General features: G+C 74.3%; 97 protein-coding genes, 1 tRNA gene and 1 pseudogene (2 of these 99 running past the window's edge). 56 read left to right on the top strand and 43 right to left on the bottom strand.

Annotated elements, in window-relative coordinates; genetic code table 11:
• Positions 1–1,169 carry the 5' portion of a DEAD/DEAH box helicase gene (locus CLV28_RS01600; RefSeq protein WP_100421547.1) on the bottom strand. The gene continues 724 nt to the left of window position 1, outside the view, so only the first 1,169 of its 1,893 coding nucleotides appear in the window; its start codon is at positions 1,167–1,169; its stop codon lies beyond the left edge, outside the window.
• A 376-nt stretch (positions 1,170–1,545) separates the two neighbouring features.
• Here CLV28_RS01600 and CLV28_RS01595 point away from each other — a divergent pair, with 376 nt between their 5' ends.
• On the top strand, positions 1,546–2,379 hold the full coding sequence (locus CLV28_RS01595; RefSeq protein WP_239073360.1) for a ferritin-like fold-containing protein: 834 nt from the start codon (positions 1,546–1,548) through the stop codon (positions 2,377–2,379).
• Positions 2,380–2,402: 23 nt separating this feature from the next.
• Here the strand turns inward: CLV28_RS01595 and CLV28_RS01590 are convergent, their stop codons facing one another.
• Together CLV28_RS01590 and CLV28_RS01585 are read right to left on the bottom strand one after the other, a co-directional pair.
• Positions 2,403–2,627 carry a DUF3107 domain-containing protein gene (locus CLV28_RS01590; RefSeq protein ID WP_100421546.1) on the bottom strand — a complete coding sequence of 75 codons (225 nt, stop codon included), beginning with the start codon at positions 2,625–2,627 and terminating at the stop codon, positions 2,403–2,405.
• A 169-nt stretch (positions 2,628–2,796) separates the two neighbouring features.
• The gene (locus tag CLV28_RS01585) at positions 2,797–3,456 is read right to left on the bottom strand and encodes a TetR/AcrR family transcriptional regulator (protein WP_100421545.1); all 660 of its coding nucleotides are present in this window, start codon (positions 3,454–3,456) and stop codon (positions 2,797–2,799) included.
• 58 nt (positions 3,457–3,514) lie between these two features.
• Here CLV28_RS01585 and CLV28_RS01580 point away from each other — a divergent pair, with 58 nt between their 5' ends.
• Genes CLV28_RS01580 through CLV28_RS01570 form a run of 3 tightly spaced genes read left to right on the top strand, consistent with a single transcriptional unit; the run spans position 3,515 to position 11,459 of the window.
• The gene (locus CLV28_RS01580) at positions 3,515–4,420 is read left to right on the top strand and encodes a DUF3152 domain-containing protein (protein ID WP_239073361.1); all 906 of its coding nucleotides are present in this window, start codon (positions 3,515–3,517) and stop codon (positions 4,418–4,420) included.
• A 35-nt stretch (positions 4,421–4,455) separates the two neighbouring features.
• A complete protein-coding gene (locus tag CLV28_RS01575; RefSeq protein WP_239073362.1) occupies positions 4,456–7,785 on the top strand; it encodes a UrvD/REP family ATP-dependent DNA helicase in 3,330 nt (1,109 codons plus the stop codon).
• Positions 7,782–11,459: an ATP-dependent helicase gene (locus CLV28_RS01570; RefSeq protein ID WP_100421544.1), complete on the top strand. Its 3,678-nt coding sequence runs from the start codon at positions 7,782–7,784 to the stop codon at positions 11,457–11,459. The genes CLV28_RS01575 and CLV28_RS01570 overlap by 4 nt, the downstream gene beginning before the upstream one ends.
• Positions 11,460–11,493: 34 nt before the next feature.
• On the opposite strand, the gene CLV28_RS01565 is transcribed toward CLV28_RS01570, so the two are convergent.
• Positions 11,494–12,414 (bottom strand): phosphotransferase, encoded by a 921-nt coding sequence (locus tag CLV28_RS01565; RefSeq protein ID WP_100421543.1) that lies wholly within the window; start codon positions 12,412–12,414, stop codon positions 11,494–11,496.
• Positions 12,415–12,585: 171 nt separating this feature from the next.
• Between CLV28_RS01565 and nudC the strand changes: the two genes are divergently transcribed.
• A complete protein-coding gene (gene nudC, locus CLV28_RS01560; RefSeq protein WP_100421542.1) occupies positions 12,586–13,626 on the top strand; it encodes an NAD(+) diphosphatase in 1,041 nt (346 codons plus the stop codon).
• Positions 13,627–13,701: 75 nt separating this feature from the next.
• Here nudC and CLV28_RS01555 read toward each other — a convergent pair whose 3' ends face one another.
• Complete coding sequence (locus tag CLV28_RS01555; protein ID WP_100422321.1) at positions 13,702–13,926, bottom strand: mycoredoxin; 225 nt, start codon at positions 13,924–13,926, stop codon at positions 13,702–13,704.
• 244 nt (positions 13,927–14,170) lie between these two features.
• On the opposite strand from CLV28_RS01555, the gene CLV28_RS01550 reads away from it, so the two are divergent.
• Together CLV28_RS01550 and CLV28_RS16165 are read left to right on the top strand one after the other, a co-directional pair.
• Positions 14,171–16,222, top strand: coding sequence for an ATP-dependent helicase (locus tag CLV28_RS01550; protein ID WP_100422320.1), 2,052 nt, complete (start codon positions 14,171–14,173; stop codon positions 16,220–16,222).
• A 395-nt stretch (positions 16,223–16,617) separates the two neighbouring features.
• A complete protein-coding gene (locus CLV28_RS16165; RefSeq protein ID WP_100421541.1) occupies positions 16,618–17,085 on the top strand; it encodes a WhiB family transcriptional regulator in 468 nt (155 codons plus the stop codon).
• 84 nt (positions 17,086–17,169) lie between these two features.
• Here CLV28_RS16165 and CLV28_RS01540 read toward each other — a convergent pair whose 3' ends face one another.
• Positions 17,170–18,273, bottom strand: a complete 1,104-nt coding sequence (locus CLV28_RS01540; RefSeq protein ID WP_100421540.1) for a ThiF family adenylyltransferase — start codon at positions 18,271–18,273, stop codon at positions 17,170–17,172.
• Between the two features lie 141 nt (positions 18,274–18,414).
• On the opposite strand from CLV28_RS01540, the gene CLV28_RS01535 reads away from it, so the two are divergent.
• Positions 18,415–19,074: a YgjP-like metallopeptidase domain-containing protein gene (locus tag CLV28_RS01535; RefSeq protein WP_100421539.1), complete on the top strand. Its 660-nt coding sequence runs from the start codon at positions 18,415–18,417 to the stop codon at positions 19,072–19,074.
• A 72-nt stretch (positions 19,075–19,146) separates the two neighbouring features.
• Here CLV28_RS01535 and CLV28_RS01530 read toward each other — a convergent pair whose 3' ends face one another.
• The 7 genes from CLV28_RS01530 to CLV28_RS01500 form a co-directional block, all read right to left on the bottom strand.
• Complete coding sequence (locus CLV28_RS01530; RefSeq protein WP_100421538.1) at positions 19,147–19,983, bottom strand: ABC transporter permease; 837 nt, start codon at positions 19,981–19,983, stop codon at positions 19,147–19,149.
• Complete coding sequence (locus tag CLV28_RS01525; RefSeq protein ID WP_100421537.1) at positions 19,980–20,840, bottom strand: ABC transporter ATP-binding protein; 861 nt, start codon at positions 20,838–20,840, stop codon at positions 19,980–19,982. Before CLV28_RS01525 ends, CLV28_RS01530 begins: the two co-directional genes overlap by 4 nt.
• 57 nt (positions 20,841–20,897) lie before the next feature.
• Positions 20,898–21,749, bottom strand: a complete 852-nt coding sequence (locus CLV28_RS01520; RefSeq protein WP_100421536.1) for a DUF4097 family beta strand repeat-containing protein — start codon at positions 21,747–21,749, stop codon at positions 20,898–20,900.
• A 233-nt stretch (positions 21,750–21,982) separates the two neighbouring features.
• On the bottom strand, positions 21,983–22,486 hold the full coding sequence (locus CLV28_RS01515) for a histidine kinase (RefSeq protein WP_100421535.1): 504 nt from the start codon (positions 22,484–22,486) through the stop codon (positions 21,983–21,985).
• Between the two features lie 125 nt (positions 22,487–22,611).
• Positions 22,612–24,504, bottom strand: coding sequence for an ABC transporter ATP-binding protein (locus CLV28_RS01510; RefSeq protein WP_100421534.1), 1,893 nt, complete (start codon positions 24,502–24,504; stop codon positions 22,612–22,614).
• Complete coding sequence (locus CLV28_RS01505) at positions 24,501–26,549, bottom strand: ABC transporter ATP-binding protein (protein WP_203968284.1); 2,049 nt, start codon at positions 26,547–26,549, stop codon at positions 24,501–24,503. Before CLV28_RS01505 ends, CLV28_RS01510 begins: the two co-directional genes overlap by 4 nt.
• Before the next feature lie 154 nt (positions 26,550–26,703).
• A complete protein-coding gene (locus CLV28_RS01500) occupies positions 26,704–28,347 on the bottom strand; it encodes a zinc-dependent metalloprotease (protein ID WP_100421533.1) in 1,644 nt (547 codons plus the stop codon).
• Positions 28,348–28,416: 69 nt separating this feature from the next.
• On the opposite strand from CLV28_RS01500, the gene CLV28_RS01495 reads away from it, so the two are divergent.
• On the top strand, positions 28,417–29,397 hold the full coding sequence (locus tag CLV28_RS01495; protein ID WP_100421532.1) for a Rossmann-fold NAD(P)-binding domain-containing protein: 981 nt from the start codon (positions 28,417–28,419) through the stop codon (positions 29,395–29,397).
• A gap of 44 nt (positions 29,398–29,441) precedes the next feature.
• Positions 29,442–30,605 (top strand): YlbL family protein, encoded by a 1,164-nt coding sequence (locus CLV28_RS01490; protein WP_239073363.1) that lies wholly within the window; start codon positions 29,442–29,444, stop codon positions 30,603–30,605.
• 6 nt (positions 30,606–30,611) lie between these two features.
• Here the strand turns inward: CLV28_RS01490 and CLV28_RS01485 are convergent, their stop codons facing one another.
• The gene (locus CLV28_RS01485) at positions 30,612–31,193 is read right to left on the bottom strand and encodes a PPA1309 family protein (RefSeq protein ID WP_100421531.1); all 582 of its coding nucleotides are present in this window, start codon (positions 31,191–31,193) and stop codon (positions 30,612–30,614) included.
• A gap of 141 nt (positions 31,194–31,334) precedes the next feature.
• Here CLV28_RS01485 and CLV28_RS01480 point away from each other — a divergent pair, with 141 nt between their 5' ends.
• On the top strand, positions 31,335–34,394 hold the full coding sequence (locus CLV28_RS01480; RefSeq protein ID WP_100421530.1) for a UPF0182 family membrane protein: 3,060 nt from the start codon (positions 31,335–31,337) through the stop codon (positions 34,392–34,394).
• Positions 34,395–34,504: 110 nt separating this feature from the next.
• A tRNA-Met gene (locus CLV28_RS01475) sits at positions 34,505–34,578 on the top strand.
• 133 nt (positions 34,579–34,711) lie between these two features.
• Here the strand turns inward: CLV28_RS01475 and CLV28_RS01470 are convergent.
• Together CLV28_RS01470 and CLV28_RS01465 are read right to left on the bottom strand one after the other, a co-directional pair.
• Positions 34,712–35,581: a cytochrome c biogenesis CcdA family protein gene (locus CLV28_RS01470; protein ID WP_203968285.1), complete on the bottom strand. Its 870-nt coding sequence runs from the start codon at positions 35,579–35,581 to the stop codon at positions 34,712–34,714.
• Between the two features lie 3 nt (positions 35,582–35,584).
• Positions 35,585–36,175: a redoxin domain-containing protein gene (locus tag CLV28_RS01465; protein ID WP_203968287.1), complete on the bottom strand. Its 591-nt coding sequence runs from the start codon at positions 36,173–36,175 to the stop codon at positions 35,585–35,587.
• Between the two features lie 264 nt (positions 36,176–36,439).
• Here CLV28_RS01465 and CLV28_RS01460 point away from each other — a divergent pair, with 264 nt between their 5' ends.
• Together CLV28_RS01460 and CLV28_RS01455 are read left to right on the top strand one after the other, a co-directional pair.
• A complete protein-coding gene (locus CLV28_RS01460) occupies positions 36,440–37,582 on the top strand; it encodes a DUF2235 domain-containing protein (RefSeq protein WP_100421528.1) in 1,143 nt (380 codons plus the stop codon).
• A 78-nt stretch (positions 37,583–37,660) separates the two neighbouring features.
• Positions 37,661–38,197 (top strand): DsbA family protein, encoded by a 537-nt coding sequence (locus CLV28_RS01455; RefSeq protein WP_100421527.1) that lies wholly within the window; start codon positions 37,661–37,663, stop codon positions 38,195–38,197.
• A 7-nt stretch (positions 38,198–38,204) separates the two neighbouring features.
• On the opposite strand, the gene CLV28_RS01450 is transcribed toward CLV28_RS01455, so the two are convergent.
• Together CLV28_RS01450 and nhaA (CLV28_RS01445) are read right to left on the bottom strand one after the other, a co-directional pair.
• Positions 38,205–38,693: a hypothetical protein gene (locus tag CLV28_RS01450; protein ID WP_100421526.1), complete on the bottom strand. Its 489-nt coding sequence runs from the start codon at positions 38,691–38,693 to the stop codon at positions 38,205–38,207.
• A gap of 9 nt (positions 38,694–38,702) precedes the next feature.
• Positions 38,703–40,088: a Na+/H+ antiporter NhaA gene (gene nhaA / locus CLV28_RS01445; RefSeq protein WP_100421525.1), complete on the bottom strand. Its 1,386-nt coding sequence runs from the start codon at positions 40,086–40,088 to the stop codon at positions 38,703–38,705.
• 79 nt (positions 40,089–40,167) lie between these two features.
• Between nhaA (CLV28_RS01445) and CLV28_RS01440 the strand changes: the two genes are divergently transcribed.
• The 5 genes from CLV28_RS01440 to CLV28_RS01420 all read left to right on the top strand — a co-directional run bounded on the left by CLV28_RS01440 (position 40,168) and on the right by CLV28_RS01420 (position 44,633).
• Positions 40,168–41,439 carry a molybdopterin molybdotransferase MoeA gene (locus CLV28_RS01440; protein WP_239073364.1) on the top strand — a complete coding sequence of 424 codons (1,272 nt, stop codon included), beginning with the start codon at positions 40,168–40,170 and terminating at the stop codon, positions 41,437–41,439.
• Positions 41,436–41,852 (top strand): molybdenum cofactor biosynthesis protein MoaE, encoded by a 417-nt coding sequence (locus CLV28_RS01435; RefSeq protein WP_100421523.1) that lies wholly within the window; start codon positions 41,436–41,438, stop codon positions 41,850–41,852. The genes CLV28_RS01440 and CLV28_RS01435 overlap by 4 nt, the downstream gene beginning before the upstream one ends.
• Positions 41,849–42,520, top strand: coding sequence for a GNAT family N-acetyltransferase (locus tag CLV28_RS01430; RefSeq protein ID WP_100421522.1), 672 nt, complete (start codon positions 41,849–41,851; stop codon positions 42,518–42,520). Before CLV28_RS01435 ends, CLV28_RS01430 begins: the two co-directional genes overlap by 4 nt.
• Positions 42,521–42,651: 131 nt before the next feature.
• Positions 42,652–43,578, top strand: coding sequence for an ABC transporter ATP-binding protein (locus tag CLV28_RS01425; RefSeq protein ID WP_100421521.1), 927 nt, complete (start codon positions 42,652–42,654; stop codon positions 43,576–43,578).
• A gap of 260 nt (positions 43,579–43,838) precedes the next feature.
• Entirely contained in the window at positions 43,839–44,633 is a 795-nt protein-coding gene (locus tag CLV28_RS01420) for an ABC-2 transporter permease (RefSeq protein WP_342352777.1), read from the top strand.
• A 64-nt stretch (positions 44,634–44,697) separates the two neighbouring features.
• Here the strand turns inward: CLV28_RS01420 and CLV28_RS01415 are convergent, their stop codons facing one another.
• From CLV28_RS01415 to CLV28_RS01395, 5 genes are all read right to left on the bottom strand, one after another.
• Positions 44,698–45,369, bottom strand: coding sequence for a vitamin K epoxide reductase family protein (locus CLV28_RS01415; protein ID WP_100421519.1), 672 nt, complete (start codon positions 45,367–45,369; stop codon positions 44,698–44,700).
• A 176-nt stretch (positions 45,370–45,545) separates the two neighbouring features.
• Positions 45,546–46,625, bottom strand: a complete 1,080-nt coding sequence (moaA, locus tag CLV28_RS01410; RefSeq protein WP_373314341.1) for a GTP 3',8-cyclase MoaA — start codon at positions 46,623–46,625, stop codon at positions 45,546–45,548.
• Positions 46,626–46,644: 19 nt separating this feature from the next.
• Positions 46,645–47,559, bottom strand: a complete 915-nt coding sequence (locus CLV28_RS01405; RefSeq protein WP_203968295.1) for a VOC family protein — start codon at positions 47,557–47,559, stop codon at positions 46,645–46,647.
• A gap of 169 nt (positions 47,560–47,728) precedes the next feature.
• Positions 47,729–48,109 carry a universal stress protein gene (locus CLV28_RS01400; protein ID WP_100421517.1) on the bottom strand — a complete coding sequence of 127 codons (381 nt, stop codon included), beginning with the start codon at positions 48,107–48,109 and terminating at the stop codon, positions 47,729–47,731.
• A 37-nt stretch (positions 48,110–48,146) separates the two neighbouring features.
• The gene (locus CLV28_RS01395; RefSeq protein ID WP_100421516.1) at positions 48,147–48,992 is read right to left on the bottom strand and encodes an IclR family transcriptional regulator; all 846 of its coding nucleotides are present in this window, start codon (positions 48,990–48,992) and stop codon (positions 48,147–48,149) included.
• Positions 48,993–49,073: 81 nt separating this feature from the next.
• Here CLV28_RS01395 and eda point away from each other — a divergent pair, with 81 nt between their 5' ends.
• From eda to CLV28_RS01370, 5 genes are all read left to right on the top strand, one after another.
• A complete protein-coding gene (eda, locus tag CLV28_RS01390) occupies positions 49,074–49,820 on the top strand; it encodes a bifunctional 4-hydroxy-2-oxoglutarate aldolase/2-dehydro-3-deoxy-phosphogluconate aldolase (protein ID WP_100421515.1) in 747 nt (248 codons plus the stop codon).
• Complete coding sequence (locus CLV28_RS01385; RefSeq protein WP_100421514.1) at positions 49,817–50,923, top strand: sugar kinase; 1,107 nt, start codon at positions 49,817–49,819, stop codon at positions 50,921–50,923. The genes eda and CLV28_RS01385 overlap by 4 nt, the downstream gene beginning before the upstream one ends.
• Before the next feature lie 98 nt (positions 50,924–51,021).
• Positions 51,022–51,420: a hypothetical protein gene (locus CLV28_RS01380; RefSeq protein WP_100421513.1), complete on the top strand. Its 399-nt coding sequence runs from the start codon at positions 51,022–51,024 to the stop codon at positions 51,418–51,420.
• A 136-nt stretch (positions 51,421–51,556) separates the two neighbouring features.
• Complete coding sequence (locus CLV28_RS01375) at positions 51,557–51,973, top strand: TFIIB-type zinc ribbon-containing protein (protein ID WP_100421512.1); 417 nt, start codon at positions 51,557–51,559, stop codon at positions 51,971–51,973.
• A 32-nt stretch (positions 51,974–52,005) separates the two neighbouring features.
• Positions 52,006–52,995, top strand: coding sequence for a bile acid:sodium symporter family protein (locus CLV28_RS01370; protein ID WP_239073365.1), 990 nt, complete (start codon positions 52,006–52,008; stop codon positions 52,993–52,995).
• Here the strand turns inward: CLV28_RS01370 and CLV28_RS01365 are convergent.
• Both CLV28_RS01365 and CLV28_RS01360 read right to left on the bottom strand, forming a co-directional pair.
• Positions 52,985–53,731 carry a hypothetical protein gene (locus CLV28_RS01365; RefSeq protein WP_100421511.1) on the bottom strand — a complete coding sequence of 249 codons (747 nt, stop codon included), beginning with the start codon at positions 53,729–53,731 and terminating at the stop codon, positions 52,985–52,987. The two genes, CLV28_RS01370 and CLV28_RS01365, sit on opposite strands and share 11 nt — an antisense overlap.
• Entirely contained in the window at positions 53,728–54,738 is a 1,011-nt protein-coding gene (locus CLV28_RS01360; RefSeq protein WP_100421510.1) for a hypothetical protein, read from the bottom strand. Before CLV28_RS01360 ends, CLV28_RS01365 begins: the two co-directional genes overlap by 4 nt.
• 355 nt (positions 54,739–55,093) lie before the next feature.
• Between CLV28_RS01360 and CLV28_RS01350 the strand changes: the two genes are divergently transcribed.
• Together CLV28_RS01350 and CLV28_RS01345 are read left to right on the top strand one after the other, a co-directional pair.
• Positions 55,094–55,501: a DUF7878 domain-containing protein gene (locus CLV28_RS01350; RefSeq protein WP_100421508.1), complete on the top strand. Its 408-nt coding sequence runs from the start codon at positions 55,094–55,096 to the stop codon at positions 55,499–55,501.
• Between the two features lie 117 nt (positions 55,502–55,618).
• A complete protein-coding gene (locus tag CLV28_RS01345; protein ID WP_100421507.1) occupies positions 55,619–56,104 on the top strand; it encodes a transposase in 486 nt (161 codons plus the stop codon).
• 7 nt (positions 56,105–56,111) lie between these two features.
• On the opposite strand, the gene CLV28_RS01340 is transcribed toward CLV28_RS01345, so the two are convergent.
• The 3 genes from CLV28_RS01340 to aceA all read right to left on the bottom strand — a co-directional run bounded on the left by CLV28_RS01340 (position 56,112) and on the right by aceA (position 61,455).
• Entirely contained in the window at positions 56,112–57,881 is a 1,770-nt protein-coding gene (locus CLV28_RS01340; RefSeq protein WP_100422314.1) for a SulP family inorganic anion transporter, read from the bottom strand.
• A 176-nt stretch (positions 57,882–58,057) separates the two neighbouring features.
• Positions 58,058–59,818, bottom strand: coding sequence for a malate synthase A (aceB, locus tag CLV28_RS01335; RefSeq protein ID WP_100421506.1), 1,761 nt, complete (start codon positions 59,816–59,818; stop codon positions 58,058–58,060).
• Positions 59,819–60,075: 257 nt separating this feature from the next.
• Positions 60,076–61,455, bottom strand: coding sequence for an isocitrate lyase (gene aceA, locus CLV28_RS01330; RefSeq protein ID WP_100422313.1), 1,380 nt, complete (start codon positions 61,453–61,455; stop codon positions 60,076–60,078).
• Between the two features lie 261 nt (positions 61,456–61,716).
• Between aceA and CLV28_RS01325 the strand changes: the two genes are divergently transcribed.
• Positions 61,717–63,213: an XRE family transcriptional regulator gene (locus CLV28_RS01325; protein WP_100421505.1), complete on the top strand. Its 1,497-nt coding sequence runs from the start codon at positions 61,717–61,719 to the stop codon at positions 63,211–63,213.
• Positions 63,214–63,293: 80 nt separating this feature from the next.
• Here the strand turns inward: CLV28_RS01325 and nhaA (CLV28_RS01320) are convergent, their stop codons facing one another.
• The 3 genes from nhaA (CLV28_RS01320) to CLV28_RS01310 form a co-directional block, all read right to left on the bottom strand.
• Entirely contained in the window at positions 63,294–64,688 is a 1,395-nt protein-coding gene (gene nhaA / locus CLV28_RS01320; RefSeq protein ID WP_239073366.1) for a Na+/H+ antiporter NhaA, read from the bottom strand.
• A gap of 178 nt (positions 64,689–64,866) precedes the next feature.
• Positions 64,867–65,418 (bottom strand): DUF1697 domain-containing protein, encoded by a 552-nt coding sequence (locus CLV28_RS01315; RefSeq protein WP_100421503.1) that lies wholly within the window; start codon positions 65,416–65,418, stop codon positions 64,867–64,869.
• A complete protein-coding gene (locus tag CLV28_RS01310) occupies positions 65,415–66,947 on the bottom strand; it encodes an amidase (protein WP_100421502.1) in 1,533 nt (510 codons plus the stop codon). The genes CLV28_RS01315 and CLV28_RS01310 overlap by 4 nt, the downstream gene beginning before the upstream one ends.
• Before the next feature lie 137 nt (positions 66,948–67,084).
• Between CLV28_RS01310 and CLV28_RS01305 the strand changes: the two genes are divergently transcribed.
• From CLV28_RS01305 to CLV28_RS01285, 5 genes are all read left to right on the top strand, one after another.
• Complete coding sequence (locus CLV28_RS01305) at positions 67,085–67,756, top strand: PadR family transcriptional regulator (RefSeq protein ID WP_100421501.1); 672 nt, start codon at positions 67,085–67,087, stop codon at positions 67,754–67,756.
• Positions 67,753–69,402, top strand: coding sequence for a DHA2 family efflux MFS transporter permease subunit (locus tag CLV28_RS01300; protein WP_100421500.1), 1,650 nt, complete (start codon positions 67,753–67,755; stop codon positions 69,400–69,402). The genes CLV28_RS01305 and CLV28_RS01300 overlap by 4 nt, the downstream gene beginning before the upstream one ends.
• A 218-nt stretch (positions 69,403–69,620) precedes the next feature.
• Complete coding sequence (gene phoH2, locus CLV28_RS01295; RefSeq protein WP_100421499.1) at positions 69,621–70,982, top strand: RNA 5'-3' helicase PhoH2; 1,362 nt, start codon at positions 69,621–69,623, stop codon at positions 70,980–70,982.
• A 288-nt stretch (positions 70,983–71,270) separates the two neighbouring features.
• Entirely contained in the window at positions 71,271–72,095 is an 825-nt protein-coding gene (locus CLV28_RS01290) for an FAD binding domain-containing protein (RefSeq protein ID WP_100421498.1), read from the top strand.
• A complete protein-coding gene (locus CLV28_RS01285) occupies positions 72,092–74,971 on the top strand; it encodes a molybdopterin-dependent oxidoreductase (protein WP_100421497.1) in 2,880 nt (959 codons plus the stop codon). The genes CLV28_RS01290 and CLV28_RS01285 overlap by 4 nt, the downstream gene beginning before the upstream one ends.
• Before the next feature lies 1 nt (position 74,972).
• On the opposite strand, the gene CLV28_RS01280 is transcribed toward CLV28_RS01285, so the two are convergent.
• The 5 genes from CLV28_RS01280 to CLV28_RS01260 are packed head-to-tail and all read right to left on the bottom strand — an operon-like array spanning position 74,973 to position 79,570.
• Positions 74,973–75,980: an XdhC family protein gene (locus tag CLV28_RS01280; RefSeq protein ID WP_100421496.1), complete on the bottom strand. Its 1,008-nt coding sequence runs from the start codon at positions 75,978–75,980 to the stop codon at positions 74,973–74,975.
• A gap of 1 nt (position 75,981) precedes the next feature.
• Positions 75,982–76,863: an ABC transporter permease gene (locus CLV28_RS01275; RefSeq protein ID WP_100421495.1), complete on the bottom strand. Its 882-nt coding sequence runs from the start codon at positions 76,861–76,863 to the stop codon at positions 75,982–75,984.
• A complete protein-coding gene (locus tag CLV28_RS01270; RefSeq protein ID WP_100421494.1) occupies positions 76,860–77,675 on the bottom strand; it encodes an ABC transporter permease in 816 nt (271 codons plus the stop codon). Before CLV28_RS01270 ends, CLV28_RS01275 begins: the two co-directional genes overlap by 4 nt.
• A complete protein-coding gene (locus CLV28_RS01265; RefSeq protein ID WP_100421493.1) occupies positions 77,672–78,490 on the bottom strand; it encodes an ABC transporter ATP-binding protein in 819 nt (272 codons plus the stop codon). Before CLV28_RS01265 ends, CLV28_RS01270 begins: the two co-directional genes overlap by 4 nt.
• 3 nt (positions 78,491–78,493) lie before the next feature.
• Positions 78,494–79,570 (bottom strand): ABC transporter substrate-binding protein, encoded by a 1,077-nt coding sequence (locus CLV28_RS01260; protein ID WP_100421492.1) that lies wholly within the window; start codon positions 79,568–79,570, stop codon positions 78,494–78,496.
• A gap of 220 nt (positions 79,571–79,790) precedes the next feature.
• Between CLV28_RS01260 and CLV28_RS01255 the strand changes: the two genes are divergently transcribed.
• Together CLV28_RS01255 and CLV28_RS01250 are read left to right on the top strand one after the other, a co-directional pair.
• Positions 79,791–81,341 (top strand): amidohydrolase family protein, encoded by a 1,551-nt coding sequence (locus CLV28_RS01255; RefSeq protein ID WP_100421491.1) that lies wholly within the window; start codon positions 79,791–79,793, stop codon positions 81,339–81,341.
• Between the two features lie 26 nt (positions 81,342–81,367).
• On the top strand, positions 81,368–82,027 hold the full coding sequence (locus CLV28_RS01250) for a nucleotidyltransferase family protein (RefSeq protein ID WP_239073278.1): 660 nt from the start codon (positions 81,368–81,370) through the stop codon (positions 82,025–82,027).
• Positions 82,028–82,129: 102 nt separating this feature from the next.
• On the opposite strand, the gene CLV28_RS01245 is transcribed toward CLV28_RS01250, so the two are convergent.
• The 5 genes from CLV28_RS01245 to xseA form a co-directional block, all read right to left on the bottom strand.
• Positions 82,130–83,563, bottom strand: a complete 1,434-nt coding sequence (locus CLV28_RS01245; RefSeq protein ID WP_100421490.1) for a class II fumarate hydratase — start codon at positions 83,561–83,563, stop codon at positions 82,130–82,132.
• Between the two features lie 174 nt (positions 83,564–83,737).
• Entirely contained in the window at positions 83,738–84,424 is a 687-nt protein-coding gene (locus CLV28_RS01240) for a carbonic anhydrase (protein WP_100421489.1), read from the bottom strand.
• 54 nt (positions 84,425–84,478) lie between these two features.
• Complete coding sequence (locus CLV28_RS01235) at positions 84,479–85,414, bottom strand: carbohydrate kinase family protein (RefSeq protein ID WP_239073277.1); 936 nt, start codon at positions 85,412–85,414, stop codon at positions 84,479–84,481.
• On the bottom strand, positions 85,411–85,719 hold the full coding sequence (locus tag CLV28_RS01230; protein ID WP_100421488.1) for an exodeoxyribonuclease VII small subunit: 309 nt from the start codon (positions 85,717–85,719) through the stop codon (positions 85,411–85,413). The genes CLV28_RS01235 and CLV28_RS01230 overlap by 4 nt, the downstream gene beginning before the upstream one ends.
• A gap of 137 nt (positions 85,720–85,856) precedes the next feature.
• Positions 85,857–87,101 carry an exodeoxyribonuclease VII large subunit gene (xseA, locus tag CLV28_RS01225; RefSeq protein WP_100422310.1) on the bottom strand — a complete coding sequence of 415 codons (1,245 nt, stop codon included), beginning with the start codon at positions 87,099–87,101 and terminating at the stop codon, positions 85,857–85,859.
• A 62-nt stretch (positions 87,102–87,163) separates the two neighbouring features.
• Between xseA and CLV28_RS01220 the strand changes: the two genes are divergently transcribed.
• Complete coding sequence (locus CLV28_RS01220) at positions 87,164–88,219, top strand: 4-hydroxy-3-methylbut-2-enyl diphosphate reductase (RefSeq protein ID WP_373314308.1); 1,056 nt, start codon at positions 87,164–87,166, stop codon at positions 88,217–88,219.
• A gap of 37 nt (positions 88,220–88,256) precedes the next feature.
• On the opposite strand, the gene CLV28_RS01215 is transcribed toward CLV28_RS01220, so the two are convergent.
• Positions 88,257–89,723, bottom strand: coding sequence for a DNA recombination protein RmuC (locus tag CLV28_RS01215; protein WP_100422309.1), 1,467 nt, complete (start codon positions 89,721–89,723; stop codon positions 88,257–88,259).
• Between the two features lie 122 nt (positions 89,724–89,845).
• Here CLV28_RS01215 and CLV28_RS01210 point away from each other — a divergent pair, with 122 nt between their 5' ends.
• The 10 genes and pseudogenes from CLV28_RS01210 (at position 89,846) to CLV28_RS01165 (ending at position 96,258) form a co-directional block, all read left to right on the top strand.
• Complete coding sequence (locus tag CLV28_RS01210) at positions 89,846–90,610, top strand: ABC transporter ATP-binding protein (protein WP_100421486.1); 765 nt, start codon at positions 89,846–89,848, stop codon at positions 90,608–90,610.
• Positions 90,592–92,172, top strand: a complete 1,581-nt coding sequence (locus tag CLV28_RS01205; protein WP_100421485.1) for a hypothetical protein — start codon at positions 90,592–90,594, stop codon at positions 92,170–92,172. Before CLV28_RS01210 ends, CLV28_RS01205 begins: the two co-directional genes overlap by 19 nt.
• A gap of 28 nt (positions 92,173–92,200) precedes the next feature.
• Positions 92,201–93,286: a redox-regulated ATPase YchF gene (gene ychF, locus CLV28_RS01200; protein WP_100421484.1), complete on the top strand. Its 1,086-nt coding sequence runs from the start codon at positions 92,201–92,203 to the stop codon at positions 93,284–93,286.
• Positions 93,287–93,319: 33 nt separating this feature from the next.
• Positions 93,320–93,601, top strand: coding sequence for a type II toxin-antitoxin system RelE/ParE family toxin (locus tag CLV28_RS01195; protein WP_100421483.1), 282 nt, complete (start codon positions 93,320–93,322; stop codon positions 93,599–93,601).
• Complete coding sequence (locus CLV28_RS01190) at positions 93,576–93,896, top strand: HigA family addiction module antitoxin (protein WP_100421482.1); 321 nt, start codon at positions 93,576–93,578, stop codon at positions 93,894–93,896. The genes CLV28_RS01195 and CLV28_RS01190 overlap by 26 nt, the downstream gene beginning before the upstream one ends.
• On the top strand, positions 93,893–94,369 hold the full coding sequence (locus CLV28_RS01185) for a GNAT family N-acetyltransferase (protein ID WP_100421481.1): 477 nt from the start codon (positions 93,893–93,895) through the stop codon (positions 94,367–94,369). The genes CLV28_RS01190 and CLV28_RS01185 overlap by 4 nt, the downstream gene beginning before the upstream one ends.
• A 196-nt stretch (positions 94,370–94,565) precedes the next feature.
• A complete protein-coding gene (locus CLV28_RS16295; RefSeq protein ID WP_239073276.1) occupies positions 94,566–95,168 on the top strand; it encodes a putative immunity protein in 603 nt (200 codons plus the stop codon).
• Positions 95,169–95,313: 145 nt separating this feature from the next.
• Positions 95,314–95,634 (top strand): YciI family protein, encoded by a 321-nt coding sequence (locus CLV28_RS01175; RefSeq protein WP_157802442.1) that lies wholly within the window; start codon positions 95,314–95,316, stop codon positions 95,632–95,634.
• 7 nt (positions 95,635–95,641) lie between these two features.
• Positions 95,642–95,767 (top strand): annotated as a pseudogene (locus CLV28_RS01170) (HigA family addiction module antitoxin); the annotation flags it as partial.
• Positions 95,764–96,258 (top strand): HIT family protein, encoded by a 495-nt coding sequence (locus CLV28_RS01165; protein WP_100421479.1) that lies wholly within the window; start codon positions 95,764–95,766, stop codon positions 96,256–96,258. The pseudogene CLV28_RS01170 and the gene CLV28_RS01165, both read left to right, overlap by 4 nt.
• Positions 96,259–96,398: 140 nt before the next feature.
• Here the strand turns inward: CLV28_RS01165 and CLV28_RS01160 are convergent, their stop codons facing one another.
• Positions 96,399–96,857, bottom strand: a complete 459-nt coding sequence (locus CLV28_RS01160) for a VOC family protein (protein WP_100421478.1) — start codon at positions 96,855–96,857, stop codon at positions 96,399–96,401.
• A 286-nt stretch (positions 96,858–97,143) separates the two neighbouring features.
• Here CLV28_RS01160 and CLV28_RS01155 point away from each other — a divergent pair, with 286 nt between their 5' ends.
• From CLV28_RS01155 to CLV28_RS01105, 11 genes are all read left to right on the top strand, one after another.
• Positions 97,144–98,940 carry an ABC transporter family substrate-binding protein gene (locus CLV28_RS01155; RefSeq protein ID WP_100421477.1) on the top strand — a complete coding sequence of 599 codons (1,797 nt, stop codon included), beginning with the start codon at positions 97,144–97,146 and terminating at the stop codon, positions 98,938–98,940.
• A gap of 186 nt (positions 98,941–99,126) precedes the next feature.
• Positions 99,127–100,644 (top strand): ABC transporter permease, encoded by a 1,518-nt coding sequence (locus CLV28_RS01150; protein WP_100422308.1) that lies wholly within the window; start codon positions 99,127–99,129, stop codon positions 100,642–100,644.
• 106 nt (positions 100,645–100,750) lie between these two features.
• Positions 100,751–101,806, top strand: coding sequence for an ABC transporter permease (locus CLV28_RS01145; RefSeq protein WP_100421476.1), 1,056 nt, complete (start codon positions 100,751–100,753; stop codon positions 101,804–101,806).
• Positions 101,806–103,614: an ABC transporter ATP-binding protein gene (locus CLV28_RS01140; protein WP_100421475.1), complete on the top strand. Its 1,809-nt coding sequence runs from the start codon at positions 101,806–101,808 to the stop codon at positions 103,612–103,614. Before CLV28_RS01145 ends, CLV28_RS01140 begins: the two co-directional genes overlap by 1 nt.
• A gap of 88 nt (positions 103,615–103,702) precedes the next feature.
• Positions 103,703–106,708: an FtsX-like permease family protein gene (locus CLV28_RS01135; protein WP_100421474.1), complete on the top strand. Its 3,006-nt coding sequence runs from the start codon at positions 103,703–103,705 to the stop codon at positions 106,706–106,708.
• Positions 106,705–109,515: an FtsX-like permease family protein gene (locus CLV28_RS01130; RefSeq protein ID WP_100421473.1), complete on the top strand. Its 2,811-nt coding sequence runs from the start codon at positions 106,705–106,707 to the stop codon at positions 109,513–109,515. The genes CLV28_RS01135 and CLV28_RS01130 overlap by 4 nt, the downstream gene beginning before the upstream one ends.
• A complete protein-coding gene (locus CLV28_RS01125) occupies positions 109,512–110,408 on the top strand; it encodes an ABC transporter ATP-binding protein (protein WP_100421472.1) in 897 nt (298 codons plus the stop codon). The genes CLV28_RS01130 and CLV28_RS01125 overlap by 4 nt, the downstream gene beginning before the upstream one ends.
• Positions 110,405–111,106 (top strand): ABC transporter ATP-binding protein, encoded by a 702-nt coding sequence (locus CLV28_RS01120; protein WP_100421471.1) that lies wholly within the window; start codon positions 110,405–110,407, stop codon positions 111,104–111,106. Before CLV28_RS01125 ends, CLV28_RS01120 begins: the two co-directional genes overlap by 4 nt.
• A gap of 93 nt (positions 111,107–111,199) precedes the next feature.
• Entirely contained in the window at positions 111,200–113,044 is a 1,845-nt protein-coding gene (locus CLV28_RS01115; RefSeq protein WP_308440390.1) for a BCCT family transporter, read from the top strand.
• Between the two features lie 112 nt (positions 113,045–113,156).
• Entirely contained in the window at positions 113,157–115,103 is a 1,947-nt protein-coding gene (typA, locus tag CLV28_RS01110; protein WP_100421470.1) for a translational GTPase TypA, read from the top strand.
• A gap of 86 nt (positions 115,104–115,189) precedes the next feature.
• Positions 115,190–115,343, top strand: the beginning of a protein-coding gene (locus CLV28_RS01105) for a PIG-L family deacetylase (protein ID WP_100422306.1). 875 nt of this gene lie beyond the right edge of the window; only the first 154 of its 1,029 coding nucleotides appear in the window; the start codon lies at positions 115,190–115,192; its stop codon lies beyond the right edge, outside the window.

Genomic DNA, 115,343 nt, shown 5'->3' with positions numbered 1-115,343 from the left:
GCGGTGCCCTTGTTGCCCGCGCGGCCGGTGCGCCCGGTGCGGTGCAGGTAGGTGCGCTCGTCCTCGGGGCACTGGTAGTTCACGACGTGCGTCACGTCGTCGACGTCGATGCCGCGCGCGGCGACGTCGGTCGCCACGAGCACGTCGATCTTGCCGTTGCGGAACGCGCGCAGCGCCTGCTCGCGTGCGCCCTGGCCCAGGTCGCCGTGGATCGCGCCGGCCGCGAAGCCGCGGTCGCGCAGCTCGTCCGAGACCTTCGCGGCGGTCCGCTTGGTGCGGGCGAACACGATCGTGCGGCCGCGGCCCTCGGACTGCAGGATGCGCGCGAGCACCTCGACCTTGTCGAGCGCGTGCGCGCGGTAGACGACCTGCTTGATGTTCTTGACGGTCTGGCCGCCGTCGTCGGGGTCGTTGGCCCGGATGTGCGTCGGCTGCGTCATGTATCGGCGAGCCATCGACACCACGGCGCCCGGCATGGTCGCCGAGAAGAGCATCATGTGCCGCTTGGCGGGGGTGCGCGCGAGGATCTTCTCGACGTCGGGCAGGAACCCGAGGTCGAGCATCTCGTCGGCCTCGTCGAGCACCACGGTCGCGGCGCGCGTGAGGTTGAGGTGGCCCTGGTTGAGCAGGTCGAGCATGCGGCCGGGGGTCCCGACGACGACCTCGACGCCGCGCACGAGGGCCTCGATCTGCGGCTCGTACGCGCGGCCGCCGTAGACCTGGAGCACACGCACCGAGCGCTTGGTCGAGGCGCGCTCGAGGTCGGTCGCGACCTGGACGGCGAGCTCGCGCGTCGGGGCGATGACGAGGGCCTGCGGCTTGCCCGGGGCGGGCAGCTCGTCGAAGCCGGGCTCGCCGGGGGCCACGACGCGGTGCAGCAGTGGCACCCCGAAGCCGAGGGTCTTGCCGGTACCGGTCTTGGCCTGGCCGATGATGTCGTGGCCCGCGAGCGCGACCGGGAGGGTCATGGCCTGGATCGGGAACGGCGTCACGATGCCGGAGTCGGCGAGCGCCGCGACGATCTCGGGGCGCACGTCGAAGTCCGCGAAGGTGACGTCGGCGGCCTGGATGCTGGCGGACGTCGTGGTCGACCCGTCGGGGGTCGGGGCGTCGATGATGCTCACGTCGGCGGGAGCGAAGCTCTCGTCGGGGGTGGTGGTCGTGGTCACTGCTGGTGCCTCGTTCGTCTCGAGGGCTGACGTCGCGCGCTGGCACTGCGGTCGTGCCACCAGGTGGTGGGACCACGATGCTCCGGCGGGTGCGGTCGTCGCGCCCTGTGGCCGGCAGCCGATCGTGGGATTCCTCGCCGTGCGTCACCCCGGGACCGTGCCGTGGTCGGGTGGACCGCGGGTCGTGGACCTGGGCGAACGTGCGGACGGCGTGCCGGTGGGGACCGGCGGTCGTGTGCATCTGCGAGTGGTGCAGGTGATGACGTGTGCGTTGTTACGACCGGGCAACCGTTGTACGTGTCCATGATAGAGGACCGTGTCCAGCCCCGGCCGCGACGCGCGGGTCGTGTCGCGGCCGCGCGACTACGCTGACCGGGTGAGCCAGACGACGAACGAGCCCCGCGACGCGTCCGTGCAGCCCGACCCCGCCCCCGGCGGGGCCGTCCCGGCGCCCGGCACCCCGGTGGTCGACACGGCCGGGTCTTCGGCCGGTACCTCAGCCGGTACCGCGGCCGGCGCGACGTCCGACGACGTCCAGCGCGCGGAGGACCGGCTGGACCTCCTCGGGCTGCTCGCGTACACCGAGCTCACGAGCTTCGCGCGGCTCGCGGCGAGCTCGGAGCAGGCGCCCGCGGTGCGCGAGCGGCTCGAGCTCGCGCGCTACGCGGCACGCGCCGTGCAGCGGCAGGGCCAGGTGCTCGCGCGCATCGCCGAGCTCGGCGGGGACCCGACCGCGCGGATCGCGGGCTTCGACGGGATCTACGACGACTACGAGGCCAGGACCACCCCGAGCACGTGGTGGGAGGGCCTGCTCAAGGGCTACGTCGGGCACGGGATCGTCGACGACTTCTGCCGGCTCGCGGTCGACGGCCTGGACGAGGCCAGCCGCGCCGTCGTCCTCGAGGTCGTGCTCGACTCCGAGGCGGACGAGAGCGCGGCGGACGAGCTGCTGCGCGCGGCGCAGGCCGACGCCGCGGTCGCGTCGCGGCTCGCCCTGTGGGGCAGGCGCCTCGTGGGCGAGTCGCTCGGTGTCGTGCAGGCGCTGCTCGCGTCGCGACCCGGGCTGGCCCGCCTGATCGCGGCGGGCGCGGCGCGCGACGCCGCCGAGCGTCCCGGCGCGGTCCAGCCGCGCACCGACCAGGCGTGGGTGCTGTCACGGCTCACGGCCGAGCACACGCGGCGCATGGGACGGCTCGGGCTCGCCGCCTGAGGCGCGAGCCCGAGCCGGTCGGGTCAGAGCGAGCCGAAGCCCACGCGGCGCTGCGTCTCGGCGCCGATCTCGACGTAGCCGAGCGCGGAGGCCGGCACGATCACGCGCCGACCCTTCGTGTCGGTCAGCTGCAGCACGGTGCCGTCCGCGAGCGCGGACCCGACGGCCGCGGCGACGGCCTCGGCGGTGTCGTCGGTCTCGACGACGAGCTCACGGCCCAGGTTCTGCACACCGATCGTGACTTCCACGGGACACTCCTCAGGTCGACGTCACCCACCGGTCGGCGGGCGCTGTCGTGAACGATAGTCCCGTGCCGGTGCCCGACGCCGCCCGCCGGGCCCCGTCGGGCCCGACGTTCGCCGTCGGCGCAGAGGACCGCCGAGCCCGCGTCGGGGTCGGCTCGGGGTCGGCCCGGGGTCAGCGCGAGCCGAGCATCCCGCGCAGCCCGCCCCACGCCAGCTGCGGGACGAGGTGGTGCGCGTCGTCCGCGGTGCGCCGGTCGACCTCGGCGGCCGCGGAGCGCGCGATCCCCGTGCAGGTGCGCGCCACGACGAGCGCGTGGCCGTGGTCGAGGCCCGTGAGGGGCTCGAGCACGGTCGCGAGCTCGGCGGCGACGGTCTCGTGCGGCGCGAGCACGCGGGCGCGCACCTCGGGGTCGCGCATGACGTCCGACTCGAAGAGCAGGGACGCCGCCGGCCCGGCGTCGCGCGCGTACGCGACGTAGGCCTCGACGACCGCGTCGACGACGTGGGCGCCGTCGACGGAGGCCCCGTCGCCGGGGGCGGACGCCGCCCGGGCCAGTCCCTCGCGCACCGCCGCGACGAGCAGCGCGCCCTGCACGTCGACGACGTTCAGGTACAGGTCGATCTTCGACACGAAGTGCCGGTACAGGATCGGCTTGCTGATCCCGGCGGCGTCCGCGACGTCGTCCATCGCGACGTGGTGGTACCCGGACCGGGCGAAGAGCTCCTCGGCGAGGTGCAGCAGCTGTGCGCGACGCTGGGCCCGGGGCATGCGTGTGCTCGAGGCCGGTGGCGTGCCCGCCGTCCGCTCGACCCCCTGTGTGGCGTTCGTCATGCCCGGTGACACTAGGGCCAGCGGACGGTGGCGTGTCGAGGGGTGTCAGGATGCGATCATGTCCGGTATGGGTGCGACGCGGGCGGACGACGGAGCCGACCCCCGCGACGTCACGCGCAGGAGACGGGCCGTGCTGGCCGTCGTCGTGGCCGCCACGGTCGTGGTCGGCGGTGTCGGCGTGGTGGAGGGGGTCCGCGGCGACCGGTGGAGCCACCCGGCCGACGACGGCGTGGCGGCTGCCGTCCCGCTCGCCGACGGCGCGGACCCGCTGCGGGACGAGAGCGCGAGCCGTGCGGACCGCCCGGCGGTCGCGTCGACGCCCGGTGGCACGTCCGCACCGAGCGCGGCGCCCACGCAGACACCCGCGCAGACCCCCACGAAATACCCCACGAACGCGGCCACGCCGACGCCCGAGCCAGGGTCCGGGCTCACCGGGACCCGGGTCGTCGAGGCCCTCGACGGCACGCTCGAGGTCGTCCCCGGCTCGACGCGCGCCACGGGCGACGGCGACGTGCGCACGGTGCGGGTCGAGGTCGAGAAGGGCCTTCCCGTGGACCCCGAGGTCTTCGCCGACGCGGTGCTGACCACGCTCGACGACCCGCGCGGCTGGGGGGCGTCCGACGGCGTGACGTTCGCGCGCACCGACGGCGACGCCGACTACCGGGTGGTGCTCGCGAGCCCCGGGACCGTCGACGACCTGTGCGCCCCGCTCGACACGGGCGGCGACCTCTCGTGCGGCACGGGCACGAGCGCGGTGCTGAACTTCCGCCGCTGGGTCACGGGCGCGCCCGACTTCGACGGCGACGTCGTCACCTACCGGCACTACCTCGTCAACCACGAGGTCGGGCACCTGCTCGGGCACGGTCACGTGCACTGCGCGGGCGACGGCGAGCTCGCCGACGTCATGGTGCAGCAGTCGATCTCGACCGAGGGCTGCCGGCCCAACGGGTGGCCCGACCCCTGACGCCGCTGTCGGTGGCGCGTGGTGGACTCTGCGACGTGCCCCGACTCGCCAGCCCCACCGCCCCGGCCCCGCTGCCGACGCTCGACGCGAGCCAGACCGCCGCGCTCGACGCGCTCGAGGCGCACCCGGTCGTGCTCGTCGTCGGGGCCGCGGGGACGGGCCGCACGACCCTCGCCGTCGCGGCCGCCGCGCGCGCGGTCGAGCAGGGCACCGACCCGGCGCGCGTCCTCGTGCTCGGTGCGTCCCGGCGCTCGGCGGCGCAGCTGCGCTCGCGCGTGGCGACCGCGACCGACCGGACCACGAGCGCGCCCATGGTCCGCACCGCCGCGTCGGCGGCCTTCGCGGTGCTGCGCACGCGCGCCGCGGCCCTCGCCGAGCCGAGCCCCACCCTGATCACCGGCCCCGAGCAGGACCTCGTGCTCGCCGACCTCCTCGCCGGGCACGCCGCCGGCGACGCCCCGCCGCTCGAGATGCGCGGCAACCTCGAGGGCGTGGGCGACGACGTGCTGCTGCTGCGCGGGCTGCGTCAGGAGCTGCGCGACCTGCTCATGCGCGCCGCGGAGCGCGGACTCAGTCCGGTCGACCTCGACGAGCTCGGCCGCGCGCACGAACGCCCCGAGTGGTGCACCGCGGCGCGCGTGTACGAGGAGTACCTCGACGTGACGGCGCTGCGGGCCGGCACCCCCGACCTCGGCGCGCGCTACGACCCCGCCGTCGTCGTCGACGAGGCCACCGCGGCGCTCGGCGCGTGGGAGGACGAGGTCCCGCGCGCCGTCCGCCCGTCGTGGGACCTCGTCGTGGTCGACGACTACCACGAGGCGACCGTCGCGACCGCCGGGTTCCTGCGCGCGCTGCACGACGACGGGGCGCGGCTGCTGCTGCTCGCCGACCCGGACTCGACCGTGCAGGGGTTCCGCGGCGCGTCACCCGCGCTCGTGGGGCGTGCGACCGCGCCCCGGCCCCGCCCCGGGCACGACGTCGACGGCTGGCACGGCGAGCTCGCCGCGCACCCCGTGGTGCTCACGACCGCCTGGCGGCAGGACCCCGCGCTGCGCGAGGTCACCCGCCGGGTCACGCAGCCGATCCGGCTCGTGGGCGGCGCGCTGCACCGCGGGGCCACGGCAGGGGTCGGGAGCGGGAACGAGTCCGGGCCCGTGGCCGGGCGTGGGGGCGTGGCCGGGCGCGGGGGCGTGGCCGAGCGCGGGGACGTGATCGCCGACGTGCCCGCGCCCCGCGGCGCGTCGGTCGACGTGCTGCCGACCGCGGCGCAGGAGGCCGCGCACGTCGCGCGCGTGCTGCGCGCCGAGCACCTGCTGCACGGCACGCCGTGGGACCAGATGGCCGTGATCGCCCGCTCGGGCGCCCAGCTCGCCGCGATCCGCCGCGGCCTGCTCGCGGCGTCGGTGCCGGTCGCGACGCTCGGCTCCGACGTCCCGCTGCGCGACGAGCCCGCCGTGAGCCCCCTCCTGGCGGCCGTGCGCGTCGGGGTGTCGGTCGCGGCGGGCGCGCCCGACCTCGACGCCGACACGGCGGTCGCGCTCATGACCTCACCGCTCGGGGCGACCGACGTCGTCGCGCTGCGGCGCCTGCGCCGGGCCCTGCGCGCCGAGGAGCTCGCGGGCGGCGGCGGGCGCACGTCCGACGCGCTGCTCGTCGACGTGCTGCTCGACCCGGCGCGCGCCGGGACGCTCCCCGCCCCCGTGCGCCGCGGCGTGGCTGCGGTGTCCCGCGTGATCGCCGCCGTCGCGGACGTCGCCACCGCACCCGGCGCCGACGCGCAGTCGGTGCTGTGGTCGGCCTGGGAGACCAGCGGCCTCGCCGACCGCTGGCGCGCCTCGGCGCTCGCGGGCGGCCCCGCGGGCGCGCGGGCCGACCGCGACCTCGACGCGGTGCTCGCCCTGTTCCGGGCGGCCGAGACGTTCGTCGAGCGCATGCCCGGCTCGCCGCCGCTCGCGTTCGTCGACTACCTCGACTCGCAGGACCTGCCGGCCGACTCGCTCGCGGCGACCGCGGCGGGCGGCGGGACGGTCGCCGCCCTCACTCCCGCGGGGGCGGCGGGGCGCGAGTGGCAGGTCGTCGCCGTCGTCGGCGTGCAGGACGGCTCGTGGCCCGACCTGCGCCTGCGCGACTCGCTGCTGGGCAGCCACGCGCTCGTCGAGCTCGTCGCGGGCCGGTCCGGCGGTGGGCACGGCACAGGTCGCGAGGCCCGGCGTGCGGTGCTCGACGACGAGCTGCGCTCGTTCGCGGTCGCGACCTCGCGCGCCTCGCGCCGGCTCCTGGTGACCGCGGTCGACGACGCCGAGGACGTCCCCTCGCCGTTCTGCGACCTCGTCGACGGCGGGACGGACGGCGCCGACGGCGTCGCGCTCGAGCCCGAGGACGTCGCGGCGGCGCGACGTGCGGTGGTCGGCAGCCCGCTCGACCTGCGCGGCGTGGTCGCGCGGGCCCGCGGAGCGCTCGTCGCCGACGAGGTCGACGGCCGGCCCTCGGCCCCCGGTGACGCGGCGGCCGCCCTGCTGGCCGAGCTCGCGGCGGCCCGGGTCGCGGAGGCCGACCCGGGCACCTGGTACGCGGTGCACGACCTCAGCTCGACCGAGCCCCTGTGGGACGCCGACGCGACCGTGCACGTCTCACCGTCGAAGGTCGAGTCGGTCGACCGCTGTGCCCTGCGCTGGGCGCTCGAGTCGGGCGGCGCGACGGCCGCCGACGCGACCGCGCAGAGCCTCGGCAACCTCATCCACTCGATCGCGCAGTCGCATCCCGCGGGCGCGCACCACGAGCTCGCGGCAGAGCTCGACCGGCGCTGGCCCGAGCTCGGGCTCACGCCCGGCTGGCCGGCGACCGCGGCCCGACGGCACGCCGAGGGCATGGTCGAGCGTCTCGCGGCGTACTTCCAGGTCGCGGGCGAGGCCGTGCTCGTCGAGGCGCCGTTCGAGCTCGAGGTCGGGCGGGCCGTGCTGCGCGGCGTGGTCGACCGCGTCGAGGCGGACGGCGACGACGGCGTGCGCGTGGTCGACCTCAAGACGGGCCGGACGAAGCCGACGATCGCTAAGGCCGAGACCAACCCGCAGCTCGGCGCCTACCAGCTCGCGGTCGAGGGCGGCGCGTTCGACCTGCCCGGCCCGTCGCGCAGCACGGGCGCGCAGCTCGTGTTCGTCGGTGACGGCAAGAACCCGACGCTGCGCACCCAGAAGCCGCTCGAGGTCGCCGAGGACGGGTCGAGCTGGGCCCGTGACCTCGTCGAGGGCGTCGCGGACACCATGGCCGCCGCGCGCTTCGCGGCCACGCCGAACGACATGTGCTCGATGTGCCCGGTGCGCCGCACCTGCCCGGCACAGCCCGAAGGACGTCAGGTGATCGCATGAGCCCCGACAGCACGCAGCGCGACGACTGGGCGTACGAGCGCGCCCTGGTCGACTCCGCGGCAGACCTCGAGGGTGCGCTGCTCGGCGGTGCGCGCGACGCGTTCGAGGGCGGCGCGCTCCTCGACCCGGGCGAGCCCGCGCTCCCCGACGAGAGCAGCACCACGGGGCCCGACGGCGCCCCGGACCAGGGGCCGGTGCGCCGCGCGACGCCGCGGTCGGCGTCCGACATCGCGACGCTGCTCGGGCGACCCGGCCCGACGCCCGAGCAGCAGCGCGTGATCGAGGCGCCGCTCGAGCCCATGCTCGTGGTCGCGGGCGCCGGCTCGGGCAAGACCGAGACCATGGCGGCGCGCGTCGTGTGGCTCATCGACAACGGGTTCGTCGCGCCCGAGCAGGTGCTCGGGCTGACGTTCACGCGCAAGGCCGCGGGCGAGCTCGCGGAGCGCGTGCAGGCACGGCTCGCCCAGCTCGCGCGCGCCGAGGGGCGCCCGGGCGGGCTCGCGATGCTCGACCGGCCGACCATCGCGACGTACAACGCGTACGCGGGGTCGCTCGTGACGGACCACGCGCTGCGGCTCGGCGTCGAGCCCGACTCGCGCCTGCTCTCCGAGGCGAGCCAGTGGCAGCTCGCCGCCGGGATCGTCGAGTCCTGGACGGGCGACTTCACCGACGACCCGTCGTTCTCGACGGTCGTGCAGGCCGTGCTCACGCTCTCGGGCGCGCTCGGCGAGCACCTGCTCGAACCCGACGAGGCGGCCGCGGGCGTCGGTGCGATCGTCGACCGCATCGTGACGATGCCGCTCGGCGAGAAGCGCACGGCCCACTACGCCGACGTGCTCAAGCTCGTGCGGAGCCTCGACGACCGCCGCCGCGTGCTCGAGCTCGTCGGCCAGTACCGCGAGGCCAAGCGCCGTGCCGAGGCCCTCGACTTCGGCGACCAGATCGAGATCGCCGCACGGCTCGCGCGCGAGGTGCCGCAGGTCGCGGCCGCCGAGCGTGCGCGGTTCCGGGTCGTGCTCCTCGACGAGTACCAGGACACCTCGTACGCGCAGACCGAGCTGCTCGCCGCGCTGTTCGGGGGAGGGCACGCGGTCACCGCGGTCGGCGACCCGCACCAGTCCATCTACGGGTGGCGCGGGGCGAGCGCGTCAGGTCTCGCCAGGTTCCCGGAGCGCTTCGCCCCGGCGGGCGGGTCGCGCGCGCCCGTGCACTACCTGTCGACCTCGTGGCGCAACGACCACGCGGTGCTCGACGCCGCGAACGTCGTCGCCGCGCCGCTGCGGGCGATCGCCGACGCCGGGCCGCGGGCCGCGGTCGAGGTCCCCCCGCTCGCCGCCCGTCCAGGTGCGGGCGACGGCGCCGTCACGTCGGTCTACGCCGCGACGATCGAGGAGGAGGCGGCCGCGGTCGCCGACTTCGTCGCCGCGCGCTGGCGTCCCGCGCGTTCGGCCGACGGCGCCGGCCGGGTCAGCGCCGCGGTGCTGTGCCGTGCGCGCTCGCAGTTCGTGCCGATCGAGGTCGCGCTGCGCGCCAAGGGCCTGCCCGTCGAGGTCGTCGGTCTCGGCGGCCTGCTCTCGACGCCCGAGGTGGTCGACGTCGTCGCGCTGCTCGAGGCCGCGCACGACCCCTCGCGCGGCGACTCGCTCGCGCGCATCCTGACCGGCCCCCGGGTGGGCCTGGGCCCGGCAGACCTGCACGCGCTCGCGAGCCGGTCGGCCGACCTCGCACGGTTCGACTCGCCGGCGCGGGCGCGGCGCGAACGGGCCGAGGTGGACCTCGGGGCCGACGGCGACGTCGTCCAGGGTGACGTCGTCCAGGGTGACGTCGTCGACCACCGGTCGATCGTCGACGCGCTCGACGACCTCCCGCGTCCCGGGCAGGCGGCGTTCGACGGGCGCACCCTGAGCCCCGCGGCCCACGCGCGCCTGACCGCGCTCGCGGGCACGCTGCGCGTGCTGCGCACCCAGACGTACCTGTCGCTGCCCGAGCTCGTCGCGCAGGCCGAGCACGCCCTCGGGCTCGACATCGAGGTCGCGCTCGCCGCGGAGGCGAGCCGGCTCACGAGTCGGACCGTCGGCTCGGGGGACCGCGGGCGGGCGCACCTCGACGCGTTCCGCGACGTCGCCGCGACGTTCGCGCAGACCGCCGACACCCCGACGCTCGGCGCGTTCCTCGCCTGGCTCGGCACCGCCGCGTCGCAGGAGCGGGGACTCGACCTGCCGTTGCGCGCTCCCGACCCCGACGCGGTCCAGGTCATCACGGTGCACGCGTCCAAGGGCCTCGAGTGGGACGTCGTCGCGGTGCCCGGGCTCGTCGACGGCGTGTTCCCGTCGGTGCGCACGCAGGGGTCTGACGGACCCAAGGACTCGGGCTGGCTCACCGGCCTGGGCGAGCTGCCCTACGCGCTGCGCGGCGACGCGGCCGACCTCCCGGCGCTCGACGTCGACGCGGTGAGCGACGGCAAGGCGCTCAACGAGCGGCTCGTGGCGTTCCGGCACGACGCCGGCGCGCACCAGCTCCTCGAGGAGCGGCGGCTCGCGTACGTCGCGCTCACGCGGGCGCGGCGCGACCTGCTCGTCGCGGGCGCCTGGTGGCGTTCGGGCACCAAGCCCGTGCCGCCGTCACCGTTCCTCGTCGAGCTCGCCGAGGCGGGCGTCGTCGACGCCCGCGGGTGGGCGGGGCTCCCGGAGGGCGACAACCCTCGCGACGCGGACGTCGAGGCGCCGACCTGGCCCGTGACGGTGGACGACGTCGACGTCACCAGTGACGGTGACGTCGACGGTGACAGCGTCGACCGGGATGACGCAGACCGTGACGACCGCGACGACACCGACCGTGACGGCGTCCACGGCGACGGGGCCGCGCATGACGGGTCCGACCGCGACGGGACCGGGGTCGTCGCCCACCTGCGCGCGACGGCCGACCGCGTCGTGCGCGCCGCGGCCGAGGGGACGCCCCCCGAGGAGGGCACCGGCCTGCGCGACGAGTCGGGTGCCGACCTCGTGCAGCTCGCGCGACTGCTGCTCACCGAGCGCGACCGGAGGCACGCCGAGGCCGACGTCGCGATGCCCGCGCACCTGTCGGCGTCCGCGCTCGTGCGGCTCGCCGCCGACCGCGACGCGTTCACGCTCCAGCTGCGCCGACCCGTGCCGCAACGCCCGACGCCGCACGCGCGCCAGGGCACCGCGTTTCACCTGTGGGCGGAGCAGTACTTCACGAGCTCGTCGCTGCTCGACCCGTGGGACGTGCCCGGCGCCGACGACGAGCCCGGCGGCGCGGCCGACCTCGAGGCGCTCAAGCAGACGTTCCTGGACTCCCCGTGGGCGCGGCGCACGCCCGTCGCGGTCGAGGTCGACGTCGAGACGCCGCTCGCGGGCGTCATGCTGCGCTCGCGCATCGACGCGGTCTTCCCGGAGGACCCTGACGACGCGGACGGCGCGACGGACGCGGTCGTCGTCGTGGACTGGAAGACGGGCCGCGTGCCGCGCGACGCCGAGTCGCGGCGCACGCGCGAGGTCCAGCTCGCGGTCTACCGGCTCGCGTGGGCGCGCTGGACGGGGCTGCCGGTCGAGAAGGTCCGTGCCGCGTTCTACTACGTCGCGGACGACGAGACCGTGCGCCCGGCCGCGCTGCTCGACGAGGCCGGGCTGGAGGCGCTCGTGCTGGGAGGCTGAACGGACGACGGGGACGACGGGGGACGCCGGCGCGTCAGTCGGCGTCGCGCGTCTGCTCGTCGAGGTCCTGGAGCATGTCGACCGCGTCGGCGACCACGTCCGCGAGCCGGTTGCGCACGCCGTGCAGGAGCCAGCGCGCGAGCGCGAGCTCGCCCACGAGCAGCGCGCGGTCGGCCAGGTGGGAGTCCGAGAGCTCGGTGCGGCGCAGCTGGTAGGCCTCGACGATCGAGTCGATCGCGTCGGTCGGCGCGGCGACGAGCAGCCACGCGAGGTCGTCCGCCGGGTCGGCGACGCGCGCCTGCGACCAGTCAGTGACGGTCACGACGCGACCGCCCTGCACGAGCACCTGCTCGGGCCCCAGGTCGCCGTGCGTGACCACGGGCTGGAAGCGCCACAGCGAGACGTCCTCGAGCGCGTGCTCCCAGCGGCGCAGCAGGGTCGGCGGGACCTTGCCCGTCGCGGCCGCGTGGTCGAGCTCGACGAGGCGGCGCTCGCGGTACTCGTCGCTCGAGTACACGGGCAGCGCGGCGTTCTCGATCACCGAGTGCGGCAGCTCGTGGACCGCGGCGATGACGCGGCCGAGGTCGGCCGCGAGCCCCGGCCCGGGGTGCAGCGCGTCGATGTCGAGCGGGGTCCCGGAGACGGCGCGGTGCACGATCGCGCGCCCGCCCTCGGGCAGCGGCGCGGACCCCGCGACCTGCGGCACCGTGAACGACAGCACGCCGCTGGTCACGTAGTGGTCGAGCGAGCCGAGCAGCCCGACCTCGGCCTCGAGCGACGCGCCGGCGGCGGCGTGGGTGGGGGCGCGCACGATCCACGCGCTGCCGTCCTCGCCCGTGACGCGCGCGACGTCGACGTCGGGGCCGGCGGCGGGCTCGGCCCGCGCGGAGACGGCGACGAGCCCGGGCACGGCGGCCGTCGCGAGGGCTGCGAGCGTCAGCGCGGATCGGGGCACCCGACCAAAGGTAGTCGCTCGCACGCGTGCGGCCGACCTCCCCGGCGGTGTGTCCGGTGCGCGGGCGCTCGCGGCGGGCGGGCGGGGCGCCCGCGGGCGGCGGGCGGTGGACGCCGCGACCGCACCGCGGGCGTGCCCTCGGGGACGCCCGCGGGGGCTTACGGTCGGTGCATGAGTGCCGACCCCCGAGCCACGTCCTCCACCGGGCCGACGCCGCGTGCGGCGTCCGCCCTCGACGCGCCGCGCGTGCCCTCGGGTGCCGACCGCGCGGGCCCGCGCCGCGGCCGGCCGGGACTGCTCGCCGAGCTCCTCGCGCTGCCCGGGACCGTGCTCGTCGTGGTGCGCGGCGGCGAGCTCGTCGCCCGCGGGCACGACCTCGCACGGTTCACGACCGACGACCCCGCGGTCGCCGGTGTCGTCGCCGGGGCGGCCGCGGCGGCCGACGACGTCGTGCGCTGGATCGACCTGGGCCGCGTCGGGGGCGTGGACGCGGTCGCGCTGGTCGTCGAGGGCGGCGACCTGGGTCCGGTCGTCGCCCGCGAGGACGGCGACGGCGTCGGCGTCGACGGTCCCGCGCGGGACGACGCGACCCCGCCCGTGTGGCGCGGACTGCGCGACCTCCTGCCGAACCTCGGGCCGGACGACGCGGCGCTGGCCCTGCCCGCGGTCGCGCTGGTCGCGTGGCACCGCACGCACCCGCGCTGCCCGCGCTGCGGCACGCCGACCCGGGTGGCGGACGCCGGGTGGTTGCGTCGCTGCCCGGCGGACGGGAGCGAGCACCACCCGCGCACGGACCCGGCTGTCATCATGGCGGTGCTCGACGCCGACGACCGCCTGCTGCTCGGGCACGCGGCGCGCTGGCCCGAGGGGCGCTACTCGACGCTCGCGGGTTTCGTCGAGCCGGGCGAGACGCTCGAGGACGCGGTGCGTCGCGAGGTCGCGGAGGAGGTCGGCGTGCCGGTGGGGGAGGTCACCTACCTCGGCAGCCAGCCGTGGCCGTTCCCGGCGTCGTTGATGCTGGGCTTCGTCGCGCGCGCGAGTGCGGTCGACGTGCGGGTCGACGGCGTCGAGGTCACGCACGCGCGGTGGTTCACGCGTGCCGAGCTCGCCGCGGCGGTCGACGACGGTACGGTCGCGCTGCCCGGGAGCGCGTCGATCGCGCGGGCGCTGATCGAGCACTGGTACGGCGCGGGCCTGCCGGGCGGCTGGTAGCCCGGGGCGCCGGGGGCCGGGGAGACCCGCCGCGTCCCGGGGTGGCCGGGCGGGGCGGCCGCCCGGCACCGGGGGTCAGGCGCCCAGTCGCGCCTTGACGTCGTGCAGCGACGGGTTGGTCGCCGCGGTGCCGTCGGGGAACACGACGGTCGGGACGGTCTGGTTGCCACCGTTGACGGCCTCGACGTACGAGGCGGCGTCGGGGTGCTCCTCGATGTTGACCTCGGTCCAGGCGATGCCCGCGGAGTCGAGCTGCGTCTTGAGGCGTCGGCAGTACCCGCACCAGGTCGTCGAGTACATCAGGACGCTGCCCGCGTCGGGGACGGTGGGGGCGGCGGTGGTCGTCACGGTGGCTCCTGAAGGTCGTGGGATCGGTGTGCCGCGCGGGCACGACGGTGCCAACGCCGGCGGGGGCCGGGCTGTTCCCGCGACGTCGACCGTCCGGGCGTCGGGCGTCGTCCACACCCCGGCCGTCGGCGTGGTCGCGGGTGGGGTCGCACGCCGGCCCCGCGCGGTGTCGGCGGGGCCTGCGAGAATCGCGGTGATGGACTCCACCGCGCACCCCACGTCCCTGGCGTCGGCCCCGGCCGACGCGCTCCTCGACGCCCTCGACCCGGACCAGCGCGAGGTCGCGCTCGCGCTGCGCGGGCCGGTCTGCGTGCTCGCCGGGGCGGGCACGGGCAAGACGCGCGCGATCACGCACCGCATCGCCTACGGCGTGCGCACGGGGGTCTACTCCCCGACGACGGTGCTCGCGGTCACGTTCACGGCCCGGGCCGCGGGGGAGATGCGCACCCGGCTGCGCGAGCTCGGCGTCGCAGGCGTCCAGGCGCGCACGTTCCACGCGGCCGCGCTGCGGCAGATGGCGTACTTCTGGCCGCAGGTCGTGGGCGGGGCGCCGCCCCGGATCCTCGAGCACAAGGCACCCGTGGTCGCGGAGGCCGCGCGACGGGTCGGGATCTCGGTCGACCGCATCGCGATCCGTGACCTCTCGTCCGAGATCGAGTGGTCCAAGGTCTCGATGGTCACGGCGGAGGACTACGTCCACGCCGCGAGCTCGATCGGCCGTGAGCCCGTCGCGGGCTACGACCACAAGACGGTCGCACGCCTGATCACCGCGTACGAGGACACGAAGACCGAGCGCAGCGTGATCGACTTCGAGGACGTCCTGCTCATGCTGGGCGACATGCTCGCGTCGCACCCCAACGTCGCGGGCGAGGTGCGCCGCCAGTACAAGCACTTCGTGGTCGACGAGTACCAGGACGTCTCGCCGCTGCAGCAGTTCGTGCTCGACCAGTGGCTCGGCGGTCGCGACGAGCTGTGCGTCGTGGGCGACCCGAGCCAGACCATCTACTCGTTCACGGGCGCGACGCCGCACCACCTGCTCACGTTCTCGCGCACGTACCCGAAGGCCCACGTCGTGCGGCTCGTGCGCGACTACCGCTCGACGCCCCAGGTGGTCGACCTCGCGAACAAGCTGCTCGCGCACAAGGGTCGACGGTCGGGCCCGAGCGCCCCGCTCGAGCTCGTCGCGCAGCGTCCCGCGGGCCCGCCCGTGTCGTACACCGCGTACGACGACGACGAGACGGAGACCGCCGGCGTCGCGCAGCGGATCGGCCGGCTGATCGACGCGGGCACGCCCGCGAGCGAGATCGCGGTGCTCTACCGGACCAACGCGCAGTCCGCCGGGTTCGAGGCGGCCCTCGCGGACGCCGGGATCGGCTACCTCGTGCGGGGCGGCGAGCGGTTCTTCCAGCGCAAGGAGGTGCGCGACGCGATCCTGCTGCTGCGCGGCGCGGCGCGCTCGGCCGACCCGCTCGTGCCGATGCCCGAGACCGTCCGCGACGTCCTCATGAGCGCCGGCTGGGCCCACGAGGCACCCGCCGCGCGCGGGGCGGCGCGGGAGCGGTGGGAGTCCCTGCAGGCCGTGGTCGCGCTCGCGGACGACGTCGCCGCGCTGGCACTCGAGGGCACGCCGGCGACGGTGGCGGGGTTCGTCGCCGAGCTCGACGAGCGGGCCGCGTCGCAGCACGCCCCGACCGTCGCGGGCGTGACGCTCGCGTCGCTGCACGCGGCGAAGGGCCTCGAGTGGGACGCCGTGTTCCTGGTCGGCATGAGCGAGGGGCTCATGCCGATCTCGCTCGCCGACACCGACGCCGCGGTCGCCGAGGAGCGCAGGCTGCTCTACGTCGGGATCACCCGCGCGCGCGAGCACCTCGAGATCTCGTACGGGCGCTCGCGCAACCCCGGGGGCAGGGCGTCGCGCAAGCGGACCCGGTTCCTGGACGGGCTGTGGCCTCAGGACCCGGAGGAGCCGCGGCCCCGCCGCGCGGGCAGGAGCTCGGTGCGTCAGCCGCTCGAGGGCGCGCACGACCAGGCGCTCTTCGACGAGCTGCGCGAGTGGCGTCGCGGCGTCGCGGCCGAGACCGACAAGCCCGCCTTCACGGTCCTGGTCGACCAGACCCTCGCGGACATCGCCGAGTCGCGCCCCCGGTCGGTCGCCGACCTGGCCCGCGTCAACGGGATCGGCCCGGCAAAGATCGACCGCTACGGGGCCACGATCCTCGAGATCGTGGGCCGTGCGCCGGCCTCCTGAGAAGAATCTCGAAAGTCGTCGTTAATTACGTTGCGCCCCTCACGGAGGGCGCCTAGTGTTCTACGTGTCCGAGAAGAGGTCCGCGCGCCGAAAGGTGCCGGCACGAGGTGAGAGGTGGTGAGCGAAGCGATGAAGACCAAGAACATGCTGGTGAGCACGGCGGGGATGCCGACTCTCCATGGGTTCGTGCCCGCTCGCTCACGCGCAGGGTACGACTCTGCCCTCATCGCTCCCGACTCCGCCTCCAGGACGTCGCTGGTCTGACGACACCAGCACCCCAGGCCGCGGAGTCCATCCAGGACCCGCGGCCTTCGTGCATCCACGAGGCTCTCACCCGGTCGCTTCCGGTCCTGACACGACGAACGAATCACATCAGGACATCTTGGGAGGACCTCGTGCGGCTCACCGCGCTGCTCGACACCCTGACCACCGAGGGCGGCTCCGGACCGTGGACCACGACGTCCGCGACCCCGCCCGTGACAGCCCGTCCCGCCTCGACGGGCACCCAGCGCGCGGCGACGCAGCCGCGCACGACCGAACGGCTCGCGGAGTCGGCGGAGTTCGACCGCCTGCTCGCCGAGGTGCTGCCGTGCCGCACGAACGACCCTGAGCTCTGGTTCGCCGAGCGGGCCCGGGACGTCGAGCAGGCCAAGGCCCTGTGCCAGGACTGCCCGCTCCGGGCCGGCTGCCTCGCGGGCGCGATCGAGCGCGAGGAGCCCTGGGGCGTGTGGGGCGGCGAGGTCTTCGTCGACGGCGCGGTCGTGGCACGCAAGCGCGGCCGTGGCCGCCCCTCGAAGGCGGAGCTCCTCGAGCGCGCCGCCGAGGCGGAGGCCGCGGCGCAGGCTGCGTCGGCGGTCGCCTGAGCGCGAGCAGCGTGACGGCGACCGCCTGGGAGTCGTTCGCGCGACGTCGGAGGCCCGGGGCCACCGACGTCGGACGAGCGATCCTCAGCGGCCGGTGATCGCCCCGCACCCGCACGCCGGGTGCGGGGCGACGTCCGTGGTGCGGGGCACGGCCTCGGGGGCGAGTACCTCGACGACGCGTGACGCGGTGCTCGGCAGTCCGCCGTCGAGCAGCACGAGCACCTGGGCCGCCGCGATCCCCGCGGCGGTCGCGCACGTCGTCGTCTCGGTCGTCGCCTCGAGCCGACCACGCTCGCGCAGCTGCGCCGCGACCGCGGGCCATCCCGGGTCGGCGTCCTGGTGCGCGAGCTCGATGCAGCGCAGGCACGCCGTGCGCCCCGGGACCGCGAGCGGCCCGACCGTGACGCCCGCCTCGCCGACCAGCGCCGACAGCACGGGCACGCCGTCGCCGGTCGCGCGCGCGTGGCGTGCCGCGTCGGTCGCCCACTGGTCGACGACGACGAGCGCGTCGAGCGGTCGGTCGACCGTCGTGGAGCACGTCGCCTGCGACGTCCGGGTCACGTGCCTCTCGGCCGCGCGCACGCGTGGCGTGCCCACGTCCTGCGCGTCGTAGCCGCCGAGCCCGACGTCGGTGCTCTGCACGACCCCGAGGTCGTCGAGCACGATCCGGCCGACGCCCGCGGTCGCGAGCGCCGTGGCGATCGCGAGCCCGAGCCGACCGAGGCCGGAGACGCCCACGTGGCGCAGGGCGCGGGCCGTGAGGACCGCCTGCCCCTGCCCGTCCTCGCGCAGCTGGCACAGGCTGCGCAGGTCGGCCGAGCGTGAGCCGTCGACGTCGGCGGGGTGGTCGTCGACCACGAGCCCTCCGTCGCGCAGCGCGGCCCAGACGTGCGCGGCGCGCTCGGGCGTGACCCCGAGCTCGAGCGCCGCGCGCTCCGCGGTCCGGGTGCCGAGGGCCACCCGCTGCAGCCAGGCGAGCTCGTGCTGCCGGACGCCGTCGAGCCGCACGGCCCAGCGGGGGTCGAGCCCGACCTGGACCTGGGACTCCGCCGACCGGAGCAGCACCGTCCCTTGACGAAGCCGGCCCGTGAGCTGCGTCGGCGGTGCCTGCCGGGCCGCGTGCGACGGCGGGCCGGCCGCGGCGACCGGCACGGCCGGGGACGGCTCGACGGCTGGGATCGTGGACATCGCTGGCCTCCTCGGGGTGCGTCGTGCTGAAGCGTCGCACGCGCCGGAGGCGCCCCGCGGGTTCTCCACAGGTCGAGGTTCTCTCGAGGGACGGCCGGGTCAGGGTGTGCGTTTCGTCACGCGACCCGCTACGGTCGGGGGGTGGCACACGACACGGACACGACCGTGGAGGTGCGCCGCAGCCGACGGCGCAAGAGCACGGTGAGCGCGTATCGGGACGGTCAGCGCACGATCGTCGCGATCCCCGCGCGCTTCACCCGCGCTCAGGAGCGCGAGTGGGTGCAGCGCATGCTCGACCGGCTCGCGGACAAGGAGCGCCGACGCAGGCCCTCCGACGACGAGCTCCTCGAGCGCGCCACCGATCTCGCGACCAAGTACCTCGGCGGTCGCGCCCACCCCACGAGCGTGCGCTGGGCGGCGAACCAGGACAAGCGCTGGGGGTCGTGCACCCTCATCGACGGCTCGATCCGCATCTCGACGCGCGTGCAGGGCATGCCCGGGTGGGTGCTCGACTACGTGCTGCTGCACGAGCTCGCGCACCTGCTCCACGCGGGGCACGGCCCGGGGTTCTGGGCGCTGCTCGAGTCGTACCCGCGTACCGAGCGTGCCCGCGGGTTCCTCGAGGGCGTGGCGTACGGGCGGGACCAGGCCGGGGACGCGCCGTCCGACACGGAGTCGGACGACGCTGATTCGGACGACACTGATGTGGACGACGCTGATTCGGACGACGCGTTGTCCGACGACGCGCTGTCGGACGACGCCGAGACCGCGCTCGCGCCCGCGGGCGCGGTCTCGGCGTAGTCGGCACAGGACGGTCCAGCCCGCGCCGGGCAGTGCTGTTCGAGCAGGTCAGGCGGGTGAGCAGGTCAGAGCTCAGGCGCGGCGTTCGCGCCGGAACAGCGACCGTGACCACGCGTACCCGGCCACGCCGATGACCACGCACCAGGCGACGGCCTGCGCGGTGACCGCGGCGTCGAGCGGTCCGCCCGCGAGCAGCCCCCGCGTCGTGTCGATGATCGGCGTGAACGGCTGGTGTTCGGCGAACCAGCGGACCGCGGTCGGCATGGTCTCGACCGGGACGAACCCGCTGCCGAGGAACGGCAAGAGCAGCAGGATCATGGGCGTGTTGCTGGCCGACTCGACGCTGCGCGCGCTGAGCCCCATGCCCACGCACGCCCAGGCGAGCGCGACGCCGAGCAGGACGAGGAACCCGACGAGCGCGAGCCAGTCCGCGGCGTCCGCGGCGGGGCGGTAGCCCATCGCGAGCGCGGCGCCGAGTACGAGCGCCACGGCGGCGAGCGACTGGAGCACGGTGCCGACGACCTGCCCCGAGAGCACCGAGCCGGGGGAGATCGCCATGGTGCGGAACCGCGCCATGATCCCGCCCGCGGCGTCCATCGCGGCGCCGATCGCGACCGACTGCCCGGCGCCGACCACGGTCAGCACGAGCAGCGTGGGCGCGATGTAGTCCAGGTAGGCGGCCCGCCCCTCGGCGCCCGGCTCGACGCCCGGGGCGACCCCGGCGCCGAACGCCCCGCCGAAGACGTAGACGAACAGTAGGAGCATCACGAGCGGGCCCGCGACGAGGAACATCGTGAGCCCGGGGTAGCGGACCGCACGGAGCAGGTTGCGGCGTGTCATGGTCACGACGTCCGCGAGCGGGCGCGGTGCGGTGCGGGTCGCCGGTGCGGCGAGGTCCACGGTGGTCATCGCAGGGTCTCCTTCTCGGTGGTCTCGGAGGTCTCGTGGGTCCCGTCGGTCGTGCCGCTCGTCGTGCTGCTCGTCGTTCCGTCCGTCGTCCCGTCCGTCGCGGCGGGCGGCTCGGTCAGGGCGAGGAACACGTCGTCGAGCGAGCCCGCGTCGTGCGCGGCCTTGAGCTCGTCGGGCGTGCCGTGCGCGACGACGCGGCCGCCGTCGAGCACCGCGACCGCGTCGGCCAGGTGGTCGGCCTCCTCGAGGTACTGGGTCGTGAGCAGGATCGTGGTGCCCGCGGCGACGAGCGCACGCACCTCGTCCCACAGCGCGCGGCGGCTGCGCGGGTCGAGGCCCGTGGTGGGCTCGTCGAGGAACACGACGTCGGGCTCGCCCACGAGCGTCATCGCGAGGTCGAGCTTGCGGCGCATGCCGCCCGAGTAGGTCGCGACGCGCTTGCCGGCCGCGTCGGCGAGGCCGAACCGGTCGAGCAGGTCCGTGACGCGGCGACGGCCCGCGGCCCGCCCGAGGTGCAGCAGGTCGGCGACCAGGCGCAGGTTCTCCGCGCCCGTGAGGAGGTCGTCGACCGCGCTGACCTGGCCGGTCACGCCGATCCTCGCGCGCACCGCGTCAGGGTCGCGGACGACGTCGTGCCCCGCGACCCGCACGGTGCCCGCGTCGGGCCGCAGCAGCGTCGACAGGACCCCGACGGCCGTGGTCTTGCCCGCGCCGTTGGGACCGAGCAGGGCGGTGACGGTCCCCGCGGGGACCGTGAGGTCGACGCCCGTGAGCACCGGATGCTCGCCGGCGCGCGACCGGTACGACTTGTGCAGTCCCGCGACCTCGATCGCGGGGCCGGGAGCGGTGGGGCTCATGGTTCCTCCTGATGCTGGGTGCTGGGTGCTGGGTGCTGGGTGCGGGGTGCTGGGTGGTCAGGCGTGCGGGCGGCGGACGACGACGTCGCCCCACCCGCTGCGGGCGCAGACCTCGACGGTCCGGTCGGCCGCGTCGGGCGTGGGGACCTCGGTCAGGAGGTTGCGCACGACGCCCTTGTCGGACGTCGCGTCGACCCAGGCCGCGGTGCCCTCGGGGATGCCGACGTCGATCGAGCCCGAGGAGTTCTCGAGGCGCAGCGTGCCGCCCGCGGCCTCCTCGACCCGGATCGCGCTGTGGGCCGTGCGCACCGTGGTCTCGCCGAGCGAGCGCGTGACGGTCACCGCGCCGTGCGCGCCGTTGACGCGCAGCGTGCCCGTGCTCTCGCCGACCTCGGTCGAGCCCACGGTGTTCTTGACGACCGCGTCGCCCGTGACCTCGCGCAGCCGGACCTGACCGGCGGAGGCGACGACGGACGTCGGGCCGGTCGCGCGGCCGACGACGACGGCGCCGGCGCTGGCCCGCAGGTCGAGCGCGTGGGCCTCGTCGACCCGCACGTCGCCCGCGCGGCTCGTGAACGTGCACGCGCCGAGCCGGCCGGTGGCCAGGAGCGGCCCGAGCGACCCGCCCTCGAGGCGCGACCCGGACGGGAGCGCGATCGTCACGTCCGCCGACCTGTTCGAGCCGAACGGCGAGTAGGTGCGCCACGACCGGTTGATCCGCACGGTCAGGGTGTCGTCGTGCAGCTCGACGACGGCTTCGTTCGCGGCGCGGACGTCGCCGGGTCGGGTTGGGTCGCTCGGGGTGACCGTGACCTCGGTGTCCGTGCGGTCCGAGGCGACGACGGTGAGGGTGCCGCCGGCGAGGTCGACGACGGCGACGATCGGTTCTGGGGTCGCGAAAACAGGCATGGTGACTCCTCGGTGCGGGTCCCCGGGCCGGTGGTCCGGTGCGGGGCGACGGTCAGGCGGTGGGCCTGCGGCGGGCCGGCGAGGTGGTCGCCGGATACTGGCGGTGCGTCGTTGTGGTGCGTCGTCGTGCTGCGTGGTGCGTGGTGCGGAGTGCGGAGTGCGGAGTGCGGAGTGCGGAGTGCGGGGTGCGTGGTGCGTGGTGATGCGTGCTCGTGGGTGTCAGGGGTCCCGGCTCAGCGGACCCAGCCGGTCAGCCGGCCGGGCGTGCTGCTCCGGGGTGCGTCGGGGGTGACGGGTGCGAGGCGTGCGGCGACGGCGCGCACGAGCCACGTGTTGACCGACACGCCCTCGCGGGCGGCGGTGGCCTCGACCTGGGACTTGAGCTGGTCGGGCAGACGGAGGGTCGTGCGTGAGGTGCTCACGTCCTCGGGGTCGAGGACGGGTGGTGCCGCGGGTGCCGGCGAGGGCTCGACGCGGTCGGCGCGGTCCGGCTCGGCGACGGGGGTGACGACGAGCTCGGGCTCTCGGCCGCGCAGGCGGACCTCGACGGACCCCGGGGCGAGCTCGGCCGTGATCTCGGCCGCCGCGGTCGCGAGGGCGTCGAGCAGCACGAGCCGGACCGCGGGGTCGAGCGCGGCGGTGAGTCGTTCGGCGGTCTCGCGGGCCTCCTCGCCGCCGGCGGCGGCCGCGGTGGTGAGCTGGTGGTGCAGCTCGTCGACGTAGCGCGTGAGTTCCATGACGCCACTATGACACCATCGCGACACCACTGCAAGAGCAATGGTGTCGCGATGGTGTCATGAGCGTCTCGGTGGTGTCCCGTCCGTCAGGGGGCGGGGTGCACCGGGGTCAGGGTGCGCCGGGCTCAGGAGTACGCCTCGGCCTGCAGCGCGAACAGCTCGGCGTAGGTCCCGCCCTGGGCGACGAGCGCCGCGTGGTCGCCGGACTCGACGATCACGCCGCCGTCGAGCACGACGATCTGGTCGGCGTCGCGCACGGTCGAGAAGCGGTGTGACACGAAGCAGGTGATCGCCCCGGCCGCGGCGCGCGACGCGTCGGCGTGCACCACGAACCGCTCGAACAGCGCGTGCTCGGCGGTCGGGTCGAGCGCCGCGGCCGGCTCGTCGAGCACCACGAGCAGCGGGTCCTCGCGCATGAGGGTGCGCGCGAGCCCGAGCGTCTGCCACTGGCCACCTGAGAGGTCGCGCCCGTCGGCGTACGCCGTACCGAGCAGCGTGTCGAGCCCGTCCGGCATCGCGTCGACGAGCGAGGTCGCCCGCGCGCGGTCGAGGGCCCCGGCGAGCGCTGCGTCGTCGTCGAGCGCCTCGACCCGACCCGTGCCGACGTCGTCGCGCACCCGCAGCTGGAAGCGTGCGAAGTCCTGGAACAACGTCGCGACGCGGGCCTGCCACGCGGCGTCCGACAGCGTGGCGAGGTCGACGCCGTCGACCAGGACCCGGCCCGAGGTCGGGCGGTACAGGCCGCAGAGGATCTTGACGAGCGTCGACTTGCCCGCGCCGTTCTCGCCGACGAGCGCGAGCGTGCTGCCCGCGGGCACGTCGAGCGAGACGCCGCGCAGCACCGGGACGTCCTTGCCGGGGTAGGTGAAGGTGACGTCCTCGAGGCGCAGGCCGCGCGCGAGGCGTACGGGCACCGCACCGTCGGGCACGGCTGCACCGTCGGGCACCGCTGCACCGGCGGGCACGGCTTCGCCCTCATGCACTGCGGCGGCCGGTCCTGCCGCCCATGACACCGCCGCGTCCGCGCCGTCCGGGTCCGCGCCGTCCGGGCCCGCGGACGTCGCGCGCAGGGCCTCGATGTGCTCGACCGTGCGACCGACGCCCTGGAGCGCGCCGAGCAGCGCGAGCGCGCCCGAGACCTGGACGCTCACCTGGACCGCGAGGGTCACGACGAGCACGACCTGGCCTGCGCTGCCCGCACCGGTCAGGGCCTCGCGCACCACGAGCAGAACGGCCGCGCCGTACGCGAGCGCGAACCACACCTGCCCGGCCGCACGCAGCGTCGCCGAGCGGGCGTGCGCGGCCGCGAGGCGGTCGGTCGACGCGCCCCACGCGGCGCGCTGACGGGCCGCGAGCGGCGCCGCCGCACGGAAGAGGCGCACCTCCTTGGCCGACGACCCGGTCGTGGCGATCTCGACGAGGTGACGCGAGCGCTGGACGTCCTGCGCCGACGCGTCGCGCGCGACGTCGAGCACCTTCTGCGCGCGGTCGGCGAGCAGCACGGGCGGCACCGCGGCGAGCGGGAGCAGTGCGAGCCACGGCTCGACGACCGCGAGGACCGCGGTCGTGGCGAGCACCTGGAGCACGAGGCCCCCGAGCTGGAGCGTCGACTCGAGCGCGACGCGTACGCGCAGCAGCCCCTCGGTCACGACCGTGAGCCGCTGCGCGAACTCGGGGCGGTCGAACTGCGCGAGCCCCGCGCCGCCGTGCGTGATCGCCGCGACCTCGTCGGTCAGCGCCGCCTGCTGGAGGTCGCCGAGCTCGAAGTAGGTCAGGTGCGCGAAGTGCCCCATCATGAGCTCGAGCACGAGCAGCAGCGCGACCGCGACGCCGATCGAGACCGCGAGCGAGACGTCGGCCGCGACCGTCGCGTCGGTCAGTGCGCCGAGCGCGATGCCGACGAGCGGTGCCGAGAGGTAGCCGACCGCCATGAGCGACGTCGCGACCACGAGCCGGCGGCGGTCGGTCGCCCAGGCGTGGGCGAGGATGAAGCGGGCGGCGCCCCAGACCTTGCTCATCGGACGGTCTCCTTCGTGGTGGTCGTGGTCGTCGCGGCGCTCGCGGCCGTCGACCCGGCGGCCGCAGCGGTCGACGCACCCGATCCCGTCGCCGCCCCGGGCGTGCGGAAGCGCTGCGCCTGCAGCTCGAACAGGTGCGCGTACCGCCCGTCGAGGGCCATGAGCTCGGCGTGGTCGCCCTGCTCGACGACCGCGCCGTGCTCGAGCACGACGATCTGGTAGGCGTGGCGCAGCGTCGAGAACCGGTGCGAGATCACGAGCGACGTGACGCCGTGCGCGGTCGCGAGGAACCGGTCGAAGAACTCGGCCTCGGCCCGCACGTCGAGCTGCGCGGTCGGCTCGTCGAGCACGAGCACCGACGCGCCGCCGCGCACCGCGAGGAGCGCGCGGGCGAGCGCGACGCGCTGCCACTGGCCGCCCGAGAGGTCGCGCCCGCCGGTGTACCGGCTCGAGAGCTCGGTGCGCAGCCCGTCGGCGAGCGAGCCGACGAGCTCGGCGGCACCCGCGCGCGTCGCGGCGTCGAGCAGCGCGGCGTCGTCGTCGAGCAGGTGCGGCGCGCCGAACCCGATGTTCTCGCCCGCGGTGAGCTCGTAGCGCACGTAGTCCTGGAAGATCAGCGCGAGGTGCTGCTGCCACGCGGCGGCGTCGACGTCGGCGAGGTCGACGCCGTCGACCGTGATCCGCCCCTCGGTGGGCTGGTAGAGCCGCGCGAGGAGCTTGACGAGGGTCGTCTTGCCGGCGCCGTTGAGCCCCACGAGGGCGGTCGAGCGGCCGACGTCGATCGTCAGGTCGAGCCCGCGCAGCACCCACGGCGCGTCGTCGCCGTACCGGAACCCGACGCCCTCGAAGCGGATCGACGTCGCGGGCGCGGGCGGCGGGGCGAGCACCGAGCGCGGCGCGGTGCCCTCGGCGATGAGGGCCTCGAACCGTTCGAGCGCCTCGAACGACTGCAGCCCGTACTGGGTCTGCACGTCGCATTCGGGGAAGTACACGCCGAACCGCATCGCGACGAGCACCGCCTGCAGCGCGACGCCGAGCCCGAAGAGCCCGACCGCGCCCGTCGCCGCGGCGTCCGCGACGAGGCCGAGCACCACGGCACCACCCACGAGGGCGATCCCCGCGAAGCCGACGAACGGCCAGAACTGCAGACGACGGCTCCCGGCCCACAGCGGCTCGTACTGCGCGAGGGTGTCGGCCCGCAGGCGTGCGCGAAGCCACGGCAGGATCCCGAGGAGGCGGACCTCCTTGGTCACGGCCGACGTCGTCGCGAGGTCGCGCAGGTACGCGACCTTGCGGCGGTGCCCGGCGAGGGAGTTGAACAGCAGGCCGTACCGGCCGAGCGTGCCGCGCACGCCGAACCGCACGCCCAGCGCGGTCAGGCCGATCAGCAGGCCGGCGGCGGGCGACGTCACGACGCCGACGAGCACCGCGGCGCCGACGAGCTGCACGTAGCGCGAGAGCAGCGGGACGAGCGCGGCGGCGGCCTCCCCGGGCGTGCGCGACCAGCGGGAGAACGCGGCGCGTGCGTCGGCGAGGATGTCGAGCGCCTCGGGGGACTCGAGCGCCGAGACGGGCGCGTCGCCGAGGGACGCGCGCAGCAGCCGGTCGATGCAGTACTGGTCGATCCGGCGCGAGGCGACCTCGACGAGCCCGGTCAGGTACGGCGCGAGGACCTGCTGCACCACGAGCACCGCGACCGCGACGCCGAGGACCGCGTACGCGTCGTCCCACCATCCCGCGGCCGGGTCGGGCGTGCCCGCGACCGCGGCGCCGACCAGGCCGAGCAGGCGGCCCAGCAGCACGATCACGGCGAGCGGGGCGATCGCGAGCACGAGCGCGAGCACGACGCCGCCGAGCACGAGCGGCAGCCCGGCGTGCGGCAGCAGTCGCAGGAGCCGCACCCAGCGCGAGCCGCGCCGGCGAGCCCACGCGGCGATGCGTCGCCCTGGGGTGGGGCGCGAGCGCGCGTCCTGCCCGCTCGGGCCCTGCCTGCCCGTGCTGTTCTCGTTCGGGTCCTGCCCGCCCGTGCTCTGCCCGTCGCTCACGACGCCCCCTCGGTCGAATCCTGGAGGATTCCTACCACGGGGGAGAAAGCGGACGCCGCCCTATTTCGCGGGCCGGGACCTCACGGCCGCGAGATCCCGGCGCCGAGACAACAGCAGCGAGACCCGGCAGCGGCGCCACGGCCGGGCAGCGAGGTCAGCGGGGCGACCCGTCGTCCGGCGCGTCGTCGTCGTGCCCGGCACTGCCGTTCCCGGCACTGTCGTCCCCGGCACTGCCGTTCCCGGCACTGCCGTTCCCGGCACTGTCGGACGCCGCGGGGTCGGTCCCGTTGCCGGACGTCGTGTCGTCGTCCCCGGCACTGTCGTTCCCGGCACTGTCGGACGCCGCGTGGCCGGGTGCCTCACCGCCGACGTCGTCCGCACCGTCCTCGGCCGCGGCCTCGTCGAAGATCTGCGCGAGCGCGCGGTCGAGGTCGCTCTCGACCTCCTGCTCGGCCTCGCGGCGCGCATAGTACTGCGTGGGCGCGTCGAGGTCCTGCGCGTCGGGCAGCAGGTCGGGGTGGTCCCACACGGCGTCGCGCCCGGCGGTGCCGGTCTGCGACGTGACGAACGCCCACAGGGCGGCGGCGTCGCGCGAGCGGCGGGGCCGCAGCTCGAGGCCCACGAGCGAGGCGAACACCTGCTCGGCGGGGCCGCCCGCGGCGCGACGGCGTCGCACCATCTCGCGCAGCGGCACGGCGTGCGGCAGGTGGGGGAGCGCGGCGGTCGCGGTGACCTCGTCGACCCAGCCCTCGACGAGCGCGAGGGTGGTCTCGAGCCGCCCGAGCGTCTCGCGCTGCTCGGGCGTGTTCTGCCCGCGGAACACGTTGCCGCTGAGCGCGGACTGCAGTGCCGCGGTGTCGGTGATGTCGACGCCGCGCACGCGCTCCTCGAGCGCCTCGAGGTCGATCGTGATGCCGCGCGCGTACGAGCCGACGATCGCGAGCAGGTGCGAGCGCAGCCACGGCACGTGCGTGAACAGGCGGGCGTGGGCGACCTCGCGCAGCGCGAGGAACAGCCGCACCTCGTCGAGCGGGGCGTCGAGGCCCTCGGCGAACTCCTCGACGTTCGCGGGCAGCAGCACCGTGGCGGGGTCGTCGAGCAGCGGGACGCCGACGTCGGTCGCGCCGAAGACCTCGCGCGAGAGCGTCCCGGCGGCCTGGCCGGTCTGCATGCCGAACACGGCCGAGCCGAGGCGTCGCATGAGCGCGGCGGGGTCGAGCCCGCCGAGCGCGCCGCCGAGCGCGCCCTGCGGCAGGCCCGGGATCTCGATCTCGTCGCCGAGCGCACCGAGCTGGTCGCGCATGACGGTCGCGAGCGCGGCCGAGACCGACCCGGCGACGGGGGCCACGAGCGCGTTCCACGCGGGCAGGGTCGCCTCGACCCACTCGGAGCGGCTCCACGCCCGCGCGGGGCCGCCGGCCGGCGGGAGGTCGGTCACGGCGTCGAGCCACAGCTCGGCGACCGACAGGGCCGAGAGCGCGGACTTCGCCTGCGCGCCGGTGACGACGGGGTCGCCGCCGCGCACCGCGACCTGCCGGGCGACGTCGTGCGCGACGTCGGTGTTGACGGGTCCGTCGCCCGAGGCGGACAGCATGCGCTGCACCTGGGCCAGGACGGCGCTCATGGCCTGCGGGTTGTCGCCGAGGCCGACGCCGCGCGCGAGGGCCTGCGGGTCGAGGCCGCGCTCGCGCATCTGCCGCATGGCCTCGTCGGCGTCCGCCCCGAACATCGAGCGCAGCATCTGCTCCCAGGCGTCGGGCGTCCGGTCGGACGGGTCGTCGGGTGTGTTGCTGCTCATCGGGGCTCCTCGGGTTAGCGTCTGATCCACGGTAACCACAATCCGACCCACCGGACGGGCGGCGCAGGCATGTCGGCAGGGCAGGTTCGCTCAGGGCGCAGCGACGTCGTCGTGCTCGGGCGCGGCCAGGTCGCGCGGCTCGTGCGCGCCGCGCTGGCCCCCGAGGCCCTCGTGCCGGACGACGCGCCGCCGCTCACGCCGTCGACCGTCCTCGTGCTCGTGGTGCCCGTGGCCGAGCTGCCCGCGCGACGCCCGGGCGAGGTGCTGGCGGACGTGCGGGCGGCGCTCGACGCGGCCCGTGCTGCCGGCGTCGAGCGGGTCGTGGCGATCACGTCCGCCGTGGTGCACGGCGCGGCGCCGGGAGCGCTCCCGCACGACGACGACGCTCCGCCGACCGCGGCCGACGGCGTGCGCGGCGTGCTGCCCGAGGTGCTCGACGTCGAGTCCGAGCTCGCGGTCTCGGGCGTCGCGGCGCTCACGGTGCTGCGCCCGACCGTGCTCGTGGGCCCGGGCGTCGACACCGCGCTGACCCGGCACCTGACCGCGCCTCGGCTGCTCGTGGTGCGCGGCGCCGCGCACCGCTGGCAGATGCTGCACGTCGACGACCTCGTCGAGGCCGTGCGGGTCGTGGTCGAGCAAGGGCTCACGGGCGCCGTGACCGTCGGCGCGGTCGACGCGGACGGCGCACCCGACCTCCTCACGGCCGACGAGACCGCCGCGGCCGCGGGGCTGCGCACCATCACGGTGCCCGCCGCGACCGCGTTCTCGATGGCCGAGAGCCTGCACCGCGCCCGCATGCTTCCCGCGGGCGCGCAGGACCTCGCGTTCGCGGTCTACCCGTGGACCGTGACGGCAGCACGGCTCGTCGAGGCCGGGTGGCGGTCCACGACGTCGAGCGCCGCGGCGGTCGCCCAGGTGCGCGACGCGGCCGCCGTGCCCGGGCGGCGCAAGGTCGACGCACGCGACGCGGCGGCGCTCGGGGCCGCCGGCGCCGCGGTCGCGGTGCTCGCGACCGCGGCGGTGTGGCGGCGGCGCGCCGGCGGCCGATGAGCGGCGTGTCGCCCGAGCACGGACCGATCGGCGATGATGGCCGGGTGAGCGACGAGCGACCCACCCCCGACCCGACCGCGGGACCCGTCCCGGGCCCGGCTGCGGCGTCCGACACCGACGTGACCGAGGACTACGAGCCGGAGCCCGCGACGCGACGGGCCACGACGCTCGCCGCCTCGCTGCTCGCGACGCTCGCGATCGTCGCCGTCATGGCGTTCCTGCCGGCACCGTACGCGGTGCGCGGCCCCGGCCCGACCGAGGACGTGCTCGGCGCGCAGGACGGGCAGGAGCTCATCCAGATCAAGGACGAGCAGACCTACCCCGCCACGGGCGAGCTGCGGCTCGTGACCGTGTCGGTCTCGGGCGGCCCCGGCTTCCCGGCCGACGCGCTCACGGTGCTGCGCGGCTGGGTCGACGAGAAGCGGTCCGTCGTGCCCGTCGAGTCGGTGTTCGACCTCGACCAGTCGCGCGAGGAGGTCGACGCCGAGAACCAGGCCGAGATGACGTCGTCGCAGGAGAGCGCGACCGTCGCCGCGCTGACCGAGCTCGGGTACACCGTGCCCGCGACGCTCACGGTCGTCGGGACCGTCGAGGGCAGCGGCGCCGAGGGCGTGGTCGCCGACGGCGACGTGCTCACGAGCGTCGACGGCGACGAGCTCGTGACGTACGACGACCTCGTGGACGACCTCGCGAAGACCTCGCCCGGCGACGACGTGGAGCTCGGCGTCACGCGCGACGGCGAGCCGACCACGGTCACCGTCACCATGAGCGACATCCAGGGCCGCACGTCGCTCGGGGTCTACCTCGACCAGCAGTTCGACCTGCCCGTCGACGTCCAGATCCAGATCGAGGACATCGGCGGCCCGAGCGCCGGGACGATGTTTGCGCTCGGGATCATCGACAAGCTCACGCCCGAGGACGAGGCGAACGGCCACGTGATCGCCGGGACCGGCACCATGAGCGTCGACGGGCAGGTCGGCGCGATCGGCGGGATCCGGCAGAAGCTCTACGGCGCGCAGCGCGACGGCGCGACGTGGTTCCTCGCCCCCACGAGCAACTGCAACGAGGTCGTGGGCAACGTCCCCGACGGGATGCACGTCACGGCCGTGAGCACGCTCACCGAGGCGCTCGCGGCCGTCACGGCCATCGGGCAGGACGACACCGACGGCCTGCCGACGTGCGAGCAGGCGGTCGAGGGCAAGGGCTGACGCCGCTCAGTCCTCGAACGTTGCGCGCAGCGCCTCGGTGAGCCCCGGCACGAGGTCGGGGCCGAACGCGACCTGGTCGTCGGCGTCGTGCGAGCGCGAGCGCAGCGCGCACCACGTCGAGCCCTCGCGCAGCACGCCCGCGGCGATCCGCACGTCCTGACGGTCCGGGTGGTTCGCGAGGTGCTCGAGCGCGGCCTCGTGCTCCGCGGGGACGTCGTCCTCGGCCTCGGGCGGCAGGACGATCCGCTCGACGACCACGGCCGCGCCCGCGACCGCGGGCGGCCAGCCGATCCGGCCCAGCAGCGCCTCGAGGTCGTCGGTCGGGTCGAGCTCCTGCTCGACCGACGTCAGGTGGCGCGGCTCGGCGCGCGCGGTCGCGACGACCTCGGGGGGCAGCCGGTCGGCGAGCGTGGGGTCGGCGTCGAGCGCCTGCGACGTCTCGACCAGGGCGAACAGGCGAACGGGGGCGTCCCAGCCCGCCGTGGCGACGTGCTGCTCGATCTCGCGCACGGCGTCGGCGAGCGCGACCTGCGCGGCCGAGAACGCGGGCTCGGGGCTCGGAGCGGGGGGCGTGGCATCGGGTTCCATGCGTCCAGGATCCCAGACGTCGGTCGCGCCCTCAGGACTGGGGAGAACGTGTGTGGGAACCTGGGTGGGCCGCTGGACGTTCCATGGGCGAGGCGGTCGCGCGAGCGACCGGTCGCCACCCGAAGAAGAGGTTCGCACACCGTGTCATTCGCTGATGCACCCCGCCGGACGCCGCAGGCGCCGGCACGCCCCCGAGGACGACGTCCGCTGGTGATCGCGCTCGTCGTGGTCGCCGCGCTCGTGGTCGTCGTGATGCTCGCCGCCCAGTTCTGGACCGAGGTGCTGTGGTTCACGCAGCTGGGCTACGAGTCGGTCCTGTGGACCGAGTGGGGCGTGCGGGCCGCGCTGTTCGCCGTCGGGTTCCTCGTGATGGGTGGTGCGCTGTTCGCGTCGCTCTCGGTCGCCTACCGCTCGCGGCCGGTCTACGCGCCGTCGACCCCCGAGCAGGCGACGCTCGACCAGTACCGCGAGGCCGTCGAGCCGTTGCGCAAGGTCGTCACGTGGGGCGCGCCCGCGCTCATCGGGTTCTTCGCGGGGACGGCGGCCTCGGGGCAGTGGCAGACCGTCCTGCTCGCGATGAACAAGGTCTCGTTCGGGCAGGCCGACCCGCAGTGGGGCTTCGACCTGTCGTTCTACGTGTTCGTGCTGCCGTTCCTCACGTTCCTCGTCGGGTTCCTGCTCGCGGTCGTGATCGTCTCGGGCATCGGCGCGCTCGTGACCCACTACCTCTACGGCGGCCTGCGCATCGGCGGGGCGCCCAACCAGGGCCCGCGCACGACGCGCGCCGCGCGCATCCAGCTCGCCGTGCTCGCCGCGCTGCTCATGCTGCTGGTCGCGGTCAACTACTGGCTCGACCGCTACTCGATCCTCAACTCCCAGGGCGACAAGTTCGACGGCGCGAGCTACACCGACGTCAACGCCGTGATCCCGTCCAAGACGATCCTCGCGATCCTGGCCGTGGGCGTCGCGGCGCTCTTCGTCGTCGCGGCGATCATCGGCAACTGGCGCCTGCCCGCGATCGGGGTCGGGCTCATGGTCGTCTCCGCGATCGCGATCGGCGGCATCTACCCCGCGATCGTCCAGCGCTTCCAGGTGGCCCCGAACCAGCAGGAGCTCGAGGCGCCGTACGTGCAGCGCAACATCGACGCCACGAGCGACGCGTTCGGTCTCGACAAGGTCGAGGCGCAGCCGTACACCGCGACGACCGAGGCGACCAAGGGCGCGCTGCGCGAGGACGCCGACACGACGGCGTCGATCCGCCTCCTGGACCCGCAGGTCGTGAGCCCCACGTTCCGGCAGTACCAGCAGAACAAGCAGTACTACAACTTCGACGCGACCCTCGCGGTCGACCGCTACACGCTCGACGACAAGAGCGAGGACACCGTGATCGCGGTGCGCGAGCTCAACCTCGGCGGCCTCGGCAACGAGCAGCGCACCTGGGTCAACGACCACACGGTCTACACGCACGGGTACGGCGTCGTCGCCGCGTACGGCAGCCAGACCGGCTCGGGCGGGCGCCCGGCGTTCTACGAGGGCGACATCCCCTCGACGGGCAAGCTGACCGAGCTCGGCGACGGCTACGAGCCCCGCATCTACTTCAGCCCGCAGACCGAGAACTACTCGATCGTCGGCGCGCCCGAGGGCACCGACCCCTGGGAGCTCGACTACCCGGACGACAGCACCGACGGCCAGGTCAAGACGACCTTCGGGGCCGACGGGACCGTCGCCGGCCCGAGCATCGGGTCGTTCGCGACCAAGGTGCTCTACGCGCTCAAGTTCGGCTCCGAGCAGATCCTGTTCTCGGACCGCGTGACCGAGGACTCGCAGATCCTCTACGACCGTGACCCGCGCACCCGCGTGCAGAAGGTCGCGCCGTACCTGACGCTCGACGGCCGCGTGTACCCGGCCGTCGTCGACGGACGCGTCAAGTACATCGTCGAGGGCTACACGACCTCGAACGCCTACCCGTACTCGGCGCAGCGCGCGATCGACGAGGCGACGCAGGACTCGCTGACCAACTCCTCGGCGTCGATCCAGGCGATCGCGCCCGAGAAGGTCAACTACATGCGCAACTCGGTCAAGGCGACCGTCGACGCGTACGACGGCTCGGTCGACCTGTACTCGTGGGAGCCCGAGGACCCGGTCCTGCAGGCGTGGGAGAAGGTCTTCCCGACCGCCGTCAAGCCCATGGACGAGATCTCCGCCGGGCTCATGAGCCACCTGCGCTACCCCGAGGACCTCTTCAAGGTCCAGCGCTCGCTCCTGACCCAGTACCACGTGACCGACGCGCGGGACTTCTACACCGGCCAGGACTACTGGCGGAACCCGACCGACCCGACCGTGCCCGGCGACAACAAGCCGCTGCAGCCGCCGTACTACCTGACGCTGCAGATGCCGGGCCAGGACTCGCCCGAGTTCTCGCTCACGTCGACGTTCATCCCCGGTGGCACCACCGACCGCGAGATCCTCACCGGGTTCCTCGCGGTCGACGCCGAGGCCGGCGACGAGGCGGGCAAGAAGTCCGCGGACTACGGCACCCTCAGGCTGCTCGAGCTGCCACGCAGCTCGACCGTGCCCGGACCCGGTCAGGTGCAGTCGGCGTTCGACTCTGACGCCGACATCGCGAACGAGCTCAACATCCTCAACCGCGGCGGCTCCGAGGTCATCAAGGGCAACCTGCTCACGCTCCCCGTGGGCGGCGGCCTGCTGTACGTGCAGCCCGTGTACGTGCAGTCGTCCGGCACCCCCAAGATCCCGCTGCTGCGCAAGGTCCAGGTGTCGTTCGGTGACTCCATCGGGTTCGCCGACACGCTCGACGAGGCGCTCGACCAGGTGTTCGGGGGCGACTCGGGCGTCGACGCGGCCGACGCCGACGGCGACAAGGCCTCCGAGGTGCCCGACGCACCCGCCGAGGGCGACGGCGCGACGACCGACCCGACGCCGGCGCCCAGCGCCACGACCGAGCCGAGCGCGACGACCGAGCCCAGCGCGGCACCGACCGCCGGGACCGGCGGCGGGGGCGACGTCACCGACCCGCAGGCGCAGCTCGACCAGGCGCTCGCCGACATGCAGACCGCCTACGACGCCGCGGACGCTGCGCTCGCGGACGGCGACTGGGCGGCCTACGGCGAGGCGCAGGACCAGCTCAAGGCGGCGATCGAGCAGGCCGTCGAGGCGGAGAACGCGCTCTCCGGGCAGTGACACGGGACGCCCGTCACGCCGGCATCGGCCGGTGTGACGGGCGTCTCCGCTGCTCAGGGCCGCGATGATTTGGTCTTCCGGCCCAGGTCGCGTAGAGTCGTACCTACCGACGCGGGGTGGAGCAGCTCGGTAGCTCGCTGGGCTCATAACCCAGAGGTCGCAGGTTCAAATCCTGCCCCCGCTACTTGTGAAGTAGCACGAAGGCCCGGACCAGACGGTCCGGGCCTTCGTCGTTCCCGGTATCTCCGGAAGCGCCCGAGTCTCTGGGAACGCCCGGCTCTGGACGACCGATGTTCCCTGAACTCCCACCGCACGCGTCAGGCGGTGCGTCGGCGGCGGACGACGATCGCGCCCACGGTCACGAGCGCGACCAGCACCGCCGTCACGACGATCGTCACGACGCCCACCGACGCGACGGCGCGCGTGATCGCGGACTGCACCTCGACGGCCGCGCCGACCACGGGGTCGCTCGTCGCGTCGCCCGCGAAGACCCGCAGCTCGAACCAGCCGTACCAGGCGACGTACGCGCCCGCGAGCACGAGCAGCGCCCCGGAGAGCCGCGAGATCACGGGGGCGGCGCGGCGCATGCGGGCGACGAGCCCGGTCGACGCGGTCGCGGCGGCGAGCGCGAGCACCCCGACGACGGCTCCCATGCCGAGCGCGTAGACCACGTAGGTCGCGACGACGCCGACCGGCCCGCCGTCGCGCACGGCGCCGGCGGTGACCGCGAGGAACGGGGCGATCGTGCAGCTCAGGGACGCGAGCGCGAACGTCGCGCCGTACCCGACCTGCGACCCCCAGGACGCGCGGGGCGCCCTGCCGTAGCGCGCGAGGCCGCCGATGCCGAGCGACCTCCCGGTGAGCAGCCACACGCCGAGCCCCACGAGGGCGAGCCCCACGACGATCGTGACGACCGGCAGGTACCGCTCGAGCGACACCGTGAGGGTCGTCAGCAGCACGCCGAAGATCCCGAACACGAGCACGAAGCCCACGGTCATGCCCGTGGTGAACCGTGCCGCCCGGCCGATCGCGGCGGACTGCGTGCCCTCCTCGGGCGTCGGCGGGGTCGCGACGAGCAGCGTCAGGTAGGCGGGCAGCAGCGCGAACCCGCACGGGTTGAACGCCGCGACGGCCCCGGCGACGAGGGCGAGGCCGAGCAGGACGGGGTCGACCACCGCGAGGTCCACGGCTCACCCGTCCACGAGGTCGGCGGCGCGCGTCGCGAGCGCGTCGTGCCCGAGCGCGCCCACGACGAGCTCGGTCGAGCCGTCCGCGCCGACGAGCACGTACGACGGCTGCGAGACCACGCCGAACTTCTGCCACAGCGCGCCGTCGTCGTCGACGACGTGCGCGAACCCGTCGACGCCCGTGTCGTCGACGAAGCCCTGCATCGCGTCGACCTGGCCCAGCCCGGGCACCCCGACGAAGGTCACGTCGCCCGCGAGGTCGGCGGCGACGTCCGACACCGCGGGGGCCTCGCCGCGGCAGATGGTGCACCACGGCGCCCAGAACCACAGGACGACCGGCCCGCCGGCGAGCTCGGCGGCGTCGAAGGCGTCGCCCGCGACGGTGGTGCCGGTGAAGTCGAGCGCGGCGGGCACGACGACGTCGGGCTCCGGGCTGTCGGACGTCGCCGGGTCGGCCTGGTCCTCGGGCGTCGTCGGGGCGGACGTCGCCGTGCTGGCCTGGTCGGCGGACGCCGCCGTTCCCGCGGTGTCCGGCGCGTCCTGGGCTGCGCACCCTGCGAGCGCGAGGAGGGCCACGACCCCTGCGGCGGTCAATGTGGTTCTGGCGGGCGTGGTCCTGGCCGCCGTGGTCCCTGTCGGTGTCGGCCTGGCGCGGTGGGTGCTCACGGGTGCTCCTCGGGTCGGGACGCCGCGGTCTCGACGTCGTCGTACCTCGCACAACGCCCGCCGGTCGGGGCTCGATCCCGGTCCGGACCTGACGAAACCCTTTCGGTCCGGCCCGGCCTGGCGTCGTCCGCGGTATCACGGGGCGGCGGAGGCCCTCCCTCCTGGTGCGGGGGACGGGTTCGAGGAGGAGCGATGAAGCGGATCGTGCTGTGCTGCGACGGCACGTGGAACTCGCCGGTGCGCGAGAGCGTGTCGAACGTCGAGAAGATCGCGCGCGCCGTGGCGACGGGGATCGTCGGGGACGGCGTGGTGCAGGAGGTGCACACGGTCGGGGGCGTCGGGTCGCGCGGGTACCTGCTCGACCGGGTGCTCGGGGGAGCGTTCGGGTACGGGATCACGACGAACGTGGTCGAGGGCTACCGGGAGATCGCGCTCGGGTACTCGCCGGGCGACGAGATCTTCGTGTTCGGGTTCTCCCGGGGCGCGTACACCGCGCGCAGCGTCGTCGGGATGATCGCGGCGGTCGGTCTGCTGCGCCCCGAGGCGGTGCTCGAGAACCGGCTGCGCGAGGCCGAGCGGCTGTACCGCGAGCGCAGCGACGCGACCGCGGACGTGCGGGCGGCGTTCCGGCGCGAGCACGCGTACGCGAGCGTGCCGGTGCGCATGCTCGGCGTGTTCGACACGGTCGGGGCCCTCGGCGTTCCGGGCCTGACGCGGCGACGCAGCCGGTTCCACGACGTCCGGCTCGGGCGGGACGTCGTGTGCGCGCGGCAGGCCCTCGCGATCGACGAGCGGCGGCGCACGTTCGAGCCGTGCCTGTGGGAGGTGCCCGAGGCCGAGGCGAGGCCGGGGCGCGTCAAGCAGGTCTGGTTCCCTGGCGTGCACAGCGACGTGGGCGGCAGCACCCGGCACACCGCGTTGTCGGACGTGACGCTGCGGTGGATGGTCGGCGAGGCCGAGTCGCAGGGGCTCGTGGTCGACCACGCGCGGCTCGCGGCGCAGCTCGAGGACGAGCCGGTGTTCGAGGTCGTCGGCGCACCGACGCCGCTGTGGCGGTGCATCAACCTCGTCAAGCGCGTGCGCCGCAACCCGCGGTTCCGCGGCGACGTGCGCGTGCTCGCCGGCGTGCCGGCGCGCGAGGGGCCCGGGTACCGCGACGAGGCCCGGATCGCGTGGCCCGCGCTGCGGCTCACGGCCGACGACGCCGACCCGGCCTACCGCGAGCACGCGGTCAACGTGGGGTGGTGGCGCGAGAGCGCGGGTGCCGGGCTCGACGGCCTGGTCGAGCACGTGCGCGACCTGGACGGCGACCGGCGGCGCGTCGTGCTCGTGTGAGCGCGCGCGCCCGCGCGGTCGGGCGGACGATGGGCGCATGAGCGACGACCGAGGACCGACGCCCTGGAGCGGGGACCGATGACGACGCTGCCGCGCGAGGTGCTCGTGCCGGCCGACGCGCACGTGCTCGGGTCGCCCGACGCACCCGTGACGATCGTCGAGTTCGGCGACCTCGAGTGCCCGTACTGCAAGGACGCGGCCCCCGTGCTGCGCGACGTGGTCGAGGCCTCGGACGGCCGTGCGCGCCTCGTGTTCCGGCACTTCCCGTTGTTCGAGGTGCACCCGCACGCGCTGACCGCGGCGCTCGCGGTCGAGGCCGCGGCGGCGCAGGGGCGGTTCTGGCCGCTGCTCGACGCGCTGTTCGCGCAGCAGGACGACCTCTCGGACGCCGGGATCGTGCGTGCCGCCGCGACGCTCGGGATCGAGCCGGCGGGCCTCGTGGGGGAGGCGGCGCAGCGGTTCGGCGGCGTCGTCGAGCGCGACTACGCCGACGGCCTGGCCGCGGGTGTCGCGGGGACGCCGACGGTGTTCGTCGACGGTGTGCGGCTCACGGGCCGGGTCACGCGCGAGAGCGTGCAGGCGGCGGTCGACGCGCGGCTACGCGGGTCGGGCTGAGCGGCCGTCAGCCGAGCGCGACGAGCACCGCACGCAAGGCCGCGGTGGCCTCCTGGAGAGCCCCTGCGGGTACGGTGCGCAGCGCGACGGCCTGACCGCTGACGACCGCGGTCACGGCGCTGAGCGCGAGCTGCTCGCCCGCGACGGTCAGACGCACGACGGCGGGCGTGCCCGCCCCGACCTCGACCAGACCGCGCGCGGCGAGCGAGGCCGCGGCGTCGGCGTCCGACACCTCGACCGACGGGACCGTGCCCTCGTACGGGTGCCCGGCCGACCGGAGCGCGGCGAGCAGCGCGTACTCCTCACGCGTGAGGTCGAGCGTGCGCAGACGGTCGCGGGTCACGGCGTCCAGGAGCGCGTGCAGCCGCTCGACCCGCGCGGCGAGCATGAACGACTGCCCGGCGATCCCCGGGGTCTCGGCGTCCCAGCGGGCGGCGAGGCGGTCGACGTCGTCGTGGGTGGCCGCGTCGTGGGGCACGTGGGGCGGGTGGCTCATGCGACCAGCCTAGGCGGGCGGCGCGACCCAGGGGCGTGGCGGCAGCGCGGCGGGCGGGCCGTCGTCGGGCGTGCACAGGGGAGAGCGCTCCCCGAAGAACCGGAGCGTGACCGACCCGAGCACGGCCGCGATCAGGGACGCGGTGAGCACCCCGATCTTGGCCTGCGCGACGAGGGCCTCGTCGTCGAACGCGAGCTCGGTGACGAACAGCGAGATCGTGAACCCGATCCCGGTCAGCACCGAGCCGCCGAGCAGGTGGGTCCAGCGCACGCGTCCCGGCAGGTCGCCGATCCCGGTGAGCAGCGCGAGGCTCGACGCCGCGAACACGCCCACGGTCTTGCCCACGACGAGCGCGACGACCACCGCGACGGTCACGGTCGAGGTCGCGCCCGCGGCGAGCGAGTCGCCGGTCAGGCTGATCCCGGCGTTCGCGAGACCGAACAGCGGGACGACGACGTACGCCGACCACGGGTGCAGCACCCGCTGGAGCCGCTCGGCCGGCGGGACGGCGGCCCGGGCCGCGAGCTCGGTCAGGTGCTCGCGCTCGGCGGTCGTCTCGAGCGAGAGCGTGCGCGCGTACCGGGGGACCGCCTCGACGTCCTCGCGGCGCGCGAGCCGGGCGGGCACGACCAGCCCGAGCACGACGCCCGCGAGCGTCGCGTGCACGCCCGAGGCGTGCACCGTGCCCCACAGCGCGATCCCGAGCAGCAGGTACGGCGTCAGGCGCCACTCGCCCATGAGCCGCACCACGACGAGCGCGACCACGAGCAGCACCGACGCCCCGAGCCACGCGAGCGAGACGTGGTCGGTGTAGAACACGGCCATGACGGTGATCGCGCCGATGTCGTCGACCACCGCGAGCGTGAGCAGGAACAGCCGCAGCTGGTCGGGGCAGCGTGGCCCGAACAGCGCGAGCACGCCGACGACGAACGCGGTGTCGGTCGACATCACGATGCCCCACCCGTGCGCGCCGTCGCTGCGGCCCGCGATCGCCAGGAACAGCAGCGCGGGCACCACGAGACCGCCGAGCGCGCCGAGCGCGGGCACCGTCGCGGTGCGGCGGTTGCGCAGCTCGCCCGTGGTCAGCTCGCGGTTGATCTCGAGGCCGATGACGAGGAAGAACACGGCCATGAGGGCGTCGTTGACCCACGCGTGCAAGTCCATGACGAGTCCGTGACCGCCCACGCCCACGCCCGCCGTCGTCCCCCAGAAGGTCGTGTACGCGTCGGACCACGGCGAGTTCGCCCACACGAGCGCCGCGACGGTCGCGGCGAGCAGCACCACGGCGCTGCCCGCCTCGGTGCGCAGGAACCGCACGACCTGCGGCGCGACGGGCCGCACGGTGATGCGGAGCGGGGGGCCGGGGCGCGCGGGCGGGTCGGTGGGCACGGTCACGGGTCAACGGTCGTGCGTGCGCGCCGCCCGCGCAACGGCTGCGCGCCCGAGCCGCGCGGCGGGCGGCTACCGTGGGGCCGTGACCACCCACGACGCGGGCGCCGCGCGCCCGCCCCGGACCAGCGTCGAGCAGCACCGCGCGGACGTCGCGGCCCTGCTCGCGCCCCTCGTCGCGCGCCGCCCGGTCGAGCGGCTCCCGCTCGCGCACGCGCTCGACCGCGTGCTGGGCGCCGACGTCAGCGCACCCGTCGCGGTGCCCGCGTTCCGCAACTCCCAGATGGACGGCTTCGCGGTGCGCACGGCCGACGTCGTCCCGGGGCGCGCGCTGCCCGTCGTCGGCGAGATCGCGGCCGGGTCCACGGCCGCGCCGCTGGCCCCCGGCACGGCCGTGCGCATCATGACGGGCGCCCCCGTGCCCGACGGCGCGGATGCCGTCGTGCCCGTCGAGGAGACGTCGGTCGGTCGCTTCGGCGCGGACGTGACCGAGGTCGTGCTGGGCGCGGTGCCCGCCCCGGGGGCGTTCGTGCGCGAGGCCGGATCGGACGTGCGGGCGGGCGACGTCGTGCTGCCCGCCGGGACGCGGCTCGCCGCGACGCGCCTCGCGGCGCTCGCGGCGTGCGGGATCGCGCACGTCGAGGTCGTCGTGCCGCTGCGCGTCTCGGTCGTCTCGACCGGGGCCGAGCTCGTCGCGCCGGGCGAGCGCCTCGGCCCCGGCCAGGTCTACGACGCGAACGGCACCGCGCTCGCGGCGGCCGTGCGCGCCGCGGGCGGCACGGTCGCGTTCGAGGGACGCAGCGGTGACGACCCGCGCGTGCTCGCGGGCGTGCTCGCCGACGCCGCCGCGCTCGGCGACCTCGTGCTGACGTCGGGCGGCGTGAGCCAGGGCGCGTACGAGGTCGTCAAGGACGTGCTCGGCCCGGACGCGGACGCCGCGTCGCTGCCGTTCGCGCTGCGCGACACCTCGGTCGAGTTCCGCACGGTCGCGATGCAGCCCGGTGGCCCGCAGGGGCTCGGCAGGTTCCGCGGCACCCCGATCCTCACGTTCCCCGGCAACCCGGTGAGCGCGCAGGTCTCGTTCGTGGTGTTCGTCCGCGAGCTCGTCGCCGCGGCGGCCGGGCGCGTCGCGGACGGCGCCCGGCCGCGTCGTCGTCTCGACCACGCGGTCACGTCGCCTCCCGGGCGGCGGCAGATGCTGCGCGGGGCGCTGAGCGTGGGCGGCGGCGTGCGCGTCGTCGGCGGCACGGGGTCGCACCTGGTCGCGGCGATGGCGCGCGCCGACGTGCTGATCGACGTGCCGGCGGACGTGGAGGCGCTCGACGAGGGCGCCGAGGTGGAGGTGTGGGAGCTGTGAACGAGAGCCGGGTCACCCAGGACGTGCTCGACGACGCGGTCGTGCGCGCGGTCGAGGACGCCGTCGCCGCGCCCGAGTGCGGGGCCGTGGTCACGTTCCGCGGGGTCGTGCGCGACGTCGACGGCGGACGCGACGTGACGGGCCTCGACTACGAGGCGCACCCCGACGCGACGGACGTGCTGCGCGCGTGCTGCGCGCAGGTCACGGCCGAGACGGGCCTGCGCGTCGCCGCGGTGCACCGCTACGGCGTGCTCACGATCGGGGACGTCGCGCTCGTGGCGAGCGCCTCGGCCGGGCACCGGCGCGAGGCCTTCGACGCGTGCTCGCTGCTCGTCGAGCGGATCAAGGCGCAGGTGCCGATCTGGAAGCGTCAGCACTTCACCGACGGCGACTCGGAGTGGGTCGGGCTGTGAGCGGCGGGCCCGCGGACGTGGGCGCGGTGGACGACGTGGCGTTCGTGCGCGTGCGCCGGGCCGAGCCGCACGACCTGCCCGCGGTGCGCACCGTCCTCGCGGCCGCGCTCGCGACCGACCCGATGATGCGCTGGGTGTTCCCGGGCGACGAGCCGCGCCCCGACGCGGTCGCGGCGTGGCTCGCCCCGGCGGTCGAGGGCTACGTGCTCGCGGGCTCGGCCTACGTCGCCGAGACGTTCGGCACGGCCGAGGGCGACGGGCCACGCGTCGTCGGCGCCGCTGCGTGGCAGGTGCCCACCCCGACGACGGCGGGCCCGCTGCCCGCCTACCTGCCGGGTGCGCGCGTGCTGCTCGCCGAGCTCGTGGGCGCCGAGCACGCCGACGCCGTGCTGACCGGGATCGCCTCGACCCGCTCGCAGCGACCCGAGGCGCCACACCCGTACCTGCACCTGCTCGGCGTCGACGCGGGGGCACGACGCCGCGGGGTCGCGACCGAGCTCGTGCAGGCCGGGCTGGCGGAGCTCGCGCCCGACGGGCACGCGGTCGTCGAGACCATGGCCGAGGCGAACCTCGGCTTCTACGAGCGGCTCGGGTTCGTGCGGCGCGCGCACGGGTCGCTCGGCGCCGGCGCCCCTGACAAGCACACGCTCGAACGGCTCCAGGGCTGAGCCCGGGGAACGCTCAGGGGCGAACCAGGGTCGATCTCAGGGGGATCCAGGGTCACACGGGAGCCGCGCGTTCCTAGGCTCGACGACGAGCGCGACCGACCGGTCGTGCACGACCAGTCGAGGGGACAGCCATGATCGTGGTGCAGGGCCTGACCAAGAGGTACGGGCCGCGGACGGCGGTGGACGGGATCTCGTTCACCGTCCGGCCGGGGCAGGTGACGGGCTTCGTGGGCCCGAACGGCGCAGGGAAGTCCACGACCATGCGCATGATCATGGGACTCGACCGGCCGACGTCCGGCACGGCGAAGGTCAACGGGCGCGCGTACGCCCAGCACACCTCGCCGCTGACGCAGGTCGGGGCGCTGCTCGAGGCCAAGGCGATCCACCCGGGCCGCACGGCCCGCGACCACCTGCGCGCGCTCGCCGCGACGCACCACGTGCCCGCGCGCCGCGTCGACGAGGTCCTCGAGATGACGGGCCTGACCTCGGTCGCGCGCAAGCGTGCCGGCAGGTTCTCCCTCGGGATGGGCCAGCGGCTCGGCATCGCGACCGCGCTGCTGGGCGACCCGCGCACCGTGATCCTCGACGAGCCGGTCAACGGGCTCGACCCCGAGGGCGTGCTGTGGGTGCGCAACCTCGCGCGGCACCTCGCAGGCGAGGGGCGCACCGTGTTCCTGTCGAGCCACCTCATGAGCGAGGTCGCGCTCACCGCCGACCACGTCGTCGTGATCGGCGCGGGTCGCATCCTCGCGGACGCCCCCGTCGCCGACGTCGTCGCCGGAGCGTCGCGCGGCCTCGTCGAGGTCCGCACGCCCGACGCCGTCCGCCTCGCGCCCGCGCTCGTCGCGGCGGGCGCCCAGGTGTCGGACGACGGCACCGGCCTCCTCGCCGTGACCGGCCTCGACGCGCCCGCCATCGGTGCCGTCGCTGCACGCGAACGCGCCGTGCTGCACGCGCTCACGCCGCAGGTCTCGACGCTCGAGGAGGCCTACCTCGCCCTGACCGCCGACGCGGTCGAGTACCGCACGACGCCCGTCCTCGAAGGAGCAGCACGATGAACGCGACCCCGACGACTGCCGCGACTGCTGCGGCCCCGACGCCTGCCGCGACCGCGGTGACTCATGCGAGCCCGACGAATGCCGCGACGGCAACGTCTGCTGCGACTGCGGCGACTCCTGCGAGCTCGACGACTGCCGCGACGGCAACGTCTGCTGCGACTTCGGCGACTCGTGCGACTGCGGCGGCCACCGCGCCGGCGGGCGTCCGGCCGTCCGCCCGGACCGGGACCGGACCGCGTCGGCTCGACCCCGCGACGGGCGTGACGTCGCCCTACTACTGGCAGACGTTCGGAGGGGTCCTGCGCTCGGAGTGGGTCAAGCTGCGGACGCTGCGCTCGACGTGGTGGGTGGTCGGCAGCACCGTGCTCGTGATCGCGGGCATGGCGCTCGCCTCGTCGCTCTCGCTCGTCAACGACCCGGACCCGGTCGCCGCCGCCGACTACTTCTCGCCGACCATGGCCGTGACCTCGGGCGTCGGGTTCGCCCAGCTCGTCGTGATCGTGCTCGGCGCGCTCGCGATCACGGGGGAGTACGCGACCGGGATGATCCGCTCGTCGTTCGCGGCGACCCCCGCGCGCACGCCCGTGCTGGTCGCCAAGGTCGTGGTGGTGGGCGCCCTCGTGCTCACGACGACCGCGCTCGGGCTCGCGATCGGGTGGGCGGCGTCGTGGCCCGTGCTCGACGGCGCGGGGCTCCGGCTCGAGGCGGTCGGGTCCACGTGGCAGGCGATGCTGGGCGTGCCGGTGTACCTCGTGCTGGTCGCGCTGACGTCGCTCGGCGTGGGGGCTCTGCTGCGGCACACCGCCGGCGCGATCTTCGCGATGGTCGCCGTGGTGCTCGTGCTGCCGAGCGTGCTGAGCCTCGTTGACTCCGCCTGGGTCGGGGCGATCGTGGACCACATGCCCGTGAGCGCGGGCGGCGCGTTCATGGCCGAGACCGTGCTGAGCACGCCCGGCGCGGGCCCGTCGGCGTGGGCGGGGTTCGTGACGATGGTCGTCTGGGCCGTGGTCCCGCTCGTCGCGGCCGGGGTCGTGCTGCGCCGCCGCGACGCGTGAGTCGGATCGATGCGTGCGCCGGTTCGACGCGTGAGTCGGATCGACGCGTGGGACGGGGCCGCGGTCAGCCGAAGATCGCGGTCCCGTACTTGGCGAGGATCGCCGCGACGAGCAGCACGAACCACGTCGCGAGCAGGATCCCGAACGCGCCGGACCGCACGAGCGACAACGCCCGGCGCTGCAGGCCGCGCGGCCAGTAGAGGTTGTCCTCGAGGATGTTCCAGTGCAGCATCGAGGCGAACACGAGCGTGGTCGCGGCGGTGACGGTCAGGCACCAGGGGCACAGCGCACCGATCTCGAACATCGACGCGTAGAGCAGCCAGTACGCGAACACGAGGCCGAACAGGTAGATCGTCTGCGCGGCGACCATGAACCAGCGGGGGAACCGCACGCCCGCGAGGCCCGCCACGGCGAGCGTGATGACGACGGGCTCGGCCATGAGCCCGAGGAACGCGTTGGGGAACCCGAACAGCTCGGCCTGCCACGAGACGCCGACCTTGCCGCACGAGATCACGGTGTTGACGTCGCAGGCGAGCGCCGTGCCCGGGTCGGCCGCGAGCTTGACCGCGTCGATCGAGAGCACGAGCGCTGCGGTCAGGGAGATGAGCGCGCCGACGAGCATCTCGCCGAACAGCCACTGGCGGGAGTGGAAGAAGCCTGTGGGGCGCGCCTCGGGGTCGTGCCCGAGGTCGGCGGTCTCGAGCGCCCCGTGGGCGTCGTCGTCGGTGTGCGCCATGGTTCCCTCGGCTCGTCGGACGGCGGGCGACCGGACGGACCCCGCTTGTGAAGAATAGCGCAAGCGCAGGACGGGCTGCCGCGCCCCCACCGCCGAGCGCAACCTTCCGCACCCTCGTGAGGCCATTGTCGGTGCGCAACGTTGCGGTCGCCCGGGAAGGCGCGGCGGGCCGGGGCTCAGCCGCCGATCGCGCCCATGCTGCGGCCGGTCGGCGCGAACGACTCGGGGTCGGGCGCTCCGTCGTCGAACCCGTGCGCCCAGGGCTTGGCCCACATCGCCGCCTGCCAGGCCGTGGCGAGCGCGTCGTCGTCGGCACCTGTGCGCAGCAGGGCGCGCAGGTCGGTCTCGGCGTCGCCGAACAGGCACGAGCGCACCGTGCCCTCGGCGGTCAGCCGGGTGCGGTCGCACGCGCCGCAGAACGAGCGCGTGACCGACGCGATGATCCCCACGGTCGCGGGACCGTCGTCGACGAGCCACTCCTCGGCCGGTGCGCTCGGGTCGTCGCGCCCCACGGCGCGCAGCGCGAACCGCTCACCCAGCTCGTCGAGGAGCCGCTCGGCGGTGACCATGTGCTCGCGGGCCCAGCGCTTGTCGGCGTCGAGCGGCATCTGCTCGATGAACCGCAGGTGGCAGCCGTGCTCGACGGCCCAGGCGAGCAGGTCGCGCGCACCGCGCAGCGTCTCGGGCATGAGCACGGCGTTGAGCTTGATGGGAGCGAGGCCCGCGGCGAGCGCGCCCCGGATCCCGGCGAGCACGTCGGGAAGGCGGTCGCGGCGCGTGAGCTCGGCGAAGTGCGCCCGGTCGACGCTGTCGAGCGACACGTTGACGCGGTCGAGACCTGCCGCGACGAGCGCGGGGGCGACCTTGTCGAGGCCCAGCCCGTTCGTGGTCATCGACAGCGACGCCTCCGGCGCGGCCTCGCGCGCGAGGCGCACGATCTCGACGATCTCGCGGCGCACGAGCGGCTCGCCGCCCGTGAACCGGACGTCCGTGACCCCGAACCGGCGCGCCGCGATCCCCACGAGGCGGGCGATCTCGCCCGGCGTGAGCAGGTCGTCGCGGGGGATCGAGGGCAGACCCTCGGCGGGCATGCAGTAGGTGCAGCGCAGCGAGCACTTCTCGGTCACCGAGACCCGCAGGTCGCGCGCGACCCGGCCGAACCTGTCCACGAGCGCGTCGGTGTCGGGGCGTCCGTCGAGCGACGGCGCCCCGGTGCTCGGGCGGGTGCTGGGCATGCCCAGCGTCACGGCGGCCACGTCGCGATCGTACCGGGGCTCAGGCGGCCGGTGCCGCGCGGACCTCCACGAGCGTGCGCCACGGGTCGTCGAACCGCAGCGTCTCGCCGTCGTGACGCGACCCGACCCCGGCGGCGTCCAGGCGCCCGGCGAGCGCGGTGACGTCGTCCGCGGTCGGGACGACGATCGCGACCTGACCGAGCCCGAGCGACGCCGCGCGCGGACCCGCGCCGCGGCTGTTCCACGTGTTCATGGCCATGTGGTGGTGGTAGCCGCCCGCCGAGACGAAGAGCGCTCCCGGCACGGTCGCGGTCTCGGCGAACCCGAGCACCCCCACGTAGAAGTCGCGCGCGACGTCGACGTCCCCGACCTGCAGGTGCACGTGGCCGAGCGCCGCGCGGTCGTCGGACGTCGCGAGCGGGGCCGTGTCGCGCTCGCGCAGTCGCCCCCACGACTCCGGGTCGAGGTGCTCGGCGAGGTACGCGTTCGGGTCGAGCCGGAGCGTGTCCATGCGGACGCCGCGCGCGTCCCAGCCCCAGGTCTCGCGCGGTCGGTCGGTGTAGAGCTCGACCCCGTTGCCCTCGGGGTCGGTGAAGTAGAAGGCCTCGGAGACGAGGTGGTCGGCGCTGCCGACGAACGACCCGGGCGCGGTGCGCGCGGCCGACGCGACCGCGCGGGCCAGGCCCGGGGCGTCGTCGAACAGCACGGCGGTGTGGAACAGGCCCGCCTGGCCGGGGCGTGCCGCGGGCAGGTCGCGTGCACGGCGCAGGACGACGAGCGGGACGTCGCCCCGGCCCAGCACCACGGTCTCGGCGCGGGGGTCCGCCGCCACGGCGGTGCGCTCGGCCAGGGCCGTCGCGGAGACGTCCGCGGGGAGCACGTCGAGCGTGAGGGCGTCGCGGTAGTAGCGGGTCATGAGGTCGAGGTCGCCGACGTGCAACGTCACGAGGTCCATCGTGGTCGCGGCGGCGAGGGCGGACGGGGCGCTCGCCTCGGGCGTGAGCGGCGACTCGGGCGTGAGCCGCGACTCGGGCGTGAGCCGCGACTTAGACGTGAACGAGGACTCGGCGGGGGCGGTCATGCCCGGGTCAACAGTCGCGGGGCGACCGTTGTTCCGGCAGGAGTCAGTACGCGCCCTTGACCACGAGGACGGGGGCCGAGGCGTCGAGCAGCACGCGCTGCGTCGTGCTGCCGAGCAGGAACTTGCTGACGGCGGAGCGCTTGCGCGAGCCGAGCACGACGAGATCGGCGTCGAGGCGCTCGGCCTCGTCGAGGATCGCGTCGGCGGGCTCGAGCCCGTCGTACCGGTAGGCGATCGAGACCTCGACCTCGCTGCCGAGCGTGTCGAGCACGTGCGCGAGCGTCGCGGGGGTCGGGTCGCTCGGCGGCTGCGGGGTGAGCACGATGATCGCGAGGTCGGTGCTGCGACCGACCGCCTCGCCGTGGGCGCGGCGCAGCGCTGCCTCGCCCTGCGGGGAGTCGTTGTAGGCCACCAGAACCGTCATCGCTGCGCTCTCCTGTCCGTACGGCGGTCCCACTCTCTCACAGCGCGACCTCGCGCGCCCCGGCGTCCGGACCGCCCCCGGGCGCGTGCAGCGGCGGCAGCGTGAGGGTCGCGGGCAGGCGGGGCGCGACCACGTCGACGAGCGTGCGCGCGACCTCGGCGCGACGCCGTGCGTCGAGCCGCTCGGCGGGGGCCGTGACGCTGACCGCGGCCACGGCGTGCCCCGCGCGCAGCAGCGGGACCGCGACGCAGCTGATCCCCGGCTCGTTCTCCTCGACCTCCTGCGCCCAGCCGCGGGCGAGCGCTCGCTCGACGGGGCTGCCCGCGTCGTCGGGCCGCACGTGGGAGCCCGGGCGGTGCGCGAGCATCGCGCGGCCCAGGGCCGTGCTCGCGGCCGGGACGTGCCGACCGATCGCCGACCACACGCGCACGGGGCGTGCCGGCTCGACCTTGTCGAGGTAGACGACGTGGTCGCCCGCGAGCACACCGAGGTGGACGAGCTCGTCGACCTCGGCGCACAGGGCGCGCAGCGCGTCGTGCACGAGCGCGGGGAGGTTCTCGTCGCGCAGGTACGCGGCCGAGAGCGCGAGGGCGGCTGGGCCGAGGAGGTAGCGGCCGTCCTGGTCCTGGTCGACGTACCCGCGGTGCCGCAGCGCGGCGAGCGTGCGGTGCAGGGTCGACTTGTTGACGTCGAGCCGCGTGGCGAGCTCGGCGAGCGCGAGCCCGCCGCGCCCGGCGGGGGCGAGGGCGTCGAGCGCGGCGAGCGCCTTGTCGACGCCGCCGAGCGGGCTGCCCGGGGCCGCGCCCGAGACGTTGCCTGAAGGGCCCGCGAGGGCGCCTGAGGGATCTCCCGAGGGATCGCTCGGCACAGGGGTGGATGTCATGGCGGGTCTCCGGGTAGTCTTCGCTCAGCAGGAACGCACGTTCACCATAGCGAAACGAACGACATGAGGGAAGCGAGCTCCATGAGCAGCACACCAGAGCCCACGTCGACGGCGACGTCGGGCACCACGCGACTGACCCAGGCCGCGCTCGTCGCGGCGCTCGAGACCACGCGGCTCGTGCCCGTGGTCGTCGCGAGCGGCGCGGAGGAGGGGCTCAACCTCGCCGCCGCGCTCCTGCGCGGGCACCTGCCCGTCGCCGAGGTCACGCTCCGGCTCCCCGGGGCGGTCGACGCGATCGCCGCCATCGCCGAGGACTTCCCCGAGGTCGTCGTCGGCGCCGGGACCGTCGTGCGCGTCGAGCAGGTCGACGAGGCCGTCGCCGCCGGCGCGCAGTTCCTCGTCTCGCCCGGCCTGTCCGAGGCCGTCGTCGAGCGGGCGCGCGAGCTCGACGTCCCGATCGTGCCGGGCGTCGCGACGCCGTCCGACATCATGCGGGCCGTCGCGCTCGGCATCGACGTCGTCAAGCTCTTCCCGGCCAAGACGCTCGGCGGCCCGGGCGCGGTCAAGGCGCTCGCGGCACCGTTCCCTGGCCTGCGGTTCCTGCCCACGGGCGGCATCGGCGCCGACGACCTCGGTGACTACCTCATGATCGAGCAGGTCGTCGCGGTCGGCGGCTCCTGGATGGTCGACCGCGCGCTCGTGCAGGGCGAGGACTGGGACGAGGTGTCCCGGCGCAGCCGCGCCGCGGTCGACCTCGCGGAGCGCGTCATCGCGGCGCGCCCCCAGCCGCACCCGGCCGACGACGCCGCGACCGGGGCCCGCGCATGAGCGCCCCCGCGCTCCGGGTCCGTCCCGCCGACGAGTGCGCGCTCGACGTCGTCGCCCTCGGCGAGGTCATGCTGCGGCTCGACCCGGGCGAGCGGCGCATCCGCACGGCCCGCACGTTCTCCGCGTGGGAGGGCGGCGGCGAGTACAACGTCGCGCGCGGCCTGCGCCGCTGCTTCGGGCTGCGCGGGGCGATCGTGACCGCGCTCGCCGACAACGAGGTGGGCCGGCTCGTCGAGGACTTCATGCTCACCGGCGGGCTCGACACCTCGCACGTGCGCTGGGTCCCGTACGACGGCATCGGCCGGTCGGTGCGCAACGGCTTGAACTTCACCGAGCGCGGCTTCGGTGTGCGCGGCGCCGTGGGCGTGAGCGACCGCGGGGCGACCGCGATCTCGCAGATGCAGCCCGACGACGTCGACTGGGACGCGCTGTTCTCCCGCGGCGTGCGCTGGTTCCACACGGGCGGCATCTTCGCCGCGCTCTCGGAGTCGGCCGCAGACGTCGCGGAGGCCGCGATGTCGGCCGCGCGCCGGCACGGCACGGTCGTCTCGTACGACCTCAACTACCGGCCGTCGCTCTGGCAGGGCATCGGGGGCGTCGAGCGCGCCCAGGAGGTCAACCGGCGCCTCGCGCGGCACGTCGACGTCATGATCGGCAACGAGGAGGACTTCACGGCCAGCCTCGGCTTCGAGGTCGAGGGCGTCGACGAGTCGCTCACCGACCTGGACACGGGCGCGTTCCGCGCGATGATCGACCGCGCCGCCGCCGAGTACGACAACTTCCAGGTGATCGCCACGACGCTGCGCGGCGTGCGGACCGCGACGCGCAACGACTGGGGCGCGATCGCGTGGTCGCGCACGCAGGGGTTCGCCGAGGCCACGCACCGGCCCGACCTCGAGATCCTCGACCGCGTCGGCGGCGGCGACTCGTTCGCCTCGGGTCTCGCGTACGGCCTCATGGAGCTCGGCTCGATCGCGGAGGCGGTCGAGTACGGGGCGGCGCACGGAGCGCTCGCGATGACGACGCCGGGGGACACCTCGACCGCGTCGCTCGCCGAGGTGCGCAAGCTCGTCGGGGGCGGCTCGGCGCGCGTCGCGCGCTGAGCCGAGCGGCCGCGCGGCACCCTGGGGTCGGTGCCGCGCGGCCGGGCTGCGCCCCGCCTCGCGCTAGGCTGGGCGGGAGCGGCAGGACGGGAGTCGAGGTGAACGGTCGGACGACGCGCGACGCGTCCCTCCCCGCCCCTGACCAGCCGCGGGACGACCTCACCCTCCCGCGACGCACACCCCCCACGACGCTCGACCTCGCGCGTGCCGTCGACCACGCCCGGATCCTGCGCGCGGCGGGGGACCCCGGCGGCGCGGCCCGCGTGCTCGACCGCGCGTTCGACGCCGAGGGCCCGCGTCGGCTCGTCTCGGAGCGGCAGCGGTTCCGGGCCCTCGTGCTGCGCGCCGACCTCGCGCTCCAGCTCCAGGACGGCGCGTCCGCGGCCCGGTTCCTCGACGGCGCCGACGCGCTCCCGCTGGTCGCCGACGCGCTCGCCGCGCTCGACGGCGACGTGCACCTCGCGGAGGAGCTCCGCGAACGCCTCGACGTGCTCTGACCCGCGGGCCCGACGTCGGCACCCGCGATGCCGCGCGCGTGGCGCCCATCAGACAGCCCGCGGAACCTGCCCGGCCCGCGGGACGTTGGACGGGCGGAGGGCTCCCGCCCTCGCCCGACGACCCGAGGAGCCCATCGTGCAGTGCCCCGTGGACCAGTCCGTACTCGTCATGAGCGAGCGCAGCGGCGTCGAGATCGACTACTGCCCGACGTGCCGCGGGGTGTGGCTCGACCGTGGCGAGCTTGACAAGATCGTCGAGCGTGCCGCGACCGGCGCCGCCACCCCACCCGCGAACCCCGGCCCCGCGCCCGCCCAGCAGTACCCGCCGACCGCGGCTGCGACGTCCGCCCCCGACTACGGCTACGACCAGCGCGGTCACGACCAGCGCGGCTACGACCAGCGGGGCCAGGACCAGCGCGGCTACGACCAGCGGGGCCAGGACCAGCGGGCTTACGACCAGCGCGGCTACGACCAGCGGATCGACCCGCGCACCGGCAAGGCCTACAAGAAGCGCAAGAAGGAGTCGTGGCTCGAGGACCTCTTCGACTTCTGAGTGACGGGCCCGGGCCGACCTAGACTCGCCCGGTGCGCGCCTTCGTGACCCGCTGGGTCGACCCGTTCGTCGTCGGCATCCTGACCATGCTCGTGCTCGGGCTGGTCGTTCCCGTCCCGGACGCCGCCCGCGGGGTGGTCGATGGCGCGGCGACCGTCGCGGTCGTCGTGCTGTTCTTCGTGTACGGCGCACGGCTGCCCACGCGCGACATCTGGGACGGGCTGCGCAACTGGCGGCTGCAGGGCGGGATCCTCGCCTCGACGTGGGTGCTGTTCCCGCTGCTCGGACTCGTCGCGTCGGCCGTGGTCGAGCCGTGGCTCGGTGCCGCCCTCGCGCAGGGCGTGCTCTACGTGTCGCTGCTGCCGTCGACCGTGCAGGCGTCGGTCGCGTTCACGTCGGTCGCGCGCGGCAACGTCGCGGGGGCGGTGTGCGGAGCGACGGTCTCGAACCTGGTCGGCATGGTCCTGACGCCGCTGCTCGTGCTGTGGCTCATGTCGGACGTCGGCACCGCGGCCGGCACCGCAGGGATCGGCGGTCTGGGCGACGTCCTGCTGCACCTGCTGCTCCCGTTCGTGCTGGGGCAGCTCGTGCAGCCGTTCGTCGGGGCGTGGATCCGGGCGCGGCGCTGGATCACGCTCGGCGTCGACCGCGGCGCGATCCTGCTCATCGTCTTCTCGTCGGTCTCGGCCGCCGCGGGCGAGGGTGCGTGGGACGCGGTCTCGGTCGGCGGCGTGCTCGGGCTGCTCGCGGTGAGCGCGGTGCTGCTCGCCACCGTGCTGAGCGCGACGTGGTTCGGCGGTCGGGCGCTCGGCCTGGGCGTCGAGGACCGCATCGCGCTGCTCATGTGTGGGTCCAAGAAGTCCCTCGCGACGGGGCTGCCCATGGCGAACGTGCTGTTCCCCGTCGCTGTCGCGGGAACCGTCGCGGTGCCGCTCATCGTGTTCCACCAGCTGCAGCTCGTGGTGTGCGCGGTGGTCGCGCGCCGCCTCGCGGCGCGCGACCGACCGGAGCTCACTCGCTGAAGTAGACCGACGGAGCTTCCTCGAGGTCGAGCGCCCACAGCCCGCCCGACGTGTCGCGGCGCTCGACGCAGACCCCTGTCGACATGTGCAGGGGGGCGATCGCATTGTCGTGCGACGTCGTGTCGCCCACGAGCCGGGGGCACGGTCCGCCCGAAGCCCACTCGTCGGGATCGAGCAGGTACTCGACGCCCACCCCGAACCACGGCGAGACGATGCGCGGCCCTGAGTAGTCGAGCTCGAGCGGCACGTACCAGAACGACGAGCCCGGCTCGGGCTCGCGCTCGTCGTCCGGGTAGACGAGGTCGTCGGCCGTGACCGGGCGCGGGGTGCCGACGGTGATCGTCCACTCGTCGGTCGCGAGCGTCTCGCCGAACGCGTACGGGTCGTCCCAGGTGCCGGAGCCTGTCGCGTCCGGGCCGACCGCCGTCGGCAGCGCGTCGGACGGCTCCTGCACCGGTGACTCGTAGGCCTCGAACGCGCGGTCTTCGGCGCCGTTCACGTAGGCCCGCGCGACCCCGGTGCCGATGGCGGCGGCCGACATGCCCAGGACCACCGCGAGCATCAGCGCGCCCGCCCGGCTCGACCGGCCACCGGATCGCGGCTCGGGCTCGGGCTCGGCCGCCGGACGTACCGGCCCGTGCGGGCTCGCACCGTCCGCGGGAGCGGTCGAGAACGGCTGCTGCGGCGGCACGTACCCCTCGTACGGGACGTACTGCCCGTCGTCGGCGCGCTTCACGAGGTCTCCTTGGTCGATCGGGTGAAGAACGTTCCGAACGCCTGGTCGGTCGAGAGCATCCACTGCCCTGGACCCTCGGCGGGAGCGACCACGCACTCGGTGTACTCGACGGTCTCTCCCGGGGCGGTCGGCTCGGCCTCGTCGAGCGCGTCCGGGAACTCGCCGCAGTAGAAGAACGAGTACCTCATGCCGTCGTTCGTCCAGTACGAGATCACGACGTCCTGGGGGTCCAGCGTCCTGTCCGAGGTGTTCTCGAGCGTCACGGGCACCAGGTACGCCCGCTCGCCCTCCCCGACCAGGGGGCGGTCGTCGTCGAAGTACGGGTTGTCGGCGAGGATCTGCTCGGTCGAGTCGACCGGCTCGCCCAGCGTGATCGTCCAGTCGCCGGTCGCCACCGTCTCGCCGAGCCTGTACGGCGCGAGCCGCGTCCCGTCGCCCGACGCCGCCGGGTCGACCGCGACCGGGTTCGCGTAGTTCGGGACGGGGCCCGCGCCCGACGTCGTCACGAACCAGGCGCCGAGGCCGCCCACCACGACCGCGCCGAAGGCCAGGGCCACCGCGGCGCCCGTCGGGATCGTCGGGCCCGTGCGCACCCGCGTCGGCTTGGACTGCCCGACCACGGCCGCCGGGTAGCGGCTCGGGTCGTGCGCGGCCTGCGGGCCGCCCTGTGCGGCGAGCCCGCGCATCTGGGCGAGCAGCCATGCGCGCTGCTCGTCCTCGCTCGCGCCGGGGCCGGGGCCGGCGTCAGGCGCGAGGGGATTCGTCGGGGTGCCGTACGCCGGGACGTCGGGCGTGCCGTAGGGCGGGACGCCGGGCGTGCCGTAGGGAGGCGCGTACTCGGCGGCGCCGGTCGGGGTGCCCGGACCGTACGGGTCCTGCGCGTACGGGTCCCGGCCGTGCGCGTCGTCCGCGGACGGGCCAGAGCCCTGCGGAGCGGTGCCGTCGGGGTCAGCACCGTAGGGCCGCGGGGGCCCGTCCTGACCGGGCGGGGTGGGCGGGTACGACACGGGACCTCCAGCGCTGCGTGGTCGCGGGGCGTGCCCCGCGCACCCTGCACGATATCGGTCCCGGGCGGGGGAGTGTCGCGGCGTCCGGCGGGCTTCTCGTCGGCTGCGGGCGTCTCGACCGCGTCGTCGGCGGTGTCGTCGGCGGGCTCCGTCGCGGCGTCCTCGGTGTCGGACGTCGCGGCCGTGCTCTGGTCCGGGACCGCCGCGAGGTCGGGGGTCGAGCTGCCACCGCCGGCCGCGAGGCTGATGACGAGGCCCAGGAGGCCGGACCCGACGGCGCAAACCTCCATCAGGGTCATGGTGACCAATGAAGGCCACGCGTACAATACATTTCCGGTGAATGTGAGGTGATGAAATGATGATTTCGTATGGCGCATTCAACGCGGACGACCTCTGCGGTGACACGCTGTCGGAGTACCTGGTCTCTGTCGAGGCTGACCTGCGGATCGAGGACGGGGGCACTCAGGTCTACTCCGAGCTGGATTTTCCGGTGGCTGAGCTTGCGCGCAATCTTCTGGCCTGGCTCAAGAGTCCACATCAGGACGACTTCTTGTTCAAATCTGAAAGTTTTGAGGAAGTCGGTTCCGTGAAGATCTGCCGAGTGGAAGGTAAGTGGACCATAGGATCGGTGTATTATCCAGATTGCGTAAGTCGTCCGACTGATTGGGGCACGGTCGAGGACGCGTGCCGGGCCTTCATCTACATGGTCAGGAACGACCTTGAAAGATTTGGTTTCGATTCGACGTGGATACTTGACGAGTAAAACTCTGGATCGGGCCCGGGTTCGTTTTTATAGGGGTTCGGAGCGGTTGATCGCCTTGGTCTGCTGAAGCGTCCCAGGTTTGATGCCGCTCCTGTTCGAGTCCAGGAGGATGAGCACATGCCGAAGAAGATCGATCCCGAGCTGAGGGCGCGCGCGGTGCGTCTATTGCGTGAGCACAACGGGGAATGCCAGAACGTGACCGCGGCGTCGATCGCGGTCGCCAAGCAGTTGGGCGTGTCCCAGGAGTCGGTGCGCCGCTGGGTGACGCAGGCCGCGGTCGATGGCGGGACCCGGCCCGGGGTCAGTACCGAGGAGCTCGCCGAGATCCGCAGGCTCAAGGCCGAGAACAAGCGGCTGCGGGAGTCAAACGAGATCGTGAAAGCGGCCTCGAACCCGCCCGTGCACACGCCGTCACGTCGCGCGGTCCGCTTCGTGGACCGCGCGCTCGCGGTCGCGCGCGTCCCGGGCGAGCGCACCGGGGGCGGCGTCACGACGACGGGATCCGACCAGTATGCCCGGGTCACCACGCTCGACTGGCAGGACCGCACGGTCCACCTCCAAGCCACGAACGTGCGGCACGCGCTCGTCCAAGCGCCCGCCTGATCCGCGCTCACCCCCGCCGCCACAGCCCCCGCACCCGGCCCCACAGCCGCGCGACCGGCCCCGGCCCGGGCACGACGGGGATCTGCTCGGTCTCGACGCCGCGCAGCAGCCAGGCCTCGGCGTGCCGGATCGCGTCGGCGGTCGACTCGCCGATCACGGGTGTCGCGGGGAACACCTTGATGCGCTCGTGCACGCGCAGGTCGATCACGTGCTCGAACCGGTCGGCGAGCACCTGGTCGACGCCGCTGACGTAGAACCTGCCCTCGTGCTCCGCGAGGCGGTCGGCGTAGGCGGCGAGCACCGTGAAGGCGGTCGCGCCGAGGCTCGCGCGGCCGCGCAGCCGGAGCACGACGACGGCCCCGCGGGCGTCGGTCGGGTCGGGCAGGGCGGCGTCGAGCGACCGCGCGCCCGCGTAGAAGAGGCTGCCGTAGACGTCGAGCACGGTGATCTCGTCGGACGGCAGCTCGCGCGGGGTGGGTTCCTCGTGAACGCGCCCGTCGTCGCCGCGCACGAGGCGCACGATGCGCAGGTCCTGCGACTCGCGGTTGGCCTGCAGCAGGATCGACAGCGCCGCCCCGATGCCGACGGCCGCGGCGACGGGCAGCAGGAGCGTCGCGAGGAACGTCGTCGCGAGCGCGACCTGCGACTGCCCGCCGGTGCGGGTCGCGGTCGCGATCGCGGTGGGGCGGATCGACCCGACGGAGGCGACGACGAGCACCGCGGCGAGGGTCGCGGACGGGACCGCGCCGACGGGGCCCGAGAGCGCGACGAGCACGACGAGCACCCACACGCCCGACATGATCCCGGCCCAGCGGTCGCGTGCCCCGGCGGCGGTCGAGATCGCGGTCTGGCCGACCGAGCCGCCCACGGGGATGCCGCGGAAGAACCCGACGGCCACGTTCGCGACGCCCTGCGCGACGAAGTTCCGGTTCGGGTCGGCGCGCCGTCCGTCGGGGTTGGGCGCCGACTCGGCGACGCCCGCGCCCTGGACGAGCACGATCGCGGCGACGGCGAGCGCGCCGACCACGACGTCGGCGTCGATCAGGGTGAGGCGGGGGAGCGCGGGCACGGGGAGGCCGACGGGGATCGCTCCCGTGTCGCTCACGAGCGCGACCGCGTCGGCGTGCGCGAGCCACACCCCGACGGCGGTCACGGCGAGCGCGACGACCGCGGCGTACGGCGCGACGCGGGTCCGCGCGAGGGCGAGCAGGATCGCGATCGAGCCGCCGCCGACGACCATGGTCGGCACGCTCCAGGTGCCCGGTGACGTCAGCACGTCCAGCGCCTGCAGCACGGGCACCGAGCCCGACGCGTCGGCGCCCAGGAGGTCGTCGAGCTGCCCGAGCACGATGTTCACGGACACCCCGGTGAGGAACCCGGTCATGACCGAGTGCGAGACGAACCCGGTGAGCCGGCCGAGCCCCGCGACGCCCGCGACGATCATCAGGACGCCCGCGAGCAGGGTCACGAGGATCATCGCGGCGAGCCGGTCGTCGGCGTCGAACCCGGCGACCGCCGAGCCCGCGGCGAGCGCGGCGGCGCTCGTGGTCGTGATGATCATGAGCCGCGAGTCGGCGGTGAGGCCGCCCGCGATGCGCCCCACGGCGGTCGCGTAGAGCCCGTGGATGGGGCTCACGCCGACGAGCGTCGCGGTCGCCATGCCGTCGGGCACCCCGCCGATCGCGCCGGGGACGCCGGCGCCGGCCGACCGGCCGAACGTGCCCGTGGCGGGGCGGACGTCGCGCCACCACCGTGCCACGGCTCGTCCGGCTCGCACGGTGCCCCTCTCGTCGTCGGCGCCCCGGTCCGGGGTGCGGCACGACTCTCGCACCCCTGGCCCGGTCGCACCACCGCCGAACGCGCGATCCGTACCGCCGATTCCGAGAATCGGCGAACGGATCGCGCGTTCGGCGGTTGGCCCCGGCGCTAGCCGGGCCCGGTGGCGGACGCCGGTCAGCCGGGCTGGTCCGCCGACGAGCCGACGAGGTGCTGCGAGTAGCCCGCGAGGGTCAGGAACGTCGGGAACTCCTCGGCGAGCGCGACCTGGCGGAACACCGCGGCGGCCTCCTCGATGCGGTTCCCGGGCGTGCGCGGCAGGTCGTCGACGATCTCGGCGAGCAGCGCCTCGACCCGCGACCGCGTGATCGGCACGCCGCCCTCGGTGCGCGTGCCCGACGCGATCCACTGCCACACCTGCGAGCGGGAGATCTCCGCGGTCGCGGCGTCCTCCATGAGCCCGTCGATCGCGGCGGCACCGTTCCCGCGCAGCCACGCGTCGAGGTACCGCACGGCGACGGACACGTTGGCCCGCAGGCCGGCCGCGGTGACGGTCGCCCCGGCGCGGCGTGCCGAGCCGATGTCGAGCAGCTCGTGCTGGCCGACCTCGACGTCGTCGCGCTGCACGTGCACCTGGTTGGGCAGCTCGCCGAGCACGGCGTCGAACTGCGCGCGCGCCGTGGGGATCAGGTCGGGGTGCGCGACCCACGAGCCGTCGAACCCGTCGCCGGCCTCGCGCGCCTTGTCGGCCGCGACCTTGGCGAGCGCGCGCTCGGTCACGTCGGGCCGCCGACGGTCGGGGATGAACGCGCTCATTCCGCCGATCGCGTGCGCCCCGCGCCGGTGGCACGTCTTGACGAGCAGCTCGGTGTACGCCCGCATGAACGGCACGGTCATGGTGAGCTGGTCGCGGTCGGGCAGCACGTACTGGTCGCCGCGCGTGCGGAACGACTTGATGATCGAGAACAGGTAGTCCCACCGGCCCGCGTTGAGGCCCGCGGAGTGCTCGCGCAGCTCGTAGAGGATCTCCTCCATCTCGAACGCCGCGGGCAGCGTCTCGATCAGCACGGTCGCGCGGATCGTGCCCTGCGGGATCCCGAGCAGGTCCTGCGCGAGCACGAACACGTCGTTCCACAGCCGCGCCTCGCGGTACCCCTCGAGCTTGGGCAGGTAGAAGTACGGGCCACGACCGCGCGCGACGAGCTCGGTCGCGTTGTGGAACAGGTACAGCCCGAAGTCGACGAGGCTCCCGGACGCCGCGGTCGCGGTGCCCGAGCGGTCGACGTACCGCAGGTGCGCCTCGGTCAGGTGCCAGCCGCGCGGGCGGAACACGATCGTCGGCAGGTCGGCGATGTCGCGCGAGGCGAGCCGGTACTCCTTGCCGGCCTCGTTCGTGAACTCGAGCTCGCCGCGGATCGCGTCGCGCAGCGAGAGCTGGCCCTCGACCACGTTGCGCCACGTGGGCGACGACGCGTCCTCGGCGTCGGCGAGCCAGACCTTCGCGCCCGAGTTGAGCGCGTTGATGGTCATCTTGGGGTCGGTCGGGCCCGTGATCTCGACACGCCGGTCCTCGAGCCCGGGCGCCCACCCGGCGACGCGCCACGTCGGGTCGTCGCGCACGGGGCGCGTGCAGGCCCGGAAGTCCGGGTCGATCCCGTCGGCGACGTCGGCACGCCGGCGCTGCCGCTCCTGCAGCAGCTCGTGCCGCCGACCGAGGAACGCCTCGTGCAGGGCCGCGAGGAACTCGAGCGCCTCGGGCGTGAGGATCTCGTCGTACCGCGGGCCGGGCGCGGCCTCGACCCGCAGGTGCCCGCCCCGCGTCGTCCGCCCGTCGGACGGCGCGTGGCCGGAGGAGGTGGTGCCGGACGTCGCGTGGCCGGCTCCGGTGGTGCCCGACGTCGGGCGGTGGGTCTCGGTCGTGAGGGTGGTCGTGGTCATGATGCGCTCCTGGGATGTCTCGGGTGCGTCTCGGTCGGTTGCTCTGCAGCGGTCGGCGGTCTGCGCCGGGGGAGCCGTCCGCGAGATAGAGCTCCGCGCGCGAGGTAGAGCGTGCTGCGTTCTACCTCGCGCCCTCGCTTCTATCTCGCGGACGGCGGGCCGGTGACGGCGGGCCGGTGACGGCAAGCCGCGGACGGCGGGCCGGTGACGGCAGGCCGCGGACGGCGGGCCGGTGCAGGCTGCCCGCGAGGCGGGGCCTAGTGGAACTGCGCGGTCTCGGTCGACCCGGCGAGCGCGAGGGTGGCGCTCGCCGGGTTGAGGGCCGTGGAGACCCGGTCGAAGTACCCGGTGCCGACCTCCCGCTGGTGGCGGGTGGCGGTGTACCCGTGCTGCTCGGAGGCGAACTCGGCCTCCTGCAGCTCGACGTACGCGCTCATGGCGCGGTCGTTGTAGCCGCGGGCCAGCTCGAACATCGAGTGGTTCAGGGCGTGGAAGCCCGCGAGGGTGATGAACTGGAACGTGTAGCCGTACGAGGCGAGGTCCCGCTGGAACCGCGCGATGGTCTCGTCGTCGAGGTGCTTCTTCCAGTTGAACGACGGCGAGCAGTTGTAGGCGAGCTTCTTGTCGGGGAACTGCGCGTGCACGGCGTCCGCGACGCGACGGGCGAGCTCGAGGTCGGGCTCGGACGTCTCGACCCAGATCATGTCGGCGTACTCGGCGTAGGCGAGGGCGCGGGCGACGACGACGTCCTCGCCGGGCGCCGTGCGGTAGAAGCCCTCGCTCGTGCGCTCGCCGGTCAGGTACGGCTGGTCGCGCTCGTCGACGTCGCTCGTGATGAGGTCGGCCGCGAGCGAGTCGGTGCGCGCGACGATCACGGTCGGCACGCCCGCGACGTCGGCGGCGAGGCGCGCGGCGTTGAGCGTGCGCACGTGCTGCGCGGTGGGCACGAGCACCTTGCCGCCGAGGTGGCCGCACTTCTTCTCGGACGCGAGCTGGTCCTCGAAGTGCACGCCCGCGGCGCCGGCCTCGATCATCTGGTGCATGAGCTCGTAGGCGTTGAGCGGGCCGCCGAACCCGGCCTCGGCGTCGGCGACGATCGGCGCGAGCCAGTCGCGGACGTCGCCCGACTGCTCGCCCTCGGACCCTTCCGCGAACTCGACCTGGCCGGCGCGCAGCAGCGCGTTGTTGATGCGTCGCACGACGGCGGGCACCGAGTTGGCGGGGTAGAGCGACTGGTCGGGGTACGTCTGGCCCGAGAGGTTCGCGTCGCCCGCGACCTGCCAGCCCGAGAGGTACACGGCCTCGAGGCCGGCGCGGACCTGCTGCACGGCCTGGTTGCCCGTGAGGGCGCCGAGCGCGGCGGCCCACTGCGGCTCGCCGTGCGTGTCGGCACCGCGGTTGACGAGCTGCCAGAGCTTCTCGGCGCCGCGCCGGGCGAGCGTGCGCTCCTCGCGCACGGCCCCGCGGATCGCGATGACGTCGGCCGCGGTGTAGTCGCGGCGCACGCCGGCCCACCGGGGGTCGGTCTCCCACTCGAGCTCGAGCTCGGCGGCCGTCTGGGTCTGGTCGCCCGGGCGGGGCCGGGTGGCGGACGTCGGCGCCGCGGTCGGTCCGGCGGGGTGCCCGTCGGCACCGATGCGCTCGGTGACCTCGACGCCCGCGGTCGCGACGGCCGCGGCGACGGTGCGGCGCGTGGGGTACTCGTCGGCGGAACGGCGGGTGACGATCTTCGGGCTGTTCACGGGGTGCCTCCTGGGAGCGGGCGTCGGGTCGTTGCGACCGGTGGGGGCCGCACAACGACTGTCCTTCGCGCCGCAACACCCCGACAACCGTGACTCGGAGGAAAGAATCAGGGTTCTTCTCTTGTTCGCAGGATGTGTCGTGTGTCACCCTCGATCATGGCAATCACCACCCCACGTGCCGGGAGAACCCCGGAACCTCCGCGAATCCCGCTCGACGACGAGCCCGACGCCCTCGTCGTGGGCCGCCGGATACGCCACCTGCGCACGCGGCGGGGCATGACGCTCGAGGACCTCGGCGCCGCGATCGACCGCGCGCCCTCGCAGGTGTCGATGCTCGAGAACGGCAAGCGCGAGCCGCGCTTCAGCCAGCTCCACCAGATCGCCCGCGCGCTCGACGCGACCCTCGAGGACCTCCTCGCCCCCGAGCCCCCGAGCCGGAGGGACGCGCTCGAGATCGAGCTCGAGCGCGCCGTCCGCGGCCCGCTCTACGCGGCGCTCGACCTGCCCCGGGTGCGCGTGGGCAAGGGCCTGCCCGACGACGCGCTCGAGGCGATCGTCGCGCTCCAGCGCGAGATCGCCCGGCTGCACACCGAGCGGGCCGCGACGCCCGAGGAGGCGCGCCGCGCCAACGCCGAGCTGCGCACGCTCATGCGCGCGCAGGACAACTACTTCCCCGAGCTCGAGGCCAAGGCGCGCGAGCTGCTCGACAGCGTCGGGCACGTGCGGGGGCCGCTCTCGCAGCGCGTCGCGGCCGACCTGGCCGCGCATCTCGGGTTCACGCTGCACTACGTGGGCGACCTGCCGCACTCGACGCGGTCGGTGATCGACCACCGCAACCACCGCGTCTACCTGCCCTCGAGCGCGGCCCGCGCGTCGAGCGACCCGCGCTCGGCGCTGCTCCAGGCGCTCGCGAGCCACGTGCTCGGCCACGCCGAGCCGGGCGACTACGCGGAGTTCCTGCGCCAGCGCGTGGAGTCGAACTATCTCAGCGCGGCGCTCATGCTGCCCGAGCGCGACGCGGTCAAGCTGCTGCGCGAGGCCAAGGAGGCGCGTCAGGTCTCGGTCGAGGACCTCCGCGACGCGTTCGCGGTGAGCTACGAGACCGCGGCGCACCGGTTCACGAACCTCGCGACGCGGCACCTCGCGATCCCGGTGCACTTCATGAAGATCCACGAGTCGGGCGTGATCCACAAGGCGTACGAGAACGACGGCGTGCAGTTCCCGGCGGACGCGCTCGGGGCGGTCGAGGGGCAGTACGTGTGCCGGCACTGGACCGCGCGCGTCGTGTTCGACGTCGAGGACCGGCTCAGCCCGTACTACCAGTACACCGACACGCCGTCGGGCACGTACTGGTGCACGTCCCGCGTCCAGGACACGGCCGACGGAGAGTTCTCGGTCAGCGTCGGGGTGCCGTTCGCGCACGTGCGCTGGTTCCGGGGGCGCGAGACCACCGAGCGTGCGGCCTCGCGCTGCCCCGACGAGACGTGCTGCCGTCGCCCGCCGGGGCCGCTCGCCGAGCGCTGGGCCGACCAGGCGTGGCCGAGCGCGCGACCGCACGCGAGCATGCTCGCGGCGATGCCGGTCGGCGCGTTCCCCGGGGTCGACCAGACCGAGGTCTACACGTTCCTCGAACGGCACGCCCCGCCGTCCTGAGATGCGCGCCGAGCACGGGGTCGGGCACACCGCGGGACGCGCGACGTGTGCCTGACCCCGTGCTCGGCGGGCAGTGGGCGTCAGCGGTTGACGTCGTCCGGGTCGCCGATGAACTCGTCGATCTCGTCGATGATGCCGTCGCGGTTCATGTCCGCGGAGCGGGCGCGGCGCGCGTCCCAGCGCAGCGTCAGCGCGGCGAGGACCGCGGCGATGACCGAGGCCACGAGGATCGCGACCTTCGCGCCGTCGGTGTGCTCGCTCGCGACGTCGCCCGTGCCGGGGAACGAGAGCTCGGCGATGAGCAACGAGACCGTGAACCCGATGCCCGCGAGCAGGCCCACGGGCAGCAGGTCGCGCACCCCGATGCCGGTCGCGAGGCGCAGCGGCGTGAACCGGGTCAGCAGCGCGGTCACGCCCAGCACGCCGATGAGCTTGCCGAGGATCAGGCCCGCGATGATGCCGAGCGCGACGGGCTGCGTGATGAGCTCGCCGAACCCGCCCGCGTCGACCACGGAGATGCCGGCCGCGAAGAACGCGAAGATCGGCAGCGCGATGCCGGCCGAGATGGGCCGCCACATGCGCTCGAGCTGGTGCGTGCGCGAGTCGGACTCCCCGTGCATCGCGATCGCCGGGATCATGAACCCGAGCAGCACGCCCGCGATCGTCGCGTGCACGCCCGAGGCGTGCATGAGCACCCACGCCGCGATCGCGAGCGGTGCGAGCAGGTACCAGGGCATGCGTCGCATGCGTGCGGCCCAGCCGAACAGCACGACCGCGACGAGCGCGCCGCCGAGGTAGGCCCAGTGGATCGCGTCGGTGTAGAAGATCGCGATGATGACGATCGCGAGGAGGTCGTCGACGACGGCGAGCGTGAGCAGGAACGTGCGGATCGCCGCGGGCAGTCCCTTGCCGAACACCGCGAGCACCGCGAGCGCGAACGCGATGTCCGTCGCGGTCGGGATCGCCCAGCCGTCGGCCGCGGTCGTGTCGCCGCTCACGGCGATGACGACCGCGAAGATGATCGCGGGCACGGCCATGCCGCCGACCGCGGCGAGCATCGGGACGCCCGCCTGCTTCGGGTTGCGCAGCGACCCGGCGACGAACTCCTGCTTGAGCTCGACACCCACGACGAAGAAGAAGATCGCGAGCAGCCCGTCGGCCGCCCAGTCGGCGAGCGACAGGTCGAGGTGCATCCAGTGCGGCCCGACGACCGTGTCGGCGAGCGAGAAGTACGCCTCGCGCCACGGGGAATTGGCCCACAGGAGCGCGATCAGCGCGGCGCCGATGAGCAGCGCGCCACCGGTCGTCTCGCGCGTGACCCAGCTGCGGGTCTTGGCGCGGGCCCGCTTGACGGCCGGGACCACCCCCTCGCCCTCGGGCAGCGGGTACGGGTCGCTCGCGGGCTGCCCCGTCGGCTCGGGCGCGGCGGCGTTCGGCGCGGTCGTCTCGGGCGTGCGGTCGGGGTCAGTGCTCACAGGTCTCCCTCGGTCGGCTGATGGACGCATCGGCGCGCGCCGGTACGTATCGCCGACCAGACTTCCCGGCACACCGCGCCCCATCCTAGGTGCTCAGCGTCCGCCCGCGGGGGCCGGTCCGCCATCTGGCGGCCGGTCGCGGCGGGACTCACCCCGGCGAGCCTCGGCCCGACGCCGCTCACCCCGCCGTGAGCTCGACCAGCCGTCGCACCGTGTTCCAGTTGCGTCCCGTGCCCCACGTCCCGAGCAGCCGCGCCAGGCGCGGGGCCGTGAGGCCCGAGGTGCCGATGCCGTCGCGGTACCACGCGTACGTCACGTCGCCCGCGGCCCACAGCCGCTCGCGGCCCGCTCCGGTCACGCCCGCGAGGTCGACCTCGCCCGCGGGCACGGTCGTCGGTGCGGGGTGGAAGAGCACGACCAGGTGCGACGGGTCGTCGCGCGCGGCGTCGGGGAACGGGACGGCGTCGACGACGGCGCGCAGCGCGGCGTGCGTGCGCACCGTGACGTCGACCTCGACGCCCAGCCGGTCGGCGAGCGCGGCCGTGACCCGTGCGCCCACGTCCGCGGACGTCGTCCCCGCGGACCGCCCGACCACGAGGTTCCCCGTGGCCAGGTGCGTCACGGGGTCGGCGAGCCCTGCGTCGTCCGCGGCCGCGCGCAGGTCGGCCGAGGGGACCTTGACCCCGCCCACGTTGACCGCGCGCAGCAGCGCGGCGACCCGGTCGCTCACGCGTGCACCGGGGCGAGGCGGTCGGCCCAGCCGGTCGTGGCCTCGAGCTGCGCCGCGAGGGAGAGCAGCGTCGCGTCACCGCCGAGCACGCCCGTGAGCATGACGCCGACGGGCAGCGTCGTGCCCGCGGTCGGCCCGGTCGCCCAGCCGAGCGGCAGGCTGATCGACGGGCGGCCCGTGAGGTTCGCCACGCTCGTCCACGGCGTGTAGGACATCTGCGCGCGGAAGTCCGCGGCGGGGTCGAGGTCGTCGCGCATCGACCCGACGGGTGCGGGCAGCCGGGCGAGGGTCGGGGTGAGCACGACGTCGAACCCCGCCCACGCGACGGCCGCCTCGCGCGTGATCTCCTGGACCGCGGACGACGCGCGGGCGACCTCGAGGCCCGACGCCGTGCGGCCCTTCTCGCGCAGCCACCGCGTGAGCGGCACGAGCAGCGGCTCGGCCTCGGGCGGCACCGGTGCGGAGAGCGCACCGACGGACCACAGCGCCTCGAACGCGGCCCAGCGCTCGGCGGGGAACGGCACGGGTGCGACGACGACGTCGTGGCCGAGGTCCGTCAGGGTCGCGGCCGCGCGCTCGGCCGCCGCGACGCACGCGGGGTCGACGGGGGCGTCGGCGACGATCACGGGCGCGGTCAGCACGCCCACGCGCAGGCGGCGCGGTGCGACGTCGCACGCGGCGAGGAACGTGCCGGCCCGGTCGCTGCCCGCGACGGGCAGGCGCGGGGGCGTGTACGTGTCTCCGGGCTGCGGCACGGCGAGCACGTCGAGCAGGACCGCCGTGTCGCGCACGGTGCGGGTCAGCGCGCCGTTCGCGGCGAGCCCCGGGCCGTCGACGCCGTACGGGCCGGTCGAGACCAGTCCCCGCGAGGGCTTGTGCCCCACGAGCCCGCACGCGCTCGCCGGGATGCGGATCGACCCGCCGCCGTCGTTGCCGTGCGCGGCGGGCACGATGCGCGCCGCGACCGCCGCCGCGGCACCGCCGCTCGACCCGCCCGCCGAGCGCGACAGGTCCCACGGGGTGCGGGCGGGCGGTCCGGTGTCGGGCTCGGTGTACGGGGGCATGCCGAGCTCGGGCGTCGCCGTCTTGCCGACCATGAGGGTGCCCGCGTCGCGCAGGAGCCCGACGAGCCCGTCGTCGACGGGGGCGACGTAGCCGTCGAGCGCCCGCGACCCGGCGCCGAACGGCACGCCCGCGACCTGGACGAGGTCCTTGACGGGGACGGGCACGCCCAGCAGGGGAGGCAGCGCGTCGAGCGTGCCGTCCCGGCGGGCCTCGAGGAGGCGCTCCTCGGCGGCGCGCGCCTGGTCGTGCGCGAGCGCGGTGCTGGCCTCCTGCGCGGCCGCGACGAACGCGCCGACGCGGGGCCCGACCCTCGCGATCGCGTCGAGGGTCGCGTCGAGCACCTCGCGCGGGGAGATCTCGCCCGCGCGCACCGCCGCGGCGAGCGAGAGCACGGTGTGGTCGGCGAGCGGATGCCCGTCGCCCCCGGGGGTCGAGGGTCCGGAGCCCGGTGTGGTCGACGTCATCCCTCGACTGTAGGGCGGACCGCCGACGCGGAGGTATATTCCTCCCGGAATGATTCACCGGGAGCATCGCCTGGGCGAGCCCGACGAGCAGCACCCGACGACCCGACGACCCGACGACCCGGTGGAACGGAGCACGGATGACCCGCGACGCGCTGACCCCCGTCGCGACGATCGTGCTCAGCACGCTCGCGGAGGGGCCGAGCCACCCGTACGAGATCCTCGCGACGCTGCGGCGCCGCGCCGACGACCGCCTCGTGCGGCTCAGCCCGGGCGCGGTCTACCACGCGGTCGACAAGCTCGGGGCGCTCGGGCTCGTCGAGACCGTCGGGACCGACCGCGGCGGCAACCGTCCCGAGCGCACCACGTACGCGATCACCGCCCCGGGTCGCCAGGCGCTCGTGCAGCGCGTGCGCGAGCTCGTCGCCGACCTCGCGCCCGAGTACCCCCGGTTCCCGGTCGGCCTGTCGATGCTCGACGAGCTCGACCCGGCCACCGTGGCCGACCTGCTGCGCACCCGCCGCGACGCGACCGAGGCCCGGCGCGCCGACCTCGACGCGCGCTACCGCACCGCTCGCGAGCGGGGCGTGCCCCGCCGGTTCATGCTGGACGCGGAGCACGAGATCCACATGGCCCGGGCCGAGACCGCCTGGCTCGACGCGCTGCTCACGGAGCTCGGGAACGGCTCGCCGAGCTGGACCGAGGAGCTGCCCGCGCGACGTCCGCCCGGAACGGCCGCCGGCACCGCACCTGCACGACGCACCGAACCCCTGCCCGACCCGGGCCCGCACGACTCCCAGGAGACCTCATGACCGCCTCGACCCCGGCGGCCGGGCGCACGCCCGTGACCCCGCTCGTCGACCTGCACGGCCGCTCCGCGTGGAGCGTGCTCCCGCCGCTGATCCTCGGCTTCTTCATGATCATGGTCGACACCACGATCGTGAACATCGCGATCCCGACGCTCACGTCGTCGTTCGACGCGAGCCTCACCTCGGTCGGATGGGTCAACAGCTCCTACCTGCTCTCGTACGCGGTGCTCATGCTGTTCGCGGGGCGCCTCGGCGACAAGTACGGGCCCAAGTCCGTGTTCGTCGTCGGCCTGGTCGTCTTCACGGTCTCGTCGTTCTTCTGCGGGTTCTCGGGCGAGCTCGGCTCGACGCCCGAGATCGGCTACCTCATCGCGTTCCGGGTGGTGCAGGGCGTCGGCGCGGCGCTCATGACGCCGCAGACGATGTCGATGATCACGCGCGTGTTCCCGGCCGCGCAGCGCGGTGCCGCGCTCGGTCTGTGGGGCGCGACCGCGGGCGTCGCGACGATCGCGGGCCCGCTGCTCGGCGGCGTGTTCGTCGAGACGTGGGGCTGGGAGTGGATCTTCTGGGTCAACATCCCCGTGGGCGCGCTCGCGCTGTGGATGGCGTCGAGGCGCCTGCCGAACCTCGCGACCAGGGACGCGCGCCTCGACGTCGTCGGCGTCGTGCTCTCGGTGGTCGGGCTCGGGCTGCTCATCTTCGGCATCCAGGAGGGCGAGACCTACGACTGGGGCCACGTGTGGGGGCCGTTCTCGATCTGGGGGATCATCGGCCTCGGCGTGCTCGTGATCGTCGCGTTCGTGCTGTGGCAGCGCCGCCTGCGCGACGACGCGCTGCTCCCGCTGCGCCTGTTCCGCTCGCGCAACTTCTCGCTCGCGAACGTCGACGGCATGGCGATCTCGTTCGCGATGATCGGCATCTTCTTCCCGCTGACGATCTTCCTGCAGACGATCCTCGGCCTGACGCCGATCCAGGCGGCGCTCATCAACCTGCCGTCGTCCCTCGTCTCGGGCGTCGTCGCGCCGCTCGCGGGCCGGGCGTCCGACCGCCTGCCGGCCAAGTGGGTCGTCGCGTTCGGCTTCGCCGCGATCGCCGGCGCGGTCGCCTGGCTGAGCCTCGTGATCGCGCCCGACGCCTCGGCGTGGGCGTTCGTCGCCCCCATGATGCTGTTCGGCCTCGGCACGGGCTGCGTGTTCTCGCCGTTGTCCAACCTCGCGACGTCGGGGCTCGACCACCGCACCGCGGGTGCGGGCGCGGGTGCGTTCAACACCAACCGTCAGGTCGGCGGCGTGATCGGCTCGGCCGCGATCGTCGTGACGCTGAGCTCGCGCCTCGCGGTCGAGCTGCCTGCGGCCGCGCGCGAGGTCGCGTCCTCGCTGCCCGAGGCGCTGCGCCAGCCGTTCGTCGACGGGTTCTCGGCGGTCGGGGCGGACGCCGGGTCGACCTCGATGGGCAGCGTCCAGCTCCCGCCGGGGGTGCCGGACGACGTCGCGGCGCAGGTCACCCAGGCCGCGACCACGGCGTTCCACCAGGGGTTCGCGGACGCCGTCGGGCAGACCCTGCTCGTGACCGCGGCGGTGCTCGTGCTCGGGTTCGTGTGCACGCTGTTCATGAGCTCGACCCAGCACGAGGAGCCGACCTCCCGGTAAACGTCCGATGACGAATCGCGCGACTCGCCGTGCTGGGGTCGACGCCTGAATGACACAGGCGTAACTTCTGCTGCAAGGACGGCGCACGCCGTCCTCCGGGAGGCCACCCATGGAGTCTTGCTCCAGGCGGGAGGGCCGGTCCCCGGCCCGCACGTCCGGGCCGGCCGACCGTCCCACCCAGCACGAACGGCGCTGACACGCGCCGGAGGGAGCCTGCCGTGGTCCACACCGAAGGAACGCACGTCGCAGCACCGTCGCCCGAGGCAGGGCGCCGCACCTTCGTCATCGACACGTCGGTCCTGCTCTCGGACCCCCGCGCGATCTACCGGTTCGCCGAGCACGACGTCGTCCTTCCCGTCGTCGTGATCACCGAGCTCGAGGCCAAGCGCCACCACGCCGAGCTCGGGTACTTCGCGCGCAACGCGCTGCGCATGCTCGACGACCTGCGGATCACGCACGGGCGGCTCGACGCGCCCGTCCCGGCGGGCGCCGCGGGCGGCACGATCCGGGTCGAGCTCAACCACACCGACTCCTCGGTGCTGCCCGCCGGGTTCCGGCTCGGCGACAACGACACGCGCATCCTGTCGGTCGCCGCGAACCTCGCGGCCGAGGGCAAGCTCGTGACCGTGGTGTCCAAGGACCTGCCGATGCGCGTCAAGGCGTCCGCGGTCGGCCTGCCCGCCGAGGAGTACCGGGCCGAGCTCGCGGTCGACTCGGGCTGGACGGGCATGAGCGAGATCGACGTGAGCGACGAGAGCATGGCCCAGCTGTGGGAGCACGAGCACGTCGAGATCGCCGGCCTCGACCCGCAGGCGGTCGAGGCAGCCGGGCCGCTGCTGTGCCACACGGGCCTCGTCGTGCACTCGCCGCGCGGCTCGGCGCTCGGGCGCGTCACCGCCGACAAGCACGTGCAGCTCGTGCGCGGCGACCAGGACCTGTTCGGCGTGCACGGCCGCTCGGCCGAGCAGCGCGTCGCGATCGACCTGCTGCTCGACGAGTCCGTCGGGATCGTCTCGCTCGGCGGGCGGGCGGGCACGGGCAAGTCGGCCCTCGCGCTGTGCGCGGGACTCGAGGCCGTGCTCGAGCGCAACCAGCACCGCAAGGTCGTGGTCTTCCGCCCGATCTACGCGGTCGGCGGCCAGGAGCTCGGCTACCTCCCCGGGGACGCGGGCGAGAAGATGGGCCCCTGGGCGCAGGCCGTGTTCGACACGCTCGGCGCGCTCGTGTCGACCGAGGTGCTCGAGGAGGTCATGGACCGCGGGCTCCTCGAGGTGCTGCCGCTGACGCACATCCGCGGCCGGTCGCTGCACGACTCGTTCGTGATCGTCGACGAGGCGCAGTCGCTCGAGCGCAACGTGCTGCTGACCGTGCTCTCGCGCATCGGGCAGTCCTCGCGCGTGGTGCTCACGCACGACGTCGCGCAGCGCGACAACCTGCGCGTCGGGCGACACGACGGCGTCGCGGCCGTCATCGAGGCTCTCAAGGGGCACCCGCTGTTCGCGCACGTGACGCTCACGCGCTCCGAGCGCTCGCCCGTCGCGGCGCTCGTGACGGAGATGCTCGAGTCGCTCGAGGTCTGAGGTCGGTCGTACCCACGACCGCTGCGCTCATGACCGCGGCAACCCCTCGACCGCGGCGCTCATGACCGCGGCAACCCCTCGACCGCTGCGCTCATGACCGCGGCAACCCCTCGACCGCTGCGCTCATGACCGCGGCAACCCCTCGACCGCTGCGCTCATGACCGTGGCAACCCCTCGACCGCGGTGCCCCCCGTCCGGGCACCGCGGTCGTACCGTCCCGTGACCGTCCGGTCACATGCCCGACACCTGCCGGTGCTTGACTGCGCGCAGTCGACGACGGGAGCAGCAGTGGATCTGACGGGCATCGCGACGGTCCGGCGGGCACGACGGCGCGAGGACCTCGTGCTCGCGCGCGGGGAGTGCCTCATGGCCGGGGGCACGTGGCTGTTCTCCGAACCGCAGCCGCCGGCGGTCACGGCGCTGGTGGACCTCACGACCATGGGCTGGACCCCGTGGGAGCGCACGCCCGCAGGGCTCACGCTCGCCGCGACGTGCACGGTCGCGACCCTCGCGACGATCCCCGCGGCCGACGGCTGGACGGCGCACCCGCTCCTGCAGCGCTGCGCCGACGCCCTGCTCGCGTCGTTCAAGGTGCAGACCGTCGCCACGGTCGGCGGCAACGTGGCGCGCGGCTTCGCGGCGGGCGCGATCGTCACGCTGTGCGCGGCGCTCGACGCCGACGCGCTCGTGTGGTGCCCCGACGGCACCGACCGGCGCGTGCGCGTCGCCGACCTCGTGGTCGGCAACGGCGTCACGACCCTCGCGCCCGGCGAGGTGCTGCGGGCGGTCGAGATCCCCGAGCGCGCGCTGCGCGCCCGCACCGCGTCGCGCCGCATCGCGCTCTCGGCCGTCGGGCGGTCGGGGGCACTCGTCGTCGGCCGGGTCGACGAGGACGGCGCGTGGACCGTCGTCGTGCACGCCGCGACCACCCGGCCCGTGGTGCTGCGCTACGACGACACCCCCGCGGTCGACCGTCTCGCGCACGACGTGCGCGAGATCGACGCGTGGTTCACCGACCCGCACGGCTCGGCGGACTGGCGGCGGGCGGTCACGGGCCTGCTCGCGCGCGAGGTGCGCGACGAGCTCGCGGCCGGGGCCCCGGACGTCGCATGAGGGTCACGGTCGACGGCGTCGAGCACGCAGTCGCGCCCGAGCCCGGCCAGTGCCTGCGCACGCTCCTGCGCGGCACGGGCACGTACGCCGTCAAGAAGGGCTGCGACGCGGGGGACTGCGGCGCGTGCACCGTGCTCGTCGACGGCGTGCCCGTGCACTCGTGCGTCTACCCCGCGCACCGTGCCGAGGGCACCACGGTCACGACCGCGGCGGGGCTCGGCGAGGCCGGGCGCCCCGTCCAGGACGCGTTCGTCGAGCACTTCGGGTTCCAGTGCGGGTTCTGCACGCCGGGCATGGTCGTGACCGCCTCGACCCTGACCCCGGCCGACCTCGCCGCGCCCGACGACCCTGCCGACCCGTCACGCCTGCACCGCCTGCTGCGCGGCAACCTGTGCCGCTGCACGGGGTACCGCGCGGTCGAGGACGCGGTCCGGTGCGGCGTCGGCGGGGGGTGCGGGACGGGCGGCTGCGCGCGGACCGCGGCGTCCGCGGACCCGCGGACGGACGGACCCACCGACCTGCGGACCGACGGGCGCGCGGACGGACGGTCGGACGAGCCCGGGACCGCCGGCACGGTCGGCACCGTCGGCACGTCGGTGCACCCGCCGGCCGCCCGCCGCGTCGTGGCGGGCACCGAGCCCTACACGCTCGACCTCGACGTGCCCGGGCTGCTGCACCTCGCGGTGCTCGGCAGCCCCCACGCGCACGCGCGCGTCGTCGCGGTCGACGCCTCGCGCGCCGAGGCCCTCGACGGCGTCGAGCTCGTGCTCACGCACCGGGACGCCCCCGACCTGCTGTTCTCGACCGGCCGCCACGAGCACCGCGAGGACGACCCGGACGACACGCGCGTGCTCGACGACGTCGTGCGGTTCGTCGGCCAGCGCGTCGTCGCGGTCGTCGCGACCTCGGCACGGCTCGCGCACGAGGCGTTGCGCCTGGTCGACGTCACGTACGAGGTGCTCCCCGCCGTCTTGGACCCCGAGGAGGCCCGTGCGCCGGGCGCGCCGCTCGTGCACCCCGAGCGCACCCCGGCCGACCGCGTCGACGACGCGTCGCGCAACGTCGTGCTCGCGATCCACGCCGAGCGCGGCGACGTCACGGCAGCGCTCGCCGCATCGGACGCGACGGTCACGGGCACCTGGAGCACCCAGCGGGTCGCGCACGCGCAGCTCGAGACGCACGCGAGCGTCGGCTGGCTCGAGGACGGCCGGCTCGTGCTGCGCACGAGCAGCCAGGTGCCGTTCCTGGTGCGGGACGAGATCGCGCGCCTGTTCGACCGCGACCCCGCGAGCGTGCGCGTGCTGACCGCGCGCGTCGGCGGCGGGTTCGGCGGCAAGCAGGAGCTGCTCACGGAGGACCTCGTGGCGCTCGCGGTGCTGCGCCTGGGCCGGCCCGTGAGCTACGAGATGTCGCGCACCGAGGAGTTCGTCCGCACCACGCTGCGGCACCCGATGCGGGTCTCGGTCACGCTCGGCGCGCACGCCGACGGGCGGCTGACCGCGATGCACGTGGTCGTGCTGAGCGACACGGGCGCGTACGGCAACCACTCGCGCGGCGTGCTGTTCCACGCGGTCGAGGAGTCGGTCAGCGTGTACCGGGCCGACCACAAGCGCGTCGACGCCGAGGCCGTCTACACCAACACCCCGCCCTCGGGGGCGTTCCGCGGCTACGGCCTCGGTCAGGTGATCCTCGGCGTCGAGTCCGCGATGGACCAGCTCGCGCTCGACCTCGGCATCGACCCGTTCGAGCTGCGACGCATCAACGCGGTGCGTGACGGCGACCCGCTGCTGACCACGACCGACGTGCCGCACGCGGACGTCGTGTACGGCTCGTACGGGCTCGACCAGTGCCTCGACCTCGCGCAGGACGCGCTCGCGCGCGGCAACGGGGTCGAGGCGCCCCGGGGTCCCCGATGGCGCGTCGGCGAGGGCATGGCGGTCGCGCTGATCGCGACCATGGCACCGTTCGGGCACCGCGCCGACGTGACCGTCGCGCTCGGCCCGGACGGGCGCTACGAGATCGGCGTGGGCACGGCCGAGTTCGGCAACGGGACCACGACCGTGCACACGCAGATCGTCGCGACCGCGCTCGGCACGACGCCGGACCGCGTCGCGGTGCGGCAGTCCGACACCGACGCGGTCCGGTACGACACGGGGGCGTTCGCCTCGGCGGGCACGACGGTCGCGGGCAAGGCCCTGCACGCCGCGTCGCTCGAGCTCGCGCGCGTGCTGCGCGAGACCGCCGCGACCCTGGCGGGGGTCGACCCGGCCGGCTGCGTCGTGGTCGCGGACGGCGTCCGCGTCCCTGGTCCGGACGGCGCGGTGCTCGTGCCGTTCGCGGACGTCGTCGCGGCCGTCCCGGCCGCGCTGCGCCGCACGGGGCCGCTGGGCGAGCCGCGCGTCGTGGTCGAGGGGGCGGAGCTCGGCGAGCTGCGCTCGGTCGCGTTCAACGTGCACGCGTTCCGCGTCGCGGTCGACGTGGGCACGGGCGAGGTCAAGGTCCTGCAGTCCGTGCAGGCCGCGGACGCGGGTACCGTCATGAATCCCGAGCAGTGCCGGGGGCAGGTCGAGGGCGGCGTCGCGCAGGCGCTCGGCACCGCGCTGCTCGAGGAGGTGCAGCTCGACGACGAGGGCGCGGTCGTGACCGACGCGTTCCGGGCGTACCGCGTGCCGCAGATCGCCGACGTGCCGCGCACCGAGGTGTACTTCGCGTCCACGAGCGACGACCTCGGCCCGTACGGCGCGAAGTCGATGAGCGAGTCGCCCTACAACCCGGTCGCGGCGGCGCTCGCGAACGCGGTGGCGCGCGCGACGGGCGTGCGCCCCTACGCGCTGCCGCTGACCAAGGACGCAGTCTGGCGCACGCTCCAGGGGTGAGTCAGGACGACGCGTGCGCGGCCGGGTCCGTGGGGCGCGGTCCCGGCGTGGCGAGCTCTTGGACGGCGGTCCCGTGGATGGGGCCCGCGACGTCGGTGAGCGGCCGGCCGGTGCGGCCCGTGCGGGCCGCGACGACCTCGGCCAGGATCGAGACCGCGGTCTCGGCGGGGGTCAGCGCCCCGAGGTCGAGCCCGACCGGCCCGCGCACGCGCGCGAGCGCCGCGTCGTCGACCCCGAGCGCGCGCAGCGCGGCCTCGCGGCGCGCGTGGGTCGCGCGTGAGCCCATGGCGCCGACGAACGCGAGGTCGCGCCCGAGGGCCTCGGCGAGCACGGGCACGTCGAACTTCTCGTCGTGCGTGAGCACGAGCAGCACGGTCCGTTCGTCGGTCGGCGTGCTCGCGAGGTAGGCGTCGGGCCAGGCCACGACGACCTCGTGCGCCGCGGGGAACCGCTCGCGCGTCGCGAACGTGGCGCGCGCGTCGCAGACCGTGACCCGGTAGCCGAGGAACGCCGCGAGCTCGGCGACGGCGGCGGCGTGGTCGATCGCCCCGACTACGAGGCATCGCGGGGGAGCGGCGCGCTCGAGCAGCACGGTGCGCCCGGAGGGCAGGTCGAGCGCGAGGCGGACGTCGCGCTCGGCGACCGCGTCCTCGAGCGCGCTGCGCACGGTCGCGGGGAGGGTCGCGGGGTCGAGGCGCTGCACGAGCACCTCGACCGCGCCGCCGCACGCCAGACCGACCGCGAACGCGGCGTCGTCGCCGAACCCGAACCGCTCAAGCCGGGGTCGGCCGGTGCGAGCGACGTCGTGCGCGACGTCGAGCACCGCGGCCTCGACGCACCCGCCCGTGAGGCTGCCGACGACGCGGCTGCCGTGCCCGTCGTCCGAGGTCAGGACCATCGACGTGCCGACGGGGCGCGGCGCGCTGCCGGTCACCCCGACCGTGGTCGCGACCACGACGCTGCGACCGCAGCGCAGCTGGTCGAGGAGGTCCGCGGCGACGTCGAGCACGTCAGGCCCGGCCCGCCACGACGCCCGAGCGGGCGAGCACGACGTTCTCGGCGGTCTGCACGAGGTTGTAGAGCACGAGCGAGACCGCGGTCACGGCCACGACGCACGACCACAGGAAGCTGAACTGCACCTGCGTGATCGCCTGGCTGATCGCGGCGCCCACGCCGTCGCCGGTCGCGAGCCACTCGGCGAGCAGCGCGCCCGTGATGGCGCCGGGGACGGAGATCCGCACGGCCGCGAAGAACGACGGGAGCGACGCGGGCAGCGCGACCTTGCGCAGCGCGGTCCAGGGGCCGCCCCCGTAGACCGCGACCACGTCGTTCATCTGCGGCGACGCGGACTCGAGCCCGTAGGCGATGTTCACGAGCGCGGGGAACAGCACGACGATCCCGCCGATCACGGCGACGGTCGCGGTGTCCCGACCGAAGATCATGATGATGACCGGTGCCATCGCGACGAGCGGGACGGAGCGCAGCAGCATCGCGACGGGCATGAGGGCGTGCTCGACGCCCTTGGACAGCCGGAACACGATCGCCCCGAGGAGGGCGACGACGAGGCCCGCGACGAACCCGATCGCTGCGTGCCCGAGCGTCACGCCCAGCGGGGCGGCGACGCTCGCGCGGTGCTCCGCGGCGTCGTCGTCGGTCACGAGCCACGTCCAGACGTCGGCGGGGCCCTTGGCGACGTACGAGCTCACGTCGAAGAGCTGGATCGCGCCCCACCAGATCGCCACGACCACGACGAGGGTCACGGCGAAGGTGAGCAGGGAGCGCCCGAGCGAGACGAGCACGGCGCGTGCGGCCTGCCGGCGGACGCGGCGGCGCTGGAGCGCGACGTCCGCGAGCGACGTCCGCGGGGCGGTGGTGGCGGTGGTGGTGCTCATGCGCCCGCTCCTCTCGACCAGGGCGTGACCCAGCGGCGGACCAGGCCGAAGAACCCGAACCCTGCGAGCGCGACGGCGCCCGAGGCGAGCGCGAAGCCCCACACGCGGGCCGCGTTGAGGGAGTTCTGAGCGTTGACCATGGCGGGGCCGAGGCCGACGTCGACCTTGCCCACGTACTCGCCGAGGATCGCCCCGAGGAACGCCGCGGGGACCGCGATCTGCAGGGCCGAGACGATGCTCGGCAGGGCCGCGACGAGGCGGACCTTGAGCAGCTGGGTGATGCGCCCGCCGCCGTAGACCGCGACGACGTCGAGCGCGGCGGCGTCGGCGGCCTTGAGCCCGAGCAGGCACCCGACGACCGACGTGAAGAAGCAGCTCAGCGCGGCGAGGAACACCGCCGTGCCCGAGGGCTCGCCGCTCTCGGGGGCGCCGATGATGATGAGCGCGAGCGGCCCGATCGCGACGATCGGGATGCAGTAGGTGATGATCGCGAGCTGCATGACCGCGCCCTCGAGCCGGGGCACCACGAGGACGAACGCGGAGAGCGCGATCGCGAGGGCGTTGCCCCACACGAACCCCTGGCCCGCCTCGGCCAGGGTCACCGCGAAGTTGCGGGCGTACAGGTCCCACCCGTCGTCCGCCCACTGCTGGACGACCTGGAGCGGGGTCGGGATGGCCTGCGCGTCGCCGGGGCCGACGTGCGCGAAGACGGTGACGGCGCCGACCCACCAGAGCGCGACGAGCACGAGCGCGCCGAGCAGCCCCGTGGCCCACGGGGGGAGCGTGCGGGCCCGGACGCCGACGACGCTCACGTCGCGTCCCCGAACAGCAGCTCGGACGCCTCGTCGACGTACGCGTGGAACTCGGGGGTGCGCTGCATCTCGGGCGTGCGGGGGCGCGGCAGGTCGATGTCCATGACCTGCTTGACGCGGCCGGGCCGTGCGCTCATGACCGCGACCTGGTCCGAGAGGAAGATCGCCTCGGAGATGCCGTGCGTGACCATGAGGGTCGTCGCGGGCTTCTCGGTCCAGATGCGCAGCAGCTCGAGGTTCAGCCGCTGGCGGGTCATGTCGTCGAGCGCGCCGAACGGCTCGTCGAGCAGCAGCACCGACGGGCGCAGGATCAGCGACCGCGCGATCGACACGCGCTGGCGCATGCCGCCCGAGAGCTGGGCGGGCTTGGCCTTCTCGAACCCTTCGAGGCCCACGAGCTCGATCATCTCGCGCACCGCGGCGTCGTCCACGGGGATCCCGGCGACCTCGAACGGCAGGCGCACGTTCGCGGTCACGCTGCGCCACGGCAGGAGCGCCGAGTCCTGGAACGCGATGCCGAGCTCGTGCGCGGCGCGCAGCTCGGCGGGCGTGCGCCCGTCGACCCGCACCTCGCCGGTCGTGGGCGCCTCGAGCCCGGCGAGGATCCGCAGGATCGTCGACTTGCCGCACCCCGAGGGGCCGAGGAGCGACAGGAACGACCCCTGGTCGGTGTGCAGGTCGGTGTCCTGGAGCGCGGTCACGCTGCGGGTGCCGAGGCGGAAGGTCTTGCTCAGGCCGCTGATCCGCACGCCGGTGCCCGGGGCGTCGCCCCGGGCACCGACGGCCGACGTGGCGACCACGTCGTCGGTCGACATCGATCAGCCCTCGTAGTCCTTGAGGTCGGGGTTCTCGGAGTACACCTCGTCGAGGAGCGACAGGTCGAAGATGTCGTCGGCCTCGACGTCGATCCCGGCGTTGGCGAGCGACGCGACGGTCTCGTCCTGGAGCTCGGGCGAGATCGTGAACAGGCCGTTGGCGACGGTCTCGTCGGAGACGACGAGCTCGTCGTTCTGCTCGGTCGCGCTCGCGATCTCGGTGTCCTTGTCGAGGCCGAGGTCCTTGCCGTAGCCGTCGAGCGAGAGCTGGACCGCGGCCTCGGGGTCGGCGATGGCGTCGGTCCAGCCCTGGATCTCGGCCTTGAGGAACGCCTTGAGCTTCTCGCGGTCCTCGGCGATCGACTCGTCGGTCACGGTCACGGTCTCGGCGACGAACGGCAGGCCGTTGTCGGCGAAGGGCAGGTTGGTGACCTCGAAGCCCTGCGCCTGGACGATGAGCGACTCGTTGGTCAGGTAGGCGATGAACCCGTCGACCTCGCCGTTGGTGAGCACCGACGGGTCGTACTGCACGGGCACGACGGTCACGTCGTCGGGCGAGATGCCGTTGGCGGCGAGCAGCGCGTTGAACAGCGAGACGTTGGAGTCCTGGACGCCGATCTTCTTGCCGACCATGTCCTGCGGCGTCGCGATGTCGCCGCCGTCCTTGAGCGAGAGGACCGTGAAGGGGTTCTTCTGGAACGTCGTGCCGATGATCTTGACGGGCGCGTCCTCGTTGGCGACCGCGGTGCCGACGGAGACGGCGTCGCTCAGCGCGACGAGCGCCTGGCCCGAGACGAGCTCGGCGACGCCCGTGCTGGGGCCCGCGACGAGGTTGACCGTGCCGAAGCCGGCGTCGGCATAGTAGCCGTTGGTGTCGGCCATGTACTCGCCGATGAACTCGGCGTTCTTGATCCAGGAGAGCTGGACCGAGATGTCGCCGTAGTCCGCGGCCTCGTCCGACGCGCCGTCGGCGGGTGCGTCGTCCGACGAGCACGCGGCGAGCGAGAGCGCGAGGGTCGCGGCGACGGCCGCGCCGAGGGCGGCGCGGGAGCGCGGGCGGCGGGTGCTCAGGATGTTCATGCGGGGCTCGCTCTCTGCGGGGGTGAGGGAGCGCACGGTGCTGCCGTGCGGCTGGGCAGGACACTAGGAGCCCGACGTTTCCATTGGTCGGACCAATGGGTTTCCGTGGTGTTACCACTCGGTCGCAGATCCGACACGCCGCTCCCGGGGCGGCCCCCGGAAACGTCACGGACACCCGGCGGGGACGTCGCGGACACGGAGCCGGGCTAGCGTGCCCGGCATGAGCGACCCCACCGAGCGGCCCGGCAGCACCCTCCCCGGCACCGCGTCCACGGGCACCGTCTTCTCCACGGGCACCGTCTTCGAGGGCCACGTCCTGCACGTCGCCGGCAGCCCCGCCGTCGGCCACGCCCGCGATCACCTCGTCTCGCTGCCGGACGGCGCGCTCGTCGTCGGCCCCGATGGCCGGGTCGCGTGGACCGGGCCCCGGCACGAGACCCCGGCCCGCTGGGCCGCGTGGCCGCGCGTACGCGCGCCCTACGTGCTGCCGGGGTTCGTCGACACGCACGTGCACATGCCGCAGACGTTCTCGGTCGACTCGTTCGGCGGCGGGCAGCTGCTCGACTGGCTCGAGCGCTGCATCTTCCCCGCCGAGCAGCGCCTCGCCGACCCCGCCTTCGCGGCCCTCGTCGCCGAGCAGTTCTGCGCGCACCGCATCGCCGCGGGCACGACCACCGCCATGGTGTTCGGCTCCGCGTTCCCGCACGCGCAGGACGCGCTGTTCGAGCGCAGCCTCGCGCTCGGCCTGCGCACCGTGAGCGGGCGCGGCATCCAGACCGCGGGCCCGCCCAGCGCCGGGGCGCTCGTGACCGACGACGCGACCGCGCTGCGGCTCGTGCGCGAGGAGATCGACCGCTGGCACGGCACCGACGTCGACGCGTCCGGGCACGTCGTGCGCGCGGCCGACCCGCGCACCGCGCTCGTGCAGACCGCCGTCGTGCCCCGCTTCAGCCTCTCCGTGACACCGAGCACGCTGCACGCGCTCGGCGACCTCTACGGCGAGGTGCGCGAGCGCGGGGTCTACGTCCACTCGCACCTGAGCGAGAACGCGCGCCCCGGGATCGGCGAGGTCGACGCCGTGCTCGCGGCGTTCGGCGTCGACCAGTACCTCGACACCTACGACGGGCTGTTCCTGCCCGGCAGCGCGCGCGGCGGCGAGAGCTTGCTCGGGCGCCGCACGATCATGGCGCACGCGGTGCACTGCGAGGACGCCGAGCTCGCCCGCCTCGCCGAGACCGGGACGTCGGTCGCGCACTGCCCCACGTCGCAGCTGTTCCTCGGCTCCGGGACCATGCCGTGGCGGCGCACCGTCGACGCGGGCGTGCACGTCGCGATCGGCACCGACGTCGGGGCGGGCGACGAGTGGCTCGTCTCACGCGTGCTGTCCGACGCGTTCAAGGTGCACCTGTCCGAGCCCGGCGACGCGGGCATCGCGCTCGACCCCGCCGAACTGCTCCTCGCAGGCACCCTCGCGGGCGCCCGCGCGCTCGACCTCGAGGCCGTGACCGGCAACTTCGACGTCGGCAAGGAGGCCGACCTGATCCTCGTCGACCCCGAGCTCCACCCCTCGCTCGCCGCGACCCTGCGGCACGGGATCCGGTCGCAGGACGCCGCGACCGCGACCGAGCAGGAGCTCTTCGCGCTGCTGCTCGGGCTGCGCGAGCGCGCCGTACGCGCCGTCTACGTGCGCGGAAGGCTCGTCGGGGAGTCCTGGTCGCGGTCCGGCGCGTCCGTGGGTGCCGCGGCGCCGGTCGCGTCGGTGCGCGTGTGAGTGGTGCGCGGTTGTCCGGCGCGCGGGTGACGGGCGTGGTCCTCGCGGCCGGGGCGGGCCGCCGATACGGCGCGCCCAAGGCTCTCGCGCGCGAAGCGGACGGCGTGCCGTGGCTCGTGACCGCCTGCGCGACCCTGCGCGCGGGCGGGATCGACGACGTGACCGTCGTCCTCGGCGCGCAGGCCGACGACGGCGCGCGGCTCGTCCCGGCCGACGTCCGGACGGTCCGCGCGACCGGCTGGGAACGCGGCCTCTCGGCGTCGCTCGCCGCGGCGCTCGCGGACGTCGCGGGGCGGGCCGACCCGCCCGACGCCGTCCTGCTGACGCTCGTCGACCTGCCCGGGCTGCGGCCCGAGGCCGTGCGCCGCGTGCTGCGCGCCGGTGCCGTGCGGAGTTCGGCCGGGCGGCCACGCTCGGAGGCGCGCGGGGACGAGTGCCGCGAGACCCCCGAGGCCCCCGAGCGCGGGGCGACCGCGGCGCTCGCCCGCGCGACCTACGGGGCGCCGGGCCACCCCGTGCTCGTCGGGCGCGCGCACTGGGCACCGCTCGCCGCGACGCTCGACGGCGACGTCGGCGCGGGCCCCTACCTGCGCGCGCACGGCGTGGTCGAGGTCGACTGCGCCGACCTCGGCGGGGGTCACGACGTCGACGTGCCCGGCGGCGCGACGTCCGGCACGACCTGCTGACGCGGGACGCCGGACGCCGGACGACGACGGCCCGGCACCCGTGTGGGTGCCGGGCCGTCGCGCGCACGCCAGTCGGTGCGCCCGGTCGTGCGTCGGTGCGTGTCAGGCCTGCGGCGGGCGCGTCATCGACATGACGTCGAGCGCGGCGTCGAGCTGCTCGGGCGTGACCTCGCCCCGCTCGACGAAGCCGAGGGCGATGACGGCCTCGCGGACCGTGATGCCCTGCGCGACCGAGTGCTTGGCGACCTTGGCGGCGGCCTCGTAGCCGATCACGCGGTTGAGCGGCGTCACGATCGAGGGCGACGACTCCGCGAACGCGCGGGCCTTGTCGACGTTCGCGGTGATGCCGTCGACCGTCTTGTCGGCGAGCACGCGCATCGCGTTCGACAGCAGGCGGATCGACTCGAGCGTGCCGAGCGCGATCACGGGGATCTGCACGTTGAGCTCGAACGAGCCGCTCGCACCCGCCCACGCGACGGTCGCGTCGTTGCCGATCACGCGCGCCGCGACCATGAGCACGGCCTCGGGGATCACGGGGTTGACCTTGCCCGGCATGATCGACGAGCCCGGCTGCAGGTCGGGGATGAAGATCTCGCCGAGGCCCGTGTTGGGGCCCGAGCCCATCCAGCGGATGTCGTTGCAGATCTTGGTCAGCGACACCGCGATCGTGCGCAGCGCGCCCGAGAGCTCGACGAGGCCGTCGCGTGCGCTCTGCGCCTCGAAGTGGTCGCGCGCCTCGGTCAGCGGCAGGCCCGTGTCCTCGACGAGCAGCTCGATGACGCGCTGCGGGAACCCGGCCGGGGTGTTGATGCCGGTGCCGACGGCGGTGCCGCCCTGCGGCACCTCGGCGACGCGGGGGAGCACGGCCTGGACGCGCTCGACGCCGTAGCGGACCGCCGCGGCGTACCCGCCGAACTCCTGGCCGAGGGTCACGGGCGTCGCGTCCATGAGGTGCGTGCGGCCCGACTTCACGACGTCCTTGAACTCGACGGCCTTGGCCTCGAGCGACGCCGCGAGGTGCTCGAGCGCGGGCACGAGGTCGTTGACGACGCCCGACGTCGCGGCCACGTGCACCGAGGTCGGGAACACGTCGTTCGACGACTGCGACGCGTTGACGTGGTCGTTGGGGTGCACCTCGCGACCGAGCGAGCGCGTCGCGAGCGTCGCGAGCACCTCGTTGGTGTTCATGTTCGACGAGGTGCCCGAGCCGGTCTGGAACACGTCGACCGGGAAGTGCGCGTCGTGCGCGCCCGCGGCGACCTCGTCGGCTGCGGCGACGATCGCGTCCGCGACGTCCTGCTCGAGCACGCCGAGCTCGGCGTTCGTGCGGGCGGCGGCCTTCTTGACGCGGGCCAGGGCCTCGATGTGGCTGCGCTCGAGCGGAGTGCCCGAGATCGGGAAGTTCTCGACCGCGCGCTGCGTCTGCGCGCGGTACAGGGCGTCCACGGGCACGCGGACCTCGCCCATGGTGTCGTGCTCGATGCGGTACTCGGTCGTGTCGGCGCCGGCGGCGACCGCGGAGTCGGTGGAAGTCATGGAACCTATGGTGCCACCGCGTCGGGACCGTCACGCCCGCCCGTGCACGAGGTGGACCGCTCCGGCGCCGCGCCGAGCACGGGGTTGCGGCCGGCCGAGCACGGGGTCGTGCACACGTCCCGCACCAGGGAGTGTGCACGACCCCGTGCTCGGCACAGGGCCCGTCGAGCGGCGTCAGGCGATCGGGTCCTCGCCGACGTCGCCGAGCACCTCGACCAGGCGCGCCTGGCCCTCGGTGAGCGAGTACTCGACGCCGACGACGGCGCAGCGGCCCTCCGCGACGGCGGAGGCGAGCCCCGCGGAGTACGAGTGCAGCATCGACACGGTGTGCCGCACGTGCTCGCGGCGCAGGAGGTCGGGGTCGACCTCGCCGTCCTCGCCGCGCACGTTCCGGCCCGAGGCCGTGATGTTGACGATCGACGGGATCACGCGGTCGACGACGGCGCGCACGAACCCGCCCGCCTGCTCGCCGGTCTCGAGCGTGTGCGCCGCGGCGGCGACCGCCCCGCACGAGTCGTGGCCGAGCACCACGACGAGCGAGGCGCCGAGGATGTCCACGCCGTACTCGATCGAGCCGAGCACGGTCGTGTCGATCACGTGCCCCGCGGTGCGCACGACGAACGCGTCGCCCAGGCCCTGGTCGAAGATGATCTCGGCCGCGACCCGCGAGTCGGAGCAGCCGAAGACCACCGCGAACGGGTGCTGCGCGACCGTGAGCTCGGCGCGACGGCCCGCGTCCTGCGAGGGGTGCTGGACCGTGCCCTCGACGAACCGCTGGTTGCCGTGGCGCAGCCGCTCCCACGCCTCGCGCGGCGTGGGCGGGGCGGACGGGGTGGTCTGGACTTCAGTTGCGTCGGTCATGACCACATCATGAACCGTGCGGGCCGAGCCGTGCAGCCGTGTCCGGTGTGATCCTCAGACGAGCTCGGCGCGCGTGGGCGGGTTCGCCCCGGCGCGCGAGACGGTGACCGCGGCGACGCGCGCGCAGTGCTCGAGGACGCGTCGCACGGTCGCCTCGTCGACGTGGCGCAGCGCGTCGCGCCGGGCCGCGCCCAGCAGTCCCTCGGTCCACAGGCCGTCGATCAGCGCACCCATGAACGAGTCCCCGGCACCGACCGTGTCGACCACGTCGACCTGCGGCGCCTCGACCCGCACGATGCGGGCGCCGGGCAGGACGGCGGCCGCCCCGCCGCCGCCGAGCGTCACGACGACGAGCGACGGCCCCGCCTGGACCCACCGCCGGGCGACGTCGAGCGGGTCGACGCCCGGGGCCAGCCACGCGACGTCCTCGTCGCTGACCTTGACGACGTCCGCGAGGGCGACGAGCTGCTCGATCCGGGGCCGCGCCGACGCGGGCGTCCCCATGAGCGTGGGCCGGACGTTCGGGTCGTACGTCACGGTCACGTCCCGCCGCGCGGACTCGACCACGGCGACGACCTCCGAGCCCCCGGGCTCGATCACGACCGCGATCGACCCCGTGTGCAGGGCGAGCGCCCCGGGGGCGGGCGCCGTGCCCGGGGGCAGCCGCCAGTCGAGCTCGAACTCGTAGGTCGCCGACCCCTGCTCGTCGAGGCGTGCGGTCGCGATCGAGGTGCGCAGCGCATGGTCGCTGCCGGCCGTGACGCCGACGTGCGAGCGCGCGAGCCAGCGGCGCACCACGTCGCCGTACGGGCCGTTGCCGAGCCACGTCGCGAGCTCGACGTCGCGCCCGAGCCGCCCGAGCGTGATCGCGACGTTCGCGGGGCTGCCCCCGGGGTGCTCGTCGACGCTGCCGTCGGCCGAGCGCACGACGTCGATCAGCGCCTCGCCGACCACGAGCACGTGCGGCCGGGCGGTCTGCTCCTCGCTCACGCCCGCTCACCCCCGTCGGAGTCGCCGCCGTCGGCGGCCCGGGCCGCGTCGAGGCGTGCGCGCGCGCCGTCGAGCCACTGCTGGCACCGCGCGGCCAGCGCCTCGCCGCGCTCCCACAGCGCGAGCGACGTCTCGAGCGGCTCGCCGCCCGACTCGAGGCGCGCGACGACCTGCACGAGCTCGTCCCGCGCCTGCTCGTAGCCGAGCGTCGCGACGTCGGCGTCGGGGATCGGGGGAATGGGAGTCGTGGGAGTGGTGGTCGGGGGAGTGGGCGTCGTGGGAGTGGGCGTCGTGGCGTCGCTCATGGTCGGTCCTCCGGTGCGGTCGTGCGCGGTCTGTCGGGGCGTGCGGTCTCGGGTGTGTGGTCGGGGTGTGTGGTCGGACGTGCCGTCGGGCGCGCTGTCGTGCGTCGGTCGGTCCGTGGGCGCCGTGCGTGCCGTGGTCAGGGGCTCGCGACCGTGGCCGCGAGCTCGCCGTGCGCGACCCGCACGCGCAGGGCCTGGCCGGGCGCGACGTCGTCGGGCGAGCGGACCACCGCACCGTCCGGGCCCTGCACGACTGCGTAGCCGCGGTCGAGCACGCTCGCGGGGGACAGTGCCCGGACCTGGGCCTCGAGCCGCCCGACGTCGCCCGCGGCGCGCAGCAGCCGGTGGTCGAGCGCCTGGCGGGCGCGGTGCAGCCCGGTGACGAGGTCGCGCTCGCGGGTCGTGACGATGGTCGTGGGGTCGGCGAGCACGGGACGCGAGCGGACCTGGTCGAGGCCGTGCTGCTCGCGCTCGACGCGGGAGACGACCGCCGAGCGCATGCGCGCGCTCGCCTGCCGCAGCCCGCGACGCTCCTCGGCGACGTCGGGCACGATGCGCTTGGCAGCGTCGGTGGGTGTCGACGCGCGGTAGTCGGCCACGAGGTCGAGCAGGGGGGCGTCGGTCTCGTGGCCGATCGCGCTCACCAGCGGGGTGCGGCAGGCCGCGGCGACGCGCACGAGGCGCTCGTTGCTGAACGGCAGGAGGTCCTCGACCGCCCCGCCGCCACGCGCGACCACGATCACGTCGACGTCGGGCCGGGCGTCGAGCTCCTCGATCGCGGCCGAGACCTGAGGCACGGCGTCCGCGCCCTGGACCGCGACCTCGCGGGTCTCGAACCGGACCTGCGGCCAGCGCGCCTGCGCGTTGACGACGACGTCGTGCTCGGCCTTGGACCCGCGCCCGCACACGAGCCCGACCACCGAGGGCAGGAACGGCAGCGGTCGTTTGCGGCTCGCGTCGAACAGTCCCTCGTCCGCGAGCACGCGGCGCAGCGCCTCGATGCGCGCGAGCAGCTCGCCGACCCCGACCGTGCGGAACTCCCGGGCCTGCATCTGGAGCGTGCCGCGCTTGACCCAGTACTGCGCCTTGGCGTGCACGACGACGTGGGATCCCTCGGCAAGGGGCACCGCGGCCGCGTCGACCGTCCGTGTGGGGGCCGAGACCGACAGCGACTGGTCGAGGTCGGTGTCGCGCAGCGTCAGGAACGAGATGCCCGCGCGCCGGTTGAGCTGCACGACCTGCCCCTCGACCCACACGGGCGCCATGCGGTCCACGTACGCGGCGATCTTGCCCGCGAGCAGGCGCACGGGCCACGGGTGCTCGGGCGACGTGTCCAGGGCCTTCTCGGGGAGCCGCGCGGGCACGGTCGTCTCGTCGCTCACGGGGACCACTGTGCCGCACGGCACCGACACGGGCGAACGCCGCGTGCGCGACGTCTCCTAGACTGGTCGGCGTGACCTCCTCGACCCCCGACGCACTCCCCGACGCCGCCGACCGCACCACGACCGCCCCCGAGGCTCCCGCGCGGCGCGTGCTTCTCGCGGCCCCGCGCGGGTACTGCGCCGGCGTGGACCGCGCCGTGATCGCGGTCGAGAAGGCGCTCGAGCACTACGGCGCGCCCGTGTACGTGCGCAAGGAGATCGTCCACAACAAGCACGTCGTCGAGACGCTCGCCGACCGCGGCGCGATCTTCGTCGACGAGACCGACGAGGTGCCCGAGGGTGCGCGGGTCGTGTTCTCGGCGCACGGCGTCTCGCCCGCGGTCAAGGAGGCCGCCGCGGCGCGCAACCTCGACACGATCGACGCGACGTGCCCGCTCGTGACCAAGGTGCACAAGGAGGCCGTGCGGTTCGCGCGCGACGACTTCGACATCCTGCTCATCGGCCACGAGGGCCACGAGGAGGTCGAGGGCACCGCGGGCGAGGCGCCCGACCACGTGCAGGTCGTGGACAGCCCGGACGCGGTCGAGGACGTCGTGGTGCGCGACCCGTCCAAGGTCGTGTGGATCTCGCAGACCACGCTCTCGGTCGACGAGACGATGGAGACCGTGCGCCGGCTGCGCGAGAAGTTCCCGACGCTGCAGGACCCGCCCTCGGACGACATCTGCTACGCGACGCAGAACCGGCAGGTCGCGGTCAAGAAGCTCGCGCCCGAGTGCGACCTCGTCATCGTGGTCGGCTCGGCGAACTCGTCGAACTCGGTGCGGCTCGTCGAGGTCGCGCTCGGCGCCGGTGCGCGTACCTCGTATCGTGTCGACCGTGCGGCCGAGATCGAGGACGCCTGGTTCGACGGCGTGACCACGGTGGGCGTCACGTCGGGCGCGTCGGTGCCCGAGATCCTCGTCGACGACGTGCTGCGCCAGCTCGCGGAGCGCGGCTACGCCGACGTGCAGGAGGTGCGCACCGCGACCGAGGACCTCATGTTCTCGCTGCCGCGCGAGCTGCGCGGCACGATGCCGCCGCGCGAGGGGCGCCGGTCGCTGCAGGTCGACCCCGTCTGACCCCGGGCGGCGTCTGACCTCGGGCAGGGTCCGCGCGTCAGGCGGACGCCTCGGCGTCGTCGTGCTCGTCGTCGGCGTGCCCGCCGTTCGACGGCCCGCCGCTCACCTGCGCCCGGGTCGACTGCCCCGCGCCCGGGTGCCGCGGCTCGCGTACCGCAGCCTCGCCGGCGAGGTACGCCTCGTCCCGCTCGCCGATCGCGACCACGCCGCCCTCCTCGGCGGCGAGCAGCTCGCCCTTGGTGATCGGGCGCGGCGTCTCCTCGATGCCCTGGGGCTCGGGGATCTCCTCACGTCGGTCGACGACCTGCAGCTCGACCATGCGGCGGGCCGAGGTGAGCACGTTGCGCTCGAGCGAGCCGACCATCTGGTTGTAGGCCTTGGTCGAGGCCTCGAGCGAGCGGCCCATCTTCGTCACGTGGCCCGTCATGGTCACCAGCCGCGAGTGCAGCTCCTTGCCGACGCGCAGCACCTGCTGGGCGTTGTCGGCGAGCGCCTGCTGGCGCCACGAGTACGCGACCGTGCGCAGCAACGCGAGGAGCGTCATGGGGCTCGCGAGGATCACGTTGCGGCGCGCGGCGTCCTCCATGAGGGAGGGGTCGCGCTCGAGCGCGGCCGAGAGGAACGCCTCGGCAGGCACGAACATGACGACGAACTCGGGCGTGTGGTCGAACAGGTCCCAGTAGCGCTTGGACGCGAGGTCGTCGACGTGCTTTCTCACGTGCCGCACGTGCGCGTCGAGACGCTCCTCGCGGCGCGCCGGGTCGTCGGCCTGCTGCGCCTCGAGGTAGCCGAGGAACGCGACCTTGGAGTCCACGACGATGCTCTTGCCGCCCGCGAGCCGCACGACCATGTCGGGCCGCAGCACCGTGCCGTCGGGCGTGGTCGCCTGGACCTGGACGTCGAAGTCGACCTGCTCGATCATCCCGGCGACCTCGACGACGCGGCGCAGCTGCAGCTCGCCCCACGCACCGCGCTCCTGCGACGAGCGCAGCGCCGTCACGAGGTCGCTCGTGCCCTTGCGCAGCTCGGCCGAGACCTCGGTGAGCCCGCGCATGTTCTCGGTCAGCCTGGAGTCGAGCGCGATGCGCTGCTTCTCCTGCGCGGCGACCTCGGCACGCACGCGCTCGAGGCTCGTGCCGATCGGCTCGAGCAGCGCACGGAACGACGCCTCGCGCTGCGCGAGCGCCTCGTCGTTGCGGGTCGTGGACTGCGCGAGCCGCTGCTGCGCGAGCGTGAGGAACTGCTCGTTGTTCTGCGCGAGCGCCTTGGACGCGAGGTCGCCGAACCGGCGCGCCGCGATCTCCTGCTCCTCGCGCGCGGCCCGCAGCTGCAGCTCGGACTCGCGCCGCGAGCCCTGGAGCTCGGCCCGCAGGCGGGCGATCTCGCCGTCGGCGCTGCGCCGCGCGTCGCCGTCCTGGACCCTGCGCCACAGGTAGCCGACGCACGCGCCGACGAGCAGCGCACCGAGGACGAGCACGACGAGGAGCAGCAGTGGGATGTCCATGGCCCGCACCTTGCCAGCGGCCACCGACAGACCGGGCCGCGACGCGCCGTCCGACACCCCGTGGCCGGACGAACGGGACGGACGTCGTGGACCGGACGGGGCGCGACGCATAGGATGCGCCGATGGACTCAGGGGTGCCCGCGCTCGCGCTGCGCGGACTGTGGAAGAAGTTCGGCGACACGATCGCGGTGCACGGCATCTCGCTCGACGTGCCGCGCGGCTCGTTCTACGGGGTCGTGGGCCCCAACGGGGCGGGCAAGACGACCACGCTGTCGATGGCCACGGGTCTGCTGCGGCCCGATGCGGGCACGGTCGCGGTGCACGGGCGGGACCTGTGGTCCGAGCCCGACGCGGTCAAGCGCACGCTCGGCGTGCTGCCCGACGGCGTGCGCCTGTTCGACCGCCTCACCGGCGCCCAGCTCATCACCTACGCGGGGCTGCTGCGGGGCATGGACCGCGACGTCGTCGCGCAGCGCACCGACGACCTCCTCGCCGCGCTCGACCTGACCGATGCCGCGGGCCGGCTCGTGGTCGACTACTCGGCGGGCATGACCAAGAAGGTCGCGCTCGCGACCGCGCTCGTGCACGCGCCCGAGCTGCTCGTGCTCGACGAGCCGTTCGAGGCGGTCGACCCGGTCTCGGCCGCGAACATCCGCGACATCCTGACCGCGTACGTGCGCACGGGCGGCACCGTGATCGTCTCGTCGCACGTCATGGACCTCGTGCAGCGCATGTGCGACCACGTGGCCGTGGTCGCCGCCGGCCACGTCCTGGCCGCCGGCACGGTCGACGAGGTCCGCGCGGGCGACTCGCTCGAGGACCGGTTCGTCGAGCTCGTGGGCGGACGACAGAGCACGGAGGGCCTCGCGTGGTTGCGCACCTCGTAAGGCTCAAGGTCACGCTGCTCGTCAACGGGTTCCGGCGCAGCGCCTGGCAGACCGTGCTGTTCGTGCTCGGCGCGCTGTACGTGCTGGGGGTGTGCGTGATGCTCGCCGCCGGCTCCGCGGCGCTCGGCCTCGCCGCGCCCGACCTCGCGCCCGACGTCGTCGTCGCGCTCGGCGCGCTCCTCGTCGCCGGGTGGTGGTTCGGCCCGCTCATCGCGTTCGGCAGCGACGCGACGCTCGACCCGGCGCGGTTCGTGACGCTCGGCATCGACCGGCGCACGCTCGTGAACGGCCTCGCGCTCGGCGCGCTCGTCGGGATCGGCGGCGCCGCGCTCGTGGTCCTCGCCGCCGGGTCGACCCTCGCGTGGCTCGCCCGGCCCGCGCTCATCCCCGTCGCCGTGGTCGGCGCGGTGCTCGGCGTCGCGACGAGCGTGCTCGGCTCGCGCGCGCTCTCGGCGGCTCTCGCGCCGCTCCTGGAGCGGCGCCGCACCCGCGAGGCGCTCACGATCCTGGGCGTGGTCGTCATGGCCGCGCTCTGGCTCGGGTTCGTGCGCGTCTCGAATGGGTTCTCGATCGTGTCGGACGACGTCGGCGCGTTCCTCTCGGACCTCGGGACGGTCCTCGGCTGGACGCCGTTCGGTGCGCCGTGGGCGCTCGCGGGCGACGTGGCGGACGGCGCCTGGCCGGCTCTCGTGGCACGCCTGGCCCTGTGCGTGGCGACCGTCGCGGCGGCGTGGTGGCTGTGGGGCGCGGCGCTCGTGCGGTCCGCGGAGCGGCCCGCCCACCAGGGGGACGCGCGCAGGCAGGAGGGGCTCGGCTGGTTCGGCCGGGTCCCGGCGACGCCCTGGGGCGCGGTCGCGGCGCGCGCGGCGACGTACTGGGTGCGCGACCCGCGCTACGCGGCGTCCCTGACGATCCTGCTGATCGTCCCGGTGGCCGTCGTCGCGCTGACCGGGGGCGACCTGAGCACGCCGTGGCTGCTGGTCGCCGGCCCTGTCGTGGCGTGGTTCCTCGGCTTCGGGCTGTCGAACGAGATCGCCTACGACCACACCGCGTTCGCGCTGCACGTCGCGGCGGGCGTGCGGGGTCGCGACGACCGCTGGGGCCGGTGCGTGCCTGTGCTCGCCGCGGGCGCGCCGCTCGTGGTGGGTCTCGTGCTGGCGGCGGCCGCGCTCTCGGGCCGCTGGGACCTCGTCCCCGTCGCGCTGGGGGTCGCGCTCGGCGTCCTCGGCGCGTCCCTCGCGGTCTCGTCCGTGGTCTCGGCCCTCGTCCCGTACCCCGTGCCCAAGCCGGGGGACAGCCCGTTCAAGTCGCCGCAGGGTGCGGGCACCGCGGCCCTCGTGGCGCAGCTCGTGGGCCTGGCCGCCTCCGGCGTGGTGACGCTCCCGGTCACGGTCCTCGCGGGCGTCGCGCTCTGGCAGGGCGGGGGAGCCCTCGGGTGGACGACGGCGCTGGTCGGGGTCGTGCTCGGCGCGGGCACGCTCGTGGCGGGCGTGCGCGTGGGCGGGCGCCTGCTCGACGCGCGCGGCCCCGAGCTGCTGCAGCGCGTGCTGTCGTACGCCTGAGGCGCCCCGGCACGTAGACTCTGGACACGTGGCTCTCACTATCGGCATCGTCGGCCTGCCCAACGTCGGCAAGTCCACCCTCTTCAACGCCCTGACGCGCAACAACGTGCTCGCCGCGAACTACCCGTTCGCGACGATCGAGCCGAACGTCGGCGTCGTCCCGCTGCCCGACCCGCGGCTCGGCACGCTCGCGGAGATCTTCGGCAGCGAGCGGATCCTGCCGGCGACCGTGTCGTTCGTCGACATCGCGGGCATCGTCAAGGGCGCGAGCGAGGGCGAGGGACTCGGCAACAAGTTCCTCGCGAACATCCGCGAGGCCGAGGCGATCTGCCAGGTCACGCGCGCGTTCGACGACCCGGACGTGCTGCGCGTCGACGGGTCCGTCGACTCGGCGGGCGACATCGAGACCATCAGCACCGAGCTTATCCTGGCCGACCTCCAGACCCTCGAGAAGACGCTGCCGCGCCTCGAGAAGGAGGTCAAGATCAAGAAGGGCGACCCGGCGCTCGTCGAGGCGGCTCAGAAGGCCCAGAAGATCCTCGAGGAGGGAACGACGCTCTTCCAGGGCGCCGCGGCCGCAGGCCTCGACCTGGCCGACGTCGCGAGCTTCCAGCTCCTGACCGCCAAGCCGTTCATCTACGTGTTCAACACCGACGACGCGGGCCTGGCCGACGAGGAGCGCAAGCAGGCGCTGCGCGACCTCGTGGCGCCCGCGCAGGCGATCTTCCTCGACGCGAAGTTCGAGTCCGAGCTCGTCGAGCTCGAGCCCGACGAGGCCGCCGAGATGCTCGCCGACTCGGGCCAGGACGAGGCAGGGCTCGACCAGCTCGCGCGCGTCGGCTTCGAGACCCTCGGCCTGCAGACCTACCTCACGGCCGGCCCCAAGGAGTCGCGCGCGTGGACGATCCACCGGGGCTGGACCGCACCCCAGGCGGCGGGCGTCATCCACACCGACTTCGAGCGCGGCTTCATCAAGGCCGAGGTCATCTCGTTCGACGACCTCGTCGAGGCGGGCTCGGTCGCCGCCGCGCGCGCCGCGGGCAAGGCTCGCGTCGAGGGCAAGGACTACGTGATGGCGGACGGCGACGTGGTGGAGTTCCGGTTTAACGTCTAGCGTTATTGACGGTGTCCGTTATACCCTGGTCGTGTGATCAGATCGTTCGGCAGCAAGGACACCGAGCACATCTGGCACGAGCAGTACGTCAAGCGCGTCGACCGGACGGTACAGCGGGCGGCATTGCGGAAGCTCGAGTTGATTCATGCGGCGAAGGATGTCGAGGACCTCAGGGTCCCGCCAGGCAACCACCTGGAGCGTCTGGTCGGCGACCGACGCGGGCAGCACAGCATCCGCGTGAACGCGCAATGGCGTCTCTGCTTCGTCTGGCGAGATGGAGGTGCGGAAGATGTCGAGCTCGTCGACTATCACTGAGAGCAGCCTGATCGAACCGATCCACCCGGGGGAGATCCTGATGGAGGATTTCATCGAGGGCTTCGGGATCACTCAGAACAGGCTTGCCGTGTCCATCGGCGTGCCGCCGCGCCGGATCAACGAGATCGTGCACGGCAAGCGGGGGATCACCGCTGATACGGCGATCCGTCTGGCGCGCTACTTCGGGACGTCCGAGGAGTTCTGGATGAACCTGCAGTCGAACTACGAGCTCCGGCTCGAACGCCGTGCACTGCGCGACACGGTTGCAGCGATCACGCCTCTCGCGGTCGCATGAGCAGCACTGCATGGGTTGCTGGGCTCGACCAGCAGGTGCCCGAGGACGTCGCGAGGTTGCTCACCACGGTCCCCGAGTGGTTCGCGCAGCCGGACTCCAACGAGGAGTACATCGAAGCAGCTCGGTCCAAGGAGACATGGACGGTCCGCAACGACGAGGGAATGGTCGTCGGTGTCACGCTGATCGATCGCCACTTTCCGCATGTCGCTGAAGTGCACCTCATCGTCGTCGACCGGTCGGTGCACGGGACCGGCGTCGGCACGGCAATGCTCAGGGCTGTCGAAGACGATGCGGTTCGCCGTGGGGTGCGGCTGTTGCAGGTGAAGACGCTCGGAGCCTCGCACCCTGATCCCGGATATGCGCGCACTCGTCACTTCTACGAGCGGTGGGGCTTTCTGTCGCTGGAGGAGACCGCGCTCTGGGGTGAAGGCACCCCCTGCTTGATCATGGTGAAGCCGCTGCCTGCCTCGTGAGCCGCAGCCACGCCCTGACGATCGCTGCAGCGTAGGAGTCTTGAGGGGCTGCGAGCGCCGATATGGTGCACTTTCCCCCCAGAGGTTGGTGTGCCGGGACGTGGTCGAATTCAGGTTCGACGAGCGAGTCGGGCCCTGGGCCATCGCTCATCCGCCGTGACGCCCGTGGCGTGACCTTGCCGCGTATGCTCACCGCATGGTGTCGATCCAGACCTTGAGCGATGCGGATCGAAGGGTGCTCGCTCGGTGGGCACTGTCATGCGCCGAGCGAGTGCTGCCGCAGTTCGATGCCGACGCTGCTGCGCACGCTGAGATTCGCGATGCGGTGAACCGTACCCGTGCCTACAGCGCAGGGCAGAGCAGCGCCGGCGAAGAGATCAAGAAGCGTCTCGTCGCCGTGAAGGCCGCCAAGGCCGCGACGACTCCGGCCGGTGCTGCCGCAGCACGGGCAGTGGGTCAGGCGGCCGCGGTCGCGCACATGGGTGCCCACGCGCTGGGGGCATCCGCCTACGCTGCCAAGGCTGTTTCGCTGGCTCACCCCGGTCGACCGGAAGCCGTGCACGACGAAGTGCGCTGGCAGATCGCGGAGCTCACGGATCGTGAGCGTGAGGCGCTGCATCGGCTCCCGCCGCTCGGGACTGACGAATCCGGACCGCTCGGCGAAGGCCTTCTGTCGCGTGGCGTGCTCGGCTCTGTGATACGACAGATCCAGGCGGCGATCGACGAGAAGTCGTGGCCGATGACGGTGCGGGGAATCGAATCCCGGGACGGATCGGCGCCCGCCTTCCCGGCCACATGATCCACGTCGACGCCGACGTTGGTCGGGCGTATCCCCGACGGTGGCGCCCGTCCAGCGATTCGGCGCACCGGGGACCTGCTGGCAACAGCGCGGTCGACGCGAGCCTCTCTCGCGGCGCTCCAGCCGAACGAATAGCGTGGTCGTCATGACCTCCGAAAAGGCCGGTTCGGGTATCGCCTGGGCAGCGCTGGTGCACACGCCCGGACCGACGGCCGCCGGACCCATGTTCCAGGACTCGCGATTCCCCCACCACGTCGCGTTCCTCCGTTCGCTGGACGAGGCGGGGTGGCTCGTCGCTGCCGGCTCGTTCTCCGATGCCGACGGTGAGGGCATGACGGTGGTGCGTTTTCCCGAGTCAGTCGGCATCGACGAGGTTGAGAGGCTCGCGCGGGCCGACGAGGCTGTCGTCTCGGGACTGCTGGCGGTGCGCGTCCGGCCCTGGCGTGTGGTCATGGTCGCCGAATGAGCGGTGTGTGGCGCGTCGTGTCGGTGCGTCCGAGGAGTTCTGGATGAACCTGCAGTCGAACGACGAGCTCCGGCTCGAGCGCCGTGCACTGCGCGACACGGTTGCAGCGATCACGCCTCTCGCGGTCGCATGAGCGACTGGCGGTCGGACCGGGTCAGGTCGGCGCTCAGCGGCGAGAACCCCACCGTGCTGGCCCACCTGAACAGCTCCATCGCGGTGATCGGCGACGTGCAGTGGCTTCCGGGCTACTCGCTCGCGCTCACGAAGGTTCCCGGGGTGGATCGGCTGACAGACCTCCCGCGCGAGGAACGCGTCCGCTACCTGGCAGACGTGGATCTCCTCGCGACGGCGGTCGAGAGCGTCTGCTCTCGACATGACGAGACGTTCCGTCGCGTGAACGTCGAGATCCTTGGCAACGCCGACGCCTACTTGCACGCTCACGTCTGGCCGCGCTACGACTGGGAGCCGCCCGCGCTCGTCAGGAAGCCGGTCTGGCTCTACCCGCCCGACCGTTGGACCGACGAGCGGTACCGGCTGGGTCCGGCCCACGATCCGCTGCGCGCGGACCTCGCCGCAGAGGTTCGTCGGCTCCGGAGCTCGGCGGAGTTCCGCGTCGCTGTGTAGCTTGTGGGGCCATGTAGCCGATGGGGTCGTGCAGCCGACGCGGCTGTGTACCCGACGGGGCCGTGCGGTCAACAGGTCGACCGGCAGGCAGCGCCCGTTCTGGCGCTGGTCCCGTCGTCGGCTCACGACCCGGCGCCGGTTCACGACCCGTCGGCGCCCGTCCCGTGGAGCTCCTGCGCGAGCCCGAGCAGGATGCCCTCGGGCCCGCGGACGTAGCAGAGCCGGTACACGTCCTCGTAGGTGACGACCTCGGTGCTCACGAGCTCGACCCCATGGGCGTCGAGGCGGGCGAGGGTCGCGTCGAGGTCGTCGACCGCGAACATGACCCGCAGGTACCCGAGCGCGTTGACCGGGGCCCTGCGGTGGTCGGCGACGACGTCGGGCTCGACGAAGCGCGAGAGCTCGAGCCGGCCGTGGCCGTCGGGCGTGCGCAGCGTGGCGATCTCGACCTGCTGGTGACCGAGGCCGGTCACCTGGCCCGCCCATGCGCCGTCCACGGTCGCGCGCCCCTCGAGCTCGAGCCCGAGGGCGGCGAAGAAGGTGATCGCCGCGTCGAGGTCGGCGACGACGATGCCGACGTTGTCCATCCGGAGCGTCATGCGACCAGCGTAGGAGCCCGCGGCCCCTCGTGACGGGCGCCACACGGCAGTGCTCCCATATCACATTCCCGGGTTAATCGGTCGTGTCGCCCGCTTCTCGGATTGTTACCGGCCAGTATCGACTCAGTAACGATCGGCGGGACCAAGCACCGAATCCGGGAATTCGCCGCAAGTTCCTCTGTACGTTGGGTCACAAGCCACGGTGGCCGGGTTCGGACCCCCTGGGGACTGCGTCATCACGCACCTCCGCAGGACCGCGCCGGCCACCACCCATGGAGGAGGAACCTTGAAGATCAGACGCTTTGGAGCCACGCTTGCCGTGGCCGCGTCGGGAGCCCTGCTGTTCTCGGCATGCACCAGCCCCGCTGACGACGACGCCAGCTCGACGGATGCAGCGTCCAGCAGCACGGAGACCGCCGCTGACGGTCCCTGCAAGGCGGACCTGGGCGACGTCACGACCAAGGACGACACCGTGTCGTACTCGGTCGGTGAGGACGAGTTCCTCGGCTACAACAGCTACACCCCCGAGACGTACTCGACCTACAACTCGGTCGTCACCGACCGCATGCTCGAGGGCTTCGTCTACTTCGGCACCGACGGCACGATCTGCCAGAACGACTCGTTCGGCAGCTACGAGGTCGTCTCCGAGGACCCGCTGAAGGTCAAGTACACGATCGCGGACGACGCGGTGTGGTCGGACGGCACGCAGATCACCAACGCCGACTTCTTCCTCGACTGGGCCGCGCAGGCCATCACCAAGGACGACGGCACGCCGCTGTTCAACCACGTCGCCGGCACGACCTACGGCGAGTACGTCCCGGACGGCCCCCAGGGCGACGCCGAGGGCAAGTCGTTCGAGCTCGACTACGCCAAGGTCTACGCCGACTGGGAGATCCTCGTCAGCGCACCGTTCCCGGCGCACGTCGTCGCGGACCAGATCGGCGTCTCGGTCGCCGACCTCGTCAAGGCCATCCAGGACAAGGACATGGACGTCCTGACGAAGGCCGCCGAGTTCTGGAACACGGGCTGGCTCTCCCCGACCCCGGGCGAGCTCCCTGACGCCGCGCTCATCCCGTCCTCGGGCCCGTACAAGTTCAAGCAGGACGGCTGGTCGGCCGGCCAGTCGATCACCCTCGAGGCGAACGACAAGTACTACGGCCAGCAGGCTGCGACCAAGAACCTGACGTTCCGCTTCACGGCGGCCGACGCCCAGGTCCAGGCGCTCCAGAACGGTGACCTCAACGTCATCGAGCCGCAGGCCACGGTCGACACCCTCGCCCAGCTCAACGCGCTCGGCGACTCGGTCACGGTCCTCACGGGTGACTCGCTCACCTGGGAGCACCTGGACTTCAACTTCAACAACGGCGACTTCGCCGACTCGCTCCCGCTGCGCGAGGCCTTCGCGCTCTGCGTGCCGCGCGCGGACATCGTCGAGAAGCTGATCAAGCCGATCAACCCCGACGCGGAGGTCATGAACGCCCGCGAGGTCTTCCCGTTCCAGGACACCTACACGGAGGTCACGGACGCCTCGTACGACGGCCGCTACGACACGGTCGACCTCGACGCGGCGAAGGCGAAGGTCGAGGAGTCCGGCGTGGCGACCCCGATCAAGGTCCGCATCGGCTACTCGGCCCCGAACCCGCGTCGTGCGGACGAGGTCGCGCTCATCAAGTCGAGCTGTGACCAGGCCGGCTTCGAGGTCGAGGACACCGGTTCGGCCGAGTTCTTCGACAAGGACCTGCCGAACGGTGACTACGAGGTCGCGCTCTTCGCGTGGGCCGGCTCCGGCCAGGTCGCCTCGGGTGCCAACATCTACAAGACGGACGCGCCGCAGAACTACGGTGGCTTCTCCAACGCCGACGTCGACGCCGCCTGGGACACGCTGTCCTCGACGGTCGACCCGGCCGTGCACCTCGAGCAGCAGAAGGTGATCGAGAAGCTCCTCTGGGACAACCTGTACGGCATCCCCGTGTTCGCCCACCCGGGCGTCTCGGCCTACGACTCGACGCTCTCCAACGTCCGCCGCACGGCGACGCAGAGCACGATCTCGTGGAACGCCGACCAGTGGGTCCGCGCTGAGTGATGACACCTCGCCGCTCGTGAGCGGCAGGCCATCGCACTGATGCGCACGTGGGACCGGGGGGTCCTCCCAGACCCCCCGGTCCCCGTGTCGTGTCCACCCATCCGCTCGAACTAGACTTCCGGGAACGCCGACACGGCGGGTCCGGAGCCGACGCCCCACCGGGCGTCGCCCTCGAAGGGTATGCACGTGCTCAGATTCATCTCGCGCCGCATCGGGATCTCGTTCCTGGTCCTCCTCGGTGCCTCGCTGCTCATGTACGTCCTGACGATCAACGCCGGAGACCCCCTGGCGGATCTCCGGGAGTCGAACAGCGAGAACAAGCAGAACCTCATGGACCAGCGCACCGAGATCATGGGTCTGAACGACCCCTGGTACGTGCGCTACTGGAACTGGCTCTTCGGCGTGAGCAAGTGCTTCGCCCTGCAGTGCGACTTCGGCACGACCCGCAACGGGGTGTCCGTGAACTCGCTGCTGCCGCAGGCCGCAGCCTCGACGATGAGGCTCGTCGTCCTCGCGACGCTCATCGCGATCGTCGTCGGCGTCGCGATCGGTATCCTCACCGCGATCCGTCAGTACTCGGGCTTCGACTACGTGACGACGTTCCTCGCGTTCCTCTTCTTCTCCCTCCCCGTGTTCTGGGCGGCCGTGCTGCTCAAGGAGTACGGCGCGATCCGCTTCAACGACTGGATCGCCGACCCGTTGCTGAGTCCGGGCGCGATGATCCTGTGGGGGCTCGGCCTCGGCCTGATCCTCCAGGCGATCGTCGGGGGCGGCCGCAAGCGCCGGCTCTACACGCTCGGCATCACCTGGGTGTTCGTCACGGGCGCCCTGTTCTACTTCGAGGCCGTCGACTGGTTCCGTCAGCCCGCGCTCGGCGTCGGCGTCGTCGTCATCGCGGCGGCCGGTGCCGCGGTCCTCGTGACCGCGCTCGTGACCGGGCTCGACAACCGTCGTGTGCTCTACGCAGCTCTCACGACCGTCGTCGTCGGCGGCGTCTCGTACCTCGCGCTCATGCCCGTGCTCGACGAGCCGAACTGGTGGATCTTGTTCGGCCTGCTCGTCCTCGCGATGGCGCTGTCCAACCTCGTCGGCTGGCTCTGGGGCGGCTACGACAAGCGGCGCGCGATGTTCGTCTCGAGCATCACCGGTTTCATCATGTCGCTGCTCGTCGCGGGCGACCAGATGCTCTCGCACTGGGCGAGCTTCCTCGACCTCAAGCCCCGACCCATCTCGACGATCGGCTCCGAGACCCCCAACTTCCCGGGCGGGTTCTGGGAGGACGTGCTCGACAAGGGCACGCAGCTCATCCTCCCCACGATCCTCCTGGCGCTCGTCTCGATCGCGGGGCACAGCCGCTACACGCGCTCGTCGATGCTCGAGGTCATGGGTCAGGACTACGTCCGCACGGCCCGCGCCAAGGGCCTGTCCGAGCGCGCCGTGATCACCAAGCACGCGTTCCGCAACGCGCTCATCCCGATCACGACCATCGTCGCCTTCGACTTCGCCGCGCTCATCGGCGGTGCCGTCATCACCGAGCAGGTGTTCGGCTGGAAGGGCATGGGCGCGATGTTCAAGCAGGGCCTGCAGCAGGTCGACCCGCCGCCCGTCATGGCGTTCTTCCTCGTGACCGGCGTGGCGGCCATCCTCATGAACCTCGTGGCCGACATCGCGTACGCGTACCTCGACCCCCGGATCCGGCGGTGACCCCGCATGGACCCGATCTTCGACCGGAGCACCCGGATGACGACCTCAACCGACCCGCTCGTCCCGCAGGGGACGGCCTTCGCCACCGAGATGGCGGGAGACTCCCATGAGTGAGAACGACCCGCGCCGCGAGCGCGACAAGCAGAGCAACCCCGACGGCAAGATGTCGTTCGAGCCCATCGTCGGCTCCCAGGGCACCGACGTGATCGGCGGCAAGTCGACCGAGTTCGAGATCGAGACGCCGCTCGCGGCCGACGGCGACAAGTCGTACAGCCAGGGGCAGCTCGTCCTGCGTCGCTTCTTCCACCACAAGGGCGCGCTCGCCGCGATGATCGTGCTCGGCTTCATCATCGTGATGGCCTTCAGCTCGATCGGCATCGGCCCGATCCCCGGCTGGTGGGGCCAGGACTACCGGCTCGCGCAGCCGCTCGTGAACGGCGGGCACCCGACGCTCACGCTGTGGCCGTTCTCGATCGGGGAGCACCCGTTCGGGCAGGACACGGTCGGCAAGGACTACTTCGCGCTCGTCATGAGCGGCACCCAGAAGTCGATCATCATCGCCGTGGGCGTCGGGCTCATCTCGACGGTCATCGGCACGGTCGTCGGCGCGCTCGCCGGCTACTACCGCGGCTGGGTCGAGTCGGCGCTCATGCGCCTGACCGACCTGCTCATCGTGATCCCGCTGCTCGTCCTCGCGGCCGTGCTCGGCAAGATCGCCTCGGGCTGGGGCTTCTGGGGCCTGACCCTCATGCTCGGCGTCGTCACGTGGACGAGCCTCGCCCGGCTCGTGCGCGGCGAGGTCCTGTCGTTGCGCGAGCGCGACTTCGTGCTCGCGGCGCGCGCCGTCGGCACGAGCCCGAGCCGCATCATCACGCGGCACATCCTGCCGAACTCGGTCGGCGTCATCATCGTCTCGGCGACCCTGCTGATCGCCTCCGCGATCCTGCTCGAGACGTCGCTGAGCTTCCTCGGGTTCGGCGTCCAGGCGCCCGACACCTCGCTGGGGCTGCTCATCTCGCAGTACCAGAACGCGTTCTCGACGCGGCCGTGGCTCTTCTGGTGGCCCGGCATGCTGATCCTCACGATCGCGCTCTCGGTGAACTTCATCGGCGACGGACTGCGTGACGCGTTCGACCCGCGCCAGAACAGGAGCAAGGACTGATGGCCACCACCACGGCCGGCACCGGAGCCACGAGCGACGCGGTGCTCTCGTTCACCGACCTCACGGTCGACTTCGGCACGGAGTTCGGCACCGTCCACGCGGTCAAGGGCATCTCGCTCGAGGTGCGCCCGGGCGAGGTCCTCGCGCTCGTCGGCGAGTCCGGCTCGGGCAAGTCCGTGACGTCGATGACGGCGCTGGGCCTGCTGCCCAAGAACGCGCGCGTCTCGGGTCGCATCCAGGTCGGCGAGAACGTCGTCGGCGACCTCGACGCCAAGGGTCTGCGCCGCATGCGCGGCAACGACGTCGCCATGGTGTTCCAGGAGCCCATGACCGCGCTCAACCCGGTGCTGACGATCGGCGACCAGCTCCGCGAGGGGCTCGAGCTGCACGGCATCGCGTACGGCGCCGCGGCGACCGCACGTGCCGCCGAGCTGCTCGGCATGGTCGGGATCCCGGAGCCCGAGCGTCGGCTCAAGCAGTACCCGCACGAGCTCTCGGGCGGTCAGCGCCAGCGCGTCGTCATCGCGATCGCGCTGAGCTGCGACCCGAAGGTCATCATCGCGGACGAGCCGACCACGGCCCTCGACGTCACGGTCCAGGCCGAGATCCTCGACCTGCTGCGCTCGCTCAAGGACAAGCTCTCGACCGGCATCCTGCTGATCACGCACAACATGGGCGTCGTGGCCGACATGGCCGACCGCGTCGCGGTCATGCTCAAGGGCGAGATCGTCGAGCAGGGGCTCGCCTCCGAGGTCCTCGTCGCCCCGCAGCACGAGTACACCAAGAAGCTGCTCGGGTCGGTGCCGCGCCTGGGCGCAGGCCCGGGCCAGTTCGGCACCGCGGTCGAGCACGACGTCGCGCACTCCGAGGCGAACGTGCCCGCGCTCGAGGTCAAGAACCTCGTGATCGAGTACCAGCGCGTCGGCAAGGACCCCTTCCGGGCGGTCGACGACGTGTCCTTCCGCGTGGGTCAGGGCGAGATGGTCGGCCTGGTCGGCGAGTCCGGCTCGGGCAAGTCGACCATCGCCAAGTGCGCGCTCGGTCTCATCCCTGCCGCGTCCGGGTCGTTCGAGATCTTCGGTCAGGACTTCGGGGCGCTGCGCAAGGCCGAGCTCAAGGCGCTGCGCAAGCGCATCGGTGTCGTGTTCCAGGACCCGGCCGCGTCGCTCAACCCGCGCCTGCCGATCGGTGACTGCGTCGCCGAGCCGATGGTCGTGCACGGCGTGGGCGACAAGGCGTCGCGTCGTGAGCGCGTGCTCGAGCTGCTCGACGCGGTCGAGCTGCCGCGATCGGCGCTCAACCGCTACCCGCACGAGCTCTCGGGCGGTCAGCGCCAGCGTGTGAGCATCGCGCGCGCGCTCACGCTCGACCCCGAGCTGCTCGTGGCCGACGAGCCGACGTCCGCGCTCGACGTGTCGGTGCAGGCCAGCGTGCTCAAGATGTTCACCGCGCTACAGGAGCGGTACAAGTTCGCGTGCGTGTTCGTGAGCCACGACCTCGCCGTGATCGACCTGCTCGCGCACCAGGTGGTCGTGCTGCAGAACGGCCGCATCGTCGAGAAGGGTCTGCGCACCGACGTGCTGCACGACCCGCAGCAGGAGTACACGCGGCGTCTGCTCGCGGCGGCTCCCGTGCCCGACCCGACGATGCAGCGTGAGCGCCGCGAGGCGCGGCACGCCCTGCTCGCCGAGCTCGGCGACGAGGTCTCCGAGCTCCGTCTCGGCCGCGAGCACGAGCCCCTCGAGCCGAGCGCCAACCCGGAGAACCCGTCGCCGATCCGCGGCGGGATGAGCGGCTTCACGCCCTGACCCTGCCCGCACCGGAACGGCGGCCGCGACCCCTGGTCGCGGCCGCCGTCCGCGTTCGTGCCGCCCGCCTCGTGACGAAGGAGCCCCCGTGATCGCGCTCGACCGCGCTCGTGCCCGTGCAGGCACGTTCGTCGTCGTCGCGGTCCTCGTCGCGATCCTGGTCGCGACGTTCACGTCGGCCCTGGTGCGGGCCGAGTCCGCGCGCACCCTCGGCGCGCGCGAGGCCCTCGCGACCGCCGGGGCGCAGGACGCGACGCTCGTGGTCGTCACGCGCCGGGCCGCCGACACCGCGGCACAGGACGCCGCGCTCGCGAGCGCCCTGGCGCGCACCCTGCCCGGCGTCGAGGTCACGACGCTGCGCTCCGAACGCACCGAGCCGCTGCGGGTGACGGGCGGGTCGGCGCGCGTCGTCGTCGACCTGGGTCGGCCCCCCGCCGCGACGGTCGTCGCGGGCGGCTGGCCGGTGGCGGCCGACGAGGGCGCGCTCCAGGTCGACGCGGCGCGGGCGCTCGGCGTCGACGTGGGGGACGACCTCGCGCTGACCGGGACGGACGGGACGCCGGTGAGCGTCCGGGTGGTCGGCACGTGGACCCCTGACGACGTGGCGGACGTCGCGTGGTCGGGTGACGACCTCGCGGCGCACGGGACCGACGGGACGGCGTTCGGCCCGCTCGTGGTGCCCGCCCCCGCGGGTGACGAGGCGTTCGGCGGCACGCCGTTCGTGCGCTGGGTCGTCGCGCCCGTGACCGGGTCGGTGGTGGTGGACGACCTTCCCGTGCTCGCGGCCGGGGCTGCGGACCTGCGCGACGTCCTGCGCGACGACGACGCGTTCGCGGTGCGCGGTGTCACGGTCACGGGCGGCCTGGGCACGACGGCGGACGCCGCCGGGTCGGCGGTCGCCGCGGCGTCGGCCGTCTCGCGGGTCCCGTTGGGCCTGCTCGGCGTGGTCGGCGTCGTCGCGCTCGCCCAGCTCGCTCGCCTGCTCGTGGGCACGCGCCGCGGCGAGACGGTGCTGCTGCTCGCGCGCGGGGCGTCGGGGCGTCGGCTCGTGGCGCTCGGGGTCGCCGAGGCCGTCCCTGTCGCGGCGGCCGGGGCGCTGCTGGGCGCGGTCGTCGGCGTCCTCGGGAGCGACGGCCCGCCCCGGGGGACCGTGGCGCCGGTCCTGGTCGCCGCGGTCGTGGCGGCGGCCACCGCGCTCGTGGCGACCGTGCTGCTCGCCGTGGCCGTGCTGCTCGACGTGCGGGCGGTCCTCGCGGGCGACGCCCGGGCGCGCGCCCCGCGCGTGCTCGCGGGGACGAGCGTCGTGCTGGTGGCACTCGCGGCAGCGCTGTGCACGGCGCAGCTGCTGCGGCTGGACGCCCCGGTGGGCACGGCGGCGGACGGGACGACGCGAACCGACCCGCTCGCGGTCCTCGCGCCCACGACGCTGCTCCTGCTCGCGGCGCTCGTCGCCCTCGCGCTCCTCGGGCCCGCCGCGCGCGGCGTCGCCGCGCTCGCGGCGCGCGGCCCGGGCCTCACGGTCGTCCTCGCGGCGCGCCAGCTCGCCCGCCGCGTCGCGGTCGTCGCGGTGCCGGTGCTGCTCGTCGCCCTGGCCGCCGGGACGTCCGCGCTCGCCGGCGGCATCGCGGCGACCTCGGTCGACGCCCGTGCCGCGACCCAGCAGGCGCTCACGGGCGCCGACGCGCGGGTCTCGGTCGGTGCGGCGTCCGGCACCTCGGGCCTGGTCGGCGCGTCCCGGACGGCCGAGGGCGGGCCGGCCGGCGTCGACGGCGTCACGGACGCCGAGTCGGTGCTGCGGGCGCGCGGCTCGGCGGGGGAGGTCGAGGTCACGGTGCTGGGCCGAGGCGCCGGCACGACGGCAGGGGTGCCCGTCCCGGCGGGGGAGGCGGTCGAGCTCGGCGGCACCCCGGGCGTCGAGGGGGCGGCCGTCGTCTGGCTCGCCGACCCCGACGGCGCGCTCGCCCGCGTGCCCGTGGGCGACGGGACCGCGCGCGGCACCGTCGAGCTGCCCGCGCCCGACGTGCCGTGGCGGCTCGTCGCGGTCGACCTCCCGCTCGGCAGCACGGCCGCGCCGAGCCTGACCGTCGGCGGCGATCGGCTCGACCTCACCGGGTGGGCCGCGGTGCCCGACCTCGCCGCCGCGGGCTCGCTCGCCCCCGACCTCGTGCGCTGGATGCCCGACGGCGCGGCCGCGGTCGCGCCGCTGCCCGCGGTCGCCTCGGGCGAGCTCGCGTCGGCGCTCGCGCTGGCCCCGGGCGACACGGTCACGCTGCGGGTCGCGGGCTCCGACGTCCCCGTGGTGGTCGGCTCGGTCGTGCGCGCGGTGCAGGGCACGAGCGCGCTCGCCGCGGTGCAGGTCGACCTCGCGGCGTTCGAGGAGCTCCAGCTGCGCACGCGCGTCGCGCCGCTGCTCGCCGACGAGGCATGGCTCACGCTCGACGAAGGTCTCACGGGCACGACGGGCACGACTGGTTCGGCGGACACCACGAACTCCACTGCACCCACGGCACCCGCGGGATCATCGGCACCCACAGGAGAATCGGCCACCGACCCCGCCGCGGTCGCGAGCGCCGCGGCCGACGCGCTCGTGCGCACCGGCACCGCAGGCCCCGCGTCAGGGCCGCTCGACGTGACGCTCGCCGCCACGGGCACCGACCAGGCAGGGCCCGTGCGGGCCGTGTTCGCGACCGTGATGCTCGGCGTGGTCCTGGTCGCGCTGCTCGGCGTGCTCGCCTCGGCCCTCGCGCAGCTGCGCGAGCGGCGGGGCGAGGTCGCGGTGCTGCGCGCCCTCGGGGTCGGTGCGCGCGCCCAGGGCGCGGCGCGCGCGGGCGAGCTCGTCGCGGCGACGGGCGGTGCGCTGGTCGCCGGGGCGCTCGCGGGCCTGGGCGTCGTGCACCTGGTCGTCCCGGCGCTGGTGCGCGCCCTGACGCCGGGGGCCGCGGGGCGCGTCGAGGTCGTGCCGAGCGTCGACCTCACCGTCGTCGGGCTCGGGCTCGGGGCGGTCGCGTGCGGGGTCCTCGTGGTCGCGCTGATCGTGGTCCAGCGCGTGCGGCGGCAGGCCGCGACGGCCACGACCCGGGAGGACGTGCGATGAGCCGCCCCGTGCGCACCTGGACCCTCGTGCTCGCCGAGCTGCGCCACCGTGCCGGGCTGCCCCTGGTCACGGCGGCGGTGGTGCTCGTGCTGGTCGCGGTCGTGGTCGGGTGGCCGCGCGTGGTCGACGACGGGGCGACGGCGCAGGCACGCCACGACGTCGCCGCGAGCTCGCCGACGCAGCGCGACCTCGTCGCGGCCGCCGCCGCGCCGCTCCCCGTCGGCCCGGCCACCACGCCGCAGCCCGACGTGGACGCGGACGTGGCCGCGGTGTGGGGCGGCGTGATCGAGGCGTTCGCGCAGCAGCGGGCCGCGATGCCCGAGCCCCTGCGGAGCGTGACGACCCCTGCGCGGTTCACGGTGCGTCTCGACCCGCTCGACGTCGCGAGCGCGCCCGGCAGCGACGTGCGCACCGCGCGGCTCGCCCTCGCGCTCGACCCGGCCCTCGAGGGCGACGTGCGGATGGTCGACGGCGCGTGGCCCGCGGCGTCCGACTGGGACGGCGTCGAGGTCGCGCTCGCGGACGCGAGCGCGCGCCGGCTCGACTGGGAGGTTGGGACCGAGCGCGCGCTGACGGACCCGGAGGGCCGCACGACGACGGTCCGGCTCGCGGGCACGTACGCCGCGCTCGACCCCGGGGCCCCCGACTGGCAGGAGCGGCCGTACTCGCTCGCGCCGCAGGAGGTCGACGACCTCAACGCGGGCGTGGGCGTGCTCGCCGCGGCCTACGTCGACCCGACGTCGGTCGCGCTGCTCGGGACGGCCGCGGAGCGCACCGAGGTGATCGGGTTCGTCGACGGCGTGCTGCAGACGCGGCTCGTGGAGTTCACGGTCGCGGTCCCGTCGTCGTCGCGGGCCTGGTACCCGGTCGACCCGGAGCGGGTCGAGGGCGGTTCGGTCGACGCGCTCCTGGCCCGGACGCGGGCGTTCACCGCCGCGCCCGTCGTGCTGCCGGGCGAGCCCGCGGTGCCCGACGCGCAGGACGGCGTGCAGGTCGCGTCGTCGCTGACGTTCTCGAGCGGGCTCGGGGACACGCTCGAGTCCGTCGACGCGCAGCTCGCCGCGGCGCGGACGGTGCTCGCGGTCGTCGCCGCAGGTCCGCTCGTGGCCGGCGCGGCGGTGCTCGTGCTCTCCGCGCGGCTCACCGCGGGCCGCCGCTCGACGCGCACGGCCCTGCTCGTGGCCCGGGGCGCCTCGCGCGGGCGGGTGCGCACGCTCGGGGGTCTTTCCGCCGCGGTGCTCGTGGTCCCCGCGACGGTCCTCGGGGTCGTGCTCGGGCTCGTGCTGACCCCCGGAGACTCACGTGTCGCCGCGGTGGTGCAGGACTCGCTCCCGGGCGTGGTCGTGGGGGCGGCCGCGATGCTGCTCGCGATCGCCCTCGCGACGCACGGCCTGGCGGGCGCGACGACGGGTGCCCGCCGCCCAGGCCTCGCCGGGGGCGGTCGGCTGCGCGTCGTGGTCGACGGCGCGCTGCTCGTGCTCGCGCTGCTCGCCGTCGGCGCGTGCCTGCGCGGCCCCGCGGTGGGCACGGACCCGTGGGTCGTGGCCGCGCCCGTGCTGTGCGTGCTCGCCGCGACCGCGTGGACGCTGCGCGTCTACCCGTGGCTGCTCGCGCGCCTCGAGCGCTCGGCCCACCGCGCGACCGGCCTGGTCGCCTTCCTCGGCGCGGCGCGTGCCGTGCGGGCGCCCGCGGGCGGGTTCTGGCCCGCGCTCGCGCTCGTGCTCGGGGTGTGGGTGACCGTGTTCTCGGCAGGCCTGTCGACGACCCTCGGCGCGGGTGTCGCCGCGCAGGGGTGGGCGACCGTGGGCGCGGACGTGCGGGTCAGCGGACCCGTCGTCGACGACGAGGACGCCGCCCGGCTGGCTGCGGTCGACGGGGTGCAGGGCGTCGCACGGGTCGCGGACCTCGGCACGCTCGTGCTGCGCGGCCCCTCGACGGGCGAGCGCACGTCGACCCTCGCGGTCGACACCGCCGCGCTGCGCGACGTGCAGGCCGACGTGCCCGGCGCCGCGCGCGTGCCCGCCGCCCTCGCCGAGACCGTCGACGGACGGCTGCCCGTGCTCGTCCCGCGCGCGCTCGGCGTCGTGCCGGGCACCACGGGGCTGCGCCTGACCGCGCAGCAGGGGGCCGACGTCGAGGTGATCGGCTACTCCGACGGGCTCAGCGGCCTCGGCACGGGCCGCTCGACCGTCGTCGTGGACCGGGCGCTCGCGGGCGACGCGCTCGACCTCGAGACTCGGCCGCGGCTCGTCCTGGTCGCGGCGAGCGACCCGGGCCCGGTGGCGGACGCCGTGCGCGACGTCGTCCCGGACGCGCTCGTCACGACGCACGACGACGTGGTCGACGAGGTGCTCGACGCGCCCGTCGCCGCGGGCGTCGCGCACGCGTTCGTCGTCGCGAGCGTCCTCGCCGCGGTGCTCGCGGTGCTCGCGCTCGTGCTCGCGCAGGTCGCGGCCGCGCCGGGCCGCGCACGCCTCGCGGCGGTCCTCGCGGCGCTGGGCGCGCCGCGTCGCACGCTGCGCCGGGTCGTGGCGTGGGAGACGTGGCCCTGGCTGCTCGTCGCGGTCGTCGTGGGGGTGGCCGCGGGCGTCACCACCCCGTGGCTCGTGACCGCCGCGACCGACCTCACACCGTTCACGGGCGGGACGGCGCCCGAGCCCGCGGTCGACCTGCTGGTCGTCCTCGGCGTCGTCGTCGTCGCGGCCCTGCTCGTCCCGACCACCGCCGCGATCGGGGCCCGCACGGGCTCGGGCCGCGGTCCCGCCGACGCGCTGCGCGCCTCGGCCGACCACCAGGAGGACGCATGACCGCACCCGACGTGCTGTGCGAGGACCTCGTGCGGATCTACGCGACCGACGGCATCGAGGTCCAGGCCCTGCAGGGCCTCAACCTGCGGATCGAGCGCGGCGAGCTCGTCGCGCTCGTCGGTGCGAGCGGCTCGGGCAAGTCGACGCTCCTGACCATCCTGTCCGGCCTCGACCGGCCCACGGGAGGCACCGCGCAGGTCGCGGGCACCGACCTGCTCGCGATGTCGCGCCGCGAGCGCGTGCACTACCAGCGGCGCACGGTCGGGTTCGTCTGGCAGCAGACCACGCGCAACCTGCTCCCGTACCTGACGGCCGGGCAGAGCGTCGAGGTCCCGCAGCTCCTCGCGGGGCGCTCGTCGGGCGGGGCGCGCGGGCGCGCGGCGCGCACCGCCGAGATGCTCGACCTGCTCGACGTCACGCACCTGCGCGACCGCCGCCCCGCCGAGATGTCGGGCGGCGAGCAGCAGCGCGTCGCGATCGCCGTCGCGCTCGCCAACGGGCCGCAGGTGCTGCTCGCGGACGAGCCGACGGGCGAGCTCGACGACGAGACCTCGGCCGAGGTGCTCGAGGCGATCCGGCGCGTCGGGCGCGAGCTCGGCGTCACGGTGCTCGTGGTCACGCACGACGCGAGCGTCGCCGAGCACGTCTCGCGCACCGTACGGATCCGCGACGGGCGCACGTCGACCGAGACGCTGCGGCGCACCGAGGTCGACGAGCACGGGCAGGCGCGGCACGTCGCTCAGGAGCTCGCGGTGCTCGACCGCGCGGGCCGCCTGCAGCTGCCCGCCGAGTTCGTCGACACCCTCGGGCTGCGCGACCGCGTGCGGCTCGCGCTCGAGGAGGACCACGTGGGCGTGTGGCCGCACCGCCCCGACGAGGAGGACGCCCGATGAGCAGCACGGACGGCACGGACGGCAGCACGACCGAGCTGAGCGCGCGCGGGCTCACGCGCACCTACGGCACGGGCGCCGCGCTCGTGCACGCGCTCGTCGACGTCGACCTCGACGTGCGCGCCGGCGAGCTCGTGGTCGTGCGCGGGCGCTCGGGCGCGGGCAAGACGACGCTCCTGAACCTGCTGGGCGGGCTCGACCGGCCGACGTCCGGCACGGTGCTGCTCCCGGACGGGCGCGAGCTCACGGGGCTCGCTGCGGACGAGGTCGACGAGGTGCGGCGCACCCGCTTCGGGTTCGTGTTCCAGGGGTTCGGGCTCGTGCCCGTGCTCTCGGCCGCCGAGAACGTCGAGGTGCCGCTGCGGCTGCAGCGGGTGCCGGGGCCCGAGCGGGACGAGCGGGTCGCGCGCGCGCTCGAGGCGGTCGGGCTCGCGGGTCACGCGCGCCAGCGCCCCGGTGAGCTCTCGGGCGGCCAGCAGCAGCGCGTCGGCATCGCCCGGGCGCTCGTGGCCGAGCCGCGCGTGCTCGTCGCCGACGAGCCCACCGGGCAGCTCGACAGCACGACCGCGGCCGGCGTCATGGACCTCGTGGTCGACCTCGTCGCCTCGCGGGGCATCGCCGCCGTCGTCGCGACGCACGACCAGGGCCTCGCCGAGCGGGCGTCGCGCGTGGTCACCCTGCACGACGGTCGGAGCGTCTGACCAGGGCTTCCTGTTGCCGGGCGGGGGGGAGTGGGCAAGTCTGGGGCGCAGGCCGTGCAGTGCGCGGCGCACCGACCACCACCCGGAGGCGACGTGCCCAGCGACGAGACACCCATCGAGCCGGTGCCCGGCCACCACCCGGTCGACGGTCACCCGGAGCACATGGAGGACGTCGCGGTCCTGCCCGGCGACCCGACGGGCGACGAGCGCGACCAGTCGATGGAGAAGGCGGCGATGCGCGGGGTGTTCCTCCCCGCCGCGATCCTCGTGGGCGTGTTCGTCGCGGCCACCCTGATCTTCACCGACTGGATGACCGAGATCATGGCCACGCTCCAGCGCGACGTGGTCGGCGGGTTCGGCTGGTACTACATCCTGCTCGTCGCGATCTTCGTCGCGTTCGCGATCTGGATGGGCGTGAGCCGGTTCGGCGACATCGTGCTCGGCAAGGACGACGACGAGCCCGAGTTCAGCCTGCCCGCCTGGTTCGCGATGCTGTTCGCCACCGGCATGGGCATCGGGCTCGTGTACTGGGGCGTCGCGGAGCCGCTGAGCCACTACATGGAGCCCAAGCCCGGCGTGGAGGGGACCCCCGCGCGGCTCGCGCAGCAGGCCATGGCGCAGAGCTACGTGCACTGGGGCATCCACGCGTGGGCGATCTACGTCGTGGTCGGTCTCGCGCTCGCCTACTCGATCCACCGCCGCGGGCGGCCCGTGTCGATCCGCTGGGCGCTCGAGCCGCTGCTCGGCGCCGAGCGCGTGCGCGGGCGGCTCGGCGACGTGATCGACGTCGTCGCGATCATCGGCACCGTGTTCGGCGTCGCGACCTCGCTCGGGTTCGGCGTGCTGCAGATCGGCGCGGGACTCGAGTTCACCGACATCGCGACGTCCACCACGGCCCTGCAGCTCGTCCTGATCGCGGTGATCACGGGCGTCGCGACGCTGTCCGTCGTCTCGGGCCTCGGCAAGGGCATCAAGTGGCTCTCGAACGGCAACATGGTCGCCGCGGCGTTCCTCATGATCGTCGTGCTCGTGCTCGGCCCCACGCTGTTCCTGCTGCAGGACTTCGTGCAGTCGATCGGCTACTACCTGTCGAACGTGCTGCAGATGACGTTCGACAACACGGTCTACCAGGGCGAGGCCGGGCGCGAGTGGCAGGCGTCGTGGACGACGTTCTACTGGGGCTGGTGGATCTCCTGGGCGCCCTTCGTCGGCGTGTTCATCGCCCGCATCTCCAAGGGCCGCACGGTGCGCGAGTTCGTCTCGGGCACGCTCCTGGTGCCGACCGTCGTGACGTTCCTGTGGTTCTCGGTCATGGGCGGCAGCGCGCTGTACCGGCAGATGTTCTCGGCCGAGCCGATGGTCCCCGAGGGCGGCGAGGTCGACTCGAACACCGCGCTGTTCGACCTGCTCGGGCACCTGCCGGGCGGCACGATCTGGGTCGGGCTCGCGATCCTGCTCGTCGCGCTGTTCTTCGTCACGTCGTCGGACTCGGGCTCGCTCGTGGTCGACATGCTCGCGAGCGGCGGCAACCCGAACCCGCCCGTGTGGAGCCGGATCTTCTGGGCCGTGCTCGAGGGCGCGGTCGCCGCGGCGCTCCTGCTCGCGGGCGGGCTGCCGGCCCTGCAGACCGCGTCGATCCTCATCGCGCTGCCGTTCTCGTTCGTCGCGATCGGGATGATGCTGTCGGTCGCCAAGGCGTTCCGCGCCGAGCACGGCGCGATCCTGCGCGCCGAGCGGCGGCGCAACCGCGAGGTGCTCACGCACCGGGTGACGACCGACGTGACCCAGAACCTCCAGAAGGGCTGGCCCGAGTACTTCGGCGTCGGCTCGGCCGTCGTCCGCGGACGGCGCGGGCCGCGTCCCGGCAACGGTCCGCGGTCGGGACGCGGCGGGCACGGCACGGGCACGCCGGGGGAGGGCACGCCCGGCAAGGACTGAGCGGGCGGGCGTGATCCCGGACACTGTGCCGGGGCAGGTCGCCGAGCGCAGGTACGATGGATGTGCGCAGAGTCCGCGCGCCCCCCACCTGCCTGAGATGAGAAGCCCTTCCATGACCGTGCCCACCACCGCGACCGGCCGCTCCGTGCGCAACGACCTGCGCAACGTCGCGATCGTCGCCCACGTCGACCACGGCAAGACGACGCTCGTCGACGCGATGCTCCACCAGGCCGGCTCGTTCTCGAGCCACCAGCACGTGGACGAGCGCGCCATGGACTCGGGGGAGCTCGAGCGCGAGAAGGGCATCACGATCCTCGCGAAGAACACCGCGGTCCGGTACGCCGGCCCCGCGGCCGCGGCGGTCGGTGAGCCCGAGGGCATCACGATCAACGTGATCGACACCCCGGGCCACGCCGACTTCGGCGGCGAGGTCGAGCGCGGCCTGTCCATGGTCGACGGCGTCGTTCTGCTCGTCGACGCGTCCGAGGGCCCGCTCCCGCAGACGCGCTTCGTGCTCCGCAAGGCGCTCGCGGCCAAGCTCCCCGTGATCCTCGTGGTCAACAAGGTCGACCGCCCCGACGGCCGCATCGACGAGGTCGTCGCCGAGGCGACGGACCTGCTCCTGGGCCTCGCGTCCGACCTCGCGGACGAGGTGCCCGACCTCGACCTCGACGCGATCCTCGACGTGCCCGTCGTGTACGCGTCGGCCAAGGCCGGCCGTGCGTCGATCGAGCAGCCCGAGAACGGCACGCTGCCCGCGAGCGAGGACCTCGAGCCGCTGTTCCGCACGATCCTCGAGAAGATCCCCGCGCCGTCCTACGACGAGGGCGCCCCGCTGCAGGCGCACGTGACGAACCTCGACGCGTCGCCGTTCCTCGGCCGCCTCGCGCTGCTGCGCATCTTCAACGGCCGCATCCACAAGGGTCAGACGGTCGCCTGGGCGCGCGCCGACGGCACGCTGCAGAACGTCAAGATCACCGAGCTGCTCGAGACCAAGGCGCTCGAGCGCGTCCCCACCGACTCGGCCGGGCCGGGCGAGATCGTCGCGGTCGCCGGCATCGAGGACATCACGATCGGCGAGACGCTCACCGACCCCGAGGACCCGCGCCCGCTGCCGCTCATCACGGTCGACGACCCCGCGATCTCGATGACCATCGGGATCAACACGTCGCCGCTCGCGGGCAAGGGCGGCAAGGGCCACAAGGTCACGGCCCGCCAGGTCAAGGACCGCCTCGACAAGGAGCTCATCGGCAACGTGTCGCTGCGCGTCCTGCCGACCTCGCGTCCTGACGCGTGGGAGGTCCAGGGCCGTGGCGAGCTCGCGCTCGCGATCCTCGTCGAGCAGATGCGCCGCGAGGGCTTCGAGCTCACCGTGGGCAAGCCGCAGGTCGTCACCAAGGAGATCGACGGCAAGCTGCACGAGCCGATGGAGCGCATGACGATCGACGTGCCCGAGGAGTACCTCGGCGCCGTCACGCAGCTGCTCGCGCAGCGCAAGGGCCGCATGGAGTCGATGAGCAACCACGGCACCGGCTGGGTCCGCATGGAGTTCATGGTCCCCGCGCGCGGCCTCATCGGGTTCCGCACCCGGTTCCTCACCGACACGCGCGGCACCGGCATCGCGTCGTCGATCGCCGAGGGCTACGAGCCGTGGGCCGGCCCGATCGAGACGCGCCTGCAGGGCTCGCTCGTCGCCGACCGTGCGGGCGTCGTGACGCCGTTCGCGATGATCAACCTGCAGGAGCGCGGCTCGTTCTTCGTCGACCCCACGCAGGAGGTCTACGAGGGCATGATCGTCGGCGAGAACTCGCGCGCCGAGGACATGGACGTGAACATCACCAAGGAGAAGAAGCTCACGAACATGCGTGCCGCGTCGAGCGACACGTTCGAGAACCTCACGCCCCCGAAGCACCTCACGCTCGAGGAGTCGCTCGAGTTCGCGCGCGAGGACGAGTGCGTCGAGGTGACGCCCGAGTTCGTGCGCATCCGCAAGGTCCTGCTCGACCAGACCGAGCGTGCGCGCGCCGTCTCGCGCGCCCGCGCCGCGGCCAAGAGCTGACGCAGCACGTCCTGACGGGCGCCCGGTCCTCGCGGGCCGGGCGCCCGTCGTCGTCCACCGAGCACCAGCGACCGCGGGGAGTGACCGTGCGCACCGAGACAGTCCAGCCGTCCGGAGGGCTCGTCGCGGTGCACGCGCACCCCGACGACGAGACCCTCACGTCGGGCGCGCTGCTCGCGACATGGGCGGCGGCGGGCGAGCCCGTGACGGTCGTGACGTGCACGCGCGGCGAGCAGGGCG

This window comes from Sediminihabitans luteus, assembly GCF_002797595.1.
Lineage (GTDB): Bacteria > Actinomycetota > Actinomycetes > Actinomycetales > Cellulomonadaceae > Paraoerskovia > Paraoerskovia lutea.
The sequence above is the reverse complement of the archived record's forward strand: the minus strand, read 5'-3'. Positions and strand labels throughout refer to the sequence as shown.

Coding starts and splice junctions, on each gene's coding strand:
- CLV28_RS01405 (WP_203968295.1), bottom strand. CDS start 47,559: ATGGACCTCGTGACGTTGCACGTCGGCGACCTCGACCTCATGACCCGC.
- CLV28_RS01265 (WP_100421493.1), bottom strand. CDS start 78,490: ATGTCGACCGACGACGTGGTCGCCACGTCGGCCGTCGGTGCCCGGGGC.
- CLV28_RS01395 (WP_100421516.1), bottom strand. CDS start 48,992: ATGACATCCACCCCTGTGCCGAGCGATCCCTCGGGAGATCCCTCAGGC.
- CLV28_RS01125 (WP_100421472.1), top strand. CDS start 109,512: ATGACCGCACCCGACGTGCTGTGCGAGGACCTCGTGCGGATCTACGCG.
- CLV28_RS01120 (WP_100421471.1), top strand. CDS start 110,405: ATGAGCAGCACGGACGGCACGGACGGCAGCACGACCGAGCTGAGCGCG.
- CLV28_RS01160 (WP_100421478.1), bottom strand. CDS start 96,857: ATGACGCTCCGGATGGACAACGTCGGCATCGTCGTCGCCGACCTCGAC.
- CLV28_RS01460 (WP_100421528.1), top strand. CDS start 36,440: ATGAAGCGGATCGTGCTGTGCTGCGACGGCACGTGGAACTCGCCGGTG.
- CLV28_RS01345 (WP_100421507.1), top strand. CDS start 55,619: ATGCCGAAGAAGATCGATCCCGAGCTGAGGGCGCGCGCGGTGCGTCTA.
- CLV28_RS01245 (WP_100421490.1), bottom strand. CDS start 83,563: ATGACTTCCACCGACTCCGCGGTCGCCGCCGGCGCCGACACGACCGAG.
- CLV28_RS01425 (WP_100421521.1), top strand. CDS start 42,652: ATGATCGTGGTGCAGGGCCTGACCAAGAGGTACGGGCCGCGGACGGCG.
- CLV28_RS01415 (WP_100421519.1), bottom strand. CDS start 45,369: ATGGCGCACACCGACGACGACGCCCACGGGGCGCTCGAGACCGCCGAC.
- CLV28_RS01165 (WP_100421479.1), top strand. CDS start 95,764: ATGAGCGACTGGCGGTCGGACCGGGTCAGGTCGGCGCTCAGCGGCGAG.
- CLV28_RS01260 (WP_100421492.1), bottom strand. CDS start 79,570: ATGAACATCCTGAGCACCCGCCGCCCGCGCTCCCGCGCCGCCCTCGGC.
- CLV28_RS01455 (WP_100421527.1), top strand. CDS start 37,661: ATGACGACGCTGCCGCGCGAGGTGCTCGTGCCGGCCGACGCGCACGTG.
- CLV28_RS01275 (WP_100421495.1), bottom strand. CDS start 76,863: ATGAGCACCACCACCGCCACCACCGCCCCGCGGACGTCGCTCGCGGAC.
- CLV28_RS01450 (WP_100421526.1), bottom strand. CDS start 38,693: ATGAGCCACCCGCCCCACGTGCCCCACGACGCGGCCACCCACGACGAC.
- CLV28_RS16295 (WP_239073276.1), top strand. CDS start 94,566: ATGGTGTCGATCCAGACCTTGAGCGATGCGGATCGAAGGGTGCTCGCT.
- CLV28_RS01570 (WP_100421544.1), top strand. CDS start 7,782: ATGAGCCCCGACAGCACGCAGCGCGACGACTGGGCGTACGAGCGCGCC.
- CLV28_RS01175 (WP_157802442.1), top strand. CDS start 95,314: ATGACCTCCGAAAAGGCCGGTTCGGGTATCGCCTGGGCAGCGCTGGTG.
- CLV28_RS01580 (WP_239073361.1), top strand. CDS start 3,515: ATGTCCGGTATGGGTGCGACGCGGGCGGACGACGGAGCCGACCCCCGC.
- CLV28_RS01540 (WP_100421540.1), bottom strand. CDS start 18,273: ATGTCCACGATCCCAGCCGTCGAGCCGTCCCCGGCCGTGCCGGTCGCC.
- CLV28_RS01255 (WP_100421491.1), top strand. CDS start 79,791: ATGAGCGACCCCACCGAGCGGCCCGGCAGCACCCTCCCCGGCACCGCG.
- CLV28_RS01145 (WP_100421476.1), top strand. CDS start 100,751: ATGAGTGAGAACGACCCGCGCCGCGAGCGCGACAAGCAGAGCAACCCC.
- CLV28_RS01495 (WP_100421532.1), top strand. CDS start 28,417: ATGTCGGCAGGGCAGGTTCGCTCAGGGCGCAGCGACGTCGTCGTGCTC.
- CLV28_RS01305 (WP_100421501.1), top strand. CDS start 67,085: ATGACCCGCGACGCGCTGACCCCCGTCGCGACGATCGTGCTCAGCACG.
- CLV28_RS01585 (WP_100421545.1), bottom strand. CDS start 3,456: ATGACGAACGCCACACAGGGGGTCGAGCGGACGGCGGGCACGCCACCG.
- CLV28_RS01510 (WP_100421534.1), bottom strand. CDS start 24,504: ATGAGCAAGGTCTGGGGCGCCGCCCGCTTCATCCTCGCCCACGCCTGG.
- CLV28_RS01520 (WP_100421536.1), bottom strand. CDS start 21,749: ATGCCTGTTTTCGCGACCCCAGAACCGATCGTCGCCGTCGTCGACCTC.
- CLV28_RS01500 (WP_100421533.1), bottom strand. CDS start 28,347: ATGAGCAGCAACACACCCGACGACCCGTCCGACCGGACGCCCGACGCC.
- nudC (WP_100421542.1), top strand. CDS start 12,586: ATGAGTGCCGACCCCCGAGCCACGTCCTCCACCGGGCCGACGCCGCGT.
- CLV28_RS01310 (WP_100421502.1), bottom strand. CDS start 66,947: ATGACGTCGACCACACCGGGCTCCGGACCCTCGACCCCCGGGGGCGAC.
- CLV28_RS01400 (WP_100421517.1), bottom strand. CDS start 48,109: ATGACGGTTCTGGTGGCCTACAACGACTCCCCGCAGGGCGAGGCAGCG.
- CLV28_RS01350 (WP_100421508.1), top strand. CDS start 55,094: ATGATGATTTCGTATGGCGCATTCAACGCGGACGACCTCTGCGGTGAC.
- aceB (WP_100421506.1), bottom strand. CDS start 59,818: ATGACCACGACCACCCTCACGACCGAGACCCACCGCCCGACGTCGGGC.
- CLV28_RS01240 (WP_100421489.1), bottom strand. CDS start 84,424: ATGACCGACGCAACTGAAGTCCAGACCACCCCGTCCGCCCCGCCCACG.
- CLV28_RS01325 (WP_100421505.1), top strand. CDS start 61,717: ATGGCAATCACCACCCCACGTGCCGGGAGAACCCCGGAACCTCCGCGA.
- CLV28_RS01130 (WP_100421473.1), top strand. CDS start 106,705: ATGAGCCGCCCCGTGCGCACCTGGACCCTCGTGCTCGCCGAGCTGCGC.
- CLV28_RS01515 (WP_100421535.1), bottom strand. CDS start 22,486: ATGGAACTCACGCGCTACGTCGACGAGCTGCACCACCAGCTCACCACC.
- CLV28_RS01215 (WP_100422309.1), bottom strand. CDS start 89,723: ATGGACATCCCACTGCTGCTCCTCGTCGTGCTCGTCCTCGGTGCGCTG.
- CLV28_RS01210 (WP_100421486.1), top strand. CDS start 89,846: ATGGACTCAGGGGTGCCCGCGCTCGCGCTGCGCGGACTGTGGAAGAAG.
- eda (WP_100421515.1), top strand. CDS start 49,074: ATGAGCAGCACACCAGAGCCCACGTCGACGGCGACGTCGGGCACCACG.
- CLV28_RS01300 (WP_100421500.1), top strand. CDS start 67,753: ATGACCGCCTCGACCCCGGCGGCCGGGCGCACGCCCGTGACCCCGCTC.
- CLV28_RS01285 (WP_100421497.1), top strand. CDS start 72,092: ATGAGGGTCACGGTCGACGGCGTCGAGCACGCAGTCGCGCCCGAGCCC.
- CLV28_RS01140 (WP_100421475.1), top strand. CDS start 101,806: ATGGCCACCACCACGGCCGGCACCGGAGCCACGAGCGACGCGGTGCTC.
- CLV28_RS01230 (WP_100421488.1), bottom strand. CDS start 85,719: ATGAGCGACGCCACGACGCCCACTCCCACGACGCCCACTCCCCCGACC.
- typA (WP_100421470.1), top strand. CDS start 113,157: ATGACCGTGCCCACCACCGCGACCGGCCGCTCCGTGCGCAACGACCTG.
- CLV28_RS01555 (WP_100422321.1), bottom strand. CDS start 13,926: ATGTACTCGACGACCTGGTGCGGGTACTGCCGACGCCTCAAGACGCAG.
- CLV28_RS01385 (WP_100421514.1), top strand. CDS start 49,817: ATGAGCGCCCCCGCGCTCCGGGTCCGTCCCGCCGACGAGTGCGCGCTC.
- CLV28_RS01530 (WP_100421538.1), bottom strand. CDS start 19,983: ATGACCACCGTGGACCTCGCCGCACCGGCGACCCGCACCGCACCGCGC.
- CLV28_RS01190 (WP_100421482.1), top strand. CDS start 93,576: ATGTCGAGCTCGTCGACTATCACTGAGAGCAGCCTGATCGAACCGATC.
- CLV28_RS01550 (WP_100422320.1), top strand. CDS start 14,171: ATGGACTCCACCGCGCACCCCACGTCCCTGGCGTCGGCCCCGGCCGAC.
- CLV28_RS01485 (WP_100421531.1), bottom strand. CDS start 31,193: ATGGAACCCGATGCCACGCCCCCCGCTCCGAGCCCCGAGCCCGCGTTC.
- CLV28_RS01525 (WP_100421537.1), bottom strand. CDS start 20,840: ATGAGCCCCACCGCTCCCGGCCCCGCGATCGAGGTCGCGGGACTGCAC.
- CLV28_RS01185 (WP_100421481.1), top strand. CDS start 93,893: ATGAGCAGCACTGCATGGGTTGCTGGGCTCGACCAGCAGGTGCCCGAG.